This window comes from Rhodonellum sp. (assembly GCF_030656585.1).
GTDB classification, from domain to species: domain Bacteria; phylum Bacteroidota; class Bacteroidia; order Cytophagales; family Cyclobacteriaceae; genus Rhodonellum; species Rhodonellum psychrophilum.
The window spans coordinates 1-115343 of the sequence record NZ_JAUSPP010000028.1 but is presented as its reverse complement, the minus strand read 5'-3'; the positions used below and the strand labels follow the sequence as shown (position 1 = coordinate 115343).

Here is a 115343-nt window from a genome sequence, read left to right as displayed (position 1 = left end):
CACACATCCTGTACAATATGGGGGTCAAAAAAGTGCAGACCCTGCAGGTCATGCCATCCGAACTGCTCGAAGCCACTTTCGGCAAAAACGGCACCATGATCTGGGAAAAAGCAAATGGCATAGACCGATCGCTGGTGACGCCCCACTCCGAGGCCAAGTCCATCTCTACGGAAAACACCTTCGAGCAGGACACCATCGATGTCAAGATGCTCGAAGCCAACCTGATCGCCATGACCGAGCAGATTGCGACCAAGCTGCGGCAGAAACATCAGCTGACGGCCTGCATCAGCATCAAGATCCGATACTCTGATTTTGACACCCATACCGTGCAGCAGCGCATTCCTTACACCTCGGCCGATCATGTGCTGATCCCGATGGTCAAAGCACTATTCAAAAAACTCTACAACCGCCGGCTGCTCATCCGGCTGATCGGCGTGCGCTTCAGCAATCTGGTCCATGGCAATTACCAGATCAAGCTCTTCGAAGACACCCAAGAACAGATCAACCTCTACCAAGCGCTGGATCGGCTCAACACCAAATATGGCGACAAAACCGTCTGCCGCGCCATCGGCATGTCCGTAGGCAGAAGGCGGTTCAATCCGTTCAATGGGGTGGCGATGTGAAATGGGATATGCGTGCGTTTCGATTCATGTAAACCTGAGATTCGGGTTCAAATGAAAGCCTTGAAAAAATGTCAGCTAAAAATCAGGTTCCGGTATGTCCTAAAGACAAACCGGAACCAAAAAGTGGGTCACGACCACAAATTTTAATGCTCCACCACAAACGATATTTTCGCATTCACCCCAAAAGAAACAATTTCATTGTTGTCAACCTTTGCCGTCATTTCTTTGATGTAGATTGATTTGATGTTTTTGATACTTTTTGAAGCCTCCTTCAAGGCGTTTTTTGTGGCATCATCGAAACCTATCGTTGACGTTGCGATCACTTCAATTACTTTTACAATGCTCATGGCTTTTTGGTTTAGGTTAAATAATTTTTTACAACTCCTTTAAAGTTAGCCTTATTGTATCAAGAATCCATCCTTTAGAAGCTTGATTATTTGGGATTTACACCAACACATCGATTTTTTTTTACAATAAAGCCACCCTTCATAAAACCATGCATCGATAGTGCATGTAGGATTTGGATATATCTCCCCTCAGAGGGATCAAATCCGTGTTGTGCAATACCACAACTCTATTCCAATATGAAATCGCCCAATAATCAGTATTTGTTTGCAATTTTTGACTTCACCATATCGGAAATACCTCTTGCTGTTCAAATAGTCTGATTTTTTTCAGTGATACCCCTATTAGGAAACGGAATGCATATTTCGAATTAAAATGCTGCTTCTCACGGTATCATTTCAGGCAAAGCCCTATTTATAAAAAACCTTATAAAAGACCATCAAACCATCGGGCCAGTATGCGCCAAATAAGGACATGTTCGTTCCTATGGTATTTCTCCTGTTTTTAGCATCCTTCCAATCAAACGCCACCAGCGTAACGTGCCCCAGCCAGTTGAATACAGTAACAATTATTTTTTCAATCCTGCTTTCCTCAAAAAAATGGCTTTCCCTCCACAGCTGTTCAAATTATTCTCTGCAAGCCCTTGCTTTACATCTTCTTTTATGTTTAAATTATAAACAATAAAATGTCTATTTAATCAACAATTTGAACAGCATCTGCTCTCCAGAAATAGAAAAATAAGGTGAAAACATGCTTGCGCAAAACAAAGGAAATATGCTCTGAAAAACCACTTTGCACAAGAGCGGCGGTTGATTTCCACTCCTGATAACATCCATGCTTTATAACCAATAAAAGCGGTGGAGCCTTCCTCCTATATGACCTGATTACCCCATTATCAATACTTACATAAACAAACCATGCTCCTCAACTGTCACTCACACTTCAGCTTCAAATACGGGACGATGTCTGTGGAAACGCTGATCGCTGAAGCGAAGGGCAAGAAACTCGATGCCCTGGCACTGACAGACATCAACTCCACCGCGGGTGTTTTTCCTTTTATCCGGGAAGCGCAAAAAAACGGCATTCATCCCGTCATCGGCATCGACTTCCGGAATGGCATCCGCCAGCAATATATCGGCTTGGCCGGCAATCAGGAAGGATTTTTCGAACTGAACAAGCATCTATCCCAACACCGCATCAAAGGAATCGCCTTTGACCAAAGAGCGCCCGCCTTCGGCAACAGCTTTGTCATCTACCCCATGACGGAGAAGCACTTTGCCCTACGGGAAAATGAGTTTATCGGCATCCATCCCAGTCAGATCAAAAAACTGAAATATTCCGTTTGGGCAAATCACAAGGACAAGCTCGTCCTGCTCCAACCCGCAAGCTTCACCTCCAAGCTGACCTTCAATGCCCATCGGCTCCTCCGTGCGATCGATGGCAACACACTCCTGAGCAAACTCGACCCTGAAGAACAGGGCGACATCGGCGATATGCTCTACAGCTATGCCGACATGGTGGCCCGCTGCGAGGGTCACAGCTACCTGCTTTACAATGCGCAAAAGCTGCTGGAACGCTGCCAGTTTTCCTTTTACTTCCAAGCCGTCAAAAACCGTCGGGATGTCCGTGGATCGGATTGGGAAGACTACGACTACCTCCGGCAGGAGACTTTCAAGGGCGTGATCAAACGCTACGGAGAACTGGATGACAAAATAGAGGCCCGCATCGAAAAAGAGCTCGAACTCATCCAACAAAAAGGATTTGTCTCCTACTTCCTGATCAATTATGATCTCGTGAACTATGCGTACAGCAAAGGATACTACCATGTCGGTCGGGGCAGCGGCGCCAACAGCATCGTGGCCTATTGCCTGTGCATCACCGATGTGGACCCGATTGAACTGGACCTGTACTTTGAGCGGTTTATCAACCTGTATCGGGAAAACCCGCCGGACTTTGACATCGATTTTTCGTGGAAGGACCGGGATGACGTGATTGACTATATTTTCAAAAAATACAATACTCCCGAGGACGAACACGTCTGTCTGTTGGCCACCCATTCCACTTTCCAGTACAATTCCGTCCTGCGCGAACTCGGCAAAGTCTTCGGCCTGCCCAAGACGGAAATCGAATCCCTGATCTTCCATGCCAACAAACCCGGCTACGCACCCGACCAATACGGCAAACTCATCCTGCGCTACTCTGAGGTACTCAAAGACATGCCCGCCCACCTCAGCATCCACGCAGGCGGCATCTTGATCGCACACAAACCCATCCACTACTACACCGCCACCGAAATGCCGCCCAAAGGCTTTCCCATTTCCCATTTCGACATGCACGTGGCAGAGGACATTGGCCTGCACAAGTTTGACATCCTCAGCCAAAGGGGATTGGGACATATCAAAAGCGCCATCCAGATCATCCAGCAAAACCAAAACATCTCCGTCGACATCCGACAGGTAGCCCAATTCAAAAAAGATCCCAAAATCAAGCAGTACCTTCGGGATGGCCACACCATCGGTGCCTTTTATGTAGAATCGCCTGCCATGCGCATGTTGCTGGCCAAGATGAAGGCCGACGAGTATCTGGAGCTGGTCGCCGCCAGCTCCATCATCCGTCCCGGCGTGGCCCGGTCGGGGATGATGCGGGAGTATATTTTGAGACATGTGGACAAGGGAAGAAGAAAAATGGCCCATCCTGTTCTCCATGACATCATGCCGGAAACCTATGGCATCATGGTCTACCAGGAAGATGTGATCAAGGTGGCACATTATTTTGCAGATCTTTCGCTGAGTGAGGCGGATATCCTGCGTCGGGGGATGAGCGGAAAATCCCGCTCCAAAGACGAATTCCAGCGTGTGGAAAAACAGTTTTTTCTCAACTGCCAAAAAAAAGGCCATGACCCCAAGATCACCGATGAAGTCTGGCATCAGATCGAGAGCTTTGCAGGGTATTCATTTGCCAAGGGACACTCGGCCTCCTTTGCGGTGGAAAGCTATCAAAGCCTCTACCTCAAGGCCTACTTTCCGCTGGAATTCATGGTAGGCGTGATCAACAACTTCGGGGGATTTTACCATACCGAGTTCTACATCCACGAACTCCGCATGAACGGCGCCGACATCCAGGCCCCACATGTCAACGAAAGCGATTACCTGACCAACATCAAGGGAAAAACTGTCTATCTGGGATTTGTCCACCTAAAATTCGTGGAGAAAAACAGTGTGGAAAAACTGCTTCGGGAAAGGCTGGCCAATGGCTTTTTTCTCGGGCTGGCAGACTTCGTGGCCCGGGTGGAGATCAGTCTGGAGCAAGTCCTGATCCTGATCCGGATCGGTTGCTTCCGGTTTACCGGCAAGACCAAGCAGGCGCTGCTTTGGGAAGCCCATTTCATCCTGAACAAGCGCCGACCGGTAAGCGGCGGCCAAGGACTCTTCAAGGAACCGGGCTTCCGTGAACTTCAAATCCCAACACTGGAACCCGCCGACATCCGTCAGGAGATTGTGGATCAATTGGAAATTCTGGAGTTCCCGCTAGACTCCCCTTTCCTGCTGCTCAAAAACCAAAGTGTTCCCGGCATCAAAGCCAAGGACATGAAAATGTACCTCGGCAAGCGCGTGCAGGTCATCGGCTATCTCGTCACGATCAAGTACACCCGCACCGTGAAGGGCGATGTGATGAACTTCGGCACCTTTGTCGACCGGGACGGCCACTGGATCGACACGGTCCACTTCCCTCCCGTGGTCAAAAAACACCCTTTCAAAGGCCGCGGCATCTACCTGATCAAAGGCAAAGTAACCGAGGAATTTGATTTCTACAGCATCGAGGTCACAAGCTGCGAAAGGATGGAATACTGGAATGCCGGGGATTAGGCCGATGGTTCAAGTCTTCAGACTTGGACCACTACAATGCAGTCTTCAGACTGCTTTCATCAAAGACAAAGTCCTGAACCACTACTTTTAACAAAAAACCACTAAATTGAAATATCGACCAGCCTAACTTTTTCAAGATGAGCAGAAAATACAAGATCAGGGATCAGGACAAACTTTATTTTGTGACATTCACGGTAGTAGAATGGATTGATCTATTTACCCGAAGGGAGTACAGGGATATTTTTTTGGACTCACTCAGATATTGTCAAAAAATCAAAGGTCTGGACTTGTGTGCCTATTGTGTGATGTCAAGCCACATTCATCTGATCATCGGGAGAAATGGGGAATTACCTTTGGAAGGCTTGATCAGGGACATGAAAAAATTCACTTCCGTGAAGATTTTGGAAGCGATAAAAATAAATGCTGTAGAAAGCCGAAAAGAGTTTTTGCTTTGGCATTTTGGAAAAGCTGGCAGATCCAACCCCAACAACACCCACTTTCAGGTATGGCAACAACACAGTCATCCAATCGAGCTGAACACAAATAACAAAGTAAGCCGCTGTCTTCACTACATCCACCAAAATCCGGTAGAAACCGGAATTGTCCTGTCCCAAGAAGATTATTTGTATAGCAGTGCAGCCAATTATGCGGGATCGTCGGATACGTTGATAGAGGTGGTTTTGATTGAATGAAGGAAGTGCGTGGTCGTATGGTCGTGCTGTAAGTACAGTCTGAAGACTGTGTAATGGTGGTCCAAGTCTGAAGACTTGAACCAATTGTTTGGCAAGCAGGCCATATTATTTCTTGTTATATTTAGGTTATGAAAGATTTGGCTATCGATTCTCAGAAAATTGAGAAACTGTGTAAACAACATCATGTAGAAAGGCTTCACCTTTTTGGTTCCGCACTAGGGGATGATTTTAAACAGGATTCGGACATGGATTTTCTGGTTAAGTTCGAGGATATGGAGCTTTCCGGCTATTTTGAGAATTTTTTGAACCTCAAAGAAAAACTCAGTGAATTGGTCAACAGGGATATTGACTTAGTGGAAGAACAAACCCTCAAGAATCCCATTCTAATCGCTTCTATAAACAAGAATAAAAAATTGATTTATGGACAGCAGGATCAATAAATGGCTATTTGATATCCTCGTCTCCATTGAAGAAATTCAACAATTTTTAAAATCAGCCCAAGTTGAAGTTTTTATCGATTACCAAAATAACAAAATGCTCAAAAGGGCTACCGAAAGGAATCTTGAAATCATCGGCGAGGCGATGACCGAATAATCAAACGTGATCCAAATTTATCAATCATCTTCCTGAATCCAAATCTATCATTGGCCTGAGAAACCAAGTCATTCATGCCTACGACAATATTTCTGATGAGAATATTTGGTCGATTTTAATCCGCCATCTGCCAGAGTTGGAAAAAGAAATAAAGGCTTTGATCACAGATTCTTGACTAGGAAAATTTACAGTCTGAAGACTGCGATATGATGATCCAAGTCTGAAGACTTGAACCAGATCTTACTTAAACCATATCTGACTTGGACCCTCCCCTACTCGGTTTCCCCCATAAAATCAAGCATCCATCGGTAAGCCTTGTTCGGGGTGTAGAGAAACTGGGCAATCATCGGGACATGCCTTTTTCTTTTTTGAAGATGGAAATTCGGCTCAGATACGTATTTTTTGTATTCCTCCAAAAAGCTCTCGGTGGATTTTTCTATACTCGGAAGCGTCTTCTCTCCCATCAGGATCAACAGTGGTGGCATTTCCTCATCTAAGTGGTACATTGGTGAAACATCCTTCCAAACCTGGGGGTCATCCGTGAATGCCTTGAGATAAGAAGTCCCGGGAGCATAATCCTTCTGCATCAGAAATCCATACATATCCAATCCTGCGCCATCGATGAGAACAGCACCTTTGATTGGGTTTTTGATACCCAAAGTATCAAAATAATCATCTCTGATAGTAATCAAACTGGCCAAATGCCCGCCGGCAGAATGTCCGGAGACAAAAATCTTTTCTGGATCTCCCCCATACTCACCGATATTTTCCTGAATCCACTGAACCGCCTTCGCGGAAGCCTTGGCCATATCGTGTACTTGGTAATCCGGACTCAATGGATAATCCATCACCACAGCCACCACATCTTTCCTTGCCAATCTGTTGCCGAAAAAATCATAAATATCCTTGTTTCCGGAATTCCAACTCCCTCCATGAATAAACAAAAGGACATTCTTTTCCCCCTTGGCTTTCTTGGGTGCAAAAACGTTTAGCTTTTTTTCGGGAAGGTTGCCGGCAAAACCCTCCTCCATGTACGTGATGTTTTTGGAGCGGGTCACGCCATTGAAGGAGCAGGAGGAACCAATGGCAAGAATTGAAAACAAACTGATAATCGGTAAAAAGGAATTTTTGAACATGTACCCAAGGATTTTAAACACAACCGAAATTCTTAAGAACATGTTCATTTACCGCAACCCCTCATTTTATTCCTCTTGCCTCCATGATTCTAAAAAATAGAATATGCGCCATCTTGCGCGCATGTTCCTTGGCATAGTCTGCCACTTCTCCCTGGAAATGGGAATCCAATGTGGAAAACCACAGCTCCAGCCAATTGCCGAAATGGGCCTGCTGGATCTGGCTATGGGTAGCCTGATCCACTTCCTTGTGGACTTTTACGGGATTGAATTGGCCGGCTCCGGGACCGGATTGGAGCAAGACCATTTCCCAAAAATCCGTCAAATGCTCCAAATGAGCCGGCCAATCCTTTACCACCGAATTGAAAATCGGCCCCAGACTTTCATGCTTTCTGACTTTGTCGTAAAACGTATTCACCAGAAAAGATACTTCTTGTCTGTTCACTATTTCTTTCCTATCCATTATTTTTCTTTCAAAATCGGTTCAAGTATTTCAAGATTCCCATCTATGTCAGCCGGAATCGGCAATCCCAGGATAGTCGCCAACAAGGGATATATATGAATATTTTCAAATGGTGAAATCAACAACCCTTCCTTGACCATCGGCCCACTGGCGAAAAAGATGCCATGCATGTCCTTAAACTCAGGGCTGAATCCATGCTCCCCAAAGACATCTGTTTTGAACATGGCGGACCTGTTTTGATAAGAAACCATGCCTTGGGTCGTGGCCAAATAATACCCTAAATCCGGAAGGATGATCAGATCCCCAAATCGGTTTCTATACTTTTCAATATTCTTATAATATTCCCTGTCCGATACTTTGACCACTTTGAAATGATTTTCAGATTTTTTCAATTTCTGATAAACATCCACCAATTCCTCGGTATTTTCCAAATGAAGGTGGGCCAAAGCGCCGTTGTTGACGACTCTTGCTGCAAAACCGTCGGTGATAGAATCAAGGTTGAGCAAATTCTCTTTGGGAATATTGGTCATCCCATGGTCGGAAACGATGAAAATGTTGATGTCCAGGTCAAAACTCTTCAGCCCTTCAAACAAAGCGCCCAATTCATGGTCCAATTTCTCCAGTCTTCCACCGATTTGTTCGTCATTATCCGGGCCATATCGGTGTCCTACATTATCCATATCAGAAAAATACAGTGAAATCATTCTCGGCCTTTGATCCTCCGGAAACTGTAGCCATTCAAATACCTTGGACACTCGAGTAAGATTGGGGACGCTAGCATCAAAATTGAAATAATAGCTTGGATGGATTCCCTGAATGGGTGCCTCCGACCCTACAAAAAAATAACTTGCGGCTTTCAACCCATTTTGTTCTGCCAATACCCAGATAGGTGTGCCTCCATACCAATACCCATCTTCGACGATATCCCTGCTTCCCATAGAATAGACAAGGTCTTTTTCGGGTTCATAAAAGGAATTGTCTACCAATCCATGGTTTTCGGGTTTCATCCCCGTGGCAATGGTATAGTGGTTGGGGAAAGTCTTGCTGGGAAAAGAGGGAATCAGCGCCTCAGCGGAAGTTCCACTTTGGATAAATTTCGAAAGGTTTTCTGGTTCGAACCTTTCTACGTAATCATGTCTAAAACCATCAAGAGAAATCAGAATCACATATTGTTCTCTATCCTGTGAAAAAGCCTGGGTATGAATGAGAATCGAAAAAATAAATACAGCCAAAATGAATTTCACATAATTCATTGCTTTCGGTTTTAATTTGAACTCAAAAGTAACGAAAGAAAATTTGGTAGCCAATTTGGTTTTATTCCGGGGTGAAAATAATGGTTATCCGAAAGTATCCAAACTGAGAAAATCCTTCGTTCCTTAGTCCCTCACAAAAAACCATGAAGAACCCTTTCTAATATCCCAAAGTTTTTATTCTTCCCAAGCAATTTTTTTTTAAATTTAGTAATATGAAAGATTTTGAGACCAAAGCGCCAGATCATCATAAAACCGAGGAGCCATTTACCGAATATGGTATTTATTCCTATGCAGATTATTTGACTTGGGAGATGGATGAAATGGTGGAAATCATCAAAGGAAAAGTCTTCAAATCGGCTGCAGCTGCCCCAAGAAGAGTTCATCAAAAGATATTCGGGAATGTTTTTACAAAACTGCACAACTTCCTAAACAATAAACCTTGTGAAGCTTATGGTGCGCCATTTGACGTAAGGCTTCCTGGCAAGTCAAAAAAGAATACAGCTATTTTCACCGTAGTCCAACCTGATATCTGTGTGGTTTGCGACAAAACCAAGTTGGATGAATTCGGGTGTATCGGTGCTCCTGATCTGATTGTTGAGATACTTTCTCCGGGAAACAACAAAAAAGAACTCCAAAACAAATATGAAGTGTATGAAGAAAGTGGGGTAAAAGAATATTGGATCATTCATCCAAACGAATTGACACTTTTGATCTATACGCTGCTTGAAGGGAAATATGTACCCTCCAAACTTTTTACAATAGGTGATATTGTGAAATCAATTTGCATCCCGGGATTCGAACTTGACCTGGAGGATATTTTCTCAAATCTGGAATAATAAAATCCCAAGCATTTTACCTGGGATTTTATTATTCTAAAACTTTTTACTCACATTCACACCAAAGGTTCCTGCTGACTCAGGCAATGGAAAGATCCCAATCCCCATATCAAATCCAAAGAATCCACACCCACCACTTTCCTGTCCGAGAAGCATCCACTGAGGATATCCAATGCCTTGTCATCATTGTCATCCCTGAAGGTTGGAACGATCACATATTTATTGGAAACATAGAAATTTGCATAGGAAGCCGGCAATCTCATGTCTTCGAACACGATCGGCGCAGGCATCGGTAGCTCAATGATATTGAGCTGCTTGCCATCTTCCAACCGGAGTTTTTGAAGCAAATCCAGATTTTCTTTCAAGGGCGCATAATTCTCGTCGGAGGCATTCTGCTCCACCACGGTCACCACGGTATCCGCATTGACAAAACGGGTCAAGTCATCGATATGCCCATCGGTATCATCTCCCAAAATACCGTCATTCAGCCAGAGTACGTTGCTGACACCGTAATAATCGATGAGATATTGCTCGATCTGTCCTTTGGAAAGGTGAGGGTTTCGGTTGGGGTTGAGCAGACAGGCTTCCGAGGTCAGCACGGTCCCCTTGCCGTTGAATTCCACGGAGCCACCTTCCATGACGATGCCCGGCGTAAAACAGGGAATATTCAGGTATTCTGCAATCTTGATGGGAATCTGGTTGTCCAGGTCATAGGGAGGATATTTTTCACCCCAGGCATTGTAGTTCCATTTGACCAAGGCTTTTTTGCACTCGGCTTCCGGATTGATCAAAAAAGCCGGCCCATGATCCCTGCACCAGGCATCATTGGTAGGAAAAAAATGAAACTGGATATTGCTCAGGTCCGCATTTGCCAACACCAAATGTGCCGTAGCAAATTGTCTCATGGCCTCATTGGCGACGTTGATGTGGACCAATTCTCCCTCAGCGACCAGTTTGATAAATTCTGCATAGGCTGAAAATATCGTATCGATCTTTCCTGGCCAAGAAGCTTCCTTGTGCGGCCAGCTCAGCCATGTACTGGCGTGCGGGCCAAATTCAGCGGGAAATATATAGCCTAGGGAGGCGGGTGTGACCTTTCCCGATTGGGCAAGGCTAAAAATCTCAGAGACGATGGGATTAATCTTCATCGATAAAGCGCTTTAAAATGGGTGAGTAGCTATCAATCCTTCTGTCCCTGAGGAATGGCCAATGGGTTCTGTACCGCTCGGATTTGTCCAAATCGATTTCCTCTACATGGACTTCCTCGGCGATATGGTCCGCTTGGTAAATCACTTTTCCGAAGGCATTGGAAAAAAAAGAACCACCCCAGAACCTCATATTTCCTTCTTCGCCGACTCGATTCACCGAAATCACGGGAATACCGTTGGCTACGGAATGCGAACGCTGGATGGTTTGCCAAGCCTGGTATTGGTCTTCATTCGTTTCGGCATCCTGCTCCACGTGCCAGCCGATCGCCGTTGGATAAAACAACATTTCGGCACCCATCAGGGCGGTGATCCTGGCCGCCTCCGGATACCATTGATCCCAACAAATCAAGACACCGATAGTGGCAAACTTGGTTTTGAAAACCTTGTAACCCAAATCACCGGGAGTGAAATAAAACTTCTCATAATAGCCCGGATCATCCGGAATATGCATTTTTCGGTATTTTCCGAGGTAAGTTCCATCCGCATCCAATACGGCGGTGGTGTTGTGGTAAAGTCCACTGGCCCTTTTTTCAAACAGCGAGGCAATGATCACCACACCCAATTCTGCGGCAAGCCCTGATAAAATATCGGTGGATGGGCCAGGTACGCTCTCGGCCAATTTGAAATTTTCGTATTCCTCCACATCGCAAAAATACAGCGATCGAAACAATTCCTGAAGGCAAACAATCTTTGCACCTTTTGCGGCGGCATCTCTGACGCCTGCGATGGTTTTTTGCAAATTGGATGCTGGGTCATTGGAGCAGCTGAGCTGAACAATTCCTACATTTACAGTTCTATTTGACACCTTGAATTCCTTTTTTGATATACAATTTCTTGATTATGGGCAAATATAAGCCCCTTGATTTGGTAAACAAAGATATTTTTCAGCACCACAGCCGGTTTCCAATCTAGATCCCAAATGCGCCACAACTTCCTGTATTTTGACAAAAAACCCTTTTATCAAACTTGGAATATTGGAAAAAATCGATTGGCTCAGAGATTCTTAGCCATTCCCAAGAGCCAACATTCGCTGCAAATCATTTTTGGGCAAGAAAAACAGGTCTTTTGACCGCTTCTCACGGATCCACCTGCCTTGTTTTCTCCCCAATGAATTCTCTTTATATTTGCAGCAACTCAAATATAATGTATCATGAATAAAACCATCATTGCTCTGGTTGCAGCAGGAGCCACGATCTACGGCTGCAGCAAAGCGGAAGAAAAAACAGCGGATATGAATCCTTTCTTTGAAGCGTACAATACGCCTTTTGAAGTCCCTCCTTTTGATCTCATCAAAAACGAGCACTTCGTCCCGGCACTCCAAGACGGCATCAAAAAGCAGCAAGAGGAGATTGATGCAATCGTCAACAATCCCGATGCGCCCACCTTTGAAAACACCATCGAGGCGATGGAATATTCCGGGGAATTGCTCAATAAAGTCAATACTGTATTTGGCAACCTGAATGGAGCCAACACCAACGACACGCTTCAGGGAATCGCAAGGGACATGGCGCCCGAACTTTCCAAGCATAGCGACAACATCAACCTCAACGAGAAGCTTTTTGCGAGAGTAAAATCCATCTGGGACAACCAGGAAAACTTGGGGCTTAATCCAGAACAGGCCAAACTGTTGGAGAAAAAATACAAATCCTTTGTCAGGAACGGCGCAAACCTGAACGAAACCGACAAAGTAAAATTGAGAGAAATCAACAGCAAACTCTCCACCCTTGGCCTTCAGTTTGGTCAGAATATCCTGGCCGAAACCAATGCCTACAAATTATGGGTCGATCAGGAATCTGATTTGGCTGGACTACCTGCGGGCTTGATCGAAGGTGCTGCCGGCGATGCCAAAGCAGCAGGGGAAGAAGGCAAGTGGCTTTTCACGCTTCAGAACCCAAGTGTAATGCCCTTTTTGCAATATGCCGATAACCGCGAACTCCGGAAACAAATCTGGGAGGCTTACAAAAACCGTGGCGACCAAGGCAATGACAAAGACAACAAAAAGAACGCGATCGATATTGCCAATTTAAGAATGGAGAAAGCCCAACTCTTGGGTTACAAATCCCATGCAGACTATGTCCTGGAAGAAACCATGGCCAAGAATGCGGAAAATGTCTATAAACTGTTGAACCAACTCTGGACGCCGGCTTTGGCCAAAGCCAAGGATGAAGCGGCGGACATGCAGAAAATGATCACTGCCTCAGGTGGGGATTTTCAACTGGAGCCTTATGACTGGAGATATTATGAAGAGAAAATCCGTCAGGAGCGTTTTGAATTGGACGAGCAAGAGGTGAAGCCTTATTTCAGCTTGGACAAAGTTCAGGAAGGTGTCTTTATGGTCACCAACAAACTTTTCGGACTGCAATTTGAAGAGATCAAAAATATCCCCGTGTATCATCCCGATGCGAAGGCTTATGAAGTTAAAGAGGCCGACGGATCACATGTAGGCGTATTGTATATGGATTTCCACCCTAGGGCTTCCAAAAGAGGTGGCGCATGGATGACTTCCTACCGACCACAGCAAACCCTGAACGGCGAGCGAAAGGCCCCCGTGATTTCCATCGTTTGCAATTTCACCAAGGCTACGGGCAATGCTCCCGCCTTGTTGACCTTCGACGAGGTGACCACCTTCTTCCATGAATTTGGACATGCCTTGCACGGATTGCTTTCCAATGTGCAGTACAGAAGCCTTGCAGGCACTTCAGTCCCAAGGGATTTTGTGGAGCTTCCTTCACAAATCATGGAAAATTGGGCAACTGACCCAGCTGTATTGAAACAATATGCAGTGCATTACAGCACAGGAGAAGTGATTCCAGATGCGTTGATCGAGAAGCTGAGCAAAAGCGGGACTTTGGGTCAAGGTTTTGGAACCACGGAATATTTGGCTGCTTCCCTTTTGGATTTGGATTACCATACCCAGGAAACGGCCATCACGGCCAATGCTGGAGATTTTGAGACTGCATCCATGGAAAAGATCGGCTTGACTGACAATATCATTCCAAGATACAGAAGCACCTACTTCAACCATATTTTCTCTGGAGGCTATTCCGCAGGATATTACAGCTATATCTGGTCAGGTGTATTGGATACGGATGCTTTCCAAGCCTTTAAGGAAACGGAATTGTTCAACCAAGAAAAATCCCAGGCTTTCAGAAAAGAGATCCTGGAAAGAGGTGGAACGGATGATCCGATGAAAATGTATGTAAAGTTCAGAGGCGCTGAACCCAAGATCGATGCCCTTTTGAAAAAAAGAGGATTGGATCAGGTCAGTGTTGAAAGAACGAATTAAGTTATTTCAAAGCGCTTAAAAAAAACCCAGACTGAAATCCAGTCTGGGTTTTTTTTTGTGACTTTATGGTTTAACCCGTGTTTTCGGGTTTTAACCCATACTCTATCAGCTTTCAACTAATGGTCTGTGAGGACACAGACCATGGGAACAGAGTTTTAGCCCGCGTTTCCGGGTTTCAGCGAGTATTCTATCAGATATTAACACCTGTCCATTCGCGATGCTACTTCGGGCTGAAAATGGTCAAAACCTATCCTAATGGTCTGTGAGGACACAGACCATGGCAATAGAGTTTCAGCCCGTTTTTCCGGGTTTTAACCCGTATTTTCGGGTTTCAGCCCGATTCTATCAGGTATAACACCTATCCATTCGCGATTCTACTTCGGACTAAAATTGGCCAAAACCCATCCCTTCGTCCCTGTATTCGACTTCACCTTAGCGGTGCTTTGCCTTTGACTGAAAAGGCGCTGTTTTCCTTGCAAGGTCCACTTCCTTCACGAAACCCTTACATCCGTCGGATTTAAATCTAATCAATCTTCCGGAGCGGCTGGTATTTTTCGGAGGACAAAATTCAGATTTTCCTTGTAATCCCCATCTGCCAAAGCAAGGATTTCAAACTCAAGAACCCCAGGCTCGGAATCAGACTGCATAAACTCCAGCTGCTTGGGATCTATCCTAAGTGTATACTTCCCCGGCAAAAGCCCATACGCATAAAAGCCACCATCGGAAAAAGTCCTCAAGACTTCCTTGGATTCGACTTCTTCTCCATCCTTCTCAAGGATAAGGCGAAATCCTCCCAGCCCTTGCAAACTGCCATTCTGTTCTGAATAAACAAATCCCTCGATGATGCCGGTTTGGTAAAGGGGAATATCGATGCTCCTGAACCTGTTGGGCTCCGCAATAAAGGAGAATTTCTTAATCTTGGGCGCCAGGTTTGGATTGGGAAGGGCATTGATATCCACTTCCATTTCGTACTTCCAATAGCTCTGGAGTTGGGTGATGCGCAGAATGCCATCGGAACCCAGCAGCATGTTTGCGGAGCGATCCAGCCTCACCGCTTTGGCAGGAACAACCTCCTCTCCTTCGTCAAAAGCCCCGTTTTCATTCTTGTCTATAAACATCCTGACGGACACCCCTGACCGAGTGACCTGATCCCTGTTGGTTGGCAACATAAGCCCTGAAGGGTCAATTCCAATGGAACCACTGAAGGTTTGCTGTGCCACATAGCTGTCTTTTCTTGCACTGAACTGGGTGGAAGACCGTATCGCGGTGAAATCATAGAGAAAGCCAACTTGGAGTTGCCCGGCTTTCCTGACCATATCTTGTTCATATCCCAGTGTAAACCTTCCGGTTTTCAATAGCGTCTGCGAAAGCAGCACACTGTAAGACTGTGGCTGCCTGATATCGGTATCGTAGCGAAACTGCCCTCTCAAGAACATGCCACGGACAAAAACAGGCACACTTGGACTTCTACGGACCGTATAGGTCATGGAGCCGGTGAGCAGTGCCAAGGAAAGCGCTCCGGGTTGCCCCAATCCAGTTCCCCCTTCGGTGATGTCGTTGATTCCATTGATTCTTTCCCGATAATTGACACGCGTGACTACCCGTCCGATTTGTGTATTGATATCTGCCTGATAATTGGTCCTGACACCATTTTCAAACCAGAGTCTTTCGCCTGCGATCCTAAAACCTGAAAATTTACCAAATACCTTAAAGGGATAGAATAGGTTCAGGTTGGCATCTCGGACTTGGCCCAAAAAATTGAATTCAGAACCCGGAACATGTTCTGTGTATTGGGCATTGATGCTGGTATTGTTGGCATAGAAAACCGATCCGGAAGCTTGATAGTAGCGGTTGGGCAAAATGTCCACATTCACCAAATATTGTTGAAGCAATCTTGCAGAAAGCCCAAATACACCGTAGGTATTGTTTACCCCAAATAAAGATCCTTGGTCAACTCCAGCACGTACGGTCAGCGCATTGGTAATCCCGTAAGCAATGTCTGCGTGCCCAACGGCTTCTGTACCCAGGCTATCCAAGCCGAATTGGGGCAAGCCTGCCTGTATGTTGTAGGTCACAAAGCCTTTCGGCAAAAAGGTAAAGGGAATCTGCAGCTGTCTGTCTTCTGTGATCACCTCTCCCTGTGGGGTATAAATCCGAATACCCAGCCGGATGGTTCCAAAAGTGATGGGGGCATTGAACCGATAATATCCTACCTCATCCGCCCTTAGAAAATCGACCAATTGGCCACCGATCAGCAATTCCACTTCAGAATCGGGGGCTGTATAACCATCAATGACAAAAACGTCAAGTTTCAGTCTGGGGATCACGGGATTGTTGGTGACACCCACTCCCAAGAGTCGGGTAGAATTGTTGAACCCGGAAGTATTGATCTGGCCAACACTGATACTGGTGATCGCCACATTGTCATCCGGCCGCATGCCACCCGGCAATACATAGCGCCATCGGACTCCGGAAGTGTTTGCAAAAAGATTGCCGTTTTGCAGGTTTCCTGCGAAAACCCCTTGCAAATCCCCTCCCAAAAACTCCATTCCCCCATTCAGCAAAAGCCCTAGACTGCGTCCACTTTCCGTTTGGGTGGTATTCAGGTTGTAATCCAACATCCCGGGAGCGATCAGTTTTCTTTCCCGGTCATACAGTAAAGGTGCATCCGAGGCCTGCCCGGATTGGCGCTGTTGAAGTCTTTTGCGGAGTGCTTCTCTTTTTTGTTTGTCATCCACCGGCAAAGCGCCTTCAGCGACCAGGCTAACGGATAGCGCATAGATATTGGTCGAAAAATTCAATCCGAAAATCCTCGAGAAATAATCCGGATGCAGGTAAAGATCCATTTCTCCCAGGTAAAAGTTTTCGGCAGACAAAACCTCTGTTTTGCCCTTGATTACTGCAGTCCCCAAAAGAGGATCAATGCCCCATTGGTCATTCTTCCCGGGAAAAGTCCCTTTGAGGCCTTTTCCATTTTCGGTACGCTCTGAGGGAATGTAAAGCAAGCTCAATACTTCTCCCATCGGAAGAAAAGGGATATCGCCAAAAAAAACAGCATTCAGGTAAACCTGCCCAAGAGCCGGATAGGTAAAAGTCAGCAAAGCTTCTCCATCAGGTTCTTGCTGGGCAAGCAAGTCCTTTGGAAAAAAACTCAAGGCGAGAATGCAAAGTGCCACCGGCAGTTTTCGCAATTTTCTTAGGAATCGAAAAAACCCGATGAAATTCAAGTTGACTTTGTCTTAAAAGATGGCATAGATTTTCCAGGGATAAGGCAATTGGCCAGTATCCGATTTTTCAATTTGGGTGAAATGTTTTTTTTTACTGGATGCGCACAGCAAGTGTTTTGGTGATCGGTGTGGCCTGAACCAAATCCGAGGAAGGAATGTCCGCACGTTTGGTTTCGTATTGAAGTTCCACGGTATAATCTCCTGCGGGTAGATTTTCAGGAAGGGTGATTTCCACTTTTCGTTTTCCGCTGAAGTAAAGGGCAACGGTCTGCTGCTGTGTGGCGACGGTTTGTTGGGCTGCATTTTTAAGGCTGGCAGAGACGCTTCCCAAGAAAGGTGAATTTCCGGTGGTGGTGAATTCCGGGATCACATTCAGTTTGCCTTCAGACTGGATGGTTTCTACATTTCCGATTTCAAGACCTGTGCTGGTCTGTCCGTTTTTGTAGAATGCAGCAATCACTTGATCAAAGCGGAAGTTTACCTGGGTGGAAACCCCTTCTGTGGCGCTTTCCTCGATGTCCGGAGTCTGGGCACTGGAGGTCACTTTGATCCTGGTGAATTGCATTCCAGCGGGAAGAGATCGGTCGGGACGTACCTGAAGCCTTACGGTCTGCTGCTGAAATGGGGCCAGGATAAATGTTCTAGGAAAAGAGCGCAATCTGTCTCCCATACCTACTTGTCCTGCGCGAACAGAATCTCCATAGACCATGATCAAGCTTCCGTTTTCATCATTTCCGGGATAGCCAAAAAGAAAGCTGACGCTTATTTCCTGAGCAGTCTCAGAAGGATTGGTGATGTAAAGGGAGGCAATTCCATTGGCATCCATAAAGACTGAAGTCGGCGCGATTGAAACCTGGGCAAGACTTGGCAAGGCAAATGCCATTGACAAGAATAAATTAAGTGCAATACGGTATTTTTTCATTCGGGAAAGATAAAAAAGCCGGCGGTATATCCGCCGACTTTTAGGGTTTTAAGATTAATTATATTCAACTTCAATATTGAAGAGTCCAGTGTATAATCCTACAGTCTGCGCAGTAACAAACCGGGGAATGGTGCCACCAACCCAAAGGAAGAAAGCATTATCAACAAGTGTTACTGTGGTAGCACTTGCTACTAGACCGGCAGTTTCTTGTTCAGCATCTGTTTCAGCACCCACAACTTGTGGGGTCATTGTCATTGTTGCTACTCCGTCAGCAGTTTCTGTCAACGTTACAGTTGCATCGTAAGTAACTGTAACTTCAGTATTAGCTCCACCCAAATCGAATCTCGCAACATTTGTTTGTGTACCCGTGTTCGCGTTAGATTCCCCATTTGCATCTAGGACAATGTCTCCCGGCGTGGTTGCTGATAGCGTTCCAAAAGCAATAGCATTCTGAGTTACGTCCAATTCAATAGTCAAATCGGCAAGAATTGTAGCAGAAGCTGGTGCCGTTGCGGTCTTTTGCGCGTAAGCAGTACTTCCAAGGCCTGCGAAAAATGCGGCCATCATGAGTGATTTTAAAATTGTTTTCATTGTTTGATTTGTTTGATTGTGAATTTTGTTTTTAAATCTTCTTAAAAATCTAGGTGAATCTCCCTGATTCTCCCCAGTAATCTTGTCTTAAATGTTACATAAGCGATTCTTTTTTGGTTGACAATAAATTTCACAGCTATGGGTATTCTATTTTTGCAACAATCCCCTTTGTTGCCGGCAGTCCCAGCCAGGCATGCAGGCTATTCGCCAAGGGTTCTAAATTCCGGATCAGCATTCCCCTATTGTCGAGTTGTAAGGTTTGGTTTCCTTGGGACACTATTTCTGCCTGGGCGAAATTGACCGTGCCGTCATTGAGGAAATAAACCAAGCCATCATAGTATTTGCCCGAGTCCACTTCCCGAAGATCGAGCAGGACCGTCAGGTTTTCATTTGCGACCATCTCTATCCAAATCATTTGCTGATCGGGATTTTCCGGATTGGGACCGATCACCTTGGACTTAAAACTCACCCCTGCCGGGAGTTCCAACCGGAAACTCACAAACTGCCCCATGACTGTTCCACTGCTCGAAAGCAGCAGTATCAGCACGAAGAGGATGAAATGTCTTTTATCAATCATAACTGGAAAAAGAAACGTTGATATTGATATTTCCTTCATAAACCCCGGGAAGAACGGCTCCTATGGGGCCTAAGGTGGCATAGAAATAAAGATAGGCCTTGGCTTTTGGCCGGGTGTAACCCCCGTGCTCCGGAGTTGGCGGTGGTCCGGGGGCGCCTGACATCCTTCTGTTTACCGGAAAGACGATCGTGTTGAACCCCAGGGGAAGTTCGATGGCACTGCCTTTTCCGGAAAGATGATCCGCTGCACTTTGGTTGTTGTATGCGATCCGCAGCTGGAAAGGGACCGTTTCCTCCGCATTCCCTTCAAGGGCCAAAACATTTGGCGCATCCACCTCCACCACAAGATCAAAGCCTTCCGGGGCTTCGATCTCATAAATAACCGTTTGCCCATCGGTGATCCCAATGACAACAGCCTCGCTGGAAGCGGTGATTGCCGCCTGCTTTTGATTGAAATTCAAGCCTGGCATTGCTCCTTGGGGCGATGTCAATATGATATCATCACTCCCCGTCCAGGTACTGAAACTGATCCGCTGCGCCCACGAAACCTCCATTCCTGAAAAAATCAGGAATACAAAGACCAGCAGTCCTTTGTTCATTGCGGTATGGGAGCGTTTCAAATTCATTTGTTCATTTAGATATATTCCAACTCAATCGTAAATTCAGATAAATAAAGCCCCGGGGTGGCTTTGGACAAGTCAAGGTTTGCACCGAGCCAAACATACAATTCCCCAGTGGCACCGATTGGCACTACTGCTTCCCCCACGTCCAACAAGGCACTTTGGAACTGTATATCATCCCTTGCCGCACTCAGGGAATACTGTGCGAAAACCGTCCCTCTCCCCCCATTTTGTTCTTCCAGCAACTCCGTTTGGAGGAAGGTTATCCTCACCCTAGCCCCTCTGTTTCCGGTGATCTTAAACATCCCTGCATAGCTGCTTGTAATCGGAGAAACAAGGATCTGATTTTCCACCACGATCGGGTTGATCAGGTCCAAGTTCCGGATGGTCAGCATCTGCAGATTGTCGGTGACTGTAGCGGTCGCATTGACCGTAAGGGTTGCCTTTCTGGTATCCTGTCCGTAAGAATACTGCGACACCAAGAGCCCAATCATAAGGATATATAGAAGTTTCTTGATCATACCTTAATTCTTAATCAATTTTTGAGTCAGCAACTGCCCTTCGCTAATGAGCTGAACGATGTACATTCCAGCAGCAAGCGATCCCCCCACCATTTCGATTTCCTGTATTCCTGCATTGTATTTCTTGTAGGGGTAAAATGCTTTTTCCACCCCATTCATATCCAAAACCCGAATCTCTGCCTCCGTTTCGATCGGGAAGTAAAACTTGATCTTGACATTGGTTCTGAATGGATTGGGGACAGGGGCAAACAACTTTGGGAAGTCCGGCCTGTATGTGATTTCTCCACCAAGATATTCTCCCCCCACCAAAATGGAAAAAGGACGCTTTGGCGTGGATGGATTTACCCGCTGATTGGGCTCACCGGTCTCATAAGGGCTTCGGAAAACCACCGCACTTGGTGCCTTCATCCCACCGTTCATCAATTTTGAATTGGTGGTACCCAGGATTTCCGGTGCTTTGAAATTGAAGTCGTATCCATTTTGAACGGTCATGTCAATCGCCTTTTGCTGGAGATGGTCCATCAGGACCAATGAAACCTCCGAAGGCCAATCGGTTGGCAGTTCCCAGTAGAGACTGTAGTTTCCATTGAGTGCCTTGCCACCCTTTGCCGCTGCGATATGCAATGGGATGGATCTTTCCTGCTGGTCGAGCGCCGGAAGATGATTGATCACCAAAGGGCTGCTGGTTCTCAGCGATCCGTAGGTATAGAGCAGCAGCCAATTGTCGGAAAGGGACTCGAGCTGATAGGCATCATAGCGGTCCTGTCCTTCTTTTCCAAGCTCGGAGAAGCTGATATAAGAATCGGCCTTCATGCCCTCCCCTTGCAGTTGCAACTGGATGTTCAAAGGATCCTGTGTCAATTTTCTTCCCACATAGTCCCTTGACAGGAAGGACTTGGCCGTGTTGCCAAAAGTCAATACAGGTGAGCTTGCATTCGTCTTTACCCAGAATCCTTGAAAAGGGGCCAACCTTCCTGAATTGAGGTTGCCGGTGTTCCCGTTAGAGGTCAGAAAACTGCCCTGTCCGCTGTTGGCATTGGGATCCCAGACATAGATCGTCTCATCCACGTTGGTTTTAACCCAACCTGACCCAAAATAATCGATCACACTGGCAGAAGGATTGGCCAGAAGGTTGAAGCCCTCATCCGAGACGTTGACCTCGAGCAATCCATCCCCTGACACGATCAGACTGGTATCCCTTCTGGTGAATGAAACACCAAAATTAAAGGGTGTACTTCTTATATTCGGCTCGATGCCGGTTGATTTCAGGGTAATCGGAAGATTGTCTCCATAGGGCAATCCATCGGAGGGTTTGGTCGCACCATTAAAAACAAAGGCATAATGTCCTCTTCCCAGGCTGACCATTTCGCTGCTGTTGCTGGGTCTTCTCCAGCCCTGTAAACTCGTTCCCTTGTCGGTTTCGCTCCACCACAAGAGATTGGGCTGCAATGTGGAGAAATTGGATCCAGGAAATCCCTGGGTCACCATCCCTTCAAGAAAATCCGCATAAGTCGTCATGACAGGACTTCCCAACATCCGCCATCCTTTGACGCCATCCAGTAACTGATGAACTTCCAATACCGGTGTACCCAACCCAAGATTATTATATTTTGACCCCGACTCCAGGACCAACATCGCATTGGTCTCGGTCATGATCTCAGAATTTGTATTGAGGGTGAAAGTTGATCCCGGTTTCAGTATCAACTTGGCCCCCTCCCGGATGATGACTTCACCACTAAGACTGATAGAAACAGTTCCTAAAATGATCGGGTCGTTGGCTGTCTGGGGGATCAGGATAGTTTCTGTCTCTCCCAAAAGCGGGACCTGATTTCCACACCAGTTATTAGGATCGTTCCAATCTGAAGTCAAACCCAGCCATTCAAAACGGAAAGTACATCCTTCACCCAAGGCAAATTCCCCGAAACTGCTCAAACTGATTACTTCTGTACTGGAGGCTGTTCGGACCCCAACCTGCTCATCAGTCCAATTCCCAAGTAGCAATCTCCTGGCAAAAAGTGAATTTGGGTTTGCATTCCCCAGAACATCAGTGGCGACAAAATTTAGAACAGCACTATAGTCCGTAAACCCGCCAACACCTGAATTGCTTAGTTTCCACCTTCTTCCAATCACTTTTTCTGCACTCAAGCCTGCTCCATCAGGCAATTCGCCTGCCGCTGGCACGAGCGCGGCCGAAGAGGCCTCCAAAAAGCCCGAGCCGGAAGTGATCCCGCTGAAATTAAGGTTTATCGGCGTATAAGCTGTGTCATCTCCTACGGGGAAATCTAGGTTCAGATTTTCTACATTGGGGACATATCTTTTCAAAACACCATAGATAAACCGACTGCTGCCGGCACCTGTGACCTCTCCCGCAAAGCCGGGCGTGCCCAGTGTCAGTTTATTGTCATTGGTATCGATGATTCCCTGGCTCAATGTGAGCGTATTGGCAACACTTATGCCTGAGTCCAGAGAAATCCCCAATCCATTGTCAAGGGTCAGGTTATAGAACGGGGTTTCGGAAATACCCGAAAGGATTTGCCGTTCTGCCCCTTTGAAGGTAATAGTGGTGTTGTTTGGCAAAACCGTTCCTGTCCCGTTGTTTTTGAAATCATTATAGATGTCGAAATTTCCGCCAAAGGTTTTGTTCCCTTCCCCACTTATCCTCAGATTGGAATAGCCGGAAACAGGGCCATTCGGGTTGACCAGTGTTTGCGCAATATCTCCGTTATAATCAACGGTATTGGGGAAAGTGGTCGCGTCGAAGATTCCCTGGTTGGTAAATACCCCGCCAATGCCCAGTACTGCATTTGCCTGCGGCACCAGCACGGTTCCCGTGGAATTGATAAGAGTATAGAAATTCGTTGCTCCTGATCCGGATACCGTACTCGTTTCGATCTGGCTGGTTCGTGGATAATCAAAGACCACGGTGCTGGTTCCGGGCAGGAATTTCCCGTTGTTGGTCCAGGAGCCCACGCCACCGTTGTTTTTAATTCCCCCCTTGATCAACAAATAACCATCCGAACCGTCCAATTCACCCTCGGGATCAATGGTAACGGATTTTACGGTTGCCCCGGGACTGGACAGATTGCCTTGCGGCACTATCGCCACCCTTGGCGACTCCGTGATGGAAGGGATAATCACGTTGGTTGTATCCGTGGGCACGAAACCGGCAGACCAATTGGGCGTCGCATTCCAACCCGTGGTCGCTGCTCCGAGCCATCTGTTTCCTTCAATGAAAGTGTTTCGGATCATCCAGTATTTGGTCTGTCCACCTACTGCCTCACCTGTCTGGAGGTATTGGATCCCATGTCCGGTCAACTGCACCCAGTTGTCGGAAAAACTTTGCGTGGTTTTTCCATGCTCATGGGGGGTATTGGCAGATACATAGGGGATATGGTGGTCCCAAAGCACCAAGCCATTGTCGGTATTCCCATTTATCTCAGCGGCTGCATAATTCAACTTGATGGCATAGGTCGTCGGTGCGGTTCCTCCCGTCCGGATCACTTGATAAAGCCGCTGAACCGCCTGCGGCATGTTGGCATGAACACCTCTGTCGGGTCCTTTGGTGATGATGAACAGGATTGCCGAAGGAAGTACACCCGCTCCGTTGGATGAAAAGATAAGGGAGGTATTCGGATTGCCGAAAGTGTATTCTGTGTTGTTCACAAATGTCGTCCGTCTCACTTTCCCTGTGACCTCGCCCGAACCCAAGGTGGAGGCAGTCGCGCCCATGTTGAGTATTTTGGAATCCAAAATATCATGGGACTGCGTCATGGTGGTGGTCAGGTTTTCCGAGGCGGTGATGATATTGGAATAATTACCATAGTTGGCCACCATGTCCAGACTTCCATCCCTGGCATTTGGACTTAGGGAAACGAGATTCAAAATACCGTTGACCGTCAGGTCGGTATTTGCCTTGACACCCGCAGGGTTGTTCACGGTGAGATTGTGAAAATTAAGGTTTGCGGTTCCCGCCAATGTTTGTCTGGCCGCTCCGGAAAGCAAGAAGGTGCTGGTATTTGGGATCAATTGCCCGTTCGAGGTCAAATCCCCGGAAAGGGAAACCGATTCCGAAGCTGGAACGGTGAAATTCGCCCCGCTGCTGATATTGAAAGTATTGAAAGTACCCGAACCGATAAAGGTCCCTGACAATACCTCGGTCAGGCCGGGAACGGTCAAGGTGCTTCCCGTGGCATTGACTGTTCCGGAACCGCTGTGGGAAACCCGAAGGTTTCCAAAGGTATTGGTTCCGGTGATGGTTTGGGTGATGTTTGCGCCGTTGAAAACGAGTGTACTTAGATTGGTATTTGCCGTCCCGTTTTTTATCCAACTTCCTCCCACCTGATGCGTAAAGGCACCCGCAGAAAATGTCGTTCCTGCCCCTATCGTCACGTTGCCGCCAATACTGAGTCCTCTTACTGCTGAAGTGCTGACCGTGCCCGAAAGCGTGAAGCCCCCCCCTACCGAAGAAGTATTGGATTGAAGCGTTTTAATCCCGCTACCACTCAACCCCAAATTGAAGTAATTGGTATTGAATACCGTTTGGGCTGTTCCGTTGTAATTCACCGTGTTGCCAGTTGCACTAGCATTGAGTGTTGAAATGGTGGATGAACCGGTGATTCTTAGTGTGGCATTTGTACCTTGTGAGAGCGAACCAGAGCCAGAAAGGGCTGTCGAAACAACCAATGTTCCATTGTTGGTGTAAGTTCCCGAGATTGTCGTATTGGGAATGGTGATGAGGTTGCTCCCTGCGAAAGTGGATGCCGCACCAGAAAAAGTATGCACTGCAGTATTTGCTGTATAAGCCCCATTGTTGGTCAGGCTACCACCAAAAGAAATGGGTACAATCCCGGTTTCGTTCCAGACCGCACCATTGTTGACCAGAACGTTTCCGGAGAATGTTTTTGCGCCCGTTCCTCCCAAAACAAATGTCCCGCTGGTTCCGCCGCCAATCGTAGTGGATCCTGAGACCGCCAAGGGAAAATTGCTGCCCACTGTGAAAGTGGACCCGTTTCCGATAGCTGCATTTCCAACAACAGTCAATCCCACCACCGTGGTGGCCGTGGCAGTTCCACCCATCGTGAAATTGCCGGAAATATTTGTCGTTCCTGTCTGTAGCGTTTTGGTCCCGCTCCCGGACAGGATCAGGTTGTGGTAATTGTCATTATAAACGGCTTGGTTTGCACCAAGATATTCCACGGTCGAAGCGGGGCCAATGGTGAAGGTATTCCAGCCTGTGGCTGCAATGGGGTTTACTGCTCCCGAAACTCTGAGTGTCCCGTTGATGGTTGCACTTTTGGGACGGCTGCCACCTGCCGATACCGAAACACATTCTACTGTTGATAAACCATCGATTATCAAAGTAGTTAAGGTATTGGGATTACCTTCTCCATTTACAGCAATAGTGGAGAAAATAGCGATGCCTCCCCCTGTTATGATGGAAGGCTGGGTGTTATTATTAGTTGTATTTGAAACCGTCAGTGTTCCAAATTCTCTATCGACATCCATATTCAAAATGGAACCTGCCCCCATAAGAAGATTGGCTCCAACAGGAAGTGATGACGCATTTGTTTGACACCAAACGGCGAACGAAGAAAACAAAAAAAGTAGGGTGAAAAAAACAAACTTGCTTGTCACTGAAAGAAGCTGGAAACAAAATGGAAATGTGTTCGGTAAACGAAAGGGGGAATTGTAACCGCCTCGGAAAACCCAAAATCCACTCTGTTTTTTCATTAATGTTATTTTAGTTAAATAATTATTTAAAACTTAAACCGCCAAGAATTGTTTGACCAAAAACCAAAACATATAGTAGCCTAACAGATATTTATTGTTTTTTATAAAGGGTGATTCACAATCAAACAAAACAACATAATAGCTCCTGGAAAAAGGGGGAAATCCATTAATCCAATTCATTCAGGAAAATAATTTATTTTACTTTTGGGTGATTTCAACTGCATTTTTCAATCACAATAATACATTATAATTCGTAAAAAACACATGAAAACTATATTATCTGTGTTTATTTATGGTTTATTTAGTTAAAAAAAAATTTCCCGGCCATTCCATGATCTAAATCACCTCATTTTTTACACAAACGGTATCAATTTATTTTTTAATGGCTTATGCTGCAATTCAAAAACCCAATCCTTCAGCTAAATCCCTTCGTAAAAACCGGCTCTCTCAATCCGGATTGAAATTTGGAAACGTGCCTCCAAAGATTTTTCGGAAGCGATTCCCCAAGATTCTTCCTTTGGGAAATTCGTTGTGGTTTGCTTAAGTTTACAATGTCTCCTGAAAAATTTAAAAGATGGGCAGGATCTGTTGTGATAAGATGCATATCCTCAAAAAAACTAAATTAAACTCCTCTCATTTTTCCAGAATCCTAACAGTCTTATGAAAATCGCCTTCTATAGCACCAAGTCTTACGACCGGGAATATTTTGAAGAATACCTCCCGAAAACCGCGCACAAAATCACCTATTTCAAGAATGGACTGGAGCTCAACACGGTGTCATTGGCCGCTGGTTTTGATGCTGTATGCGTATTTGTCAATGACAAAATCACCAAAGCGCTGATCAAAAAGCTCCATGAAATCGGCATCAAAGCCATTGCATTGCGGTGTGCAGGTTTCAACAACGTGGATCTGGAAGCGGCAAAAGAATTTGGGATCCGGGTTTTTAGGGTTCCCGCTTATTCCCCCGAAGCGGTGGCCGAGCACACCATCGCGCTGATCCAAACACTGAACAGGAAGACGCACAAAGCTTACAACAGGGTTCGGGAAAACAATTTTTCCATAGAAGGCCTCACGGGTATGAATCTCCACCGCAAAAAGGTAGGCGTCATCGGTACCGGCGCCATAGGCAAGGCACTTTGCAGGATTCTTTTGGGGTTTGGCTGTGAAGTCATCGCCCATGATCCTTTCGAAAATCCCGAAATCAGGGCAATGGGCATTCGGTACGTGGATTTGCAGGAGCTATTAAAGGAGAGTGATATCATTTCGCTCCATTGTCCTTTGACCCCCGAGTCCAAACACCTGATCAACCAAAAAACAATTGGCCTGATGAAAAAGGGAGTGAAGCTGATCAATACCAGCAGGGGTGCATTGATCGACACCAAGGCGGTTATCAAGGGATTGAAAAACGGTCAGATTGGTTTCTTGGGGATCGACGTGTACGAACAGGAAGAAAAGCTGTTCTTCAAGGACCTTTCCGAAATGGTCATCCATGATGATGTCATCATGAGGCTGATGACATTTCCAAACGTATTGATCACTGGACATCAGGCTTTTTTGACAACCGAGGCCCTGCAGGAAATCAGCAAGATCACCTTGGACAACCTGAGCGATTTTGAACTGGGGAAAGAAGTCAAAAACGAAGTCGAATTCCAAAATGTTAAATAATTCCTGAAATTTAAGAGTTCATTCCAAAATTTGACAGCCTTTCTTTACTTCTGTTCATTCCACTGGATCCTGTAATTCAAGATCATATCGAGGTGCAGTAAATTGACTTTGTTGTAAATCCATCCCGGCTGGAGACCGCTTTGGTCCAATGCTTTTTTTGTCATGAGGATCAAATGGAAATCCAGGCCTTTTCCCCAGTTTTTGGGGGCATATTTAGCTGCCAGATTCATTTGGGCATAGGAAGGAAACGCGTATTTGTTGATTAAAAAATTGGTGGGAGAAGGAAGAAAATGAAGCCCCACATGACTGGAGAGTTGAAGGGACCGCTCAGGAAAGGACCGTTGAATGAAAAGCGTCAAGGCATCCACTTTGCTGAAGCCCTCGTTTCTTTCCCTTGGGATAAACGTGAAAAAGGGATCTTTCCCCCATTCCCTGGGGCTCAGAAAGCGGCCGCTGCCTTTGATGCTTGTATAATTCAAATGCAAAACCATCTTGTCGTTTTTCAGCCCAATCCTGGCTCCCCAGATATAATTGAGATCCTCGGGGTTTTTGTACCGCAATGTGGGATCTTGGTTCCCACCCTCTCCAACCCCATGCTGGACAACCCCTTGAAAACCCGAAATGATGCTGTTTTTCCATACTTTGGCCTTCCATTCTTTTTGAAACTCGGCCAAATAGGTGCTTGAAATGTTTTGAACCAAGGTATGGCTCAGCTGAAGGCTCGCTTCTTCTGGCAACCTGTACCGTAGGTCGGTGACACTGACAAAATCACTGAAGGTATTGCCAAAGTAGGCCGAAGGGGCGCCAAATTCATTCCTACCTATCGGATAAACCCCAATGGTCTCTCCGATCCTAAACCAACCGGAAGTGGATCTGGGTGACATCCGCCAGATCAGGTCCCCGCCGAATTGCAATCGGGAGTTTGGTTTATACTTCAGCCTCAGCCCCTCCACAAAGGTAGGTTCCAATCTTCCATCCTGAGGATTGATAAAAGGAGTATTGATCCCCATTCTACCGACACTGGCCGTGAGTTTTTTGTTTTGGAAGGTCAAATGAAGATCCTCCACTTTTTCGAAAAAGTTATTTCCCGCGTCGAGCACATCAAAAAGACCGATCTCATATCGGTTTGTGGCGCCCGTCCGGGGTTCTCTTGCAGAGAGATCAGAACTCAGTATTTTTCCAAAAACCGCATAACTTGCCGTAAGGGAAAACCCATGAAAAGACTGGGTTTTGACCCGCAAGAATGCACTTTGGCCCCAAGCATGATCCCCTTTAAAATCTTGCCAATAACCGGTGGACATAAAATAAGAGCGCAATCCCAATTCAATATCAGGTTTTTTCGATCGCTCATTATTCAAGGAATCTTCCTGTGCATTCGCTTTTGGCACCATGGAAACCAGCAGTAAGATAGCCAGAAAGTTCTTGACCATTATTGGCTTGCTCTGGCAGCTTTGATCGGCGTGAATGGACCAAACTTATGTTGCTCCTCAGGAAAGGTATCCGAAAAAGGCCCAAAAGGATGGTCGATGGGTTTTTTGGAAATGTCCGGCCAATCCTTGGAAAGATCTTTTTGAGGTCTTGGGAGACTGTTGACATAAGCGGCTACGTCCCAAGCCTCTTCATCCGTCAGCATGGGTCTTTCATAGGTAGCACCTAGTGGCATATTTGCCTTCACATAGCCTGCAAATCGGGACATCCTGAAAAGTCCAGCTCCATGGTTGTAACTATTCTCCCCCCAAAGCGGTGGATAGGTATAACCGAGTTTGTCGGCCCGCATCATACCTTGCCCATCTTCCATGTGACAACTTTGACAAAGCTGTGCATAGACGACTTTCCCTTTTATAGGATCAGAGGCCCTATCCAGGAATGGCACCTCATAAATCCCGGCACCTTTTGGCGTTTCTCCTTTTGGCACGTCTCGGCCAAGCCATTCGATGTAGGCAACCATGGATTTCATTTCCCTGCTGTTGGGCGCCAAAACATTCCCATTCAGACTTCTTTCAAAACAGTCATTTATCCTTTTTGGAATATCCTCCATCTGGCCTGACCTTCCCCTTATTTTGGGATAGGTGGCAAACACTGCACTGTAATTGTTCCCGAGGGGAGCTGTGCCGGCATCCAGATGGCAATTTTGGCAATTCATGCCATTTGAGATTTTCTTCACTTTTCCATTTGGCCCCAAATATTCAGAGGTATTGGCGATCAATTCCTTTCCATATTTGATATCCTCGGCATTGGGTTCGTTTTCTACGGAGGACCATTCCGGAGCTTTCCACATGACTTCTTTGGGCATCAGTCCAAGGTAAACCGCTTCAAGGGGTTTCAATAGGGCCATTTCGGTTTTGTCGGGGCTTAGATCCGGGAGGGAACCGCCACGCAGGACAAAAAACACAATTCCTATCAAAAAGGCGGATAGGGCTGTCACAACGACCAGCAGCCCTACCACCAAAGCAATCAGTTTTATAAACGGTTCAAATGCATCCTTCATGTTATAGTTCTTTTGGGCAACTTCAAAAATAGGGAATTTCAAGGATTCGTTGCAGTGACAAAAATCACACTGTCAATATATAGATGAAAACCCAAAAACCCGAGGAAAGCACAAGCAAACCCCTACATCACCAAATTATGGGATGCCAAACATGTTGGAGAAAAAATGATATTCTATAACAAACTCCCCTTACTTGATCACCACCTCCCCGGTATTGAAAACCTTGAGCCGCACACTCAAAAGAAGGGTAATGCCCAAGCCCGTGAATGCAATCAATGCAAATGAAACCTTCAGGCTGAAAAGATCCGCGATAAACCCAATCAAGGGTGGGCCAATGAGAAAGCCAAAGAAAGAAATGGTGGATACCAAAGCCAACGCAATACCAGGTGAATACAATTTGGATCTTCCTGCGATACTATAAGCCACCGGAATGATCGAGGCCACTCCAAAACCTACCAATAAAAACCCGAGTGTTGCTACTTGTATGACCGGGAAGGCGACGGAAAGGCTTAACCCAGTAAATATCAACAATCCGCTTATCCTCAAAATAATGATTTTCCCAAACCTATTGGTCAGTTTATCGGAAACAAACCTGCCCGTGGCCATCGCTCCCATAAAAGCCACGTAGCCCAATGCCACAAAGCGGGCCTCTATTTCGACTACCTTTTTGAAATACACCCCACTCCAATCAAACATGCAGCCTTCACACATCATCCCTAAAAAAGCGATCGCACCGATCCTGAGCAGCAGATCATCCGGCCTTCTCAAAACCATTCCACTGCCTTCAGAAGATTTGGCGTCTTTGAAGACATACCGCTGGCCTAGAAACAACAAAACCAAGGCAAGTCCCGCCACCACCAAATAATGCACGACAGGGATTACCTCAAAATAAATCATCACCGCCCCTATTCCTGCACCTGAAAATCCGGCAAGACTCCAAAGTCCATGAAAGGAACCCAGGATACTTCTCCCATAATTGTCCTCCAACTCAAGCGCTTTGGTATTGAGCGAAATGTTCATGAGATTCCCGATCATCCCGAAAACGATCACGGTGGGAACCAACATGAAAACCGAGGAGCTAAAACCGATCAAGGGCAGAAAAATCGCATACCCGATACCCCCCAGGATGATCACGATCCTGCTTCCAAACCTGTGCACTGCCCAACCTGCCAGCGGCAATGCCACCAAGGAACCCAATGGAAGCCCCAGCAATAAAGTCCCCAATTGGGCTTCAGAAAGCGAAAATTTAAATTGAATGTCCGGAATTCGGGCTGCCCAGGAAGAAAAACACAATCCTGCCATAAAAAACAAACTGCCCAAGGCAATCCTTCTTTTTTGGAGTAGGGTCATTGATTTGATTGGATTAATAGGTTTGAAGCCGCAATTTAACAGAGATTGGCCAATTAAACCCGTGTAATGCATCAGCATTTCTATTCCAGCCTGAAATTGTTTAATAATCAGTCTTTGATCACTCTTTTTGACCTCCCCCGATCGGCAATACGACTTATTCTCCCAATATTCCGATTTTCTTTTGGCTTCAAGCCCATTAGGAATCCTATTGCGTATTTCGGGTCAAAGATCGTTGTCCATTTCTTTTTGTGGATTATCAGAATCAATTTGACCCAAAAAAGGGAAATAAAAATCGGCTTCCGGAGAAACTTTTCATTTTGACAGGGGTTATACCAAAAAGTCAACGCTTATGGAATTCGTCATAGCAGGATCTGTCATCCTTTGTGCCATCTTTATGATCAGAGTCATTATCAAGAAGGTGTTTGATTGAATCAAACCTCCCCAACTTAAGCAAAACCATTGCTCCATTTTTAAGTGACCGTTCTCTGCGATCATGGACTATTTTGGTTGACGCAGAAGAAAACCCAATCCTAATTTTCATTTAAGCCATTTTATGCCCTAGATGAAGTGGTGAGGCCTGAAATTGATTCATCATCAGCCGATTGTTTATTATTGACTTTACCGTAACGGGACATAGCCGGATTCACCAAATTTTCTGGTAGTTACAGCCGTAATTGAAAACGGAATGCATATTTCAGGTTTAAGCTAACCCTGAAGAAGAATCAAAGCCAACAAAAAAGCCACTTTCTTAAGAAAAGAAAGTGGCTTTTACGCTGTGTTAAAGATTTGGAATTCGTCCTTAATTTGGAAGCTTGTCGGAAAATTTTCCGTAAACCCAAGTCCCGGCAATGGCACTTACCAAAGTGACCAGAATCACTGTGAATCCACTCCCTATCTGTGCAAACAAAGGTCCCGGACATGCGCCAGTCAAAGCCCAGCCCAATCCGAAGATAAACCCTCCGATAATCTGCCCTTTTCGGAATTCTTTTTTCCCGATTTTGATGGTTTCACCATTCATTGCCTTGACGTTGAATTTTTTGATCAGTTGGATCGAGATCAAGCCCACCAAGATGGCGGAACCAATCACACCGTACATAAAGAAGGATTGCAATCTGAACATCTCCTGAATCCTGAACCAGGATACTACTTCTGCTTTGACAAAGATCAACCCGAAAAACATCCCCACAATAAGGTATTTTACAAGTTTCAATCCTTTCTCCTCCTGAACCTGAAGATTCGGTGCCTCGCATTCAATTGGGCTTTGAGCCGCTATATTTTTTTCTATTGTCTTCATGTTTTCTTATTTTAGAATCCTACCAACGCCATCAATGGTCCCAAGAGAAAATGTGTCATCACAAAACCACCCAGCATAAAGAAGATGGTCGCCACTAGGGATGGCCATTGCAAGGAACTTATACCCATGATGGCATGTCCGGAAGTACATCCACCGGCATATCTAGTTCCAAATCCAACCAAGAAACCACCCACAACAAAGAACAAAAGGCCCTTTGCGGTGAACAAATTGTCCCAAGTGAAAATTTCAGCTGGAAGGAGGCTCGAGTAATCCGTAATCCCGAGGGCTGCCAAATCTGCCTGCGTGGACGCCGCCACTACAATTACATCTGGATTGGCAAAGAAAGTCGTCGCAATAAAGCCCCCAATCAAAATCCCTATGACAAAGACTATATTCCACATTTCCTTTCTCCAGTTGTAGGTGAAAAAGGGGATTCCAGCCGGAATACAGGCTGCACAGGCATGTCTCAATGAAGAAGAAATCCCAAAGGACTTATTCCCGATGAGCAAGAGGATCGGTACCGTCAGTCCAATCAATGGCCCAGCAATGTACCATGGCCATGGCTGACTTATCCATTCAATAAATTGTTCCATATTATTCGTTTTTAATTTGTTACGTTTTGATTTTAAAATCTATAATCGAGAGTTACATTCAAATTCCAAAGATCCACTCGGTTGATCCTGTAGGCATCTGAGACTCCTGCAAAATCTTGTGCCGTCTTGTTGACTATCAGAATTTGTCCATCCAACCCATCCAAATACCCCCTAAATTTATAATTCAATGCGCCCGTAAAATGGTAGTAGGAGGGGATGCCATATTTATTTGCTGCATACTTTTCGATGTCACTGTGATTCACCTTTGATGCGCCAAATTCAAGCTTGGTACCTTTCATAGGCAGTTCCGTTTTGTATTTCAATGTCCATGCCTTCACATCTCCACTTCCTTCAAAGCGCTCCCTGGGAAGACTTACATAAAACTGCTCTCTCCCCCATTCCCTTGGAAAAAGGAATCTCCCCTGTCCCATGAATCCCAAGAAATTAATGGAAACTTCTTGTTTTCCTGATTGCAACCCCAGTTTGGCGCCCAATCCCGAGGGTTTTTCATTGGGAAGGATGTACGCTTTTTTGGGATCCTGATTTCCACCTTGGTTGACGGCTGTCTGATAAAAACCCTGAAGGCCTACAAGCAGCTTTTTCTCACCCAAATCATGGGCATAATCCCCTTGGACAAAGTTTAAATTAAACACATTTTCCGCAAAATAATTCCATCCCTGAAGACTGAGCCCATTGTTGTTGTATTTTACACCGGCCATAGCCAAACCCTTCGTTGTTATGTTTCCTTTGTACCCAGAGGGTTCGCCAAAAGGATTTCTTCCAAATGAATACACGCCGAAGGAATCATCCATTTTATACCAGTCCACTGTACCTCTAATGGCCACCGAAGTGAGCCAAGCGCCCATACTTTCCCATTTTTTACTTTTATGGTAGATGCTCAAGCCGCTGAATATATTGGGACGCATCCTGTTGTCTTGTTCATTGAGCATTGGACTATTGACCTTTTGTCTCCCAAATATTGCTTTAAAATTTTTCTTTTGGTAGGAGATGAAAAACTCCTCCAACCTGTCCAAATCCCTGGCGTTTTCGGGATCATGCATGTCATACAGCACAACTTCGTACCTGTTGCCGGCCCCAGTGGTGGGGTCAGCGATGGTCAGGTTGTTTTCAAACAACTGAAATACAAAGAAGCCGCTGAATCCAACTTGAAAACCTTTCCATGCCGGACTCAAGTACCCTAACCCTGCTCCAACCGCCAATGTGGAATAATCCGTCAATGCGCCTTGGTTTATGGTTTGCATGTAAAACGACCTGAAATGGATATCAAACTTTCCTTTTTCAAGATCATGTGACAGACTTTTTCCGGACCTTTCATCCAATTCTGTTGTATCGGAATGTGCTTCTTGGGCTTTCAAAGTCCAAGGCAAAAGCATCAACAACATCAGGAAAATTACTTTCATATCAGGTTTCAAAATTGGGCGTTCTTTGTTTATGTAACAGTGACATTTATCACTTTGATATTTCTCAAATTAAAAATGGCAAGAATTGATTCTTGCCATTTTCTTTATTTATTCGGTGTTAAACCCGTGTGATGCATTCCCAAATTCATTCAAGCTTGAAATTGCTTGATAGTCCGTCTATGTTCATTATTTTTGACTTCCGCATATCGGTTTTAAGCCTTGTTCTTCAAATAGTCTGACTTTCTTGCAGCTTCAACCCAATTGGGAAACGGAATTCATATTGCGGATTCAACTCTTTTTAAAGCAGGGTAGATGGACAAACGTATTCACTTACCTTGAATTTTTCTGATTCCTTGATGGCTTTAAATCCACCTTTCACGTCGATGAGATTGTCAAAACCCCTTGCTCTCAAGATAGAGTTGAAAACCATGGATCGGTATCCCCCTTCACAGTGTACATAATAGGTTTTGTCTTTATCAATTTTGGCCATGCTATCATTGATATAATCCAATGGCGCATTTTCCGCATCGATGACATGCTCACTTAGGTACTCACTGTTTTTCCTGACATCGAGGATATTCAAGGGGCCTTCTTTTTTCTGGATCTCAGCAAGTTCCGCTGCGGTGATAGAAACAATGGTATCCAGCTCTCTTCCTTCCGCTCTCCAAGCTTCGATGCCCCCTTTGAGGTAACCCAAAGAATGATCATATCCTACCCTTGCCAATCTCGTGATGACTTCTTCTTCATTTCCCTCATCTGTGATCAAGAGTATTTCCTGTTTCAAATCCGGGATCATGGCTCCTACCCAGACGGCGAAGCTTCCTTCGATTCCGATATTCACGGAATTGGGCACAAATCCTTTGGCAAAGACACCAGCCTCACGGGTATCCAAAAGGATCGCACCGGTTTCGTTGGCTGCTGCTTCGAACTCTCTAGGTGTGAGCGGTCTTATTCCCCTTTCCAAAACTGTGTCAATGCTTTCATATCCTTGGATATTCATCATTACGTTTTGGGGAAAATAGGCAGGAGGAGGAGTCAGTCCAGTGATCACTTCTTTGATAAACTGTTCCTTGGTCATTTCCTGAAGCGCATAGTTGGTTTTCTTTTGATTGCCAAGCGTATCGGAATTTTCCTTACTCATGTTTTTGCCACAGGCTGAACCTGCACCGTGGGCAGGATATACAATGATATCGTCTGCAAGCGGCATGATTTTATCTCTCAAAGAATCATACAAGTGCGCTGCGAGTTTGTCCTGAGTCAATTCAGCAATAACTTTCTGTGCGAGATCCGGTCTTCCTACGTCACCGATGAAAAGGGTATCTCCTGAAAACAATGCTTCTTCTTTCCCCTCTTCATTGATCAACAGATAACAAGAACTTTCCATGGTGTGTCCAGGGGTATGGATGATCCTGATTTTTGCTTTTCCCAGAGGGAATTCTTGTCCGTCTTCAGCAACAAGGGCATCAAATCCCATTTTCATACCCGTTGGACCAAAAACTATCGGCGCTCCGGTTTTCGCAGAGAGATCCTGATGTCCAGACACGAAGTCGGCATGGAAGTGGGTTTCAAATACATATTTGATTTTAGCACCTCTTCTTTCGGCTTTTTCGATGTAGGGCTGTACCTCTCGCAGAGGATCAATGATCGCCGCTTCCCCATTTGACTCAATGTAATAGGCTCCTTGAGCCAAGCATCCCGTGTATATTTGTTCGATTATCATATGTTTTCTTTTGTTTTTTTGCTTGATTGATGTTACAAAGTTATATCCGTAACCATTTGAATTAAATGACAATTGTCACAAAGTCAAAATTTTTTAAATTAAGCTTTTGAGGCAATGTTGTCTTCTATTACTTTGACCAATTGATGGGTTGGAACCACGCCTGATTGCCTCCAAATGGTTTTTCCCTTTTGGAAAAGGATAAGCGTAGGAACCCCCCTTACCTGGAAATTACTTGCCGCCAAGGGGTTTTTGTCTATATCAACTTTTATGATTTTCACCTTGTCACCAACTTTTTTGGAGGTTTCTTCAAGGATGGGTTGCATCATTTTACAAGGACCGCACCAAGTAGCAAAGAAATCTACCAATACGGGTTGATCACCTGAAATCAATTCATTGAATGTTTTGGGCTGGTTGCTCATGATCTTGCGTTTTTATTTTATGTTACAAAATTAGGGAAGGATTAAATGCATGACAGTAATTTTTATCACAAACCTTTAAAAGCTGTTAAAATGGCAAAGATTTGGTGATTTATTGTTTATTTTCGCCGTTCACAATTCTTTAAGAACAATGCTTAATTACAAAAAGGTCAATAACTTGACCGGCTGGTTGGTTTTTCTTGTCGCCACTTTGGTGTATGTTTTGACGGTCGAGCAAACGGCAAGTTTTTGGGATCCCGGGGAATTCATCGCCGTGGCCTACAAGCTTCAAGTACCCCACCCTCCTGGCGCCCCGTTTTTTCTGCTGATTTACAGGATGTTCGGCTTTCTTGCTTTTGGGGATGGATTACAGGTCGCCTATTGGATGAACATTGGAAGTGCCTTGTTTTCAGGCTTCACGATTTTGTTTCTGTTCTGGTCGATCACCCTTTTGGGTAGAAAACTTTTTCAGATGAAAAATGGTCAGGAAACCAAAGGGCATACCATCACCGTCTTGGGGGCTGGGATCATTGGATCCCTGGTCTACACATTCTCTGACAGTTTTTGGTTTTCAGCAGTGGAAGCAGAGGTTTACGCCATGTCTTCCTTCTTTACGGCCATCGTGATCTGGGCACTCCTGAAATGGGATGTGATCGAGGATCCAAGGGAAGAAAACCGCTGGATGATTTTCATTGCCTATCTGGTAGGCCTTTCCATAGGCGTCCATTTGCTCAATCTGGTTGCTTTGCCAGCACTTGCACTTATTTATTATTTCAAAAAATATCCAAACCCAAACCTGAAAGGTGGCATCATCGCCATGGCTTTGGGTGGCGCAGCATTGATCATCATCAACAACATCATTATTCCTGGGCTTCCAAGTCTGGCTGGCTCCATGGAAATCTTCTTTGTGAACAGTATCGGCTTGCCATTCGGCTCAGGGATCATCGTTTTTTCAGCCTTGTTTTTGGGATCTCTGATTCTGGGGATTTTGTATTCCATCAAAAAACAAAAAGTAATCCTCAACACGATCTTGCTTTCGCTCACATTCATTTTGATCGGATATGGATCCTATGCATTGATTGTGATCAGGGCTAACCAAGATCCTGTCATCAATGAAAATGCACCAAAAGATATCATCAGCTATATTTCCTATCTGAAAAGGGAGCAATATGGCTACCGTCCTCTTTTACACGGTCAGTATTTCACGGCAGATCTTGTGGAGCAGACAGAAGGCGCTCCTGTTTACCTCAAGGGGAAAGACAAGTATGAAATCGTCGATTACAATTTGGTCAACAAATATGACCCGAACAAAACAACGATTCTGCCCCGGATATATTCCACCCAAGAAAGGCACAAGCAGATCTATCGATCCAAACTGGGCTTGAGCGAAGGGCAGGAACCAACCTTTGGTGACAATCTTTATTTCATGTTCAGCCACCAGTTGGGACACATGTACTGGCGCTATTTCATGTGGAATTTCTCGGGAAGGGAAAGTGATTTTTCCGATGCCCCTTGGCTGGGAATCGCCGATGCCTTCAGTGACAAATTCCCGGATTATATCAAAGAAAACAAAGCACACAACAATTACCTGATGCTGCCCCTTATCCTAGGCATTATAGGCTTGTTTTTCCAGGCGAAATATGACCCGAGATCATTCTATGTAACTTTGATGCTCTTCCTGATGATGGGAGTCATATTGGTACTTTACCTGAATTCCCCGCCAGTCGAACCAAGGGAAAGGGATTATATTTATGTGGGGTCCTTCTATGCATTTGCCATCTGGGTAGGACTTGGCGTGATGGCATTGGCCCATTTGATTGGGAAACTCAACAAAAATCTGGCAGTAGCTGGGGTGATCGCCACATTGGTATCCTTCCCGGTTCCGGTATTGATGGCCCAGCAAAACTGGAATGACCATAACCGTCAGGGCAGGTATTTTTCTGTGGATTCTGCGAGGAATTTCCTGGCCTCATGTGCCCCCAATGCCATACTCTTCACCGGAGGTGACAATGACACCTTCCCGCTTTGGTATGTCCAGGAGGTCGAAGGCTTCCGGACGGACGTCAGGGTGATCGTACTGAGCTATTTCGACACAGACTGGTATGTGGGACAAATGACCCGAAAAGTAAATGAGTCTGAAGCGATTCCTTTTTCCCTGGAATACAAAAATTATAAAAAAGGCACCAATGATGTCCTTTATGTAATGGAAAGGGAAGGATTGGAAGCCATATCCGCAAAGGAATACCTGAAATTGATCAAAAACGAAAGTGATCTTTTGAAACTGAGTTCTTCAAACAGGACCTCGATCAACATGGTCCCGGCAAGAAATCTGATCCTTGACGTGGATACCCAAAAGGTATTCAATGATGGCCTGATTCCCGAAGGCATGGAAGACCTCATGGTCAATCAAATCAACATGCGGGTAAAAGGCAGTTACATGACCAAGGGAAGCCTCATGCTGGTTGACTTGATCACCACCAACAATTGGGAAAGGCCGATTTACTTCAACAATACCTCTTTGGCCACGATCGGTCTGGATCTAGAGGATTATGTGGTAATGGAGGGTCTTACCTACCGGTTGTTGCCAGTAAGGAAACCTCAGGAAGCAAGAACAGAATTGGTAAACACCGATTTGGCCTACAAAAACATAATGGAAGACTTCGCCTTTAGGGGCATGGACAATCCAAACAATTACTTTGACGATGAATACAGAAGGTTCGTTTCCAACCATAGAAGCGCCATCAACAGCGTGGCCATCGCCTTGCTGGACGAAGGTGACATGGAAAAGGCGGCGGGTATTCTCAAGCATGGCTTGACCGTCATGCCTGACAAAGCGATCGCCTACGACTTGGCCAATGGACAATCCGTCCCCCTCCTTTTTGAAGTCGGAGAAGATGATTTGGCATTGGACATCGTAGAGAAAATATCCGTCAAATCCGTACAGATGCTTGATTTCTATATCAGGACAGGAAGGGACTTTGACAGGGAAGCCATGATTTCGATGGAAATGCTACGCTACTTTGTGCCTTTGTTGGAAGAAAGGGGATACACGGAACTATCCGCCCAATTGAAAAAAGACCTCGAAAGATTCTTGGGACCAGATGGCGGAATGAATATGAACAGAAGATAAATAAAAACACAATGCATAAAAAAGCCCGGGATTTATTTCGGGCTTTTTTTATGCATTATATAGAAAAGGTCGAGGCCTTTGTCTGGATGGTCGACCAGCAGGTAATCCTCATGGCTGATTTCCACTACAGATTTGCCATGTTGCTGGTGGAGCTTGTTGCGGTTCATTCGGTTCAAAATCTCAAATGGCATTTTCAAAACAGAAGCTGGCAGCCTGTACTGGAGATTGAAAATATCAAATCGCATGATCTTATTTACAGAAATGCGGTTGGCGGCATGGTAATCCCAAACTTTTTGGTTGCCACCAATGCCCATGGATTCCACTTTGTCAAAAATCCCTTCAGAAAGTGTTGTCAATTCCTGACCTGTGTATTCCCTGATATGCCAGGGATTACGGGAGAGGGTATGGCGAATATTTGGGGTGGAGATGATGGCCTTGCCGCCTGGCTTCAACACCCTGTGGATTTCTTCCAAAAAAAGTTTGTCATTCTGGATGTGTTCGATAACCTGAAAACTCACGACAGTATCAAAAGAATTGTCTCCAAAACCTGAAAAGGGAGGGATGAAAGCTTGTTGAAAAGCTTCTTTGGGAAATTTGATTTTTAAGGAATCGATGACTTCCTGGATTTTGTCAATACCCAAATAATTATCCACTGCATCCAGAAGCACTTCCACTCCTCGGCCTTCCCCACAGCCCACTTCCAGCAAATTGCCCGCTACCAGTGGTTTGGCGGCGATATAGGCTTTCAAAAGGCGCTGATGAATTGGATTGTCGCTGACCAACTTATCAGACGCAATCTCCGTTGTATAGGTACCCATTTAAAATTTTATTAATTTGAGCAAAAATAAGGTTAATTTTTAAATCAAATGACAACAACATCCATCTCCAGTAAATTTAAACTGTTCATTGGGCTTTTGATCCTTTTTATTGGTGTTCCCGAGTACAGTCACTCCCAACAAAATTTAGCCTCCGTCAACCAAGCCCTCAGGTATTCCCGTTATTCCAGGCTTTCTTTGAAAATCATTCCGATCCAAGAGAGCGACCGCTCCTTTTTGCTCCAAATGCCCATTGAAAAAATAGAAGAGAATCCGGATTTTGACGACTACATATTTTCCTACACGGTTGTCTCTTCCTATCAGGAAGCTATAACGGACGAAAAAATGATGGTGCTCACCGAAGAGGATTTGAAGTATGACACCCAAAACCATTTTTTCTTCGAGAAAAAAGTCGAAATCCCAATGGGACAGGAATTCGCCATTGCCTTGCTGAAGGTTTCAGACAGGCGGCAGGGAGATGAATATTTCTACCACATTGACCTTATCAGTCCATTTATTTTCGGACATCCGGATTTTGGCGCCTATTATGGAAACAACATTCCCTTTGACCAGAGTTTTCTTGTTCAAAATGAAGCTCTTTTGTTCAAAAGCAATTCAGTCATCAACTTGAACCGGTTTTATTATCCCGCCAAATTCGAGGCGCCATTTCCTGCTATGGAAATCAAATCTCCACCTGTGTCCCGACAAGTGGAAGTGGAATATGAAGGGGATTTTTTGATCAATACCCCAAGATCCTTTGAGAAAGAAGGTTATTATTTCATCCAATCTGACACCAACTCCACCAAGGGCTTGATGATCAAAACGGCACCAGAATCCTTTCCAAGAGTTGGCAATTGGGAGGAAATGACCCAGATGGTCGTTTATATTTCCACACGAAAGGAGCATGAGAGCCTCTTGGAAGCGGCGGACAAAAAAATTGCTTTGGACCAATACTGGATCGGTCTTACCAAAAACGAGGAGGCTTCCAAGGACCTGATCCGAGAGTATTTCAGACAGGTCGAATTTGCCAATATCTTGTTTACAGATTTCAAGGAAGGCTGGAAGACCGACCGCGGCATGGTCTATATTGTCATGGGTCCTCCCAATGAAGTCCGGTTTGGAATCGATGACGAAGTATGGAGTTATGGCTCCATGGACTCAAATTCAAAAATTAACTTTACCTTTACACGCGTCAAAAATATTTTGACACCAAATTATTACACACTCAACAGATCCAGAGCCCTTCAACCGGCTTGGTTCAAAAATATCACAGTATGGAGAAGCGGAAAGATGGATTTCTGATAGAAAAAGAAGAAAACGAAAAGGATTATATATTCGGTACCCGGGCAGTGATGGAAGCCATCCATGCCCAAAAAGACATCGATAAAATCCTTGTCAACAAAGACCTCACCAACGAACTCATCAAGGAATTGCTTTCCTTGGCCAAATCGGAGTCTATCCACGTGGTGAGGGTTCCGGAAGCCAAGCTTAACCGTGTGACGCGGAAGAATCACCAAGGCGTGGTGGCCCACATGTCAGCCATTCAATATGCTTCCTTAGACAATGTGATTGAGGAGTGTTTTTCCAAGGGTGTTGCACCTTTGATCTTAATCTTGGATCGAATCACAGATGTGAGGAATTTTGGCGCTATCGCCAGGACCGCTGACTGTGCCGGAGTACACGCCATCGTCATCCCTGAAAAAGGAAGTGCACAGATCAATTCCGATGCTGTGAAAACTTCAGCTGGGGCATTGAATTTCATTCCTGTGTGTAGGGTATCCAACCTGTATTACACCGTCAAAGAGTTGAAAAAAATGGGCTTGAACGTGGTCAGCGTCACCGAAAAGACCGAAAGAAAAATGTACGATGCAGACTTCACCATTCCTACAGCCTTGGTAATGGGTTCTGAGGAGGATGGTATCTCTCCGGAATTGATGGGCATCAGTGACGAGTTTGTCAAGATTCCTTTGTCAGGAAACATCGAAAGTCTCAACGTCTCCGTAGCCGCAGGAGTCATGATCTACGAAGCGATCAGACAAAGATCAATTTAGAAATAAAATTTAAAGCGCATTTTTAAAAGACCGAAGGATTTTTATTCTTCGGTCTTTTCATTTGTACCTCCACCCTGTCCTTCCGGTATTTCTTCCTCGATTTCTTTTATCGTCTTTACATTTTCCCTTATTGTTGCAGGCAGGTTTTTGAGGTGAAGGTCTCTTTGTGGAAAGGGAATTTCGATCCCCTGTTCCTTGAAGGCTTTAAAAATCCCAAACATCACTTGATTCCTGATCTCAATCCAAAGATCATAGTTGTCCACCCAAAAAAGCACTCTGAAATCCACCGAACTGTCACCGAAAGTCTGAAGGTAGACTCTTGGTTCAGGCTTTTTCATGATTTCCTCTTTGTCCAGCTGTTTTCTGAGCACCTCCCGCACCAGCTCCATGTCGGAATCATACCCCACTCCAATCAGCAATTCAACCCTCCGCTTTTTGTCCGACAAGGTCCAATTGATCAGGTGTTGGGACAAAAGATCACCATTGGGAATGATGATTTCCGAACCGTCGTAGGCTTGCAATTTACTGGAACGGATACCGACATCTTTTACCTTACCTGATTTCCCACCCACTTCGATATCATCCCCGATTTGGATAGGTCTTTCGAAGGCCAAGATGATTCCCGAAACCAAATTATTGACGATGGTCTGAAGACCAAAGCCAATTCCCAGGGACAATGCACCAAGAATGATGGTGATCTTATCGATGGGGATCCCAGATGCCCCAATGGCGATCAACATACCCAAAGACAGCACGCCCAACCGGATCAGAAGGATGGATGAGCCCAGCCTTTTGTCCCTTTGATTTGGTTTTTGCTGGTCTTTGATGGAGGCAAAGTAGGCAATATTGTTTGCCAAAATAGATGCCAGGTAAACCACCAAGAAAAAGATGGCTACACTCCCGAAAGTAAAGGTGCCGCTGAACAGGCTCCATGGAGTCGTCAGGAATAATTTTGCTTCGCCCAGAAGAAAGTTGAAAATGGAAAGATTATCCAAAAAATAATATCCCCAAATAATAAAGGCCAAGCCCGAAAAAACCTTTTTTAATCTTTCCTGGATTCCCTGAAAGTCCCAATAGGAAGTATATTCATTGCCCTGTTTTTTACTGACTTCAAATTGAAGATAAATCATCTCCATGATGACCGTGACAAAGATATAAAGGCTAACCGCTTGCACAAAACTCATAGTGGAAGCCACTCCAAGCATTTTGGCCAAGCTGAATCTTCCAAAAACATTGGCTAAGATGGATCCTACTTGCAGGGCGATGTAAAATTTAGCCAAATAACTCAGGTAAATGGGTAATTTCAATTCACTTTTCTTTTGCAAAACCACCAATCTGTTTGCCAAAAAAACACCAATAAAACTCAATGCCAACAGGTGCCATCTTTCTTGAAAAGCGATTTCCCAATACAAATTACTGGCGGTATAGAAAAGAAAAACAAAAATGAACAAGATCCAATTCCAGTAAACTTTCCAAGGCTTGTCTTTTTTCAATAAAATGCTTGTCACCAAAACCAAAGCAATCAAAATAACTGTTTCAAATGAAATCGGAGGCTTTGGATAGAAAAACGGCGCCAAAGGCAACACAAAAATCAAGGCGCTCAAAAACTGGAAGGAATTGACAAATTTGACTCTTTCCAGAATGATCGCCGAAAAATCCTTTTCCTGTGTGATTCTTTTGAGGTTGTACCGTATCCAAGCATATAGGGCAAGGGAAATCCCAAACAAAAACAGGCTTATCGGAATATGGTTTTTGAAATATCTGGAAAAAATCACCTCGTTTAAGCGCAATGAATCCCTGAAAATCTCCCCCAATTTCTCAACGTTGGTGAATTCCCTAGGCTCCCAGATATAATTGTTTTCTTTATTGAAGAGTTCTTTTTCCAGTTTCCGTGTTTCAAAGTCAATTACGCTGGACAATTCCTCTATTTTAATGGTCATCGAAGAAATCCGGCTTTGGAAAGATGCGGCCAGCAACCTCTGGGAGGTCAGCACACTGTCCGTTCGGACCATCCTGTTTTTGAGTAGGGTGATGGCCAATTGGTATTCAGGAAGCACGGTAGAGTCTCGAAGACTGTATTGAAAAAGATCATCCTTTTTGACTGCATCCAATTCATCCCGAATAGCGATGAGCTCATTCCCTCTTTTGGTGATTGGCTTTTCCAGATCCAAAACTTGGTTTTTGATACTTGCGAGGAAGTTTTCCAGGGCGGAGAGGTACCTGAGGTTCACTTTTGAACCCCGCACCTCCAGTCTTTCATTGACTGTATTGACCAACCTTTCGAAAAAGGGGATCGATTGCATGATCTCGACTGTATCCAGTTCTTTTTCCAGCTCATTGTTGATCCTGTTCAAAGTGATGGTAAACTCAAGGTTCTTGCGGATACTGCTTTCCACGGAGGCCTTCGGCTGTGCTATAGAATCCGTTGGTTTTTGACCAGAACTGACCAAGATGCTGTCCGAGGAAGTAGAAACATCAATATTGTCCTGAGCGGAGGCTACGTGGGAGCCAATCCATAAGGAGAACAAGAATAAATTCCGGAAAAGGAAGGATACCTTCATCATTTTTAATTGGAAATAAACAGGAATATCAATAGATCAAGTAGAGGAAGTTCAACCCAAAACTTTCGCAAATATGGGCAAAAATTGCTCCAATAGTCTGCCATTACGTCATTATTTTTAAAGAATTAACCAGCTATTTTCTGCCTCAATGTCTTGCTTACTAGGATGGTATAGAATTTTCAATTGTTGAAACATCAGGTTAATTTTATCATTTAAAAAAACAATACGATGAAACCGGTAAACTACAATCAAATGGTGACGGGCAATCCCCCTACATTCAGCAGCCTTTTGGATAGGCTGTTTCAAGAATCGATAGAAAAAAAACAGAAGACCTTTATCCCCAAGGCAGACATTGCCGAGCGGAAAGAAGCGTTTGAAATCAATGTGTGCGTACCAGGGGTGAAAAAATCAGATTTCAAAATCGAAATCATAGAAGGCAAACTCAGCATTTCAGGGGAAAGGAAAATTGAGGAAAACCTCGGTGAAAAAAATCTCCTCCGCATCGAAACACCCTATGGACAGTTCCAAAGATCCTTTTTACTTCCGGAAGACATCCTTCATGACAAAATAGAGGCTCTTTATGCCGATGGTCTATTGAAAATCAAAATACCGAAAGCTGAAAAAACAACCTATAAATCAACCATTCCGGTAAATTAATTGATGCGTGGGGAAACCCACACCACTTCTTTTTGTTATAAAAGCACGAACCAAGTTGCCAAAAAACCTGACCTTGTTAAACGTTGTTAATTTAGGTCAATTTCAATCAATTAATGCTTGATTATTGTCAACCAATACTCGTAAATTTCGTGAACCATCCAATAACATAAACTTATCTAGAGATGAATAATAAGCAGTTTTTCTTGGGAATCATTTTGGCTTCTCTCATAGGGGGTGTGATTGCCTTGGCGGGGGCAAGTTATCTGGCCAAGCAGAACTCCGCCACCAATTTCACCGACAAGCAAAATACCAGTTTGGTCAATTGGCTTGCGGATGACAAATTCAGCATTCCCGATGGAATCAACTTTGTGGCCTCTGCCGAAATGGTAACACCGGCGGTTGTCCATGTAAAAAGCAGCATTTCGGTCACCCAAGAAACACAAAGAGGAAGAGATCCATTTGAAGAATTCTTTGGGTTTCCCTCTCCCGAAAGATCGCCACAATCGCGAGAAGGAATGAGTTCAGGCTCGGGAGTCATCATTTCTGAGGATGGTTACATCGTGACGAATAACCACGTGATCCAAAATGCCACGAAGGTGGACATTTCTTTGGAAGACAACACCCGCTATACAGCCAGAGTCATTGGCACCGATCCTACAACGGATTTGGCTTTGTTGAAAATCGAGGCAAAAGGGCTCACTTTCATCAAATTCGGAGATTCTGATATTACAAGAATTGGTGAATGGGTTCTTGCCGTAGGAAATCCATTTGACCTGACCTCAACAGTCACTGCTGGAATCATCAGTGCAAAAGCCAGAAACATTGGCATTTTAAGAAACCCAGACAATAACTTACAGATTGAGTCCTTCCTTCAAACGGACGCCGTGGTCAATCCTGGCAATTCAGGAGGAGCCTTGGTCAATTTGGCGGGAGAGCTGATCGGTATCAATACTGCCATCGCCTCCAGAACCGGCACTTTCAACGGATATGCTTTTGCCATTCCAAGTTCCATTGTCAAAAAAGTGATGGATGATTTATTGGAATTCGGAACAGTCCAAAGAGGTTTGTTGGGTGTACAGATCCAAGACATCAGTCCAGAATTGGAAGAATACCTGAACGAAAAAATCAGTGTTTCCAGAGGCGTCTATGTGATGGATGTGAATGAAGGCAGTGGCGGAAAAGATGCAGGCCTTCAAAAAGGGGATGTGATCATCGGAATAGATGGCACTACCACTTTCAACGTCGCTAAACTTCAGGAAATGGTCGCCCGAAAAAGGCCTGGCGACAAAGTGGAAGTAAAATACCTTAGAAATGGAAAGGAATTTACCGCCAACGCTTTGCTGAAAAACCTTTCCGGAGATACCAAGATTGTAAAAAAGGAATTGCCCAAGGTAGCGACATTTGCAGGGATCACCTTTGAAGACGTAAACCAAAGCTTGAAAACACGTCTGAAATTGGAGGGCGGTGCTACCATCATCACCCTGAACAATGAAACCTGGAAAAAGTCAGGTGCAAAAACCGGATTCGTCATCACCTCGGTAATCGGAGCGGATGGCAGATATAAAATCACTGGTGCCGATGACCTGATCAGCGTACTCAACAACAATAAGGGACAAGAAGTAGTGGTCCTAGGGCGCTATCCAAACGGACAGGAATATTATTTCGAAGTAATATTAGAATAAAGATTTTCAAAATTTGAGATGTAGGCAGGAAACAGCCGGTCAGTTGACCGGCTGTTTTTTTTGTGATGACAATTCGGATTCATTTTTATTCCCCAAGTAAAACCACAAATTTTCCCTTTTTATTGAATAATGATTTATCTTCATTGATAAGAAAATAAATCCTGAGATTCCAGAAATTTCCTGAGTCAATTTAGTAAAACGGGTTGGAAATAAGACCCCCAATTGACAATTGCCATCAAAACATTATTTTTGACTCAAAAAAAATACGACAAAAGTACCCAGCCATCTCCACATGAAAAGATTCTCCATCGCATTGGCACTTTCCTGCTGCGGCTTCTTCGCATCTGCCCAAACCCCTTCAATCAAAAGCTCCCCACTCCTTACAGCGGCTTCTCCCAAAAGTGTTGGGATTTCACCGGATAGATTGAAGAAACTGGATGCCATGCTAGAGGATGCGATCAAGAACGAAGAAGTTCCAGGCTTGGTAGCATTGATCGCCAAAAACGGAAAAATCATTTACCATGCGGCGAAGGGCTTTTCATCCGTAGAGAATGACAAAGCAATGCCAAAAGACGCCATCTTCCGCATTGCCTCTCAGACCAAAGCCATTACCGCCACCGCAGTGATGATGCTGTGGGAAGAAGGCAGGTTTCGTTTGGACGACCCGATTTCCAAATTCATACCGGAATTCAAAAGCCCCATGGTACTTCAGAAATTCCGGTATGCAGACACTACCTTTATCGCTGCGCCTGCAAACAAAGAAATCACCATCAGACATCTTTTGACCCATACGCCTGGCTTGGGTTATGGTGTCATCGACGCAGACGAGAAAATGATCTATCAAAAGGCTGGTATTGTGGATCTGTACACCACAGAAAACATCAGTATTGGAGAAAACACGAAAAAATTGGCGGCACTTCCCCTCCACCATCAACCTGGGGAGAAATATGTTTACAGTGAAGGATTGGATGTATTGGGCTATTTGATAGAAATCATATCGGGAAAACCTTATGATGATTTTTTAAGGGAGAGGATTTTTGATCCATTGGAAATGAAGGATACCTGGTTTTACCTGCCTGAAGAAAAATCATCGAGACTGGTCAGCATTCACACCAAAAAAGATGGGAATTGGTCCTCGTTTCCCACCACTTTCTATGATCCAAATTATCCCATTGCTGGGGCAAAAAGGTTTTTCTCAGGAGGGGCCGGCTTGTCGAGCACCGTTCTGGATTATGCCAATTTCCTGCAAATGTTTTTGAATGGCGGTGAACTCAACGGCAAGAGGATCTTGAGCCGAAAAACCATTGACACCATGATGGCCAACCAAGTCGGTGACCTTTGGGGAGGTGGAAACAAACATTACGGATTGGCATTTGGCGTTCTTACCGAAAAAGGAATGGCTGAAGGTGGAAACGGTAGTGCTGGCACTTTCGATTGGGGAGGTTATTTCAACACCCAGTACTTCGCTGATCCAGAGGAACAATTGATCGGGATTTTGCTGAAGCAAACCCAAAACATCAGTGGTGATCAGACCGCATGGAAATTCCGGCAAATGGTATTTACGCTTGTGGATGAATAGAAAGGATCTTTGGGATTTACGAAAAAAAATTCAGCTCGCTTTCAGCAATTGACCTAAGAATGGATGCTGAGCTTGATTTGGTCAAACATTTGTGCATTGTTGGACATGATTTGTGCCTTTAGATTTTCGATTTGGAGGAGTTCACCCGGCTTGATTTTTCCAGAATTCATGGCTGCCTCCAAACGATTGAGGATTACCTCTCCATCATTCCACTTTCCCAACATGTCGGATAAATCATCCGTAATCGAAACGGTTTTTTTTCCTCCGCCCTTTGAAACCAGCACCCTGTTGTACAGAAGTTTCTTGATGCGCTTGCGTAAAAAATGAAGGTTTTCGGAAAGCAGGGTTTCTTGTTCAAGTATTTTCTCGATTTTCTTCCAGGCAAACTCCATGTATGCCGCCATTTTTTTCCTGTTTATTTTTTTCAGAAAAGGAATGGTTTTTAAGATTTTATCTTGAAGCAAGTCTTGCTTTTTTTGATCATTAATTGAAAAAAAAGATTCTTTTTCCTTCTCTAATGCACGACTCAATTCCAGTCTATAATCCTGCAACGAATTTTCCATAAAAAAAGCGCTCAGCATCTCCTCCTCCACCTGCAGTTCCCTCACTCTCCCTGCCTGTTTAAAAATCAGTCTGAATAGTTTGTATTTTTTTTTCCTTTTAAAACCTGAGACACAAAAATCCACCATTTCGAAAAACGCATTTAGTTTTTTGATTTCAACCCTAAGCTTATGAAAGTCATTTACCGTGAAGTCCTCCTTGGCCTTTCTCAAGAGAAAAAGGATCTCGGCCTCTCTTTTTTTCAAATATTTAACCAATGATTTCATCGATAGGAGAACACGTCAGAAGGTTCATTTACCAAACCTTTATCATTTAAACATAAAAATCCGGGAAAAAAACAGAATGCATTTCTTCCGTCCTTTTGCTCCGATTTTAAAGATAACGATAAGTGAAACGGACTCAAACCTTTACCTGAAAAACAATGGATACGGCCATCCAGTTAGAGGAAATCTCAAGGCAAGAAAATCATCGGCACCCCCAGGTTTTCAAAAATATAAATTGAAAATCAACAACTCTATGTACTTTTCCCACAGACAAAAAAAAAAGTCCGCTGAAATCAGCGGACTTTTTAAAGCCATCCTTTGCAGGACATTATTTCATTTTCAACTCGGTTTTCATTTCCTCAATATTCAAAATTTTAGAAATCTGGGATTTTTCGATCTCTTTGAATTTGGTCAATTGGATATTGATCTGCCGGGTGATTTCTACCCTCACTTCCTCTGCTGAATCGGTAGGCTTAAATTCCCCGGTTCCTGCGATCACATTCAAGTGAGCAAGCTTATTATTGAGTCGGATAGGATAGTTTAAGGGATCCTGGCCACTGCTGTTTTGTGTCTGGTAAAGTTCCTTTTCGATATCAGAAATCGTTTTGACAATCGGATCGATCCTTCTTTTTTGTTTCGGATCTTTTTCTAAAATGGTATGGAGCTCCTCTTTGTATTTTCTGATCAGAATGATGGCCTCATGGGTTTCGGTCAATTTATCCCTGACACTGAGCAAGAAATCAAATTTTGCTTGAAGATCTTCCTGAGTTGTCGGATACCTTTTGTCCGGCAAGACTTTGAAACCATGCTCCTGAGCCTGACCGTCCACAATCAGGCGAACTGAATAATCTCCTGGCACCACTTTAGGGCCTCTCAAAGGACCCGACCACATGATCATTCCTTCAAACTTCCTTGCATCAGGAATCCTTAGATTCCAGTTGAATTCATTGGATCCGGTTTTGTATTTCAAAGTATCTCCTTCAATGCCCTTCGAGGAAAACTGATGGACAAGTTTTTTTTGTTTGTCGTAAAATTCCACCCTGACTTCCTCCTTGGGTTCGTCCTTTAGATGATAATAGACCAATACTCCTCCCGGCCTGTTTGTCCCAGCCGTAGTGGATTCCTTTCTTACCCCATCTAAACTATAAGAATCCTGGGGTTGAAAAAGGTGAAAAGGTTTGCTTCCGACATTTTCTGCCAGCTGATGAAAGACGGTCAAGTCATCGATAATCCAGAAACTTCTCCCCTGCGTCGCCGCAATCAAATTGTTTTCTTTGATCGTCAAATCCGTGATGGGCACGATCGGAAGATTCATTTGGAAGGATTGCCAGTTGGCACCGTCATCAAAGGAAATATACATCCCTGTTTCGGTACCCGCATAAAGGATTCCTTTTTTGGTAGGATCTGCTCTCACTACCCTGGTGAAATGTTGGGCATCGATTCCCTTTACTATTTTTGTCCAGGTTTTGCCGTAGTCGGTGGTTTTGTAAAGGTAAGGTGCAAAATCGCCGTTTTTGTAGGCCGTCGCTGCAAAGTACAATCCACCTTCCTCAAAAGGATGACCCTCCATGCTGTTGACTTGGGTCCATTCCGGCAAATCTTTTGGCGTTACATTTTCCCAAGTTTTACCGTTGTCCTGCGTGACATGGACAAGTCCATCATCGGATCCTGCCCAGATCACTCCTTTTTTCAGAGGGGATTCTGCGGCCGTAAAGATTGTGCTGTAATACTCTACGGAAGTGTTGTCCTTGGTGATCGGCCCGCCTGAAGGACCGAGTTTGTCTTTTGCGTTCCTGGTCAAATCAGGAGAGAATGTTTCCCAACTCTGCCCCTTGTTGCTCGATCTGTGAAATTGATTGGATGTGGTATAAAGCACATTGGAATCATGGGGGGAAAAGAAAATCGGAAAATTCCACTGGAATCGAAACTTCATCCCCTCGGCACCGTGGCCCATCGGATTGTCGGGATAGACATTGACGTTCCTTTTTGCGCCTGACTTGTGGTCCAGGTATTGAAGCAGGCCACCATAATTCCCTCCAAAGACGATGTCATTGTCATTTGGATCTACGGCCAACCAGCCACTTTCACTGCCGGCACTTACTTCCCAATCTTTTTCCGTAATGGCTGCCCCTTCGTTTCTATGGTTGATGCGCATGGTAGAATTGTCCTGCTGTGCACCATAAATCCGGTAGGGGAAATGATTGTCCGTAGTGACTCTGTAAAACTGAGCGGTGGGTTGGTTCATGTACGTGGACCAAGAAGTGCCCCCGTCATAGGAAACCTGGGCACCGCCATCATCGGCGATGACCATTCGCTGATTGTCATTGGGGTCTATCCAGAGATCGTGATGATCACCGTGTGGAGCACTGGAGGATTTAAATGTCTTTCCTCCGTCGGTTGATTTATGGTAATCGACATTGACAACATAGACAATGTTTTCATCCTGCGTGTCGGCATAGATTCGGGTATAATACCAAGCTCTTTGTCTTAGGCTTCTGTCTTCATTGGTTTTCTCCCAAGTTTCCCCGCCATCATCTGAGCGAAAAACTCCCCCTTCGAGGTTTTCCACAATGGCCCAAATCCTGTTCGAATTCAAAGGAGACACTGTAATGCCCATGATACCCAATAAACCTGCGGGCAATCCTTTGTTTCTGGAGATTTCGGTCCAGTTTTCCCCGCCATCTGTACTTTTGAAGATTTTGGAATTCGGCCCACCACTTTCCAAACTGTAAGGTGTCCTTTTTACATCCCATGTAGTGGCGTATAGGGTTTCAGGATTGTTTGGATCCAATATCAGATCCACCGCTCCTGCCACATCGCCTACATACAGTTTCCTCTCCCAGGTTTTGCCACCATCCATGGTTTTGTAAACCCCACGCATTTCGGTAGGCTTAAAAATATCCCCCAATAGCGCTGCATAAACAACATCGGGATTGGTTGGGTGGATTCTCACTCTGGAGATAAAACGGGATTCCTCCAAACCTGTTTGGGCCCAGGTTTTGCCGGCATCTGTACTTTTCCACATGCCATAACCGTAAGAAACATTTCCGCGGACGGTTTTTTCTCCACCACCCACATAGATGATGTTTGGGTCTGATTCGGCAACGGTGACCGCGCCTATCGAGCCACCGAAGTATCCGTCAGAAATATTGCCCCAATTCCTGCCGCCATCTGTGGTTTTCCAGACACCGCCACCCGTGGCGCCAAAATAATAGGTGTTTTTTTCGGAAGCTACTCCCGCGACTGCCGCAGATCGGCCTCCTCTGTGTGGTCCCACCAACCGCCATTGGACGGCATCGTATACTTTTTCATCATAGGTTTGGGCCTTGGTCTCATTTGGCAAGCCAAAAGATAACATCAGGCCACAGACCAAGATCAGCTGTAAAATCTTTCTCATCATTTGAATGGTTTTGTTACCATCTAAATTAGGTTATTAAACCATAAAAAAATTTGAAAAATGACGGTCGGTAAAAAACCACCGAAATTTTCGCAAGTCTGTTTCACAAAAGGAGTTGGGTGATTTGGGTTGAAACTACATTGGCAGCATTTACCGCTGCGTCCATATAACCGCCGTAAGGTTTACCGCTCTCCGCTCCCGCAAAAAACAATTTGTTCCCCCAATGCCCTTGTTGCAAAATGGGATGTCCATTGTTTTGGTGGGGAAGGAGAAAACCGTCATCCTTTGATTTGATAAACTTTCCATCCCAGATATTGTCCTGGTAACTTAGAAATTGTGTTGCTTCCTGACCATAATAATGTTCCAGTTGTTGGATCACCCTGACTTTTCGCTGTTCTATAGTTAAAGAGGATGCACTTCCGTTCAGAAAGCCCTTCAGTGCAAATTTTGAGCCCTCAAAGTTGGTATGGTCGTAGATTTCCGTTGCCAAACCCGATTGGCTGTACACAGATCCCGAATAGCCCTTTTGGGTCCAAAACGGAGAGGAATACTCCACGGAGAATTTCACCGATCCACTCATCCAAGTCTGCACGTTTTGCATCACTTCCAGTACTTCTTTGGGAAATTTTGGCGTGATTTCCACATTGCCCAAAAGCACGCGTGGTGGCATTGCGATGACCAGAATTTTGCACAAGTATTCCTGTCCATTATTGTCCATCAATCTGATGAACTCCCCTTCCTCTCTGATGTGGGTGATTTCAGTTTCCAATTGGATATTTTCGACCCCAATCTTTTCAGCCAAAACCTCGATGATCCGATAGGTACCGTCTTTGATGCGCAAAGAGGATGATCCCGACTCAGGTACAAAATACTGATGGGGAGGCTCGAAGGACATCGTCTCGAAAATGGCGATGCCGGATTCTTTTTGTTTGAAATATCCAAGATCCAACTCTTCCAATAATTTCAGGAGATTTTGATGGACTCCTCCAAACCAGGTTGCGCCCATTTCCATAGGCGTGTTGGCCTTTCCATAGACAGTCTGAATCCTTCCCCCCATTCTATTTTGGGATTCGAGGACTTTGCAGTTTATCCCTTTCTTTTTGAGATTATGGGCAAGGGTCAATCCGCTGAGTCCTGCGCCAATGATAAGGATATCGTTCATTGAATTTTGCTTGTCTTTTTTGTGTGTCAGTGAAAAATTGGTTTCCACGAAATAAATATTGCGCTTTTATTCCAAAGGGAACTGAGTGGATGCGAATTGGTTCGGTTTTAATTGAAATCCTTTTTTGATCAAGCCCAATATTGTTTACCCCAAAAGATGCATTAGGCTTCCCAAATAGGACTGTAACAACAAAAAAACCGGACTAATTGAATACTCCTGTATAGTCCAATAGGGAGAAATCAAAAAGGGAAAACAACCGACTGATTATAAAACAATTTCAGGCCGGAATAAAATTGACAATGCATAAAACGGGTTTAAGGTTTTGCCTTATGAAGAGTCCACAAAAAACCTCTTCGTTGGTTTCGCTCCACTCATGATGACAGGTATTTGCGAGGCAGAAACGTATCCTTGTGAGGCCATTCAACCGATCATTACTTTATTTTCGTAGTATTACGATTTTTTCGTAGGTTTTTTGAAAAAGAAATTTTACATTTAAATTATGGAAGCAATAACCCCCAATGAAGAACAAGTCATGCAACTGCTTTGGCAGCTGGAAAAGGCCTTGATCAGAGACATCCTGAATCTTTTACCTGATCCAAAACCACCGTATACCACCTTGGCTTCCATCATCAAGCAATTGGAAAACAAAGGGTATGTGAATCACAAGTCTTATGGAAAAACCAATGAATACTTTCCTTTGATTTCCAAGAGCCAATATCAGAGCAAGAGCTTAAACAAATTGGTCAAAAACTACTTTGATGGCTCCGCCCAAAACATGTTGTCTTTTATGGTCAAGGAAAATAAAATCTCCGATCAGGATATTCAGGAATTACAAAAACTCATCGAAAACTTCAACAAACCCGAGGAATCATGAATCCAGTTTTGAACTACTTATGGGAAGGCAGCATCTGTTTGGTTGTGCTGTATGGCTTTTACCACATCTTTTTGACAAAGCATACTTTTTTCGGGTGGAACCGCGCGTACTTGCTCGCCTCTCTCGGACTGGCCCTGATCATTCCGCTGCTTTCCTTTGAAGGTGGGTTTTCGATGGAATCGAATCTTCTGTCCACCAATCCAATTTATTTCCTGCCCGAATTTGAGTTTTCGACAAATGCAGAAAGCCAAACCTCCCCACTTTTAAGTTTGCCCCAAATCTTGATGGGAATTTATGGGGTCGGATTCCTCACTGTATTTGTTCGCTTCTCCATCGGGCTGTTCCAGATATTCAGACGGATTCAAGCTTCCGAAAAACATTACCAAGACGGTTATACCATTGTAATCAACCCCAGTTTTCAACCTTCTTCTTTCTTTCATTATGTCTTTTTGCCTCAATACAATCCGGGCGACCATGACCATCAATTGATCCTTGCGCACGAATTCCTGCATGGAAGTCATTACCATACATTGGACCTTATGTTTTTTCAGTTGATGAAAATGGTTTTTTGGTTCCACCCTGTACTCAAGTTTGTGGAGTCCAGTCTCTGCGAAGTGCACGAATACCAAGTAGATGATGAAGTCACCAAATCACATGCAAAAGATGAATACGCTTACCTCCTTCTGAAGCTGGTCATTGCCGAAAGGGGAAAGCAACTCATGAACAATTTCAACCAATTTCAAACCAAAAAAAGAATCCTTATGATGAAAAAAAACAAATCCAATTTACTGCAAAAAACGAGGTTCATGTTCGCCATTCCCTTGATGGCCTTGTTGGTGATTGCCTTCTCCTGTGAAGAATCCAAAGAGGAAGCACTACCTCTAATGATTGATATCCCCATCGATGAAACTGTCCTCGAATCGGTTGGGGGAGAAATATTCGATGTCGTTGAAGTTCCACCAAATCCTCCCGGAGGAATGGAGGGCTGGAGCAAATACCTGGGCGAAAATTTAAAATACCCAACAGAGGCGCGGAATATGGGCATTGAAGGGACTGTTTATGTTGTTTTCGTGATCAATTCCGATGGATCCATCACGAATCCCGAAATCCTCAGAGGAATCGGAGGAGGATGCGATGAAGAAGCGCTGAGAGTCGTCAAAAACTCACCCAATTGGGATGCAGGGACGCAAAGAGCACGCAAGGTAAATGTGCGCATGCGATTGCCGATACGATTTAAGCTTAGCTAATACTCCGATTTTCCTATCCAAAATCGCAAATGGTGGGCGCTCCGATAAGGAGGGCCCACTTTTTTAATTGAGAAAAAACCATAAAACAAACAAAACCGTTTTCCGCCAAAATTTGATTTTTTGAACCGGGTCAAAAATGCCTACGCATTCTTGAATTAAGTAAAAAAACACCTGTTTCTTAGGTTTAAATAACGCCCAAATGGAAACCCAAAAGACAATATCGGTTCAATAAATCACAGGAAATAAAATGGTTTTAATTGATTTTCAAAAAGAAATAATTAATTCAAAATTAGAATAAACTACCTTTTTTTATTAGAATTGCAGGAGAAATTGAGACTAAATATGGGATTTGAGGTTCGGGCTATTAACCTTCTTATTGATTCAACTGTTTTTTTAATTTTTGTTTTCGCTTCGGCATTCATCCTTAGGGATTTTGTAGAAATAGAAGACTTCAGAGTGTTAATGATTTTAATTTATTACCTATATTATTTTATATCTGAAACAATCACAGGCCAAACTGTTGGAAAAATGTTTACCCAGACAAAAGTTGTTGGATTGACAACCAATGAAAAACCCAAAGTTTTAAATATTCTTTTACGAACTGCATTGCGATTGGTCCCTCTAGAATTTATATCCTTTCTTTTTTATCAGAATGGATTCCACGATAGATTTTCAAAAACCAAACTTGTTTACAAATAAATTAACCTAACCTTTTAAATTTAAACAAATGAAAAAACTCCTTCATTTCACATTGATTGTTTTGTTATCCGCAAGTGTAACTGGCTGTGCGACAGTTTTTGGTGGTCCAGTTAGTGAATACCAAAGAACAAAGCCACAACCAGGTGAACCACAAAGAGAAGTAAGAGTAGGTGCTTTAATTGCCGACATACTTTTATTTATGCCTGGCTTAATTGTTGATTTTGCTACAGGTGCCATTTACAAGCCACAGCCTACCGCAAATTAGTTTTAGAAGGAAGCCATCAAATGGGCCTCATAAAAAAATTTGAGGCCCATTTGATGGCTTCTTTTAATTGAACCCACTATTTTTTCCCTCTAGAGCAACCGGAATTCATACAAGTCCATTTTTCGAGTAGAAAGATATCATTATCAGAACATCGAGGCTCAAGCACTCGACCCAAAAGAACACAACTAAGCAAACGGTTGAAAAAAAAAATTGATAAACCCTATACATCAACAAATACAAAAAGCGGCTTTATTGAACGGTTTCTAAAAAAATGCTGGCAATGACAATTAAAGGCCGAAAAATATTGGCAGGTGGTCCACCAAACATTTCTTGACAAAAGCCATTAAAGCCGAAACACACCTCAGGTTTCCCTATGAGCTTGAAACTATAAAAACCCCAGACTATTAGGCGTATTGTCGACATGGAGAAGTCGAAAAAAGTAATCAATTGACTGATTATAATGAGATTTCAGGATGGAATGGAATTGGTAATGCTTGACATAGCCTTAACCACTGAATCCGTAATATCCAAGAAATTATTATCTTTCCATTTCAAGCGACCTAAACCTTTTATTGACCATGAAAAGCCTGCTGTTTTTATCACTTTTCTTTCTTTGCTCCTTGTCTTTTGCCCAATCAGACAAAGAAGTGCAAACCGCCATCGAAAACCTTCGCATTGCCATGATTGATCCTTCCACCGAAGTATTGACACAACTCACCGCATCGAATCTCAGCTATGGGCATTCCAGTGGCAAAATTGAAAACCGAGAGGAATTCATAGAAGCCTTGGTTTCGGGAACATCGGATTTTAAAACAATCACATTGACAGACCAAACGATTTCTTTTTCGGGCAAAAAAACTGCGATTGTCAGACACAAACTCTCTGGCGAAACGCTAGATGGCGGAAAGTCAAACACGGTAAACCTAGGCGTATTGTTGGTGTGGGTAAAGGAAAAAGGAGACTGGAAACTTGCGGCAAGACAGGCTTTCAGACTTTGATTTAAACTCAAATCCTTCAAAAAAATTTGATTGTCTCACATTTCAACAATTTAATTGTGGGGTTTTATTGAAAAGAACCAGTTCCCAAACTTGTTTTTGGCAATTTCCTACACTAGAAAGAAAAAAGAGCTTCTTTTCTGCAGCGATCCACCCCGCTACTCATTTACCATTGGTTTTTGATAGTCTTTATTCCCACACTTGCCTGCGCTTCCATATCCGACCAGTTCCCCTCTATCGACATTCCCCCTTTATACCCGACTTGCTTCAACGCTTTGTAATACGGGTGGATATCCTCCCCATGGGTTCCTGGCACAGCTCGACCTTCTTTCTCAGCCACGTGGGCATGCTTGACAAAGCGTCCATACAGTAGGATACTTTCCGGACCCTCTCCCTCCATTTTCATGTGGTAGATATCGACCAGCAACTGGAAATTGGGATGGTTGACTTCTTCCACGATTTCTCCCGCTTCCAGGACTGAATTGATAAAGTTGCACTCTTTTTTATTCAAAGGCTCAAGGACCAAGACCACATCATGTCTTGCTGCGATGGGCCCCAAGGCAATGCCAAGTTGGATAAATTGCTTTCTTGCCTCTTCTTTTGAAAAGCCTTCAGGAACAGACCTGGAGCCGCTGCTTCCAAAAACAACGATACCCGCACCTGCTTTACTCGCCCTTCTAAAGACAATTTCTGCATAGTCCAATATTTCTGCATGAACTGCGTCAGGCCCCACACTTTTTAAATATCCCGGCAAAAAAATGATAAATGACTTGATCGGAAGGGCCGCATTCTTTGCGTCCTCCAAGATTTTCTCGAACTCCTCTTCGCTTTTGGTCGGAACCAAAAAACTTTGGACATTTTCTTCGATAAAAGAGTATCCTGCCTTGGCCAGCACATCCGCATTGGTATAACTTGTACAGACGCCAATTTCGGGTTGGGGAAGCGGCTTGAATACTGAATCAAATGAAAATGACAGCATCGCCAATACCAAAATGGCTGACATACAGGTTGATTTTTTCAAAAGCAAGTTTCTTTTCGATGCCATATTGAACGTATCTTCTTTACTAAAGCGGGGTTTAGCCCTGAATTTTATTTTCAAAAGGATCCTTCTTGACACAAGAAAGTTACCCATCGGTAAAGACGGAAAGCACAAAAACCCCCCAAAGCCTTTGCATGGCCTTAGGGGTGAATTTAACTGAATTTAATCCTCAACTTCCAACCTGATCACAAGAATCGATTGGTTAGAAGTTGGGACCCTTGTACTGTAAAATAGAAACCCCATTCAGGATGGAATCCATTCACGGGTTATTTCATCAGACTTTGAATCCTTCTCTGTAGGTTCTTCCGACGAATTGGTTTGCATCCTCAAGGTTGGTGATTCTCATGTTTTCCCCATCCCAGAGTAATTTTCTGCGGCCATAGAATTCCATCTGTCCGTTGCTGTTTTCTCTCCTAAGCATGTAGCTTCGGATGGCAAGATTGCCCATCAATACGGTTTCGGTCATCGGACCGGCATAGTCAAAAGAAGAAGTCAATCCTTTGTGTTCGGTGCTGTTGAAACCGGCTTTGCAAGCATCTACCCACTTGCGTTGATGCCCATATTCCGGCTCTTGGTTATCAAGTTTATCCGGCCCAAAATCAGTTGTTCCATCATTGAGGTACAACTTGGGCATCATGGGAGAGCTATCATTGATGTTGGTCGTAATGATTCCCTTTTCACCGATAATCATGACGCCATTGGCGCTGTTTGTTCCTCCGATGTCGTGGTCGGCTGGGATGATATCCGGATGGGATGGTCTTATCCCACCATCGCTCCAGGTCATTTCTATCGGTGACTTGCTTTTTTCGGTAGCTGCAAAATGTAAGGTTGTAAACGAAGAGGCTGGACATCCTTCCGGGTGGTAATCCGCCGTCCACATTCCCGAATAGACGGAGCCCACACTGCACTCTGCATCGGTAGGATAGCGAAGCCCCAAGGTCCGGAAAGGGATATCGATCAAATGGCAGCCAACATCACCGAGCGCTCCTGTACCATAATCCCACCACCCTCTCCAATTGAAGGGATGAAGATTGGGTGTGTAGGGTCTGTAGCTGGCCGGACCTAACCATAGGTCCCAATTCAGATCCTTTGGTTTTAGGCTTTCGTCAGGATTAGGCATGGGACCTCCCTGTGGCCATACGGGACGATTGGTCCAAATCTGCACTTTGGATATTTTGCCTATTTGACCGGAATCCACCCATTTTTTCACCATATCCAGCAAGGGATTCGAGGCCCCTTGGTTTCCCATTTGGGTGACGATTTTATTGTTCCTTGCCATTTCAGTAAGCAGTCTTGCTTCCCGTATATTGTGGGTCATGGGTTTTTGGACATATACGTGTTTCCCCCTTTCCATGGCAAAGGCCGCTGCAGGACCGTGGACGTGGTCCGGCGTGGAAATAGTCACTGCATCAATGTCTTTTTCTTTTTCCAACATTTCCCTGTAATCCGCATATAGCTTTGCCTTGGGAAAATTCTCGATTGATTTTTTTGCCGTGCCGGAAAAATCCACATCGCAAAGAGCAACTACCCTTTCGCGCCCGTTGACGGAGGCGTTCAGGATATCGCTGGTGCCCTTGCCCCCTGCTCCGATAGCCGCAAGGTTCAGCTGATCACTGGGCGCTATAAATCCCACCCCACCCAGCACGTGCCTCGGCACGATAAAGATGGAAGAAGCAATGGCCGCATTTTTCAAGAATGTTCTACGGGAATTCTCCGAGATTTCTTTTTTGGGTCGTTTCATGGTTTTTGTCAATTGTGTTTAAAGGGTCTTCAAAAATTCGGATCAATCTATGTCCAAGTCAAAATAAAGGTGCTTTGGCAATCTGGAATAAGGGAAAATGAATTCCTTACCGTCTTTTTCCACCCTCCATTGACTTCCCAAGAGAGATAAATCCACAAATATGAAGATAACAATTCTTATCAAAACCGCTTCTTTTAATTATTTACAATTGGTCTATCCTTGTTTAAATGGTATTTAATTTGGTTTTAAGCTCATTTTTCAAATTCTAAAACTGCTTGAAGAAGTAATTAAGGATTTTTCAGCATGACATGTAAGAATCATGAAAATCCTTAAACAGGTTTAATCACAATATCTTTATTTTTTTTATTCTTTTTTATAGATTTATTTTTTTATATAATTATTAATATATAAATTTGATTCTATCAAGTAAGAGATAAAAGGTCGAAAGTAAAATTTCGGGCCAGGGTTTAGAACTTGCGATAAAGATATAAAGGGGCTTATACCTTTGGGTAAAAGTCTGAAACGGTTCACCGCAGACATTCCTGAATCAAGCTTCAATTTCGAAAGATTGCGAATGCTAGAGTTTGAAAACCTAAAGTCATGAACCTGGGAAACTGGGCGAAAAGCCATAATAACTGTAGCTTGGCATAATTTGAAGGCTCTGGCCTTCAGGTAATGGAGCGGAAAATCATTCGAAAGGGTTTTTTTCCGCTTTTGTTTTTTCCGCTGGGTTGCTTGGACAATAGAAAAACTTCAGGGCTTTACACCCAATCAACTCAACACCCATAGTTAATCCTTTTCCGTTCCCTCGAACAAAATCTCGGCAAACTTTGCCCCTACCTCCCTTTCCAAATGGTCTTGGTCCCTGAAAAATGCATCTTGCCCCAAATACAAGGAATCATAATCCTGTACCAACAACCCTTCTTTATAAAAAATCTCGTCCGCCCGATAACTTTTTGATCCGATGACTTTGTGAAAAGATTGACTCAATGGAAACCTCACCCCGATTAATTCAATTCCATTTTCTTTACAGAGGGAAATGATGTTTTTCAAGGATGTGGTAAGAGCCATTGACCTGCGATGGCCCGGAAAAAAATCATTTGCACGCGAAATACTTTTTTGGTCTTGGGCCTCCTTCGAAAGTTCAATCCACCTGGTCTTCTTTTGACTTTTCCATTTGGAAAAGTCAAACAACTCCTTTTCCAGAAAATTCCTGATCACCAAACTGTATTTATCATGGAGAAACACGACATAGTAATCCATGTACTTTTCCTCCAAAAAATCAAATAGACCTTGGTGATCCTCCAACTCCGTATAATAGGCTGAACGATCGACATTGTTGAAATCTTCTCGATAAGGGGACAAAGTGTGGTCATCCACGCTGATATACACCTTGGAAACATCCGTATTGGCAATAAGGTATTTGAGCTTCCTTTCCATATCCAAATAGGAATCCCCATGGTCGGAAAAATTGTGTACGTCAAAATCCTCGGTAAAGTCGCCTAAAGGCATTCCGTGAGAATCCGCAAGCAAATAGGTGGGATAGTTCAAATCGACTTCTTCATACCCCCTGATATAAAAAAGCTTGACCAAAATAAAAAGCAATGTATTCACCGCAAGCATAACACCCAAGAAAAACAATGTTTTTGCAATAAATCCTTTCATCTCGTCTTTGGTTAAAATTGAAAATAAATAAATTCGATATCAGCGGAATTATTCCCAAAAATATTGATGACCAAAATAAAGCCCACATACATTGACCATCTGAGTACACGTGTCGATCGAGCCCCCAATTCACTGATCGCGTACTCATTTTCTCTACCCCTCCATTCCAAAATCAAGAAAAGGAAGATGAATACCAAAAGCGTAACTGAGCCTTCCATCGCATAAAGATTGGGTACCGTAAAAAACGAGGTTGAAAATATCCCGCCAACAAACCGAATAGCATGATCGATGTTTTCGGCACGAAAAAATATCCATGCAAAAGTGGTGAAGGAGAAGGTTGCCAACATGGACAAGAACTCCCTGAAGCTGGGCAAAACCCTCCCTTGGGCCACAATTTCGAGATGCTTCCGATTGCTCCCAAGAAAAAGAGAGGGTAGAAAATAAACAGCATTAAGCGCCCCCCAAACGATAAAAGTCCAATTGGCCCCATGCCAAAAACCACTGACCAAAAAGATGATGAAAATGTTCCTCACTTTTGGCCAAATCTCCACCTGACTTCCACCCAGCGGAATATAGACATAGTCCCTAAACCAAGTGGAGAGCGATATATGCCAACGCCTCCAAAACTCAGCTATGTTTCTAGAGAAATAAGGGGTGGCGAAATTTTTCATCAAATCAAACCCAAAAAGTCTGGAGGTTCCGATGGCAATATCGGAATACCCTGAAAAATCCCCGTAAATCTGAAAAGCAAAAAAGAAAGCCCCCATTGCCAACATGGAACCAGAAGCAATTTCAGAATTATTGAAAATGGTATTGGCATATTGGGCGCAGTTATCGGCAATCACCATTTTTTTGAACAAACCCCATAGAATCTGTTTCAAACCATCCACAGCCTTTTTTTGGTCAAAGACCCTTTCCTTAAAAAACTGAGGAAGCAGGTTGGATGCCCTCTCAATAGGCCCAGCCACCAGTTGGGGAAAGAAACTCACAAAAGCACTAAAAGCAATAAAATCCCGGGTTGGCTGCAACTTTTTCCTGTAGACATCAATCGTATAACTCATCGTTTGAAAGGTGTAGAAACTGATCCCTACAGGCAATATAATATTCAGGGAGTTGGCCTGTATGGGACTGCCAAGCAAGGAAAAGGTATCCAGGAAATTATCGAGGAAAAAATTATAGTATTTGAAAAATCCAAGGAAGCCAAGATTGACACCTACACTCATCCAGAGCAATAATTTTCGCCGATGTATCTTTTCAGTTTGGGCAAGCCCCAATCCTACACCAAAATCAACAAGCGTACTGAAAAGTATGAGAGCCAAAAATCGCCAATCCCACATTCCATAAAAAAAACAACTGGCCATAACGATCAATAGGTTTTGCGCCCTCAAATTCCGCTTGGCCACAAACCAATACAGAATAAAAACGATGGGCAAAAACACAGCAAAATCAATCGAATTAAAGGCCATAAATGGTGATTTCCACAGGATGATTAGAGAGGTGAATGCAATTAATTATTTATTTGGGGCAGTGATTTAACCTCAAACTTAACGATAAAGGATTAATTTTTTCAAGGAAATTTTAAGACAGAAAGTCTCTCGCCAAAAAAGAAAATATTTAAAAGACAATATTCTTAATCTTGAGGAGAAAAGTTTAAGGTTTACCAATCCAAATATAAAAGACCTGGTCAATGGGACGAGATAAAAGCAAGCGAGTTTAAAAATTTTAATATAACCACCATAGCCAAATCATATTCCTACACCGACTACCCAGATGCGTTCCATATCTCTTTCTTTTTGACATGTTCCACTAATCTCCCCGATTGATTATTAAAAAATTAGCCAATTAGAATCTCTCCCTAAGATCAGTGAAAAGTGTCTAATTTAGATCAATTGAATAAATGTTTAAAAAAAACAAAAGAACCAGAAAATGGTTTTAAAGGATTAAAACTAAAATTTTAACAAAGGTAATTTTAAAGTATATATCCAGCGAATTGAGTGTAAATCAATAAAACCAATTGGATTAAACTTCTCAAATTAAGGACGCCCAGTTTTGAAAAATTAAAAAACAGAAGCTATAAATATTTGAGTCCAAGAAAAGAAAATATGGAATAAAACCTCAAAGTCTAAAACCACATAACACAAAATATTTTTTGGGGATAAATCAAAACTACCCTTTCGAAATTTCCATAAATCACATTACGAAAAATTGCTTCAAAAACCGGCAAGAAAAAAAAGCTTCTTCCCTAACTGTTCATTGATACATAAGATATAGAATGGGAAAGGGATCCAAATCCATTCCTAATTCTTTTACTAAATAAGAAATTCTGGATAGGCAATAATTCAAAACTAATCGGAAGAAACCAACTCGTTTTTTCCAATTGAATCTAAGACTGAAAACATATTTATTGTATGTCTGAAAAATGACGCACTTAAATTTTTCGATAACACAATGGGTTAATTAAGATCTTAAGAATAGCGTATCTAAAAATCAAACCCAGAAATCCCACTTCCAAAACAAAGAAGAAACATATTCTAAACAACCCAATAATCCTTAATAAATTTTAATCGTCTCCCATTATTAAATCTCCCTTAATCCGTTTTCAAGAAATCACAACCCACTTTACAAATAAAAGAGAGTAGTCAAAATCATTGTTTTTTAACGTTTAAAAAACACACAGTTCAAATCGTTATAATTACTATCAGAATAGTCACACCATACGTCAGCATTTAAGGCGAGCTCTTCAATCCAAAGGAAAAAACAATGATGCTGAAAATTTAAAACACATAAAACCAAAAGGGGAATCCGACCTTGGAAATTGGAAATTCAAAAAATAATCACGAGAATATTTTTGCACACCGAGAAAAATAAATTTCGTTTCAAATTAAATAAAACCATAAAAAGAATCAAAAGCCGATAACTCATAAGAACCTAAAAAAGGGAAAAACCCTCAAGTTCTTAAGTTAATTCTTTTAGAGGAATTGAATTAAATCTTTATTTTTAAACTATTTTAAATGAAAGTATAAATTGATCCAAAACACATTAAATATACTGATTTACACCAATTTAAACATATATTAAAATTCATATAAAAAGAATTTATTTTTTACCATAAATAGGCTTTTTTTAATACTAGTCGGTTTTTCGAATAGTTTTCATTCAATTTTCAATAAACAAAATCTAGAATTTTCATTCATAACTTAAAGCATAATCCGGAAAATGGTTTCATAAAAAATAGCGGGAATTATAAATCAATGAACAACTTACACTAAATACGATTTGAATATGAATTATTAATACTTACATTTATAAAAAATAATCAAAAAAATCAAAAAACATGAAAGACTTAATAAAGAGTGTTCTCTCAGAATTAAAGAAGAAAGATGCATTTGTTTTCGTTACTGAAGATGGGCAAGAAATAAGCCTTCAAGAAGCTTCCAAAAAAGGACTTAGTGTTACTCCAAAAAACCCAAAGATAGAAGCGCAAAACAAACTTGCTAAAGCAGGATTGGACTTGACGGACCTTTCATTGGTTAAAGACATCATGGAAGCAATTGAATTGATCAATGGTGGAAAATCAGGTGGCGCTAAAAAAGCTTCAAGAACAAGCTACAGCGAAAATGACAAGATCAATTATGTAAGGGAATTCAGAAATGAAGAATCCGAAAACAGCAGCATGAATACTTCAAAATTTGCAAGAGCCAAAGGTTTGAATTATCAAACCTTGAATAGCTGGGTAAAGAAATACGAAGATAAGGTCTAATAAGACTTTATTCAATAAAAAAAGGGCGCCAATTTAGGCGCCCTTTTTTTATTGAAAAATTTCCAGAAAAATACTATCCAAAAACTAATTATAAGGAATTGAAATTTTACTAAAAAACAGAATCAATCCCGATTTATGAAAAGCTGTTTTTTGAAGTATTGGAGTTTGTTTGCTTTAAAAACCCATAATTGAGTTCATCTGTATTGAGTCGAAATTCAATACCCTTGAGTATAGGAATTCAAAATAACTCCCTGAAATCGATATCTATTTACAAGAAATCAACAAAATTTAAATGTTGATTCATTCTGGCAAAAATAACGAATGGAAGCATCTATCATTCGTTTTTCGCAAATAAAAAATACTCTAGAATAAAAGCTACACCACCTCCATCTTCATAATCAACTATCTTTAATGGTATTTTTAACGATTTTTTTTTATTCAATTGAAATCGACCAACAAAATATAATCGATCTGTCTTGGAAATCTTCTTAAAAGAAAGGTGTTCCGCTTGGATCGGCTGAATAAAATTTAATCAATCGGCAAATACCAAAATTAAATTATTGAACCATCGGAAATTCCGGACACCTATCCATAGAAAAAAAATACCACTTGGATTATAGGGACGCTTAAAAATGAAAACTTGAAGAAGAAAATAATGAGGATGGAAATTAATATTATTGAAAATATCTCTTTAGGATAAGAAGGAATACATGTCAAAATAAATCTTTATGCATCAGGAAATAAACTTATCCTCCACACCAAATCCTATTTCACAATTGTCCTCCACTACCACCTACAACAGCATTATATAATGCCCGGCCAAATCCCAATGTCTTGGACCTCATCCTTTAGGAGATAGTTAAACTGGATAGATCCCCAAGTCAATGCTCTCCTGCTCCAGCACTGGGATTCTCCCTACTATAAAATCAACATTCATTTCCCTGTTCCATGGTCTAAAAACGCAAAAAAAATCCCTGCATCTCTGCAAGGCTTTTGCTCCTCCTGTTGAGCTTCCCGATTCGTTCGTCTCTTGGGATTGCCGAAACAAAGACCCATCCCGTTCAAACTGGGTCAGACGCAATTCCAGCCTCCCGCTATTCGCTTTTCTATAAATATTCTTGATTTCTGATTTTTGATGAATTTTTCCGCTTTTAAGGATTCAGTTTTTGATTCATATCCAAAAACGATTTTCAGTTCCCAAGGAATGCCCCGCCTTGTCCAGATTTTATTTCTTGCACCATCATTGTGGAATGCTATCCTATTCGCCATATTTTCGCTTTGACCAACGTAATATTTATCGATGGAAGACGAATACAAAATATAAACAAAAAATTGTCCCATGGTCCAAAAATGCAAAAAGCCCTGCATCTCTGCAAGGCTTTGGCTCCTCCTCTTGGGCTCGAACCAAGGACCCTCTGATTAACAGTCAGATGCTCTAACCAGCTGAGCTAAGGAGGAATTTGTTGTTATTTTGCCAACCCTTTCGGTTAACGTGATGCAAACTTAGCAGGATGTTTGATTTTTTCCAAACCTCACTCCCAAAATATTGTAGTTTTTTCTAGCCGAATCCATTTTTTCCTATTAATCAGCCACTTAATTTTCTCAACCTAAAACATATTTAATTACCCCAAATAAATATGTTGAGCAAATACCTCAAATCAGATGGAATCGAATAGGTTTTTTCCTTAAATTGAAATACCGCTTTTCTTTCTTGCATTATCCTCTAATCAAAAAAGGTATGGACCCCACTTTCAACAGAAGAGATTTTATCAGACTGAGTGCCATTTCTACACTCGGGTTTGCTTTTCTCCCCTTTTCAGGTTTGCAAGCCGCCCCCTCCGACCGTGTCCGGATCGCAATCATCGGGCTTGGAGGGATGGGCCTCTCCCATCTCAATTGGTTTGCCAATCTCCCCGATGTGGAGGTGGTCGCCTTGTGTGATGTAGACAGCAACAGGGCAAAAGATGCCCTGAAAAAACTCAACAAAATCCACCCGGACAACAAAGCAGTCACCTATACCGACTTTAGGCACATTCTTGACCGGCCAGACATTGATGCAATTACCATTGCCACTCCCGATCACTGGCATGCCCAGATTGCGATCCTCGCCTTCCAATCCGGAAAGGATGTTTACGGTGAAAAACCCCTCTCCTATTCCTTTAAAGAAGGGCAAATGATGCTTGATGCTTTGGAAGAACAGGGTAGGATTTTTCAACTGGGAACCCAGATCCACGCAGGAGACAATTACCATAGGGTTGCAGAAATCATTCAATCGGGGGAACTTGGAAAAATAAAATCGGTGAGGCTATGGAAAACCGGTGAACCACCTATCATCAAAAGGCTCAACTTCCAGACCCCTCCCAAGAGTCTCAACTGGGACATGTGGCTGGGTCCGGCTCCCTATTCGGAATATGCCCCGGAAAAATGCCATGTCAATTACCGGTATTTTATGGAATATTCAGGTGGAGTGTTTCAGGATTTCTGGTGCCACATTGCCGATGTGCTCTACATGTCCTTGGAACCAAACAAACTCAATCGGATATCGGCTACAGGACAGCGGTCACCCGGTATGGGAGACACGGCTGCTTGGATGAATGTGGATTATGAATTCAAAAATCTTGACGTGCACTGGACTTCAACCCCTCCGAACATCCCTGGTGCAGAAAGAAGGCATATTGGGGCATGTTTTGAAGGGACTAAAGGAAGCCTTATTTGCGACTATAACAGCATGGAAATATACTTCAATGGAAAAATACTGAATGACATTCCGGAAGTAGCGCTGTCTATCCCGCGCTCGCCTGGACATCAGCAGAATTTCATCGATTCCATCAAATCAAGAAAACAACCGGAATCCAACCTTGAATATGTTCGCGAAATGACAATGCCGATGCACCTTGGCCTCATTTCATTCCAACTGGGCAGACCTTTGGAATGGAACCATCGAAAAGAGCTGTTCCAAAAGGACGATGAGGCAAACGGCTTACTTTGGAGACCCTACCGGGACAAGTGGAATCTTATTGGCGCATAATTCCGGGAATATCCTTAAACCCGAATTCCAATACAGCGGAAAAGTAACGGAAATGAGCTAACTTGAGGTAAGTTAAATGGAAATATGCATTTGATTTTCTAACAGGATTGAAACTGCAAGAAAATCAGGCTTTTGAGAGGATATGGATAATCCCTAATATGGTGAAGTCAAAAAAACATACGAATTACTGATTATTAAGAAACTATACCCTGAAATTGGTAATGCATAACAAGGGTTAAATTGTTAAATTATTCAAAAAACACTCCCAACGATGGACAACAAATACACCCTCACTATAAATGGCAAAAAGCAGGAAGTCACTGCTCCGGAAGACATGCCCCTCCTCTGGGTCATCAGAGATTTGCTTTCGATGAAAGGAACCAAGTTTGGCTGTGGCCAAGCACTTTGCGGAGCCTGCACTGTCCACTTGGATGATAAGGCGGTAAGATCTTGCAGCATGCCGATTTCCGCAGTTGGCGATAAAAAAATAACCACCATTGAAGGCCTTTCAAAGGAAGGCGACCATCCCCTCCAAAAAGCCTGGGTGGAACATGTGGTCCCTCAATGCGGATATTGTCAATCGGGACAAATCATGCAAGCAGCAGCACTGCTCAAAGAAAACCGAACACCTTCAGGGAGCGAAATCGAAGCCGCCATGGCAGGAAACCTTTGCCGATGCGGCACCTATAACCGCATCAAGGAGGCCATTCTCACCGCCTCCAAGTCCTAAAAAAATTCTGCTCATTCAAAGCGATAAAGCCATGCTACCAAAACTCCCTTTTTTCAAAACAAAAGAGCCCAAAATCCAAAGCAAAGTATTCATTCCCTCCAGAAGGGAATTTTTAAAGATAAGCTCACTCGTCACCGGGGGATTTGTCATGGGTATAAACTTCCAATGTGCTGGTCCAAAAGGTGAAGTCATCACCTTTGCGCCAAATGTCTACATCAACATCTCTTCTGACAATGTCATCACACTTATTGCGCATCGCTCTGAAATGGGCACGGGAATCCGAACTACGCTACCAATGATCGTTGCTGATGAAATGGGAGCAGAGTGGAGCAAAGTAAAGATTGCCCAAGCAGAAGGTGATGAGGAAAAGTACGGAGACCAGAACACCGATGGATCTTATTCCATCCGGATGTTTTACGAGCCCATGCGACTTGCGGGAGGTACGGCACGCCAAATGCTACAGGCTGCAGCGGCTGCCAAATGGGGTGTAGATGTCTCAGAATGCAGCACTGAAAACAGCCAAGTTCTCCACTCCAGCGGTAAAAAAATCAAGTTCGGAGACCTGGTCGCTGATATGGGGAAAATGGAAATCCCAAAACCTGAAAGCATCACGCTAAAAGAATTCTCAAGCTACAAATTGATCGGGAAGGATGTCACGATATATGACGCAAAAGACATGTCAACAGGGAAAGCCATCTACGGAGCCGATGTAGACCTCCCGAACATGCAAATTGCGGTCATCCGGCGAAGCCCTGTTGTCGGGGCGAAAGTGATCTCATTCAATGATGAAAAAGCAATGGCCATTCCCGGTGTCAACCGGGTGGTAAAAATCGAGGGAGCAGGCAATCCTCCGGGATTGGACAAACCACTAGAAGGCGTAGCGGTCATCGCAGACAATACCTGGGCAGCCATGAAAGGCCGTGATGCCTTGGAGATTGAATGGGATTTGGGAGAAAACCAAACGTACAGCTCCTCAAAACAGCTGGAAGAGATGCTAAAAAGCACCACTGGTGATGGGAAGTTAAGAAGGGAAAGAGGGGATTTCAAAGCTGCGCAAAGAAATGCAGGCAAAAGGATTGAAAGAACTTACCTAGCCCCTTTTTATGCCCATGCCACCATAGAGCCGCCAGCAGCCATCGCCCATTACCAGGGAGACGGAATTTGTGAGATCTGGGCACCTACGCAGCATCCCCAATGGGCAAGACAGGCCGTTGCAGACGCACTTAATATCGATTTATACAATGTGACCGTAAATGTAACATTATTGGGTGGTGGCTTTGGCAGAAAATCCAAACCTGATTTTGTGGTAGAGGCAGCCTTGCTATCAAAAGCCGCCAAATCACCTGTTCGGGTACAATGGACCAGAGAGGACGATTTACACCATGATTTTTTGCATGCCCAAAGTGCACAGAGGATCAAGGCAACTTTAGATAAAAACGGCAACCTTAGCGGATGGAATCACCACACTGTTTTCCCTGCAATTGGTGCTACAGCCAGTGCCACAGAACTCCATCCTTCTGATGGAGAATTGGGACTTGGCTGCATCGACTTTCCTTTTGACGTCCCCAATATCCGGATAGAATCACATGAATCAAAGGCCCATACCAGGATCGGTTGGCTGAGGTCCGTCAGCAATATCCACCATTCTTTTGCCACCAACTGCATGCTGGATGAGCTTGCTGAAGCAAAAGGAGAAGATCCTGTTGATTTCCTATCGGGATTGCTGGGTGAAGACAAAAATCTGAATTTTGAAGGGGAAATTAAGGGTCAATTTGGCAATTATGGCGAAAGCATCGAAAAATTCCCATTGAATACCGGTCGGCTGAAAAGAGTAATTGAAATAGTGGCCAAGGAGGCGAACTGGAAAAACGCAGTTGCAGAAGGCAAGGCGATGGGATTCGCGGCGCATAAAAGCTTCCTTACTTATGTGGCCTGTATCGTGCGCGTGGAAAAAGGCGCAGATGGAAAGCTATTGATCCCAGAGGTGTTTTATGCAGTGGATTGCGGTATTGGCGTGAATACCGACAGGATAAGATCCCAATTTGAAGGCGGTGCACAATTTGCGACAAGTCTAGCCATGACCTCTGCCATTACCTTGGAAAACGGAAAAGTCCAGCAAAATAATTTTGATGGTTACGAAATCATCAGAATGCCCCAATCTCCAAAAAAGATCCATGTCCACATTGTCGAGAGCATGGAAAAACCAACGGGCGTGGGTGAACCACCCGTACCTCCCTATATCGCGGCACTTTGCAATGCCATGTATAAACTCACCGGTGAGCGAATTTATCAATTGCCTTTCAAGGCATAAGCAACCCCAATCAGGAACAAGCAAAGAAGGTATACACAATTATTCAATTTCAATTCTTGGTATATTCCGAATGGATCTTTTTATTTCTTAAAACAAAAACAGCCTTCGTCAGGGCTGTTTTTGTTTCGACAGATCGCACCGATCCTTTCAACCCGTTTTATGCATTACGAACTCAATTCAATAATGTAATTTACTGATAATCAATTAGGTGTTGACTATTTTTGACTTCACCCTATTGGTGTCGGGAATAATTCTCCCAATCGTCTGATTTCCTTGTAGTTTCAACCCCATTTGGAAACCTATTCCATAATTAGGGTTCAAACCCTGTTATGCAACACCATTTCGGCTTGTAATTGTAAATAATTATAATTCCTTATTCTTATTGAGTCCACCACATCGGAGCCACGCCTTATTCCCCAAATCGACTGATTTTCTTGCAGTTTCAAATCCATTTGGAAACCCAATGCATCTTTTGGGGTCCATCAAAAGGTCTTCTAACTTGTAAAAAAATCAATTTGACTATCCATGATTTTTCCAGTAGACAGCAAAATTCACATGATCCTCTCCAGAAATCTTAATCGGTGACTTCTTCCTTCTTTCAGCTTGGTCCCTTTTCTTGGAAATATATTTTACTGGCAAAATAGCGGATGCTCATATCAATTAATTTTTAAACATGAATACCGCGCCAAGAAAAGTCAATTTTTTACATTGAAATTTTCAATTTTACTGCTTTTTAATCGGTGTTTCATCGCATTCTACATCGCCCACTACATACTGCATCCCGTCCAGAAAAAATCGCAGTAATTCCGGGTTTTCAAAACTTTGGGCATTGTGTGATGGTGAGCAATACATCACTTTCCCTTTTCCTTGTGCCCTAATCCATGCCACATAGGTTTTTCCTTCGGTCAATGCATTCCTCTGCCCTGTGATTTCTGAATTGTTGAAATAAAGCAAAGGCTTAAAATCCAAGTCAGAATAGGCGTTTTTGTAAAAATAAGGTTCATCCACATGATTGAATCCACCTACCGGAAAAGCCTGGACCAGCGGATGGTTTGGGTCTTCAAGTCTTACTTGAATGGCCTGCTGTGGAGGATGATAATCGAAACTTGCTCCCACCAATCGACTGAATGCACCGGAATTGTTTTGCGCCGTCACCGCACCATGAAGCAAAAGCAAGCCTCCCCCATTTTGGACATATTCCAGCAGGTTTGCCTCCAATTTCAAGGCCCATTTCATCACTTGGGCACTGTCGGCATCAGATTCCTCCCTCAACTTGTCCCAAAACAAATTCCTGTGATCTGGCTTGGAACAGGTATTATTCAGTACTACGGCATCGAATTTTTTGAGGTTTTCCATTTCAAACATCCCAACATCCTTACTTCCTGTTACCTCAAAAGCACCACTTTTCTCACTGATCACTTTCAACATCTCTTCCGTATGTGGAATCACCCAATGGTCAAAACCTGTATGCAGTGAAAAGACAAGCACATTTTTCTTTTCTGAAATCGGGAAAGTTGCACTCTCCGGCGCCAGAGAATGTATTTTGTCAATCCAGGTTTTATCCAACTTTACTTCGGGAAGGCTTTGTGATTTTGCGAAGAAAACTTGGCAAAAAAGGAATGAGAAGAGTAAAATCTTTATTTCCATTGGTATAAAAGGAGGAGGTATCATCTGAGATTATGAGGATTTTTATAACTTGAAAATCCGAAAACCCAATAACCTAAAAATCAATGGAATTCAAAAGACTTTTCTTCCAAAGCCTCCTTATCCTCGGTTTACCTGCATCTGCTTTCTCTCAGCAGGTCCAACTCCAAGAAACTCCCAGCGGGATAGATTTTAAAAGCGGCAAACATTTGCTACTGACCTACCAGACGGCGGCAGCTGGGGTACCGGGTGGCGTGAAACCGGAATTTAAAAAATCCGGATTCATCCATCCCCTCAATTCTCCATCTGGACAGAAACTCACCAGGATCCAACCTCCTGACCATTACCACCACTACGGAATTTGGGGTCCTTGGACCAAAACAACCATTCAAGGTCGTGAGGTCGACTTTTGGAATTTGGGTGACGGAAAAGGCCGGGTGGACTTTGACCGCATCATTTCCAAACAGGAAAATCCAGAATTTGCTGAATTGGTCGTCAGACAAAAGCACATGGACTTACTTGCTCCTAATGGTCCACAGTTGGCGATTGAAGAGGATTTGGGCATCAGGGTTTGGAACAAGAAAAATAACCGATACATAGTGGATTATACCACGACCATTTCCACTCCCCTTGCATCAAGTGTCATGTTGGATGCCTACCGATACGGTGGAGGGATTGGTTTCAGGGCCACGGAAATGTGGGACCATACCAACAGCACAGTATTGACATCTGAAGGACACGACCGAAAAGCCGCTGACGGTTCCTTTGCAAAATGGGTAATCATCGAAGGCGTAAGCTCGGATGCCTCCGGCAAAAGCGGTATACTTTTCCTCAGCCACCCACAAAACAGATCTCATCCAGAACCGATGCGGGTTTGGCCAGAGGACGCCAACGAGGGAAAGGAAAATGTTTTTATTGAATTTTGTCCCATCCGCCATGAATCCTGGGAGATTTTGCCAGGCAAAAAATACACCCTGAACTACCGAATGGTTGTTTTTGACGGCTCCCTTACCGCTGGGGAAGCTGAAGCCTATTGGAAAGCATTCTCAAAAAATTAACTCCCATCTAACCTAAAACCTCCCCATGAAAAGAAGACACTTTATCCAAAAGAGCGCAATGGCAACAGCAATAATGGGTTTTCCCACTATTGTACCTTCCTCAGTTTTCGGCAAAAATGCCCCCAGCAATAAAATCAACATCGGCCAGATTGGCTGTGGCCGGATCGGTCGCGACCATGATCTTCCCGGCACCTGGCAGCACGACAAGGCCAGGATTGTGGCAGTTTCCGACGTGGACAGCAAGCGAATGCGGGAAGGAAAAGAACTTGTAGAACAATATTATACCCAAAAAATGGGGAGTCCCTATCTCAATGTAAAGCAATATGGGGATTATAGAGAAATGCTGATGGACAAAGACATCGATGCCGTCATCATCAGTACTCCTGACCATTGGCACTCCCAGCCGGCTATGGAAGCGGCATTGGCAGGCAAGCACATCTATCTCCAAAAACCCACTTCCTTGACCATCAAAGAAGGCCGCCAATTGGTCGAAGTGGTGAACAAAACTGGAATTGTCCTGCAACTTGGCACCCAGCAGCGCTCAAGCGACCAATTTAGAATCGCGGCAGAATTGGTGAGAAACGGAAGAATTGGAAAACTCCACACCGTCAGGATTGGCTTGCCCGGAGATCCCGCGGGGCCTGAAGCACCACAAATGCCCATACCCAAAAACCTGGATTTCGACAGATGGTTGGGCGCAACACCAGAGATTCCTTACACGGAGATTGGCGTCCATCCTCAGCATGATTATGGCCGTCCAGGTTGGCTGAGACACGAAAATTATGGTGCGGGGATGATTACCGGGTGGGGCCAACATCATTTTGACTGTGCGGCTTGGGGAATGGATACCGAACTTACCGGACCCAGATTTATCGAGGCAGTCGCCGAATTCCCAAGATCTGGCCTTTGGAATGTCCATGGAGACTTCATGGTCAAGGCGGAATATGAGAATGGCATAATGATGCTGACCAGCGGTGGCTATCCCAATGGCATCCGGTATGAAGGTTCGGACGGCTGGATATGGGTCTCACGTGGAAGTTATGTGGCCTCCACAAGTGATCCGGTTTCGCAAGGAGCAAATGCAAAAGCACTCGACGCATCAGACCCAAAAATACTCCAATCCATCATTGGTCCAGAGGAGATCCATCTGTATAAAAGCGCTGAGCAGCATGGCAATTGGCTGGATTGTATTGAATCGGGCGAGGAACCCATTTCACCTGTAGAAATCGGTCATCGATCGTGCTCGGTATGTTTGGTCAGCCATATCGCGATGAAGACGGGCCGAAAACTGGAATGGGACCCCAAAACGGAGCGCTTTGTCAACGATGCCGAAGCCAATTCACACCTCAGCAGACCCCAAAGAGCGCCTTATGGAACAGACAATGTCAAAATTTGAACCAATGAACATTAAATTAAGAAGGCTTTTTGTGTTGTTTCCCCTTTTGATTTTCCAGTTTTGCAATGCACCAAAAGAAGATACCATGGAAAAATCCGAAAAGGACAAAGTGATCATCATGAGTCTTGATCCCGGTCATTTCCATGCTGGATTGATCCACAAGACCATGTATCCCAAAGTGGATTCGACTGTGTATGTTTTCGCCCCCGAGGGAAATGAACTCGCCGATTACCTCCAACGGATAGCGGGCTATAATCTTCGGGAAGAAAACCCTACCTCCTGGAACATTCAAGTCGAAAAAGGCGAGGATTATTTGGAACAAATGATTTCCAAAAAACCTGGAAACGTGATGGTGGTTGCCGGCAAAAACGACCAGAAGATCGACTATATCCGTGCAGCCATTGCAAACGGCATCCATGTCTATGCAGACAAACCGCTGGTGATCAATCAAGCTGGGTTCAAGGAATTGATCAAGGCTTTTGAGGAGGCTGCTCAAAAGGATTTGATGCTTTATGACATCATGACCGAGCGCTTTGAGATATCATCGATGCTTCAACGGGAGCTTTCAATGCTTCCAGAAGTTTTTGGCGATCTTGAAACAGGGACTTTGAAAAATCCGGCCATTACCAAGGAAAGTGTCCATCACTTTTTCAAGTATGTTTCGGGTCAGCCATTGATCCGTCCGGATTGGTTTTTTGATGTAAACAAAGAAGGCGAGGGAATTGTCGATGTGACGACACATTTGGTGGACTTGATCCAGTGGGAAGCTTTTCCCGAAATGATTTTGGACACCACGGATGTTCAGATGTTGGCTGCCAAAAGATGGCCAACTACCATGAATTTGGATGAATTCAAAAAAGCTACCGGAAAACAAAGCTATCCTGAATTTCTACAAGACCGTATTCGTGGAGAAAAATTGGAGGTTTTCAGCAATGGTGAAATGAATTACACCCTGCGTGGAAAGCACGCCAAAGTCAGTGTTATCTGGAATTTTGAAGCACCCGAAGGTGCTGGAGACACCCATTTCAGCATGATGCGCGGCACAAAAGCCAACTTGATTATTCGTCAGGGAAAGGAAGAAGGATATAAACCAACCTTGTATATTGTACTTTTGGAAGGTCAGGAGAAAGCACTGGAGGAAGCAGTAAACAACAAACTCCAATCTACATTCCCGGGACTTGGATTGGAAAAGCTGAAAAACGGAGAATTCTTGGTCAAAATCCCCGAACGCTATCATGTCGGCCATGAGGCTCATTTTGCACAGGTGACGGAAAGGTTTTTGGAGTATTTTGAATCCAAAAAAATGCCTGACTGGGAGGTTCCAAACATGATCGTCAAGTATTTCACCACGACCAGAGCATTGGAAATGGCGAAAACACCCTAAAGGGATTTATCGCACAAAAAAGATTAGTGGTGGAGGAGGCAATAAGCCTTTCTCCACTTTTTTCTTTTTTACGCCAAAGTCATTCTGTTTTTTCTTGTCAGTTTTTTGATGAATTCCAATTTCCGGAAGCGTAAAGCGGACCAATCTTCATCAATCGCTACCTGTCTCACACCCTCAAACCCTGATTTACCCAAAAACGCCCAACCCTTGTCCCGGCTGATGACAGCTTTGTATTTCTTGGAAGTTCTCTTTGGGTAAGCCATCCAGAAAATCTCATCATTTTGGATATTGGCATGTACGGCTTCATAATTCACCCTGATCTCCTCTTCGGTTTGGGCAAAGAAAAGAAAAAATCCTGCTTCTTGCAGCAAGTTTGTCACCAAGCCCTGATCAATCCAATCCTTCATTTTTTCGTCAAGATCTTTGGGGGCATTCCCAATAAATATCTTGGTGTTCTCCTTGTAGTTGAGTTTTTTCAGAAGTGGATCCATGAGCTGATTTTGATATCTCTGGTTTGGAAAATCTAAAAAAGGAAATTTAACCCGATCTATGCATGACCATTTATAAGCCAGCCTGAAATTACTAAATAATCATTCCTTACCTACAATTTTTTACTTCACCACATCGACACTATCCCTTATGCTCCAAACAGCCTGATTTTCCCGTGGTTTTAACCCCATTGGGAAACCTATTGCTTATTTTGAGTTTAATCCATTATGCATTGAAAGTCCCAAAAAACACTCAATCCTCTTTCCTGTAAAGGCAAAGAATTATGAGGAGCTACCAATAGAACAAAAAAGATTTTCAATAAAACGCATATATAATCTCCAGCACCGGTTCCAATGACATTCCTCCGGGATTAAGTCCCATTTCACCTTCAGGCGCGGAAATCCCCATCTTTGCATAGTAGGTATTCCAAATCCCAAAAAGCTCACCCGTATCCGGGTCCACGAAGGTCATGGGTTTTGGGGTAAAAACATTCTTGCCGCCATTGGCTTTTTTGAAAGCAAAATGAATCAGTTCGGAGCAGTAATAGGTGTCGTTTTCCAAGTCAAAAACAACATCATAGGGTTTTCCCAAAAGCGCTTGGGCCTCGATAAGCGCTGCAGGAATCAGTGGCTGGAATTCGGGAACCAATCTTCCCACGACCACTTTGGGGTTTCCATTTCCATCCAGTTGCCTTCCCATAAATTCCTTTAACGCAGTTTTGCTGACACCCTTAGAAACCGCCTCCAGGACAAACCACTCTCCTTTTTCTTTCATTAAAAGGCCATTATGAGAAAAATCGAGGTCTTCATAACCCTGAGTCACTTTTCGAATGGCATCACAAAAATCACCACAATCCCCATCTTGGAACAAAATATCTCCCTCCTGCCAATCCATTTTATCCCCACTGCAGGAGAAAAAAAGCAGAGCACACAAAAAAGTCAGTGCATGGATAAAATTGAGTTTACGCATCTGTTTCAATTGTTGATTTTCATTTTTTTTACAAAAAGGAGTATTTGGGACCAATATTTTTTCCTTGGCCTATCGGCTCAATCTCCAATCCTTGGGTTTTTATGCATTTCGAAAAAACAAAAGGTCAAATCACCATAAAAAAGAAAATCAACGATACGGTCAACACCAGAATCATTTTTTTGGCCTTTTCCTTTACCGCCTCTTTGATTTTGCGTTTTCTCAAAATGAGCACACTGATGCTCAATGCAAAAAGCTGAAGGGCGATACCCACACCATTCAGGGGCTGCATTGGCGCATCGAGCCATTGAAAATATCCATTCGCTAGCGGTATCAAACAAAGTAAAATTCCTGTAACTCCAAATATAAAGGACCGTTGAATCAACAACTCCTCATCTTTATCCATCCAATTCATTGTTCCAATGTTGCTTTAATTTTATCTTTTCTGCCTCGAAAATAACTTTCCATTTCCACGAGCGATAGCGCGTTGAATGTCATGTCTTTGGTCAGCCCTCCTTTCCTTCCCACCATTACTCCATATTTCATATCGGCATATCCCTCCATGGCATGCGCATCCGGATTGATGGAAAGCTTCACTCCCTGCTCCAAGGCATAATGGACCCATCTCCAATCCAAGTCGAGACGCCAAGGGTTGGCATTGATTTCTATCACCACTTGCCGGGCAGCACAGGCATCAATGACCACTTTATGATCAATCGGATACCCTTCCCTTCTCAGCAACAAACGCCCGGTTGGATGGCCCAAAATGGTAGTGTAGGGATTATCGATTGCCTTTAGCAATCTTGCAGTTGCCCTTTTCCGATCCATACTTAAAGGGGAATGGATCGAGGAAACCACAAAATCGAAACCTGTCAAAATCTCGTCGGGATAGTCCAAACTGCCATCATTCAGGATGTCGCTTTCGATCCCCTTAAAGATTCTGAATGGTGCCAATTCAATATTCAAGGACTCAATTTCCAAAAATTGTTTCTCAACCTTCTCGATTTCAAGTCCACCTGCGTAAAATGCCGAACGGCTGTGGTCTGAAATCCCCAAATATTCGTAGCCCAACTCCTTGCAATGCACTGCCATTTGTCTCAGTGTATGCTTTCCATCGCTGTAGATAGAATGATTGTGCAGGATCCCCTTCAAATCCTTTACTTCCAAGAGTGCTGGGATTTCGCCGGATTTTGCCCACTCAAATTCAAAAAAACCTTCCCGTAGTTCTTCGGGAATCCAGGACAGTCCTGCTCTTTGGTAAGCTTCCTTTTCGTCCTGGAATGGACCCTCATTCAAAAAATCGATCAAGGGTTTTTGATCCTCCACGGGGTAAAGCAGGTGGGCCTTGCTCCCGGTTCTCAATATTTTTTCTTTCACAAAATTCTCTTCCCCGCAAAAGTGGATGTCCACCTTGACCTCAGGGGAAATAATCACCCCTCTCCATTTAAATGGGCTAGAGGATTTTTTGTCTTTTTCAAGATTCTTGATCCCTTCCAAAGCAGCCATCACTCCCCTTCTGTCCTTAGTGGAAACAAGGAATTCCACGGATTCGATGATTTCCATTTTTCGGGAATATTCGCCAACGGTCACGGATTGATCCACTACTTCCAATTCTTTTATCGCATCTGCAACTTGCTCTACCGCTGCTTCTACTTCGGCATAAAGCCATTTGCCAATGTTGGCAACCTTGAATTCAAGACCTTGAATGATGCTTTCCTGAGTTTTCTCGCCAAACCCTTTGATCTTGGCTACCTGGCCTGCTTGGCAAGCCTCAAGCAATTCATGGGTGGAAGTGATGTTCAACTCCTCCCAGAGGGTCTTTACTTTTTTGGGTCCCAATCCCTTTATTTCCAAAATCTCAAGGATGCCCGTTGGTGTTTTGGCTAATAAATCCTCCAGAACGGAGTGGGTTTGGCTTGTTCCCAAGGAAAAAACGACCTCTGCAATACTCTTCCCGATTCCGTTGATGCCTTGCAGCTCAGAAACCCCCAAGCCTTCGATGGAGATTTCACCCCTTTCCAAGGTATTCACAGCGGTTTGATAACTTTTGATTTTAAAAATATTTTCCTCGTGGAGCTCCATCAGTTTGATGATCAGCTTGAGTTGGCGAATGATGCTTTTTTGGTCCAAAATCTTAAAAAGGTTGATTATCGATAAGGACAAATGTCACCAATAAATGTTTCAAAATAAAATCTTAAAGCTTAACTTAAGCAAATCAATCCAATGAAAAAGACCGTATGAAGTATTGGCTAGTCAAATCCGAACCGGAAACTTACAGTTTTGAAGACCTAACCAAAAAAGGGGAAGATGTTTGGGATGGCATCCGGAATTTTCAGGCAAGGAATTATCTAAGGGAAATGGAAATCGGCGATCATATCCTATTTTACCACAGTGGAAAAAAGAAGGAAATCGTCGGCGTGGCCAAAGTGAGCGCTTCCGCCTTTCCCGATCCCGGGGACAGCCAGAACAAAGGTTGGCTTGCCGTAAAAATCAAACCGGTGAAGGCACTTTCAAAACCAATGGGATTGGAGGAAATCAAGGCAGATGACAACCTGAGAGATCTGCCCATGCTCAAACAATCCAGGCTTTCGGTCATGCCTGTAGAAAAACCACAATTTGACCATATCATAAAAATAAGCTCATGAAGCCTACATTCATTTTCTTCATTTTTTTACTTGTCCAAATACCTGGTTTTTCACAAATCCAGTTTCTGGAAAGGTTTGAAATTAATTCAAATTTCAACGACAATAATTTTACCATTCTGCCCTCTTCAGAAGGATTGATTGCATTTCGAAGCCTTTCGGAAAAAGGCCTCGGTTCGAAAAAAAAACTCCAGCTTTTGGAAATGGATTATGAATTGAAGTTCGAAGAACTTTCTGAAATCAACATCAGGGACAATTATGAACTTGTTGGCTTTGACCTGGATGGTGATTTTTTTTATGCCATGTTACAAAAAGGGACTTACCAGACAGACGACCGGTATGTGATGGAAATCAATCTTGCTACGATGGAATTAAAGGAGATCAACATCAAGAATGTCCTCAACATGGAATTGAGTGAATTTTTGGTTTTGAATCGCAAAGCCATATTCATGGGCACCACTGAAATGAGACCCGTGGTTCAGATTTTTGACCTGGAAACCAACAATATGGTCACCGTGCAGGGAATTTATTCCAAAGACACGCAAATTCTCCAGTTGAGAAAAGATCCTGCCCTCGGGATTTTTGACATCTTGATCAGCAAGCGGGACAAATTCAAAATGAAGCAGGTCTTGGTTCTGACCTTTGATGGAGAGGGAAACAAGATAAGGGAAGTGATGATAGACAAATTGGAAGATTCAGACATGGAAATCGTGGAAGGCATTTTGACACCTATCCAAAATTACCAGCAAAGCCTCATCGGTCCCTTTGGACAGCGAAAAAGAGAAGCGTTTTCCGGGATCTACATCACCAACATCAACGAATTCGGGGAATTCAATACGAACTATTACACGTTAGAGGATTTTCCCAATTTTTACAATTACCTAAATGAAAAGAACCGTGAAAAAAAGTTAAGGGCTGTGGAAAAAACCATTGAAAAGGGAAGAAAACCGACAATAAGCCCAGTTTTTTCCACTCGGGAAGTCATCAATTTGGAGGATGGATTTTTGGTTTACAATGATTATTTTTCTGCCAGCAATCCGAGATACATGCCCCGAGACGGTGTCTATGCCAACAATATATACAGGATGAATCCCTTCAACCCTTTTATGGGAGGCATGTATGGCGACCCCCTTTTGGGATATGGAGGATACCCGAGGTATCCAAGCATGGCGCGGGAAGGGGAATACAAATTCATCTCGGCACAATTTGCGCTGATCAACAAAGATGGTCGCGTGATCTGGGACAATGCCCTAAATCTGGAGAACAAAACCACTGCCGATCCCAGCAAATTCGGGGAAATCAGTTTTGACGGAGAAAAACTCCATTACCTGTATCTTGATGGACTGGAGATCAAGATGAGTTTCCTCAAAAACGGAGAAGTGATTTTTGAAAACCAGCCCTTCGAAATCCAACTTATCAAGGAAAACGAACGGATCCGAGATACGCAAGAAAGCAGTTTGCAACTGACTTGGTGGTTTCAGGAGTATTTCCTACTCTCTGGAAAACAAAAAATTCGCTTTCAAAACGAATCCGGAAAAGAAGAAATCCGTGAAGTTTTTTTTATCACCAAAATCAAGGTGAATGGGGACTTATTCGTCCCCGAAGAAGGCCTTAAAAAACAATGATATCTAGGCAACAGATTTTCAATTCGACACAAGTATTAAGGCTTTCTTGAACAGAGAGAAATCATTTCTTGAAATCCGGTTTCAAGGATGGCGCATTTATACGAAGCCATTCTTCATTCCCCACCTTTTCTTTTTATATTTGCACACAAATCGAAGCCATGCAAAAAAGAATTGTTCTGGATCAACAGCAAATTGACATCATCCTGAAGCGTTTTTGCCATCAGTTGATTGAAAATCACGATACTTTTGAAAATACTGTTCTCTTGGGTCTACAGCCAAGGGGGCCAATCGTATTGGATAAACTCGTGAAATTGCTGAAAGAAATTTCCGGTATCAGCGTTCCCTTTGGCTACTTGGACGCTACATTTCACAGGGATGATTTTCGAAGAAGGGATTTTCCTCTTCAAGCCAACGAGACCAAAATCGATTTTTTACTGGAGGGAAAAAAAGTAATCCTTGTGGATGACGTCCTTTACAAAGGGCGATCGGTAAGAGCGGCCATGGATGCCATGATTGCCTTTGGGAGAACTCAAAAGGTGGAACTCATGGTATTGGTGGACAGAAAATACACCCGCGACTACCCGATCATGCCCGATTACTTCGGCGTCAAAGTCAACACCTTGGAAAGTCAATATGTGGTCGTGGAATGGGCAGAAAAAGGTTTTGAAAAAGATGCCATTTGGATAACAGAAAAAGTTAAAAACTAAACATGTCACAACTCAGCACCCGACACCTCTTAGGCATCAAGGACATCACCACCGAAGACATACAGCTCATCTTTGAAACCGCACAGAATTTCAAGGAAGTTTTGAACAGGCCCATCAAGAAAGTGCCGTCCCTGAGAGACATTACCATCGCCAATATCTTTTTCGAAAATTCCACACGAACCCGGCTTTCCTTCGAATTGGCAGAAAAAAGACTTTCTGCAGATGTTATCAATTTTTCCTCGGCCAGTAGCTCGGTCAAAAAAGGCGAAACCCTGATCGACACCGTAAACAATATCCTTTCCATGAAAGTCGATATGGTTGTCATGCGACACAGCAGTCCCGGATCGCCCCATTTTCTTTCCAAAAACATCAAAGCCAACATCATCAATGCAGGGGATGGCACCCATGAACATCCGACCCAGGCTTTATTGGATGCCTTTTCCATCCGCGAAAAACTTGGGGACGTTGCCGGAAAAAAAGTAGCCATCATTGGGGACATCCTCCACTCCAGAGTGGCGCTGTCCAATATTTTTTGTCTTCAAAAACTCGGGGCGGAAGTCATGGTTTGTGGACCGATCACGCTTTTACCCAAGCACATCGCTAGCCTAGGCGTGAAAGTGGAATATGATGTCCAAAAAGCACTTGAGTGGTGCGACGTCGCCAACGTTCTCCGCATTCAGCTTGAAAGGCAGCAAATCAAATATTTTCCTTCCCTCCGGGAATATTCCCTATACTTTGGGGTCAACAAAAAGATGCTTGACAGGCTGGACAAAGAAATTGTCATTATGCACCCGGGCCCCATCAACCGTGGGGTTGAGTTGAATTCGGATGTAGCCGACAGTGAACATTCCATCATCTTGAACCAAGTGGAAAACGGAGTGGCGATCAGAATGGCCGTTTTGTATTTACTGGCGGGCGTGAAGTAAGAAAGATAAAACTATTTGAAAACTGGTACAGGAATTGAATTGATTGAGTAGAGGTCATAACTTTGTTTGTTTTTGAAGCAAACACGGCATTCATTTGAAAACATTCTCCCACTGGGCAAAAACCAAGAGGAGACTCTTTTTTGAATCCCATTTGTAAATATTAATTTTCGCTAAATCCCTACATAGGGGGAAATGGGTATGAGGAATGTGAATTTTGATTTCTATTGTCTAATCCTTACTTGTGCATACCTCATAAAATCCATTGGCCCCAATCTAGTTGAATATGAAAAATTTTACTTACAGTTTTAGTATAATTTCAATCGTTTCAACCCTCCTCCCTTTTATCAAATCTTCAAAATGGTGGATCCGAATTTTTGATTTTCCAAGAAGTTCGATTGCTGTATTTTGTTTGATTTCTATTGTTCTTTGCATCATCTTTTTGGCAGGACGAGGAAAAATGAAAATCCTGATTATTTCGTTGCTGACGATTTCATTGGTCCTACAAATCTCCAAAATCATTTTTTACACCCCCTTCTATCCTTCCCAAGCAAAAAAATCAGTCGTCACCACGGATGAAAACCGGTTTTCCCTTTTGGTCACCAATGTCCGGATGGACAATACAGAAATCGGTGCTTTCACAAATCTCATCACCAGATGGGATCCCGATATCATACTGATCACTGAACCGGATGATGTTTGGGCGAAAGGCCTGCTTGATTTGGACGAAAAGTACCCCTATTTTATAAAAGAGCCCTTGTCAAATACCTACGGAATGATTTTGTATTCCAAATTGCCCTTGTCCGAAAAAAAAACCAGGTATTTGGTTTCTGATGAAATCCCATCTATTGCCACAAAAATCACTTTGAGGACCGGGAATGAAATCATGTTGTACGGCCTTCACCCCGAACCGCCAAAACCAGGAACGGACACCTACGAAAGAGACACGGAAATTTTGATTGTTGGTCAGGAAATCAAAGGCAGTTCCATTCCGGTAATTGTCGCGGGTGACCTCAACGATGTCGCTTGGTCTTACACTTCCGAACTTTTTCAGAAATATGCCGAACTCGTGGATCCGCGGGAAGGGGTGGGAATGTTCAATACTTATAATGCTAGATTTCCACTTTTTCGATATCCATTGGACCATGTTTTTTATTCCAAAGAATTTGGGCTGACCAGAATGGAATTGCTCGAAGACATTGGATCTGATCATTTTCCAGTTTTCATCGAACTCACGTTTGAACCAGAATTGAATAAAAACATTCAAATGGAAAAAACGGGACCAGAAACAGAGCAGGAAGTTCAAGAGAAGATTGATAAAGGAAAATAAACATCCTTGGTGTATTATTTTTTCCCCATCCGGTTTTTTTGACTTTTCACAATCTCCCATGTCTTACCCCCTATTTACGCGCAGTTTCACACCTCTTTGCTTCCTAAATTAGTTTAACCCGCAATAGGTTTTCAAATGTGGGATTGAAATTGCAAGAAAATCAGACTATTTGGAGAATAGGTCAGAGTAGCGATAGGAGGAAGTAAAAATTATTGATAGCTGAATGATGATTAAGCAATTTAAGGCTAGAAAAGAATGGGCAATGCATCATAATACGGGTTTAATCAAAAAAAAGAAGCCTTGCGATCACAAGGCTTCTTTTTTTGATTAAAAATTGAAAATTAATTAACTCCCACACATTTCGCAATCATCTGGATTGTCCAAAGAACAGGCAATTGCATCCTGATTTTGAGATTTGGCTACGACAACTTCTTGTTCGGCAGCATTTGCTGGCTGGTTATCAAATGAAGATTTATCCACTGTGAACTGGATCGCACTGGCTGCAGCCTGGGATCTCAGATAGTACATACCCGTTTTCAAGCCCTTCTTCCAAGAGTAGAAATGCATGGATGTCAATTTCCCGAAGTTTGCATCCTGAAGGAAAACGTTCATGCTTTGGGATTGGCAAATATAGGCTCCCCTATCTGCTGCCATGTCGATGATGACCCTTTGGGAAATTTCCCAAACTGTTTTGTAAATATCCTTGATATTCTGGGGAACACCCGGAAGATTCTGAACGGATCCATTTGCGGCGATCAATCTGTTTTTCATCGAATCATTCCAAATTCCAAGCCTAATCAAATCCTTCATGAGGTGTTTGTTCACCACTATAAACTCTCCTGATAAGGTTCTTCGCGTATAAATATTGGAAGTATAAGGCTCAAAACATTCATTGTTGCCCAATATCTGAGAGGTAGAAGCAGTCGGCATGGGAGCAACCAAAAGGGAATTCCGAATGCCGTATTTATTTACTTTTTCTTTCAGTTCAGACCAATTCCATCTTCCTGACTTTGGGGTTACTCCCCACAGATCGAATTGGAATTGTCCTTTGGAAACCGGACATCCTGCATAGGTCTCGTAAGTTCCTTGGACCTTTGCAAGTTCCATGGAAGTTTCCATCGCCGCATAATAAATCGTTTCGAAAATATCCTCGTTCAGTCCCTGTGCCTCTGGAGAATCGAAAGGCATTCGCAGCATAATGAATGCATCCGCAAGACCTTGCACTCCCAAACCAATGGGTCTATGTCTAAAATTGGATCTTCTAGCCTCTTCTACCGGATAATAGTTCACATCAATGACCTTGTTCAGGTTCCTTGTTGCCACTTTGGTGATTTCATATAGTTTTTGGTGATCAAAATAGCGCTTGCCATCAGGACCGGTTGCCACATACTTTGGCAGAGCAATGGAAGCAAGATTACAAACGGCTACTTCATCAGGGGCAGTGTATTCGATGATCTCCGTGCAAAGGTTGGAAGATTTGATCGTACCCAAATTTTGCTGATTGGATTTGTTGTTTGCTGCGTCCTTGAATAGAATGTAGGGAGTACCAGTTTCGATTTGGGATTCTAGGATTTCGAACCAAAGTTCCTGCGCTTTGACAACTTCCCTTGCTCTTCCTTCTCTTTCGTACTTTTCATAAAGCTTTTCAAATTCTTCACTATGGCAATCCGCAAGACCCGGAGCTTCGTGTGGGCAGAAGAGAGACCAACTTTCATTTTGTTCCACTCTTCTCATAAATAGATCAGGAATCCACAAAGCATAGAACAAGTCCCTTGCCCTCATTTCCTCTTTTCCGTGATTTCTCTTCAATTCCAAGAAATCCTTCACATCGGCATGCCATGGTTCCAGATAAATGGCAAAACTTCCTTTTCTCTTTCCCCCACCCTGATCTACGTATCTGGCGGTCATGTCAAAGTTTCTCAACATGGGCACGATTCCGTTGGAAACACCATTGGTTCCCCTGATATAGGTTCCTTTGGCCCTTACGTTGTGAATAGAAAGCCCGATGCCTCCAGCCGATTGGGAGATCTTGGCACACTGCTTCAGCGTGTCATAAATCCCATCGATACTGTCATCCTTCATGGTGAGCAAAAAGCATGAAGACAACTGAGGCTTTGGTGTCCCAGCATTAAAAAGTGTCGGTGTGGCATGTGTAAACCACTTTTCAGAAAGCAAATTATAGGTTTCTATGGCAGCATCAATATCCTCTTTGTGGATTCCGATTGCCACCCGCATCAGCATGTGTTGTGGTCTTTCCACCACCTTTCCATCCAATCTGATCAGGTAACTTTTTTCAAGGGTTTTGAATCCAAAAAAATCATAGTCAAAATCCCTTTTATAATTGATGGCCTCATCCAATTTTGCGGCGTGTTTTTTAATGATCCCATAAACATCGGGAGCAATTAAAGCAGCATTTTCACCTGTTTTTGGATTGATATAGGTGTACAGCCTTTTCATGGTATTGGAAAAAGACTGACTGGTGGTTTTATGCAGGTTGGAGATGGCTATCCTAGCAGCCAAAACCGCATAATCTGGATGTTTTACGGTAAGAGACGCACAGATTTCTGCCGCCAAACTGTCCAATTCCGTTGTTGACACGCCGTCATACAATCCATCGATGACTTTTTTGGCAACTTCTATGGGCTGGATGTACCGACCATCCAAACTGTAGCAAAGATTTTCTATCCTGGAAGTGATTTTGTCAAATCGTACAGATTCTCTTCGTCCGTCTCTTTTTATTACTAACATGCTGTTCGCTCTTTATTTTTTTTAAAACAATTGTTGACTAGAAATCCTCTCCCACTGAAAATTTCGGGGAATCTGTGATTTCCTTCGATTTCATGACCCCTGCTTTTTGGTAGTCTCCCACTCTTTTTTCGAAGAAGTTGGTTTTGCCCTGCAAGGAAATCATGTCCATAAAATCAAACGGATTGGTGCTGTTCCAAACTTTGCTGCAACCCAATTCCATCAATAATCGGTCTGCTACAAATTCGATGTATTGACACATCAAATCCGAATTCATACCAATCAGCTTAACAGGCAAGGCATCGGTGACAAATTCCTTCTCGATCTCCACCGCGTCTTTGATGATCATCGTTACGGTTTCTTTCGGGAGTTGCTGGACCAAGTGATTGGAATACAAGTGACAGGCAAAATCACAATGCAATCCTTCGTCTCTGGAAATCAATTCATTTGAAAAGGTCAGACCAGGCATAAGGCCCCTTTTCTTCAACCAGAATATCGAGCAGAAGGAACCGGAAAAGAAAATTCCTTCTACGGCGGCAAAAGCAATAAGTCTTTCCTGAAAACTACCATTGTCAATCCATCTCAAAGCCCAATCGGCCTTTTTCTTGACACAGTCGATGTGCTCAAGGGCATTCAACAATTTGTCCCTTTCGACATTGTCCTTGATATAAGTGTCAATCAGCAAGCTGTAGGTTTCGGAGTGGATATTTTCCATCGCGATTTGAAAACCATAGAAAAATTTAGCCTCAGTATATTGGACTTCTGAAATGAAATGCTCCGCAAGGTTTTCGTTTACGATCCCGTCACTGGCTGCAAAAAAAGCCAGAACATGGGATACAAAATGTCTCTCTCCATCGGAGAGATTTTTCCAGTCCTTCAAATCCTGACTTAAATCAATCTCCTCGGCAGTCCAGAAACTGGCCTCAGCCTTTTTGTAAAAATGCCATATGTCGTCGTGTTGGATAGGAAATAGGACAAAACGACCTTTGTTTTCTTGGAGGATAGGTTCTACTTGTTGCATTAACTTCAATGTTTTATAAGGTATGAACTTCAATTGTTGTTGAAGACTATAAGATCACAGCTTGGGCGGTGAGTCTATCTACATTTTGTAAACAGCCTCTGAACAAATATGATTAAGAAATTTTGAAAATAAAACAGCTCCCAAGTCTATTCAATTAGTTTTTTGAACTTTGGTCAAATTATGCTTAACCTATTTAAAACCAATTGAATATTATAGCTTAATTCAACTGATAATTAAATGAAAAGGCCTTTTTCAAGGGGTATAATTTTTTTGCATAATTTTTAAAATAAAAAAAAGACTCCAATTCAAATAGATTTCTGACTATTGTTCAAATTATTTGGAATAACCTTGACACGTCAAATAAATATTTTAATAGATTGCCATTCAAGAACTTATGGACTAAAAGGTCTTAAAAAAGTGCTTCTGACATATCAAAGCTATGATCGAAAAAATATGATAAAAAGGTCTGAAATAATAATTTGAACACATGAAGCGCTCCCAGAAATTGTAAATTTACACAAGGGTATCAAATCCGAAGTTAAGCCTTCATATTCCTTCAATTAATTTTGGGTTTAATTTTTTAATCTTCCATATCATTCTTATATTTGCACCTCAATTTTGACAAAAAGTATCCTATTTTAATTATGTACGCAATAGTTAACATCGCAGGAAAGCAGTTCAAAGTAACAAAAGATCAGTTCGTTTATGCACCTTTGATGCAAGGCGAAGCTGGCGCTTCCGTGGAATTTGATCAGGTATTGTTGGCAGAAGACAACGGAACTGTATCAATTGGTGCCCCTATATTAGCAGGAGCATTAGTATCTGGTAAAATCCTTGACCATGTAAAAGGTGACAAAGTAATCGTTTTCAAAAAGAAACGAAGAAAAGGTTACAAAAAGAAAAACGGTCACAGACAGGATTTCACAAAAATAATGATAGAAAGTATTGTACTATAAGATTCTCTGATAAGAATCCTTAAAAATCAAATATTATGGCTCACAAAAAAGGTGTCGGTAGTTCCAGAAATGGTAGAGATTCACAAAGTAAGCGTCTTGGTGTAAAGAAATTTGGTGGAGAGGCAGTTATTGCCGGCAACATCATCATTAGACAAAGAGGTACAAAACATCATCCAGGAGAAAATGTTGGAATTGGAAGAGACCATACAATCTTCGCAACTGCGGCTGGTCATGTACAATTCAAAAAGAAATTTGACGGCAAATCTTATATCAGCGTAGTACCTGCTGAAGCATAAGATTTAAGCTTTCATTTCACAAATAAAATAGTCCTTCGAAAGTAGGACTATTTTTTTGTGAAATTTAATGGACTCCTATTCAACCCGTTTTATGGGTCACCTATTCCAGACTGAAATTGCTTCACAATCAGTTTACTGTTTTCGACTTCAACCTACCGCTACCCCTCCTTATTCTTTTTTCTCCAAGTAGCTTGATTTTCTTACCATCTCAACCCCATGGGAAACTTATTGCATATTTTGGGGTCTATTATTTCGTGTTGATTTTTACACATTACCACCGTCCATTCTCATTGGCAATACAACCTATCCTACCCGATTTTCCGTGAATTTTAGTTAAATAGTTGTTTGACTCGTGCTCTTTTCAATTCCTCATTTGTCAATTTTGAAAACTATTGATAAATTGTTTGAGTCAATTGCAAACTATATGATTCAAAGAACAAAAAAACTGTTATTAACAACGGTGCTGCTCATAGCCGCCGTCACTTGGCCAGGACAAGATGTTTTGGCCCAAAGGAAAAAAAAGGCGGATACCGCTACGACGGCTGCTCCCGTTGAGAAAAAGGATGATAAAAAGAAAATCGATGATCTTGTAAAGGGTCACAAAAAACATGAAGGCCTTTTTACTTTTTATCAGGACACCACCAGCGGTGAACTCAAAATGCTTGTATCCAAAGACCAGATTGGGAAAGAATTCATCTATTTTTCCCAGGTAGCCGATGGGGTGACCGAGGCCTCTTCATTCAGAGGCGCTTATGGTGACAACAAAATATTTAAGATAGAACGGTATTTTAACAGAATTGAATTTGTTGCCCAGAACAATGCACATTACTTTGATCCTGAAAATCCACTTAGCAAATCTGCAGATGCCAATATCAGCAAAGGAATCATGGCCAGCGCCAAGATCGAGGCAGAAGATGCTGAAAATGGTCTTTTGTTGATAAAAGCGGATAATCTTTTTCTTAAAGAAACATTTTCCCAGATCAAGCCACCAGCATTCCCCGGAGAAGGACCAACTTCTTTTAAATTGGGGAGCCTGGACAGCGAAAAAACAAAAGTTTTGGCTGTCAGGAATTATGAAAAAAACACCGATCTGGCCATAGAATATGTTTACAACAACCCTTCCGTATTGAATGGAGGCTCCTCGGCTGTGACGGACGGGAGGAATGTGAGCATAAAGGTATATCACAGCTTGATCGAGTTGCCTGACAATGGCTATTCGCCTCGATATGATGACCCTAGAGTTGGATATTTCACCACTCAGGTGACGGATATGACCTCAAGCGGTCCAACGCCCTATAAGGACTTGGTTCATCGCTGGGATTTGAGAAAAAAGGACCCGAACGCTGCTCTGTCTGAGCCAGTGGAGCCGATCGTTTGGTGGATAGAAAACTCAACTCCCCATGAATGGAGGGAAACCATCAAAAGTGCCGTTTTGGAATGGAACAAAGCTTTTGAGAAAGCAGGTTTTAAAAATGCAGTTGTTGTAAATATCCAACCGGATGATGCCGATTGGGACGCAGGTGACATCCGTTACAATGTATTGAGATGGACAAGCTCACCAAACCCTCCATTTGGAGGATATGGTCCAAGTTTCGTCAATCCAAGAACAGGGCAGATTCTGGGTGCTGACATCATGCTGGAATATGTATATCATACCAATAGGGTGGTTTATGATAAACTATTCGGTGATGAGTCGGCCATCGAAAATGGCCAATGGAATATGCAACATGGACATTTCTGCATGGCGGGAGCACATCTTCAAAACAACATGATGTTCGGCCAAGCTTTTTTAAGAGCCCATGGAGCTTCTGATTACGAGATGGAAGGCATGAAAAAAGAGGCGATGAGTGAGCTTTTGATGCATGAAGTTGGCCATACTCTGGGATTGAACCATAATATGAAAGCCTCGCAACTCTTCACTCCAGCGCAACTGGGGGACAAAGATTTCATTCAGGGGAAGGCCCTGTCTGGATCCGTGATGGATTATCTTTCCATCAACCTGGCGAAAGACAAAGCAAATCAAGGACATTATTTCTCTACCACAGTCGGTCCTTATGATGTCTGGGCGATCCAGTTTGGATATACTCCTGTCACTTCCAAAAAGGAATTGGATGCGATTTTGGCACTCTCCACCAAGCCTGAGCATACCTTTGGAAATGATGCTGATGACATGAGGTCTCCAGGCAAAGCCATTGACCCAAGGGTGATGATTGGGGATTTGTCCAGTGATCAAATCGGCTATTCCATACACATGATGGAAACAATCAAAGAGCTGATGGGCGGAATCAAAGAAAAATATTCTACTGAGGGAGAGTCCTACCAAGAACTCGCTCAAGCTTACAACATTCTGATGGGACAATACGCAACTGCAGGTGGTGTGATTTCGAGATTTGTCGCAGGTGTTTATGTGGATAGGGCAATGGCCGGCCAGGAAGGTGCTACTCAGCCCTATACCCCTGTGAGCCTTCAGGACCAAAAGCGGGCTGTTGCCACATTGTCGAAATACATGTTTGCACCGAATGCATATGATATCCCGAATGATTTGATCAACCATCTAGCCAGACAAAGAAGGGGTTTCAACTTCATGTCCGGAACTGAAGATCCCAAAATCCATCAGCAGGTACTTGGCTCCCAAAGGAGTGTTTTGGCTCATTTGACACATCCAAACACACTTCAGAGAATGGTGGATTCGGAACTATATGGCAATGAATACAACATGGCGACCTATATGAGCGATTTGACCAAAGCCATTTTCGATGCCGATATCAATGGAAATGTCAATAGCTTTAGGCAAAACCTCCAATTGGAGTATGTCAATACTTTGAAAAGTATGGTGATGGGAGCGACCAGTGCCCGTTTCAACCATATGGCCAAGTCCGCTGCGCTTTACAATCTGAACTATATCCGTTCCAAAGCAGCAAATGCAAATGGCAACATTGCTTCAAAGGCGCACAAGGATCATGTGAAACTATTGGTTGAGAATACCCTGAAAGAAGTGAAATAATTCAAATCAGTCATTTTTAAATTGTCTAAAAGCTCCAGATCTTTGTGATTTGGAGCTTTTTTCTTTACCCTTTACCTAAAATTTATGTTTCATGCCTTCAATTAAAAGCGCTTTTATTGTAAATTTGAAATGAAGATCAATAAATTATCAAAATAGAATTTTTCAAATCAAAACATCGAATTATGAACTATACAGAGAATTACAAAGGGATAAAATTAGATGTTCAATCCGTTAACTTGGACATTTCAGATAGCGAACAGGCAGAGATCAGATCAGCCATTGATAAGATTTCTCGCTTCGCCAATGTGATCAATGCAGTGGATGTATATTTCAAGCACGAAGGGACAGGAAAAGACATAACCAATGTGGTTGGGATGAGAGTAGGTGTTCCAGGACCAGATGTCTTCGCTGAGGACAAAGGAATGGACGAACATTGGAAGGTATTGCTGAAATCAGTCACCGACAAAGTGATCCGTCAACTCCAGAAGTTAAAATAAATTTAAAACAATAAAAAAACTTCAGGTCAAAAAAGCCTGAAGTTTTTTATTTCTTCAATAAAGTGAAGGCCACTCACTGGTGAAAGGATTAGGATAAAAGCTATTCCGAACAGTGCTCCATAAAGATGTGCATCGTGGTTGATACCATCCCCCCCTTTTTTGGCTTGTACAATACTGTAGATCAGAAAGAGGACTCCCAATGCGAATCCAGGCAAACACAAAATCCCGAAAAGACAAATATCAGACAATGGCATCAGGATGATGCTGGCAAATACAGCCGCAGCAGTTCCCCCAGAAGCCCCCAACGCCCTGTAATAGGAATTATTTTGGTTTTTCAGATAAGTTGGAATATCGGAAATCACTATCGCCGCAAGGTAAAAGACAACATAGACCACAGTTCCCGGGATAAAGCCAAGCCTGTAGGTAAGAAACTGCTCCACAGCTCCTCCAAAAAAGTAAAACGTAAACATGTTGAAAAGGAGATGCATGCTGTCCTTATGGATAAATCCGGAAAGGACAAACCTGTCCCATTGATTTCTGTTTTTGATCAAATACGGGGTAAACATCCATCTTTCAAGCAGTTCCGGTTTTTTGAAACCAAGATAAGAGGTAATGATGGTGATCAGAATGATGACCACCGTGGTAGAAAGCTCCATTTTTATTTCTGATTATTTTTCCCTTTCAACCAAGTCTTGGGTCAGGTTGAGTAAGTTTTGGTAAGCAAATTCATTTGGCGTTTTGATGGATGCGTATTGTTCAAAACCCTTCATGAAATAGTCGTGCATCTTGGATTCCGTGAGTTCCTTTATCCCAAGTACATTATAAATGGAAGTTACTGCACTTACTTTTTCCTCTTTGCTGAAATCCTTAACGTTTAGCCAGTAGTTCAATTTTTCCTTGTTCTCTCCTTCTGCCAATTCTTTGGCCTTGATCAAAAGAAAGGTTTTTTTGTTGGCGATGATATCTCCCCCGATCTGTTTTCCGAATTTGGCCTGATCTGCATACACATCCAAAAGATCGTCTTTCAATTGGAATCCGATTCCGATATTGACTCCGAAATCATACAATTTCTTTGCGTCATTATCGGAAGCATCCGCCAGTAAGGCGCCAAACTCCAAAGCGAAACCCAAGAGCACTGCTGTCTTTTGACGGATCATTTCAATGTATGCATGTTCACTTACATGCTCCTTCGTTTCAAAATTCATGTCATGCTGCTGACCCTCGCAGACTTCGGCTGCGGTTTGGTTGAACAGTCTCAAACAATTCGGGAGTTTTTCAGGGGAAATGTTCAGCAACATCGCATACGCCTTTACCAACATCACATCTCCTGAAAGAATGGCAGTGTTTGCATTCCATTTTTCATGTACAGTGGGCTTACCCCTTCTCAGAGGGGCATCATCCATGATATCATCGTGCATCAAGGTGAAATTGTGAAAAACCTCCACCGCCATCGCCGGTGTCAGTATTTTTTCATAATCACCCTTATACAGCGTATAAGCCATCAGGGTGAGCAAAGGTCTTATCCTTTTCCCGCCAAGATTCATGATATAAGAAATAGGCTCGTAAAGTTCTGAGGGTGATTGGCCGTATTCAAAGTTTAGAATGTGGTGCTCTAATTCTTGAAGTAGTTTATTTACGCTTGCGTTGTCTTCCTGGTTCATTATCTGCAAATTCCAAATCTATGGTTCTTCTGTCTATATCAGTATTGGTCACTCTGACCATCACCTTGTCACCTAAAGTGATCATTTTTTTGTTTTTCGATCCGATGAGGCGCATGTTTTTTTCATCAAATTCGTAGTAATCATCGTCCATGTCCTGGACACGAATCATGCCTTCGCATTTGGTTTCGGTGATTTCGACAAATACACCCCATTCCGTCACGCCAGCTACGATACCTTCATAATCCTTCGCTTCGGCAAGTGACATGTATTCCACCTGCTTGTACTTGATAGAGGCTCTTTCTGCGTTGGCAGCTCTTTTTTCCCGCTCAGAGGAGTGAATACATTTGTCTTCATAATCTTCGGATTGCGGTGATTTCCCTGCATCCAAATAGAGTTGAAGCAGTCGGTGCACCATCATGTCCGGATACCTTCTGATCGGAGAGGTAAAGTGGGTATAATGCTTGAATGCCAATCCAAAGTGCCCCTTTGGCTCGGTGGTGTAAATGGCTTTTGCCATACTTCTGATCGCCAATTGCTCCAAAACATTCTGTTCTGGTTTTCCTTGGATCTCATCCAATAATTTATTCAAGGCTTTGGACACCTTCTGTTCGTCATCTATCTTAACTTCATGTCCAAATTTTTTGGCAAAGTTGGCAAAGGTACCCAATCGATCAAGATCCGGGTGATCGTGTGTCCTATAGACAAATGTATCCGCCCCTTTGTTTTTATTGAAGATAAATTCTGCTACTGTCTTATTGGCCAAAAGCATGAACTCCTCGATCATTTTATGAATGTCTTTGCGTTCTTTGACCATCAATCCCAAAGGTTTTCCTTTTTCATCCAGCTGGAATTTGACCTCCACTGTTTCGAAATTTACGGCTCCTTTGTCAAATCTCGTTTTCCGGATCTTTTTTGCCAGTCCATTGAGATGAATCAATTCCTGATAATAATCTCCGGCCTCCTTGTCCATGTTTTCCTGGGCTTCTTCATAGGCAAACCTACGATCAGAATGGATAACGGTTCTCCCGATCCAATGACTGAGCACGTCGGCGTTTTCATCCAATTCAAAGACACAGGAAAAAGTCAATTTGTCTTCATTTGGCCTGAGGGAACAAAGTCCGTTGCTAAGCCTCTCAGGAAGCATTGGAATGGTTCTGTCCACCAAGTAAACGGAGGTCGCCCTTTCATAGGCTTCTTTTTCAAGTTTTGTCCTTAGTTTCACATAATGGGTGACATCTGCGATATGCACTCCAATTTCATAGTTTCCATTTTCCAACTTGCGATAGGAAATGGCATCGTCAAAATCCTTCGCATCCGCAGGGTCAATGGTAAAGGTGGGGATATCTCTGAAATCCCTTCTGTCCTTGATGTCGGAAGCCTTGATTTCATCAGAAATCGCTTCGGCTTCGGCTTCCACCTCAGCGGGGTATTCGAAAGGCAAACCAAATTCGGCCATGATGGAATGGATCTCCACTTCATGTTCGCCTGCTGTGCCCAAAACCCGTATTACTTTTCCAGTTGGGTTCTTGTCATCCTCCCGCCATTCGGTGAGTTTAATGACGACCTTCTGGTTGTGCTCCGCTCCATCAAGATCCCCTTTGTGGACAAAAATATCCTGATGCATTTTTTTGAAATCCGGCACAACAAAAGCGAAGCGCGGAGATATTTCTACTCTCCCCACGAATTCATCCCGAACCCTGCTCAAAATCTCAAGGACTCTTCCCTCTACTCTACCGGTTTTCCCCTTGCTTGGATACACCATCACCCTCACCCGATCTCCATCCAAGGCATGTTTCAAATCCGCTTCTTTGATCAGGATATCTTCCTCAATTTTGTACTTGGCATCAGGAGTGATGAATGCAAATCTAGGATTGACATAATCTACCTCTCCTTCGATAAATTCAGGTTCTTTGGTCGACGAATAATAATTTCGGGGATTTTTTGAAATGGTCCCGCCGGAGACCAGTTTTGTAAGGATCGGTTCTACTGCTGCCTTGTTGATGGCATCGCGAATATCCAGTTTTTCTGTGATTTGTTTTGAATTGTATTCCTGGCCGAAGTTGTTATCCAAAAAATTTAATATTTTTCTGGCCAATTGGGCGGCATCTGTAACCTTGCCTCCCTTGCTTTTTCTCCTTTCGGAGCCTTTATTTGATTTTCTTCCCATATAGGTTTTATTTCCAATTTTTTGAAAAACCCACTATTTGATTAAAATGGGCGATGTTTTTGATTGACCGGTAATTGGGATCTAAAATTATTCATACAATCCCCAGGTCTTGTTTACTTGTTGTAATCTTTGAGATTTTCCACCACAAAGAGATTTTGGTTGCCAATTTGATTCTTTTCCAGCACATTCAGCATGCTATTTTTAAAGGAGAAAGACACAATGAACGGCTTTTGTTTTTTACCTTCTAAGAATTCAAACATGCTACCCCCCATTCTAAGGCCTTCAAAGCCTATTCTACATCGGTCGATACACGTTGGACTAGAGATAAGCTTCTTCCTAAAAAGTGGAGAAGCATATTTGTGATTTGACGCAACCTTAATAAAGGTTTTCGATAACAAATTGATTCCTTCCAACTGTAAGATAGCCAATTTGATAGTTTTTTGGATGATCTTTTTCCTCCTTACGGCATTACTTTATAAAGTTAATAAAAATCTTATCCCCTAATTGGTTCCATTCAGATTATTTAACTTTTACAGGAGGTTGGAAAAATGGACAGGCATGTTTCAGAAAGATGGGTTCTCGGGAGTAAATTTTTATCCCTCTTAAAGAAAAGCTTACCCAACATCATCGGTATTGATGACTTCAATTTCCATCTCTGGCGGAATCCCCTGAAAGGCCAGGTATATCTGCGCCGTTACCCACACATCCCGAATACAGTAAAGCTGTATGTTTTTCAGGTCTCCTTTATTGTAATAGGTATCATTCACTTGGCTCCCATCAATTCCCTCTTTGGAAGTGGGAATCCCAAAAACCGAGGCCAATAATTCCAACCGCGTGTAATGTTTGTAATCTCCAAATTTCCAGAGTTCCAAAGTATCTTGGTGGCGGACCTCCCATGGCTTTTTCCCGGCAATTTGCAATGGTTCCGGAAGGGGGATCCGGTTGATCAGTATCCTCCTGCTCAGGTAGGGGAAATCAAATTCCTTTCCGTTGTGTGCGCAGAGGACCCATTTTTTCTTTTGGAGGAGCTCCGAGAAGGACAGCAGCGTGTCATATTCTTCCACCTCCGCAAAACTTTTGGTTCTGTAAACGAGCTTGTTTTCTTCCTTTTGAAATTTAAAATAGCCCACGCCTACACAGATCACTTTTCCAAATTCGGCATAAATCCCGGCTTTTTCGAAAAAAAGGCTACCCGGTTCGAAGGGTTCGTTCTTGGGCTGGATGTGTTTTTCCTTTTTCAGCCATTCTTCCTGCAACCGTGGTTCCAAGGCTTCAAAATTCTCTTCCAAAGAGGCTGTCTCAATGTCTAAAAAAAGAATATTGCTCAATTCGTTCAAAAAATCTGTCATAATACATTATCGGTGAATCACCCCTTCCAAACCCAATTCAGGAATGAAAGTGATGTTTGATGGATCCATACTACCTTCTGTAAATATAAACTTTTTGTCGAATATCTGATCCAATATGTAGTAACTCACCCAATATTCATTGTTCAATGTGAACAATGCAGGGTCTATCGGTTCTATTTTCGCCATGGATTCAGGTCCAATTTCTTGGATCATATGCCTAAGTACGGAGGTTTTCTTGGTCTCTCCTTGGATTACGCCATATCCTTTTGCCGTTATGATCACTGTATTGACTTCTATCAGGTTGAGATTGATAATATACACGCTCCATTCGTCATGGCCGTTGATCACCTCTTTGGCGATTGCCAATTTTATTCCCGTTACGGGAGGAAATTTTATATCTTTCTTCATTTTTTCTCTACTAATTCCATTTCAAATAGCTGCGCAATATGCTTTTTGACTTTTTCTTTCACCTCTTCTTCATCGACCCTAACTCCCAATTCCAAATGCAATGAAGTGACTGCTTTGTCTGAAATACCGCAAGGAATAATATTCCCGAAATACGCAATGTCTGCATTCACATTGAAGGCAAATCCATGCATGGTCACCCATCGACTTGATTTCACGCCCAAGGCACATATTTTTCGGGGATTTACTTGGGCCTCATGATCCAACCAAACGCCCGTCAGTCCAGAAATCCTTCCAGCATCTATGCCATATTCGGCCAAAGTCAGGATAATGGCCTCCTCCAAGAAGCGAAGATATTTATGGATATCAGTAAAGAAATTGTCTAAATCCAATATTGGATAACCTACCAATTGGCCAGGGCCATGATACGTAATGTCACCACCGCGGTTGATTTTATAAAAAGTGGCTTTCTTTTCATCCAAACCATTTTCATCTAACAATAAATGTGACAATTCACCGCTTTTTCCCAAGGTATAGACATGGGGATGTTCCACGAAAAGGAGGTAATTGTCCGTGGGTTTTTGATCGGAAACACTTAAATTCCTGTTTTCAATCTTTCTGGATACGGTTTTGGCAAAAAGTTCTTCCTGATATTCCCAGGTTTCTTTATAATCCTTTTGGCCAAGGTCTATAAAATTTACTTTTTTATTGATAACTTGATTCACAGCTTCTTTTTGGATACTTTGATGGAACGTCAATTTTTTTGATTCAGTTCTCTTGAAAACCGATGGAGAATTGACTGTATGTTTTTCAAAACATTTTTTCAAAATTAATCAAATATTGGCGATGGCAGAGCATAATGATAAAGGTAAAAAAGCAGAAGAATTGGTAAAGGACTGGCTTGCGGGCCGTGGATATGAATTTTCGGAAGCAAACTACCGACATAAACACGCAGAAATTGATCTTATTTTTAAGTTTAGAGGCATTTTGGTTTTTGTAGAAGTGAAATTCAGGAGCGGGACTGGCTTTGGATATGCGGAGGAATTTGTGGATTTCACCAAAAAGAAACTGCTTGTCAAAGCAGCCGATCAGTATATTTTTGAAAAAGACTGGCATAACGATATTCGCTTTGATATTGTTGGTGTCTATAAAGACCGAAATGGGAACATCAATTTCAAGCATTTTGAAGACGCCTTTTATTGAGGCCCTGTATTTCCGATTGCTGTTTTAACATGATATTGAGGGAAATGTCAGTTTTCCTTTTCCAATCGAATTGGTTACTTTTGGGATCAAAAAACAAATAAAAATGGAAGTAAGAGACAGCAATGGTACGATTTTGAGCGAAGGAGATACGGTTTCGGTCATTAAGGACCTTAAAGTAAAAGGCAGTTCTTCCGTGATCAAAAGAGGTGCCGTCGTCAAAAACATCAGGCTAACAGACAACGCAGATGAAGTGGAAGGAAGGGTAAGCAAGATTCAGATGGTGCTGAGAACTGAGTTTTTGAAAAAGGCCTAAAAATTCTTATCCAAATAAATGGTATTCAAGGGATCCAATGTTTCCTTGATTTTTTTAACCAAAAATGTTTTCAATAATTTGCCCAGATCTTCTTTTGTCGGATTATTGTTTTGTTGTGCTTGAGAATAGAAAAGGGAATTCCGGGACATTTCATTGATTCGGCAAATTGATGGATCTGATGAGCGTCTTTCACAACAAGGAATTCCCCTTAAAAAAAATTTAAACCCTTTTGGGTTTGTCCTTCAGTGTTCAAAACATCATTCAATCCAATTTTAATTGATGTTTTGAACACTGAAGTTATTTTTTTAGAGAGGCAGAATTAAATGTTGGTGAAGCAGGCTTGAATTTTTCCACAGGGTTTTTTACAGGATCCAAAGATCTAAGATAAGCATACATCGCCTCCAAATCGGATTCCTTTAATCCCGCATACATCATCCATGGCATTATGGTCTGAAAATCTCCAGGATTGATTTTTTCCGAAACATACCCATTTCCATACATTTTGAATTTTTGAACGAACATTTCAAGGGTCCAATTGGCCAAACCGGTTTCATCGGGGGTCAAGTTTGGCGAAGTAAGCAAACTCCCGTCAGGGAATTGAAAACTTCTTCCGCCAGCCAAATATTCCCCTGTAAATGCTCCCTTTTCGAATTTTGTATGACATTCTCCACAGCCACTGGCGTTGATCATATAAGCACCATAAGCAATCTGATCGACCGGGCTCGGTTTCTTGACTAAAGCAGCCTTTTTGGGAAGCGTCCTCATGATCAGCTTGAATGGAAAATCGGGCTTGGATTTTGCGTGGTTGGTTTCCACTGGTTCCAAAGTCCTGATATAGGCAATTACAGCCTCGATGTCTTCGGCATCCATTTTGCCGAAATTTGGATAGGGCATCACGGGAAAAATGGGGTTACCATCCCTTTTCACCCCTGTGGTGATGAGCCTAAATAATTCCCCATCAGTCCATTCTCCAATCCCGAAAGGAGTGATATTTGGTGAAATGAAAACCCCGGGAAAGCCCATGGATTGGTCAAAGATTTCACCTCCCGTGGCCTCAGTGCCTGGCTTTAGAGGACCGGTAAAAAGACTGTAATCCCTTACTGAATGACAATCCATGCAGAGCATCACATGATGGGCAAGGTAATTTCCATGCGCTATTTTTTCAGGCGAATTTTCAACTTTCAAATCTTCCGGGGGAGGTCCGACATTGGGTAAAGCAATGGAAAGGTAGGCCACTGATCCAATGATTAGGATCACAATTGCAGTAGCGGAATAGGCGATGATTTTCAATGGCTTTTTCATTTTTGCTGAACATAAATGGGTTTAATATCCAGTACCTAGCCTCTAGCTTTTTATTCTTATAAACCACATACCCTAGTCCGCAAGAGGCAAAGATATTGCTACTTCAAAAAAAATTTTCCTTATTTTATTAGACTATTCCTTTAAAGGAATGAATAAATTGTGTATATAAATAGATTTTTTCTGTGTATGAATTTCAACTCAATTTAATAAAAAATACACAATAATTTTAGAACATTTTATTTAAAATTATGATCTTCAGCAGGTTGCCTCAATTCAATCTTTTTGATGCATTCCCAATTCAATTCCATCCTATGATTGTTCAGTTGTTTGCTGTTTTTGACTTCACCATATCGGCACGACAACTTAGTCTGATTTCCTAGTTTCAATACCTATAGGAAACCTAATGCAAATTTAGGGTCTAAGAATTTACTTTGATCAATGCTTTTGAAAATGGCTGGTCAGGATAAGCCTTGCTCAGGCCCCTTGATAAAGTCAATATCCACGAGAAATTTGCGTGATATTTGACTTTAAAATTGTTGTTAAAAAAAAGCAAATCAAATCCGAAGGAATCCTCAATGGGAGCTACCGGATTTCATGGATTTCAGCTTTTCGACCAAAGTACCGATTCCATCAATGCACTCTTCCCCATTTTTTGAGATCAATTTTATTTTCTCAATTGCTGAAGGGAGTTCAATGGAAATGTAATTTCCTGAATCAATATCATTTTTTCTCAAAGCTGTTTTCACCCATTTCACCCAATCTTCAGGTCCTGTTATTGTCGAATATTTGAAGGAATTGGAGGCTTGAACTTTCCCACTTAAGGAATCAAAAATCAGTTTGTCAGTGGGCAAAAGAAGGTTTATCCGCCCATCCAAAATCAGGTCTTCAGGTACCCCGGCGGTAAGTGGAAATCCGCACTGCATAATCCAAAATTGGTCCGCAGTCTCAATGGCAATTTCCAAATCGTGCGTGACCACCAATATGGCCTTATTTTGATCGATGGCAATAGACCTGAGCAGCTGCATGATTTCAAATCGGTTGATCAAATCCAGATGGGCCGTGGGTTCATCCAGGATCAAAACTTCCCCATCTTGTGCCAGTGCCCTTGCAATCATCACTTTTTGCAGCTGCCCGTCACTGAGTTCGGAGAGTCTGCGGTCATGGAGGTAGCCAATATGGGTAGATTCGATGGCCTGCTCAACCTTGATTCTATCTGTTTCAGACAGGCTTCCCATCCAGCCAGTATGGGGGATCCTGCCGAGGGCAACGAGTTGCGCCACGGTCAAATTCCCCGTTGAGACTTTGTCGGTCAGGACAACTGCAATTTTTTTGGCAAGCATTTTTGGGGAATACTCTTCCAGTTTTTTCCCAGCAAAAACCAATGTTCCCCCAATGGGTTTGTTGTGCCCCATGATCGCCTTCAACAAAGTAGACTTCCCCACCCCGTTGGGCCCCAAAAGGCAAGTCAACTTTCCTTTCTCCAAGCAGAAAGAAATCTCCTGCGCTACCACATTAGACACTTTGCCTTTGCGATACCCAAGTATGAGATTTTTTCCTACCAGAATGGTTTTGTCTGTTACGGTCTGAGACATTGATTTTTTATGTTTTATTTAAATTTAGCTTCCAAGACTATTCATTTTTTTCATTAAGCCGGCAACAATCATCATTTTTCAAACTTCACTATCCACCTTCTCAAAACTCCTTGCTAAAGTTCCTTCTTAAAATCAGCCAGATAACCATCGGTGCTCCAACCAAAGAGGTAACCGCATTGATGGGGAGCGTTTGGGCGGTACCTGGGAGTTGGCTGATTGCATCACAGGCGAGAAGAACGATGGCGCCCATCAAAGCGGAGGCTGGGAACAATATCCGGTGGTCCCCGGTCTTGAAAACTAGTCTTGCCATGTGTGGAATGGCAATCCCGATAAAAGCGATGGGGCCACAAAATGCGGTGGCACTTCCAGCCAGAATCCCAGTGCTGATAATCATCGCCCAGCGCAAGCGATTGATATTTACACCCATGCTTTCTGCATAGGCTTCACCCAAAAGCATGGCATTGTAGGATTTCATAAAGGCAACCACCGGAATGAATCCGACAAAAGTAGCCATGCCAAATGCCGCTAATTGTGTCGAATTTGTGCTGCCCAAACTCCCCATGGACCAAACCGTAAATGCTTTAAGCTGTTCCGCATCTCCAAAATAAGATAAAACCGAGATGATTGCTCCCGTGAGACTTCCGAACATCAAGCCTACTATCAACAGCGTCATGCTGTCTTTTACCCGCCAAGCCGTCAAGCTCATCAGCAAGAGCACCAAAACAGCCCCAAAGGATGCTGCTGTTACCACGGCCCAAAGTCCTACTGCTCCTGTATACAAATTCCAACCAAATGCAGAACCCGCCAGGATAAGCAGAGCTACCCCCAATCCTGCTCCGGAACTAATCCCCAGTACGAAGGGACCTGCAAGGGGATTCCTGAAAAATGTCTGCATCTGCAGGCCACTCACCGAAAGCGTGATTCCTGCTAAAATTGCAGTAAGGGCTTTTGGAAAACGGTATTCAAAGAGGATAATCTCCCAAGATTTTCGACTAAATGCGGTCCCCAAAAATCTACCGACGATTTCCCCAAAAGGAATATGAACAGAACCAATCCCCAGATTGATGAAAAACAGCAGCGTACAAAAGGCTAGCCCAATGGCAAAAAGAAGGGGGTATTTGGTTTTATCTTTCATCCAGTCTGCTATAAAAATAAAGAGAATATTCTGGGAGCAACTCAGGATGGAGGATTTTGATGAGATCTTTCAAGATCAAGTCCGGACGCATGTACCCAAGCTCGAAATATTCGATTCCGCCAGTAGGACCTTTTTTTGAGGTGTAGGAATATATATTCCCTTTCTGGAAGGATTCAAAATGGATATAGCGATTGTCGGCGGATGCCATTGCCTCCAAGCTTTTGAAATCGGATGCACCAAGCCAGAATTCCGATTCCTGCGCAAGGTCCAATACATATTCATAACTGAGTTGGATGCTTCCCGATCCCTTTTGGGCTTCGAAAACATAATTACCTCCAGCAGCTTGAAGGAGTTGGGCGCCCCAGGAATCGTTACCGGGAACGTACCAAACATCCTTGTACATCACTCCCGCCATGACACTGGGTTTTTCATTTTTCTCAATGTCTTTAGTGGTTGCGATCGCCTCAAGATAATCTTTTTCGATCTGGGAAAAAATAGCAGATGCTTCATCGAACTTCCCTAGCAATACCCCGGTGAATTTGATCCATTCGGCTCTTCCCAATGGGTGTTGTTCTACATATTCACCATTGATGACTACCGGTATGCCCGCTGCTTTTAGAAGTTCCAAATTTTTCAAATCCTCTCCCAAAGTAGAGATCATCACCCAATCGGGTTCTAAGTCAATCATCATTTCAATGTTGGATTTTGCTCCTGAGCCAATGTCTTGGATTTTCCCGCCATCGATAAGTCTCCTTGTTTGTTCGGAAGAAATCAAATCCAAGTCCGGGAAACCAATCAGCCGATCTGATGCATTCAAAAAATCCAGGTGGGGAATATGTGTAGTGGAAGTAACGATTAATTTTTGGATGGGTAAGGTAATGATGGCGTCAAAGTCACCTTCTGGTTTTTCCGCATCTAAATTGTCAAGGACCAAATACCGAAAAGGAAGGTGATCTCCAGGGAAAGCTTGACTTACTTCAAGAATGGAGAAATCATCACCCTGAGTGATTTTAAAGCCCTTGGCATAAAAAATTTCGGTTTCGGACAAACCAAAACCCACCCCCTCTTTATTGGTTTGGCATGAAAAAAAAAGTCCGGCCATCAATATGAAATAAAGGAGAAAATGGACTGATGAAAGAATGTTTCTGATGGACATGTGTAAATTTCATTTGCAACAAAGTCCCAAATATAAGCAGGGAAAAACAACTCCATTTGCTTTTTGATTTTTTATGAAATAAAAAAAATGTTTGGAAATGGGGACATCTGAAATAGACTTTGCCTATGTTTGCGTTTGGAAAAAGGTTCTCGATCCTATATTTAGGCGCTCGGGATTAAAAGGGAATTCGGTTCAATACCGAAGCTGTCCCCGCAACTGTAACCCCATCCGCTTCGATAAACATCGGTAGTGGAAAGCAATTTACCCCCTCCAAATGCCATTGTCCCGAGAGATCGGGATGAGAAGGCCGGTAAATTCAGGGAAGCCAGGAGACCTGCCCGTTTCTGACAAATTCAAAGCTTTCGGGTGAAAGGCTGAGAAGGATTTCTTAAGGATTTAAACAATTCTTGATCTTGGTTTCCTGTCGAAACACTCATTTTAGGGCAGGTTGTTTCAAGATTAAAGATTTCGGAAAAAATCCCTCCTGATTTTCTCTCAATTTTACAACGCGGATGACTTTGGATTAAATAATCGATTTCTCATTATTTAATTCGAAAGGCATTGCTATTTCTAAGTTTACTTGCATTCAACTTGCTGACCTTTGTTGAAGAGATCTCCATTGGCAAGCAAGACACACTGGACCTCCGTCAGATCGAGGTTTTTAGCATGCCTTTGGACAAATATACTTTTGGCCAAACGGTAAAAACTATTTCAGAGAAAGACATTAAAAATTTTCAAGGCCAATCTTTGGCGGACTTGCTTCAACAGCGAACTGGACTTTTTTTGCGTCAGTATGGGCCTGGAATGCTCGCCTCTCTCACTATGAGGGGGACTTCTGCAGGTCACAATGCCGTTTTCTGGAACGGTTTACCGATCAATAGCCCTTCCTTGGGACAATCCGATTTTTCTATTTTGCCAGTTGGCGGGTTTGATCAGGCCACTTTGCATTACGGAAGTGGAGGGGCGCTTTATGGAACGGATGCCATTGGAGGAGCTGTTCATTTATCCAATAAACTTCAATTCGATAAAGGGCATCAGGTAAAAATCAATACTGTATTCGGGAGCTTCGGGCGATGGAACCAGTCTGCAGCTTATGCTTTTTCAGATCATAAATTTTCTTCCCGAAGCAGAATTTACAGAAATCACGCGCAGAATAATTTCAAGTTTACCAACCTTGCCAAAATCGGTACGCCGATCGAAAACCAAAATCACGCACGTGTGGAGCAATGGGGAGTGATGCAAGACCTTGCCTGGAAGATTTCAGATAAGAATCTCATCAGTTCGTCGATTTGGTGGAATCTAACCGAAAGGCAAATTCAACCGGTGATGGGTTCCAATGACAGAGATAAACAGGAAGATGATAACCTGAGGGTAGTGTTGGATTATTTTCATTTCGGATCCGGCAAAGTTTGGAACCTCAAAACGGGTATGGTTCGGGATCATTTGGAATTTAATCAAAGCACAAATCGGACAGCTCAATATTTCCTTTCCGGTGATCTGGACTGGGATTTGGGATCAAAATGGAATAGCAAATCAGGGGTAAGATTCACTTATATAGAAGGGAACCTTAGCACCTACGCCGCAACCGACACCCGTTTGGAATTGTATCAATCAACAAATTTTTTTCCTACGGAAAGCATTAGCCTCTCCTTGAATTTAAGACAACTAGTTTATGAGGGGAATTTCGCTCCATTCACACCAAGTTTGGGGGGTGAATGGACGGTTTTAAAAAACGAAAATCACCAACTTCAACTCAACACGTCTATATCCCGAAGCTTTAAGGTGCCAACATTGAACGATCGGTTTTGGGTTCCTGGAGGAAATCTTGATCTCAAACCCGAGAAAAGCCTCAGTGGGGAATTGGGATTGAAACATGATTTCAAGAAAGGGGATTTAACAGGAAGCAATCAGGTGACTTACTACCACATGTCAGTGGACAATTGGATCATTTGGCTGCCAAACGGGAGCTTTTGGAGTCCCTCAAATATCAGAAAAGTCAAAAACAGCGGCTTAGAGTACTTTTTGGAAGCAAATCAAAAATTGGGTTTATGGACTGTCGGAGTTCAAGGAAACTACGCTTGGAACCAAGCCATCAATCAAACCAACATCAATGATAATGATCGGGCAAAAGGGAAGCAACTTCCTTATACCCCCGAACATAAAATTCAATTCAAAGCAAGTGTAGAAAAAGGAAGGGTTGAAACTTATGTCAATCACCATTGGGTTGGGGAGCGATTTATAGGGACCGATAACACCACCAAACTACCCCCATTTGGCATTTGGGATTCAGGAGTGAATTATGACTTCGAATTGTTTGGAAAGCTTAAGGGGGGATTTGGAGTCCAAATCAACAATGTCTTGAATACCGATTATCAAGTACTGCGCCTCAGGGCAATGCCGGGAAGGAATTATCAAATCAATATAAATATTACACTATGAAACAGTTAAGATTACTGATTGGCTTTTGGGCTTTGACCCTATTTATTGCATCCTGTGATTCGGGACCAAATGAGATTCCGTTGGGTGAATTGGAGCAAGGAGTGCTGATCATCAATGAAGGTAATTTTTCAGATCGTGACGGGGATATTTCACATTACAATCCCACAACCGGTATCGTAAAAAACAATGTTTTTGAAATCAAAAACGGAAGACCATACGCAGGCCTTGTCCAGGATTTAGTGGAAACAGATGGAAGAATTTATGTAGTTGCCAATACGGGAAAGGTAGAAGTGGTGGAGACAAAAGACTTCAATAGTATTGGAGCGGTGTCACAAGGACTGGACATCACTCAATCTTTAGTCACGGCAAACGATAAACTATATATCAGCGACTGGGGACCTTATGATCCAAGTTACAACAGCCCTGATTCTTATATCGCTGTGGTAAATAATTTAAATGGGGGCGAAATTTCCAAAAAAATCTTGGTGTCAAGCCGACCTTCAGGGATGTTTGTCTTAGGCAACAATATCTTGGTGGCTTGTGCAGCGGACAAAAAAATGCAAGTGATTTCTCTTGCAAGTGATTCCATGACAGAAAGTAAGGATGTGGAAGGAACACCGGTTCGCTTTTTTGAGCAAGACGGAAAGCTTTATCTCTTTGCCAGAGATCCTGGGAACATTTATCTTCATGAAATCAATCGGAATAACCGCAACCTGACACTAACGGTGAAGATTGCTTTGGAAAGACCTACTTCCAATTTTGCAAGAGGGGAAAACGGCGAACTTTTTGTGATCACCTCAACAGGCTGGCCCGAATACAATGATGCCGTTGCCAAGGTTTCCATGACCTTGGGACAAGTTTTGGATCCAGCATTTTACACCGGATCCGGATTTTATGGTATTGGTTACCATCCTTCTACAAAGAACATTTATATCGGAGACAATAACGGATTCCAGGGAAATGGGACCGTTATTGTCGTCAATGCATCAGGTCAGGAAGTAAGCGCTTTAGAAGTCGGAAGAGCTCCTTCGGGCTTTTTGTTTAAATAAAGATTTAAGCCCAAAGATGAGTGCTCTTTTTGGCTATTCCGGGCTAAATGTCTTGAAATAAGGCAGTAGCAGGAATGTGAATAATGCAGTTCTTTCAAAAAAGATTTAACAACTCATCGACATAGGTAGCGACATTTTTGGTTCGCTACCTATGTCAATTAAGATCTGCAACTTATCTTTAACGTAGAAATTTTACGTGCTCAGATCAAGAATTAACTTTTTCCAGATAAAAGCATTTGACAACTATATCCCTCTCAGGTTAGGGAAAGTAAATTAATACGCCATTTGCTTGGGGAAAAAGGTGTTTTTTTTAAATGGGTACCCACGGATTGGCAGGAATAGTATTGAATACTCCAAATACCTCGCAGATACTATTTATATTCGATCAGGGAGTTTTTAGAAACCGAGTTTACATAAGAAAGAGTTAAATGGGAATTGATTCATTAAATAAATCAAAATTAAAAATTTCTTTGAGCTGGTCCGGTGGCAAAGATAGTGCTTATGCCCTCTGGAAACTCCAGCAAGACCCAGATTATGTAGTTTCCCGTTTGCATACCACTTTTGGTGAAACAAGCAAAAGAGTTGGCATGCATGGAATCCACGAAAGCCTAATAGAGAAACAAGCAGAAGCCATCGGCCTACCTCTTGACAAAATCTACTATCCAGCAAGCGGCGATAACCAGGCTTATGAAAAAGCGATGAATGCTTACTTGGATAAACTCGAATCGGAAGCCATCTATCATATTGCATATGGAGACATTTTCTTGGAAGATTTAAAAAAATACAGAGAAAATCAATTGGCTACTCGGGGATTTGAAGGTGTTTTTCCACTATGGGGCAAGGATACTGAGGTATTGGCGGAGGAATTTATCAATTCAGGTTTCAAAACCTTAATATGTGCAGCCGATGCGGACAAAATCGATAAGGCTTGGGTTGGGAAAATCTTTGATAGGGATTTCTTGACAGGTTTGACCCAAAACATTGATCCTTGTGGTGAAAATGGAGAATTTCATACCTTCTGCTATGAAGGTCCTATTTTTTCAGATTCAATTGCCGTGGTATTAAAAGAGAAAATTTCAAATACTTATAAATTTGAAAATGAAAACGGGATTAAAGTTGAAAAGAGGTATTGGTTCCAAGAAATTGCGCTTAAAACTACTTGATTATGATTGTAAAGCTTTTCGCCAAATATCCTTTGAATAAGTAAAGGGCATCAAATACAATTTATAAGCTAGATGCATTTGGATAATGGCTGTTGGATAACATTTAATATCAAGCGGCACCCGCTTCAATAAAGTAGCCTTACAATCAACCAATTTTAAAATCAACATCTTTTCCAATTTGAAATCGAATGGGGATGTAGAACCAACCAGACACAGTATTTCCTTCAGCATCAATGCCAGGAATATATCCCCCTTCATAAATTTGAATTACTCTCAATGCTTCTTGTTGAAGTAGAAGTGGGGAATCCTTTGGATTGACAATCTCCAATCGCCCAAGTGAACCATCCGCCAAAATTTCAAGCCCTAATTTCACCACTCCTTCCATTCTGCTTTTCAAGGCAGCAGCTGGATAATTCAAGTACTTGCTCAGGAAATTATTCCAAGCGGAAATGGAGTAAACCATAATTGGAGAAAAAACATCCCTGTTGATACCAATCACTTCTCCCTTTAGAGAGAAGGTCCCTTCACAAACCCCCTTTTCACAACCCAAACTCATGATGGTTTCGTTGCCTTTGAAATAAGTGGTTAACGCACTGTTCTCTTTAGCGTTGACTACATATTGGTAGTTCAAAAAGCCCTGAAGATCATATTTCTCCGTTTTTTGAAAGAGTGTTTCCCCCCTTTTGTTAAACTCCGTCTGAATAACCATAAAAGGTCTGTTTTCCAAATCGTAATATCTTTCTGTTTGGTTTCCCTCTTTGGAAACTGAAATAATTTTTGTGAATTGGTGCAGCCCAGATGCTGCAGATGTTGGATAAAAATGCTCGTTCAGATGGATGGTTTTCCTTGATTGGGCAAAAAGGGTAAAGCTTGATGCCATTAAAAATACGAGCAACAATGGTATAATGTAATTCATTTTAAGACTACTTATCGTACGCATAATTCGATCAATGAAATTCAGTTATTAAAATTACTTATGTGGACCTATTCGATTCAATCTTTTTCAAAAACCTTTGAGTATCTACTATGAAAGGATTTTGAAAATGAAATCGAACCAAAGATCCCCATTTACATTAAGAAGTAATGCTTAAGGTATTCATAAAACCAGTAACAATCCTTTCAATGCACAAAAAAACAAGCTCATTTTTTAAAATCCAGTTCCTCCCATTAAAGCGAGTAAAATCTTTGTCGAAGTTGTTAAAGCATTTGCGAAAGAAAGTCAATAAAATATTTGGGGACTGTAGTTGGCTGAGGATTCTTTATCGTTTTTTTTAAAGAAATAAGCCAACAATATTTCCAATCAATGATTTGATTCATTACCTCTTTTTTTGATACAATCTTAATGGGGGCATTTCACGAAGGGAAAACTTCAAAAATTCATTTTGTTTTTTTATTGAAAGACCTCGTTTGGTGAAGGATGGCCCATGTACCGCAATTCTGAAGCCTTTCCAGTTTTACTAAAAATGGGATTCCTGAAGGGGTTGATATCTCAAAAAAATCAGCCTATTTGGAGAATTAGGGCAATGATTGTATGGCAAAAACAGTAAACAAAGACTGATTATTCGTTGATTTCAGGTTGGAATAGAATTGGTTATGCATACCAAAGATTAAAAAACATCATATATTCAAAACCCCAAGTATTCCTAAAAACGCAAAAAGCTCCCACCGGATTAGGGTGGGAGCTGAATGACAATAAGGCGGCGGCCTACTCTCCCGGGAGTAACCCCAGTACCATCGGCGCTGCAGGGCTTAACTTCTCTGTTCGGGATGGGAAGAGGTGGGACCCCTGCGCCAGGCCGCCTATTTTTTATGTCCCGTATACACAGTACAAAGTACCATGTGGTTCCGGTGACAAACCCCGTGGGGCTAAATATCTTAAGTTGCTGTCTCTGTACCCTATACTTTGTACTTGGTACTTCATACTACCGACTTTTGTCGGTATTGACATGTTTTGCAGAAAATGTAACAGTTTTCCTTCCGGTTTAAGTTTCCGGGCTATTAGTATTGCTCGGCTATGTCATTTCTGACTTTACACCTGCAACCTATCGACGTCGTCGTCTCCGACGGCCCTATTCGGAAGT

Annotated in this window: 91 protein-coding genes, 1 tRNA gene, 2 rRNA genes and 1 riboswitch (1 of these 95 running past the window's edge); of the genes, 41 read left to right on the top strand and 53 right to left on the bottom strand. The window is 43.0% G+C overall.

Annotated features, from left to right (window positions below):
* A protein-coding gene (gene dinB, locus Q7J63_RS06730) for a DNA polymerase IV (RefSeq protein WP_304884891.1) crosses the window boundary here: on the top strand, positions 1-623 show its 3' portion. It extends 568 nt beyond the left edge of the window; 623 of the gene's 1191 nt are visible here — the last part of the coding sequence; its start codon lies off the left edge, out of view; the stop codon is at positions 621-623.
* 143 nt (positions 624-766) lie between these two features.
* Here the strand turns inward: dinB and Q7J63_RS06725 are convergent, their stop codons facing one another.
* Complete coding sequence (locus tag Q7J63_RS06725; RefSeq protein WP_304884889.1) at positions 767-970, bottom strand: dodecin family protein; 204 nt, start codon at positions 968-970, stop codon at positions 767-769.
* 915 nt (positions 971-1885) lie between these two features.
* Here Q7J63_RS06725 and Q7J63_RS06720 point away from each other — a divergent pair.
* From Q7J63_RS06720 to Q7J63_RS20845, 5 genes are all read left to right on the top strand, one after another.
* The gene (locus tag Q7J63_RS06720) at positions 1886-4834 is read left to right on the top strand and encodes a DNA polymerase III subunit alpha (protein ID WP_304884887.1); all 2949 of its coding nucleotides are present in this window, start codon (positions 1886-1888) and stop codon (positions 4832-4834) included.
* Between the two features lie 137 nt (positions 4835-4971).
* The gene (locus Q7J63_RS06715) at positions 4972-5526 is read left to right on the top strand and encodes a transposase (RefSeq protein ID WP_304884885.1); all 555 of its coding nucleotides are present in this window, start codon (positions 4972-4974) and stop codon (positions 5524-5526) included.
* 128 nt (positions 5527-5654) lie between these two features.
* Positions 5655-5966, top strand: a complete 312-nt coding sequence (locus tag Q7J63_RS06710) for a nucleotidyltransferase family protein (protein WP_304884884.1) — start codon at positions 5655-5657, stop codon at positions 5964-5966.
* Positions 5947-6120 (top strand): DUF86 domain-containing protein, encoded by a 174-nt coding sequence (locus Q7J63_RS06705; protein WP_304884882.1) that lies wholly within the window; start codon positions 5947-5949, stop codon positions 6118-6120. The genes Q7J63_RS06710 and Q7J63_RS06705 overlap by 20 nt, the downstream gene beginning before the upstream one ends.
* A gap of 19 nt (positions 6121-6139) precedes the next feature.
* Positions 6140-6295 carry a DUF86 domain-containing protein gene (locus Q7J63_RS20845; protein ID WP_370691873.1) on the top strand — a complete coding sequence of 52 codons (156 nt, stop codon included), beginning with the start codon at positions 6140-6142 and terminating at the stop codon, positions 6293-6295.
* A gap of 97 nt (positions 6296-6392) precedes the next feature.
* Here Q7J63_RS20845 and Q7J63_RS06695 read toward each other — a convergent pair whose 3' ends face one another.
* From Q7J63_RS06695 to Q7J63_RS06685, 3 genes are all read right to left on the bottom strand, one after another.
* A complete protein-coding gene (locus tag Q7J63_RS06695) occupies positions 6393-7256 on the bottom strand; it encodes an alpha/beta hydrolase (RefSeq protein ID WP_304884880.1) in 864 nt (287 codons plus the stop codon).
* A gap of 61 nt (positions 7257-7317) precedes the next feature.
* Positions 7318-7716: a group III truncated hemoglobin gene (locus Q7J63_RS06690; protein ID WP_019599974.1), complete on the bottom strand. Its 399-nt coding sequence runs from the start codon at positions 7714-7716 to the stop codon at positions 7318-7320.
* A complete protein-coding gene (locus Q7J63_RS06685; protein WP_304884878.1) occupies positions 7716-8969 on the bottom strand; it encodes an ectonucleotide pyrophosphatase/phosphodiesterase in 1254 nt (417 codons plus the stop codon). Before Q7J63_RS06685 ends, Q7J63_RS06690 begins: the two co-directional genes overlap by 1 nt.
* 212 nt (positions 8970-9181) lie before the next feature.
* Between Q7J63_RS06685 and Q7J63_RS06680 the strand changes: the two genes are divergently transcribed.
* Complete coding sequence (locus Q7J63_RS06680) at positions 9182-9805, top strand: Uma2 family endonuclease (RefSeq protein WP_019599972.1); 624 nt, start codon at positions 9182-9184, stop codon at positions 9803-9805.
* A 56-nt stretch (positions 9806-9861) separates the two neighbouring features.
* On the opposite strand, the gene Q7J63_RS06675 is transcribed toward Q7J63_RS06680, so the two are convergent.
* On the bottom strand, positions 9862-10953 hold the full coding sequence (locus tag Q7J63_RS06675) for an agmatine/peptidylarginine deiminase (RefSeq protein ID WP_304884875.1): 1092 nt from the start codon (positions 10951-10953) through the stop codon (positions 9862-9864).
* On the bottom strand, positions 10943-11818 hold the full coding sequence (locus Q7J63_RS06670) for a carbon-nitrogen hydrolase (RefSeq protein WP_304884873.1): 876 nt from the start codon (positions 11816-11818) through the stop codon (positions 10943-10945). The genes Q7J63_RS06675 and Q7J63_RS06670 overlap by 11 nt, the downstream gene beginning before the upstream one ends.
* A gap of 345 nt (positions 11819-12163) precedes the next feature.
* Between Q7J63_RS06670 and Q7J63_RS06665 the strand changes: the two genes are divergently transcribed.
* Positions 12164-14299, top strand: a complete 2136-nt coding sequence (locus Q7J63_RS06665; RefSeq protein ID WP_304884871.1) for a M3 family metallopeptidase — start codon at positions 12164-12166, stop codon at positions 14297-14299.
* A gap of 527 nt (positions 14300-14826) precedes the next feature.
* Here the strand turns inward: Q7J63_RS06665 and Q7J63_RS06660 are convergent.
* The 7 genes from Q7J63_RS06660 to Q7J63_RS06630 all read right to left on the bottom strand — a co-directional run bounded on the left by Q7J63_RS06660 (position 14827) and on the right by Q7J63_RS06630 (position 26261).
* Entirely contained in the window at positions 14827-17490 is a 2664-nt protein-coding gene (locus Q7J63_RS06660; RefSeq protein WP_304884869.1) for a hypothetical protein, read from the bottom strand.
* 127 nt (positions 17491-17617) lie between these two features.
* Positions 17618-18448, bottom strand: a complete 831-nt coding sequence (locus tag Q7J63_RS06655) for a hypothetical protein (RefSeq protein ID WP_304884868.1) — start codon at positions 18446-18448, stop codon at positions 17618-17620.
* A 54-nt stretch (positions 18449-18502) separates the two neighbouring features.
* Positions 18503-19039 carry a DUF4402 domain-containing protein gene (locus tag Q7J63_RS06650; protein WP_304884866.1) on the bottom strand — a complete coding sequence of 179 codons (537 nt, stop codon included), beginning with the start codon at positions 19037-19039 and terminating at the stop codon, positions 18503-18505.
* Positions 19040-19175: 136 nt separating this feature from the next.
* The gene (locus Q7J63_RS06645; protein ID WP_304884864.1) at positions 19176-19616 is read right to left on the bottom strand and encodes a hypothetical protein; all 441 of its coding nucleotides are present in this window, start codon (positions 19614-19616) and stop codon (positions 19176-19178) included.
* Positions 19609-20241 (bottom strand): hypothetical protein, encoded by a 633-nt coding sequence (locus tag Q7J63_RS06640; protein WP_304884863.1) that lies wholly within the window; start codon positions 20239-20241, stop codon positions 19609-19611. The genes Q7J63_RS06645 and Q7J63_RS06640 overlap by 8 nt, the downstream gene beginning before the upstream one ends.
* Before the next feature lie 8 nt (positions 20242-20249).
* Positions 20250-20756, bottom strand: coding sequence for a hypothetical protein (locus Q7J63_RS06635; protein ID WP_304884861.1), 507 nt, complete (start codon positions 20754-20756; stop codon positions 20250-20252).
* Positions 20757-20759: 3 nt separating this feature from the next.
* Complete coding sequence (locus Q7J63_RS06630) at positions 20760-26261, bottom strand: T9SS type A sorting domain-containing protein (protein WP_304884859.1); 5502 nt, start codon at positions 26259-26261, stop codon at positions 20760-20762.
* A gap of 885 nt (positions 26262-27146) precedes the next feature.
* Between Q7J63_RS06630 and Q7J63_RS06625 the strand changes: the two genes are divergently transcribed.
* Positions 27147-28151 carry a 2-hydroxyacid dehydrogenase gene (locus Q7J63_RS06625; protein ID WP_304884858.1) on the top strand — a complete coding sequence of 335 codons (1005 nt, stop codon included), beginning with the start codon at positions 27147-27149 and terminating at the stop codon, positions 28149-28151.
* Positions 28152-28195: 44 nt separating this feature from the next.
* Here Q7J63_RS06625 and Q7J63_RS06620 read toward each other — a convergent pair whose 3' ends face one another.
* From Q7J63_RS06620 to trxA, 8 genes are all read right to left on the bottom strand, one after another.
* The gene (locus Q7J63_RS06620) at positions 28196-29581 is read right to left on the bottom strand and encodes a hypothetical protein (protein ID WP_304884856.1); all 1386 of its coding nucleotides are present in this window, start codon (positions 29579-29581) and stop codon (positions 28196-28198) included.
* Positions 29581-30639, bottom strand: coding sequence for a c-type cytochrome (locus Q7J63_RS06615; protein WP_304884854.1), 1059 nt, complete (start codon positions 30637-30639; stop codon positions 29581-29583). The genes Q7J63_RS06620 and Q7J63_RS06615 overlap by 1 nt, the downstream gene beginning before the upstream one ends.
* A gap of 189 nt (positions 30640-30828) precedes the next feature.
* The gene (locus Q7J63_RS06610; RefSeq protein WP_304884852.1) at positions 30829-31989 is read right to left on the bottom strand and encodes an MFS transporter; all 1161 of its coding nucleotides are present in this window, start codon (positions 31987-31989) and stop codon (positions 30829-30831) included.
* A 799-nt stretch (positions 31990-32788) separates the two neighbouring features.
* Complete coding sequence (locus tag Q7J63_RS06605) at positions 32789-33283, bottom strand: DUF6691 family protein (protein WP_019599952.1); 495 nt, start codon at positions 33281-33283, stop codon at positions 32789-32791.
* 11 nt (positions 33284-33294) lie between these two features.
* A complete protein-coding gene (locus tag Q7J63_RS06600) occupies positions 33295-33876 on the bottom strand; it encodes a YeeE/YedE family protein (protein ID WP_019599951.1) in 582 nt (193 codons plus the stop codon).
* A gap of 32 nt (positions 33877-33908) precedes the next feature.
* Positions 33909-35297 carry an OprD family outer membrane porin gene (locus tag Q7J63_RS06595; RefSeq protein WP_304884850.1) on the bottom strand — a complete coding sequence of 463 codons (1389 nt, stop codon included), beginning with the start codon at positions 35295-35297 and terminating at the stop codon, positions 33909-33911.
* 298 nt (positions 35298-35595) lie between these two features.
* The gene (locus tag Q7J63_RS06590) at positions 35596-37017 is read right to left on the bottom strand and encodes a rhodanese-like domain-containing protein (RefSeq protein WP_304884848.1); all 1422 of its coding nucleotides are present in this window, start codon (positions 37015-37017) and stop codon (positions 35596-35598) included.
* Positions 37018-37115: 98 nt separating this feature from the next.
* Positions 37116-37436 (bottom strand): thioredoxin, encoded by a 321-nt coding sequence (trxA, locus tag Q7J63_RS06585; RefSeq protein ID WP_019599948.1) that lies wholly within the window; start codon positions 37434-37436, stop codon positions 37116-37118.
* A gap of 148 nt (positions 37437-37584) precedes the next feature.
* On the opposite strand from trxA, the gene Q7J63_RS06580 reads away from it, so the two are divergent.
* Positions 37585-40563, top strand: a complete 2979-nt coding sequence (locus Q7J63_RS06580; protein ID WP_304884846.1) for a DUF2723 domain-containing protein — start codon at positions 37585-37587, stop codon at positions 40561-40563.
* A 32-nt stretch (positions 40564-40595) separates the two neighbouring features.
* Here Q7J63_RS06580 and Q7J63_RS06575 read toward each other — a convergent pair whose 3' ends face one another.
* Positions 40596-41381: a bifunctional 2-polyprenyl-6-hydroxyphenol methylase/3-demethylubiquinol 3-O-methyltransferase UbiG gene (locus tag Q7J63_RS06575; protein WP_304884844.1), complete on the bottom strand. Its 786-nt coding sequence runs from the start codon at positions 41379-41381 to the stop codon at positions 40596-40598.
* 48 nt (positions 41382-41429) lie between these two features.
* Here Q7J63_RS06575 and Q7J63_RS06570 point away from each other — a divergent pair, with 48 nt between their 5' ends.
* Together Q7J63_RS06570 and rlmB are read left to right on the top strand one after the other, a co-directional pair.
* Positions 41430-42680, top strand: a complete 1251-nt coding sequence (locus tag Q7J63_RS06570) for a GWxTD domain-containing protein (protein ID WP_304884843.1) — start codon at positions 41430-41432, stop codon at positions 42678-42680.
* A complete protein-coding gene (gene rlmB, locus Q7J63_RS06565) occupies positions 42653-43429 on the top strand; it encodes a 23S rRNA (guanosine(2251)-2'-O)-methyltransferase RlmB (RefSeq protein WP_019599944.1) in 777 nt (258 codons plus the stop codon). Before Q7J63_RS06570 ends, rlmB begins: the two co-directional genes overlap by 28 nt.
* A 41-nt stretch (positions 43430-43470) precedes the next feature.
* Here rlmB and Q7J63_RS06560 read toward each other — a convergent pair whose 3' ends face one another.
* Positions 43471-45993, bottom strand: coding sequence for a mechanosensitive ion channel family protein (locus Q7J63_RS06560; protein WP_304884840.1), 2523 nt, complete (start codon positions 45991-45993; stop codon positions 43471-43473).
* A 225-nt stretch (positions 45994-46218) separates the two neighbouring features.
* Here Q7J63_RS06560 and Q7J63_RS06555 point away from each other — a divergent pair, with 225 nt between their 5' ends.
* The 3 genes from Q7J63_RS06555 to Q7J63_RS06545 all read left to right on the top strand — a co-directional run bounded on the left by Q7J63_RS06555 (position 46219) and on the right by Q7J63_RS06545 (position 49908).
* Positions 46219-46647, top strand: a complete 429-nt coding sequence (locus tag Q7J63_RS06555) for an Hsp20/alpha crystallin family protein (protein WP_304884838.1) — start codon at positions 46219-46221, stop codon at positions 46645-46647.
* Positions 46648-46829: 182 nt separating this feature from the next.
* On the top strand, positions 46830-48329 hold the full coding sequence (locus Q7J63_RS06550) for a trypsin-like peptidase domain-containing protein (protein ID WP_304884836.1): 1500 nt from the start codon (positions 46830-46832) through the stop codon (positions 48327-48329).
* A 292-nt stretch (positions 48330-48621) separates the two neighbouring features.
* Positions 48622-49908, top strand: a complete 1287-nt coding sequence (locus tag Q7J63_RS06545; protein WP_304884834.1) for a serine hydrolase — start codon at positions 48622-48624, stop codon at positions 49906-49908.
* 53 nt (positions 49909-49961) lie between these two features.
* Here the strand turns inward: Q7J63_RS06545 and Q7J63_RS06540 are convergent, their stop codons facing one another.
* From Q7J63_RS06540 to Q7J63_RS06530, 3 genes are all read right to left on the bottom strand, one after another.
* Complete coding sequence (locus Q7J63_RS06540) at positions 49962-50714, bottom strand: CHAD domain-containing protein (protein WP_304884832.1); 753 nt, start codon at positions 50712-50714, stop codon at positions 49962-49964.
* A gap of 346 nt (positions 50715-51060) precedes the next feature.
* Entirely contained in the window at positions 51061-54129 is a 3069-nt protein-coding gene (locus Q7J63_RS06535) for a glycosyl hydrolase (protein WP_304884922.1), read from the bottom strand.
* 103 nt (positions 54130-54232) lie between these two features.
* A complete protein-coding gene (locus Q7J63_RS06530) occupies positions 54233-55291 on the bottom strand; it encodes an FAD-dependent oxidoreductase (protein ID WP_304884830.1) in 1059 nt (352 codons plus the stop codon).
* A 499-nt stretch (positions 55292-55790) separates the two neighbouring features.
* Between Q7J63_RS06530 and Q7J63_RS06525 the strand changes: the two genes are divergently transcribed.
* The 5 genes from Q7J63_RS06525 to Q7J63_RS06510 all read left to right on the top strand — a co-directional run bounded on the left by Q7J63_RS06525 (position 55791) and on the right by Q7J63_RS06510 (position 59374).
* Positions 55791-56165 (top strand): BlaI/MecI/CopY family transcriptional regulator, encoded by a 375-nt coding sequence (locus Q7J63_RS06525; protein ID WP_019599934.1) that lies wholly within the window; start codon positions 55791-55793, stop codon positions 56163-56165.
* On the top strand, positions 56162-57412 hold the full coding sequence (locus Q7J63_RS06520) for a M56 family metallopeptidase (protein ID WP_019599933.1): 1251 nt from the start codon (positions 56162-56164) through the stop codon (positions 57410-57412). The genes Q7J63_RS06525 and Q7J63_RS06520 overlap by 4 nt, the downstream gene beginning before the upstream one ends.
* 342 nt (positions 57413-57754) lie before the next feature.
* A complete protein-coding gene (locus tag Q7J63_RS20840; RefSeq protein WP_370691872.1) occupies positions 57755-58111 on the top strand; it encodes an RDD family protein in 357 nt (118 codons plus the stop codon).
* 28 nt (positions 58112-58139) lie between these two features.
* Positions 58140-58376, top strand: coding sequence for a hypothetical protein (locus Q7J63_RS06515; protein ID WP_019599931.1), 237 nt, complete (start codon positions 58140-58142; stop codon positions 58374-58376).
* 578 nt (positions 58377-58954) lie between these two features.
* Positions 58955-59374, top strand: a complete 420-nt coding sequence (locus Q7J63_RS06510; protein WP_304884829.1) for a nuclear transport factor 2 family protein — start codon at positions 58955-58957, stop codon at positions 59372-59374.
* A 163-nt stretch (positions 59375-59537) separates the two neighbouring features.
* Here the strand turns inward: Q7J63_RS06510 and Q7J63_RS06505 are convergent, their stop codons facing one another.
* The 4 genes from Q7J63_RS06505 to Q7J63_RS06490 all read right to left on the bottom strand — a co-directional run bounded on the left by Q7J63_RS06505 (position 59538) and on the right by Q7J63_RS06490 (position 65282).
* Positions 59538-60374: a sugar phosphate isomerase/epimerase gene (locus Q7J63_RS06505; RefSeq protein ID WP_304884828.1), complete on the bottom strand. Its 837-nt coding sequence runs from the start codon at positions 60372-60374 to the stop codon at positions 59538-59540.
* A gap of 310 nt (positions 60375-60684) precedes the next feature.
* Positions 60685-62151 (bottom strand): Gfo/Idh/MocA family protein, encoded by a 1467-nt coding sequence (locus Q7J63_RS06500; RefSeq protein ID WP_304884827.1) that lies wholly within the window; start codon positions 62149-62151, stop codon positions 60685-60687.
* 789 nt (positions 62152-62940) lie between these two features.
* Positions 62941-63816, bottom strand: a complete 876-nt coding sequence (locus Q7J63_RS06495; protein ID WP_304884826.1) for a hypothetical protein — start codon at positions 63814-63816, stop codon at positions 62941-62943.
* Positions 63817-63827: 11 nt separating this feature from the next.
* Positions 63828-65282: an MBOAT family protein gene (locus Q7J63_RS06490; protein ID WP_304884825.1), complete on the bottom strand. Its 1455-nt coding sequence runs from the start codon at positions 65280-65282 to the stop codon at positions 63828-63830.
* Between the two features lie 1868 nt (positions 65283-67150).
* Between Q7J63_RS06490 and Q7J63_RS06485 the strand changes: the two genes are divergently transcribed.
* Positions 67151-67576: a hypothetical protein gene (locus Q7J63_RS06485; protein WP_304884824.1), complete on the top strand. Its 426-nt coding sequence runs from the start codon at positions 67151-67153 to the stop codon at positions 67574-67576.
* Between the two features lie 1071 nt (positions 67577-68647).
* On the opposite strand, the gene Q7J63_RS06480 is transcribed toward Q7J63_RS06485, so the two are convergent.
* On the bottom strand, positions 68648-68917 hold the full coding sequence (locus Q7J63_RS06480) for a GIY-YIG nuclease family protein (protein ID WP_304884823.1): 270 nt from the start codon (positions 68915-68917) through the stop codon (positions 68648-68650).
* Between the two features lie 40 nt (positions 68918-68957).
* Positions 68958-69034 (bottom strand) — tRNA-Asn (locus Q7J63_RS06475).
* A gap of 280 nt (positions 69035-69314) precedes the next feature.
* On the opposite strand from Q7J63_RS06475, the gene Q7J63_RS06470 reads away from it, so the two are divergent.
* The 3 genes from Q7J63_RS06470 (at position 69315) to Q7J63_RS06460 (ending at position 73645) form a co-directional block, all read left to right on the top strand.
* Positions 69315-70604 carry a Gfo/Idh/MocA family protein gene (locus Q7J63_RS06470; protein ID WP_304884822.1) on the top strand — a complete coding sequence of 430 codons (1290 nt, stop codon included), beginning with the start codon at positions 69315-69317 and terminating at the stop codon, positions 70602-70604.
* A gap of 271 nt (positions 70605-70875) precedes the next feature.
* Positions 70876-71334: a (2Fe-2S)-binding protein gene (locus Q7J63_RS06465; RefSeq protein WP_304884821.1), complete on the top strand. Its 459-nt coding sequence runs from the start codon at positions 70876-70878 to the stop codon at positions 71332-71334.
* 31 nt (positions 71335-71365) lie between these two features.
* Positions 71366-73645: a xanthine dehydrogenase family protein molybdopterin-binding subunit gene (locus tag Q7J63_RS06460; RefSeq protein ID WP_304884820.1), complete on the top strand. Its 2280-nt coding sequence runs from the start codon at positions 71366-71368 to the stop codon at positions 73643-73645.
* A 723-nt stretch (positions 73646-74368) separates the two neighbouring features.
* Here the strand turns inward: Q7J63_RS06460 and Q7J63_RS06455 are convergent.
* Positions 74369-75292, bottom strand: coding sequence for a ThuA domain-containing protein (locus Q7J63_RS06455; RefSeq protein WP_304884819.1), 924 nt, complete (start codon positions 75290-75292; stop codon positions 74369-74371).
* 83 nt (positions 75293-75375) lie between these two features.
* Here Q7J63_RS06455 and Q7J63_RS06450 point away from each other — a divergent pair, with 83 nt between their 5' ends.
* Genes Q7J63_RS06450 through Q7J63_RS06440 form a run of 3 tightly spaced genes read left to right on the top strand, consistent with a single transcriptional unit; the run spans position 75376 to position 79127 of the window.
* Complete coding sequence (locus tag Q7J63_RS06450) at positions 75376-76347, top strand: PmoA family protein (RefSeq protein WP_304884818.1); 972 nt, start codon at positions 75376-75378, stop codon at positions 76345-76347.
* A gap of 25 nt (positions 76348-76372) precedes the next feature.
* Positions 76373-77743: a Gfo/Idh/MocA family protein gene (locus Q7J63_RS06445; protein WP_304884817.1), complete on the top strand. Its 1371-nt coding sequence runs from the start codon at positions 76373-76375 to the stop codon at positions 77741-77743.
* Positions 77744-77747: 4 nt separating this feature from the next.
* On the top strand, positions 77748-79127 hold the full coding sequence (locus Q7J63_RS06440; RefSeq protein WP_304884815.1) for a putative oxidoreductase C-terminal domain-containing protein: 1380 nt from the start codon (positions 77748-77750) through the stop codon (positions 79125-79127).
* A gap of 68 nt (positions 79128-79195) precedes the next feature.
* On the opposite strand, the gene Q7J63_RS06435 is transcribed toward Q7J63_RS06440, so the two are convergent.
* The 4 genes from Q7J63_RS06435 to Q7J63_RS06420 all read right to left on the bottom strand — a co-directional run bounded on the left by Q7J63_RS06435 (position 79196) and on the right by Q7J63_RS06420 (position 82664).
* Positions 79196-79618: a hypothetical protein gene (locus Q7J63_RS06435; RefSeq protein WP_304884813.1), complete on the bottom strand. Its 423-nt coding sequence runs from the start codon at positions 79616-79618 to the stop codon at positions 79196-79198.
* A gap of 313 nt (positions 79619-79931) precedes the next feature.
* Positions 79932-80585, bottom strand: a complete 654-nt coding sequence (locus Q7J63_RS06430) for a YiiX/YebB-like N1pC/P60 family cysteine hydrolase (RefSeq protein WP_304884811.1) — start codon at positions 80583-80585, stop codon at positions 79932-79934.
* A gap of 124 nt (positions 80586-80709) precedes the next feature.
* Positions 80710-80988, bottom strand: a complete 279-nt coding sequence (locus Q7J63_RS06425; RefSeq protein ID WP_316928883.1) for a hypothetical protein — start codon at positions 80986-80988, stop codon at positions 80710-80712.
* A 5-nt stretch (positions 80989-80993) separates the two neighbouring features.
* On the bottom strand, positions 80994-82664 hold the full coding sequence (locus Q7J63_RS06420) for a DNA polymerase/3'-5' exonuclease PolX (protein WP_304884920.1): 1671 nt from the start codon (positions 82662-82664) through the stop codon (positions 80994-80996).
* A gap of 155 nt (positions 82665-82819) precedes the next feature.
* Between Q7J63_RS06420 and Q7J63_RS06415 the strand changes: the two genes are divergently transcribed.
* The 5 genes from Q7J63_RS06415 to Q7J63_RS06395 all read left to right on the top strand — a co-directional run bounded on the left by Q7J63_RS06415 (position 82820) and on the right by Q7J63_RS06395 (position 87809).
* The gene (locus tag Q7J63_RS06415) at positions 82820-83227 is read left to right on the top strand and encodes an EVE domain-containing protein (RefSeq protein WP_304884809.1); all 408 of its coding nucleotides are present in this window, start codon (positions 82820-82822) and stop codon (positions 83225-83227) included.
* Positions 83224-84849, top strand: a complete 1626-nt coding sequence (locus Q7J63_RS06410; protein ID WP_019600614.1) for a hypothetical protein — start codon at positions 83224-83226, stop codon at positions 84847-84849. The genes Q7J63_RS06415 and Q7J63_RS06410 overlap by 4 nt, the downstream gene beginning before the upstream one ends.
* 158 nt (positions 84850-85007) lie before the next feature.
* Positions 85008-85556, top strand: a complete 549-nt coding sequence (gene pyrR, locus Q7J63_RS06405) for a bifunctional pyr operon transcriptional regulator/uracil phosphoribosyltransferase PyrR (protein ID WP_026333918.1) — start codon at positions 85008-85010, stop codon at positions 85554-85556.
* Between the two features lie 2 nt (positions 85557-85558).
* The gene (locus tag Q7J63_RS06400; RefSeq protein ID WP_019600616.1) at positions 85559-86482 is read left to right on the top strand and encodes an aspartate carbamoyltransferase catalytic subunit; all 924 of its coding nucleotides are present in this window, start codon (positions 85559-85561) and stop codon (positions 86480-86482) included.
* 457 nt (positions 86483-86939) lie between these two features.
* Positions 86940-87809 carry an endonuclease/exonuclease/phosphatase family protein gene (locus Q7J63_RS06395; RefSeq protein WP_161629756.1) on the top strand — a complete coding sequence of 290 codons (870 nt, stop codon included), beginning with the start codon at positions 86940-86942 and terminating at the stop codon, positions 87807-87809.
* Positions 87810-88154: 345 nt separating this feature from the next.
* Here Q7J63_RS06395 and Q7J63_RS06390 read toward each other — a convergent pair whose 3' ends face one another.
* Positions 88155-90557, bottom strand: a complete 2403-nt coding sequence (locus Q7J63_RS06390) for a ribonucleoside-diphosphate reductase subunit alpha (RefSeq protein WP_304884807.1) — start codon at positions 90555-90557, stop codon at positions 88155-88157.
* Positions 90558-90594: 37 nt separating this feature from the next.
* Positions 90595-91575: a ribonucleoside-diphosphate reductase small subunit gene (locus Q7J63_RS06385; protein WP_019600594.1), complete on the bottom strand. Its 981-nt coding sequence runs from the start codon at positions 91573-91575 to the stop codon at positions 90595-90597.
* 644 nt (positions 91576-92219) lie between these two features.
* Here Q7J63_RS06385 and rplU point away from each other — a divergent pair.
* From rplU to Q7J63_RS06365, 4 genes are all read left to right on the top strand, one after another.
* Positions 92220-92531, top strand: coding sequence for a 50S ribosomal protein L21 (gene rplU / locus Q7J63_RS06380; protein WP_019600593.1), 312 nt, complete (start codon positions 92220-92222; stop codon positions 92529-92531).
* A gap of 35 nt (positions 92532-92566) precedes the next feature.
* The gene (gene rpmA, locus Q7J63_RS06375) at positions 92567-92827 is read left to right on the top strand and encodes a 50S ribosomal protein L27 (protein ID WP_019600592.1); all 261 of its coding nucleotides are present in this window, start codon (positions 92567-92569) and stop codon (positions 92825-92827) included.
* Between the two features lie 424 nt (positions 92828-93251).
* Positions 93252-95831 carry a zinc-dependent metalloprotease gene (locus Q7J63_RS06370; RefSeq protein WP_304884804.1) on the top strand — a complete coding sequence of 860 codons (2580 nt, stop codon included), beginning with the start codon at positions 93252-93254 and terminating at the stop codon, positions 95829-95831.
* 182 nt (positions 95832-96013) lie between these two features.
* On the top strand, positions 96014-96328 hold the full coding sequence (locus tag Q7J63_RS06365) for an HPF/RaiA family ribosome-associated protein (protein WP_019600590.1): 315 nt from the start codon (positions 96014-96016) through the stop codon (positions 96326-96328).
* A gap of 26 nt (positions 96329-96354) precedes the next feature.
* On the opposite strand, the gene Q7J63_RS06360 is transcribed toward Q7J63_RS06365, so the two are convergent.
* From Q7J63_RS06360 to lipB, 7 genes are all read right to left on the bottom strand, one after another.
* Positions 96355-96984 (bottom strand): rhomboid family intramembrane serine protease, encoded by a 630-nt coding sequence (locus Q7J63_RS06360; RefSeq protein WP_019600589.1) that lies wholly within the window; start codon positions 96982-96984, stop codon positions 96355-96357.
* 12 nt (positions 96985-96996) lie between these two features.
* Positions 96997-97989 (bottom strand): polyprenyl synthetase family protein, encoded by a 993-nt coding sequence (locus Q7J63_RS06355; RefSeq protein WP_019600588.1) that lies wholly within the window; start codon positions 97987-97989, stop codon positions 96997-96999.
* Positions 97958-100156, bottom strand: a complete 2199-nt coding sequence (gene rnr / locus Q7J63_RS06350) for a ribonuclease R (protein ID WP_019600587.1) — start codon at positions 100154-100156, stop codon at positions 97958-97960. The genes Q7J63_RS06355 and rnr overlap by 32 nt, the downstream gene beginning before the upstream one ends.
* Before the next feature lie 113 nt (positions 100157-100269).
* Positions 100270-100416, bottom strand: coding sequence for a hypothetical protein (locus Q7J63_RS06345; protein WP_304884801.1), 147 nt, complete (start codon positions 100414-100416; stop codon positions 100270-100272).
* A gap of 354 nt (positions 100417-100770) precedes the next feature.
* Positions 100771-101505 (bottom strand): 3'-5' exonuclease, encoded by a 735-nt coding sequence (locus Q7J63_RS06340; protein WP_304884799.1) that lies wholly within the window; start codon positions 101503-101505, stop codon positions 100771-100773.
* 6 nt (positions 101506-101511) lie between these two features.
* Complete coding sequence (locus Q7J63_RS06335; RefSeq protein WP_304884797.1) at positions 101512-101913, bottom strand: hypothetical protein; 402 nt, start codon at positions 101911-101913, stop codon at positions 101512-101514.
* Complete coding sequence (lipB, locus tag Q7J63_RS06330) at positions 101910-102635, bottom strand: lipoyl(octanoyl) transferase LipB (RefSeq protein ID WP_304884795.1); 726 nt, start codon at positions 102633-102635, stop codon at positions 101910-101912. Before lipB ends, Q7J63_RS06335 begins: the two co-directional genes overlap by 4 nt.
* 121 nt (positions 102636-102756) lie before the next feature.
* On the opposite strand from lipB, the gene Q7J63_RS06325 reads away from it, so the two are divergent.
* Together Q7J63_RS06325 and Q7J63_RS06320 are read left to right on the top strand one after the other, a co-directional pair.
* Positions 102757-103113, top strand: coding sequence for a YraN family protein (locus Q7J63_RS06325; protein WP_019600583.1), 357 nt, complete (start codon positions 102757-102759; stop codon positions 103111-103113).
* A 103-nt stretch (positions 103114-103216) separates the two neighbouring features.
* Positions 103217-103426 (top strand): alkylphosphonate utilization protein, encoded by a 210-nt coding sequence (locus tag Q7J63_RS06320; RefSeq protein ID WP_026333913.1) that lies wholly within the window; start codon positions 103217-103219, stop codon positions 103424-103426.
* Positions 103427-103723: 297 nt separating this feature from the next.
* Here the strand turns inward: Q7J63_RS06320 and Q7J63_RS06315 are convergent, their stop codons facing one another.
* The 4 genes from Q7J63_RS06315 to Q7J63_RS06300 form a co-directional block, all read right to left on the bottom strand.
* On the bottom strand, positions 103724-104728 hold the full coding sequence (locus tag Q7J63_RS06315) for a c-type cytochrome (RefSeq protein ID WP_019600580.1): 1005 nt from the start codon (positions 104726-104728) through the stop codon (positions 103724-103726).
* Positions 104729-105300: 572 nt separating this feature from the next.
* Positions 105301-106320: an ABC transporter ATP-binding protein gene (locus Q7J63_RS06310; RefSeq protein ID WP_304884792.1), complete on the bottom strand. Its 1020-nt coding sequence runs from the start codon at positions 106318-106320 to the stop codon at positions 105301-105303.
* A 100-nt stretch (positions 106321-106420) separates the two neighbouring features.
* Positions 106421-107455 (bottom strand): iron ABC transporter permease, encoded by a 1035-nt coding sequence (locus tag Q7J63_RS06305; RefSeq protein ID WP_304884790.1) that lies wholly within the window; start codon positions 107453-107455, stop codon positions 106421-106423.
* Complete coding sequence (locus Q7J63_RS06300; RefSeq protein WP_304884788.1) at positions 107445-108611, bottom strand: ABC transporter substrate-binding protein; 1167 nt, start codon at positions 108609-108611, stop codon at positions 107445-107447. The genes Q7J63_RS06305 and Q7J63_RS06300 overlap by 11 nt, the downstream gene beginning before the upstream one ends.
* Before the next feature lie 126 nt (positions 108612-108737).
* Positions 108738-108968: riboswitch (cobalamin riboswitch) on the top strand.
* A 204-nt stretch (positions 108969-109172) separates the two neighbouring features.
* Here Q7J63_RS06300 and Q7J63_RS06295 point away from each other — a divergent pair.
* The 3 genes from Q7J63_RS06295 to Q7J63_RS06285 all read left to right on the top strand — a co-directional run bounded on the left by Q7J63_RS06295 (position 109173) and on the right by Q7J63_RS06285 (position 113262).
* On the top strand, positions 109173-111050 hold the full coding sequence (locus Q7J63_RS06295) for a TonB-dependent receptor (RefSeq protein WP_304884786.1): 1878 nt from the start codon (positions 109173-109175) through the stop codon (positions 111048-111050).
* Positions 111047-112099 carry a DUF5074 domain-containing protein gene (locus Q7J63_RS06290; RefSeq protein ID WP_304884784.1) on the top strand — a complete coding sequence of 351 codons (1053 nt, stop codon included), beginning with the start codon at positions 111047-111049 and terminating at the stop codon, positions 112097-112099. The genes Q7J63_RS06295 and Q7J63_RS06290 overlap by 4 nt, the downstream gene beginning before the upstream one ends.
* Before the next feature lie 470 nt (positions 112100-112569).
* Positions 112570-113262, top strand: coding sequence for a diphthine--ammonia ligase (locus tag Q7J63_RS06285; RefSeq protein ID WP_304884782.1), 693 nt, complete (start codon positions 112570-112572; stop codon positions 113260-113262).
* Positions 113263-113407: 145 nt separating this feature from the next.
* On the opposite strand, the gene Q7J63_RS06280 is transcribed toward Q7J63_RS06285, so the two are convergent.
* From Q7J63_RS06280 to Q7J63_RS06270, 3 genes are all read right to left on the bottom strand, one after another.
* A complete protein-coding gene (locus Q7J63_RS06280; protein WP_304884780.1) occupies positions 113408-114178 on the bottom strand; it encodes an energy transducer TonB in 771 nt (256 codons plus the stop codon).
* Between the two features lie 776 nt (positions 114179-114954).
* Positions 114955-115066, bottom strand: a 5S ribosomal RNA gene (rrf, locus tag Q7J63_RS06275).
* A 173-nt stretch (positions 115067-115239) separates the two neighbouring features.
* A 23S ribosomal RNA gene (locus Q7J63_RS06270) occupies positions 115240-115343 on the bottom strand; the annotation flags it as partial.

Excerpts from the sequence above, each read along its gene's own strand:
- Q7J63_RS06305 (WP_304884790.1), bottom strand. The coding sequence starts at position 107,455 with ATGAAAGATAAAACCAAATACCCCCTTCTTTTTGCCATTGGGCTAGCC.
- Q7J63_RS06520 (WP_019599933.1), top strand. The coding sequence starts at position 56,162 with ATGAATCCAGTTTTGAACTACTTATGGGAAGGCAGCATCTGTTTGGTT.
- Q7J63_RS06550 (WP_304884836.1), top strand. The coding sequence starts at position 46,830 with ATGAATAATAAGCAGTTTTTCTTGGGAATCATTTTGGCTTCTCTCATA.
- Q7J63_RS06675 (WP_304884875.1), bottom strand. The coding sequence starts at position 10,953 with ATGAAGATTAATCCCATCGTCTCTGAGATTTTTAGCCTTGCCCAATCG.
- Q7J63_RS06710 (WP_304884884.1), top strand. The coding sequence starts at position 5,655 with ATGAAAGATTTGGCTATCGATTCTCAGAAAATTGAGAAACTGTGTAAA.
- Q7J63_RS06290 (WP_304884784.1), top strand. The coding sequence starts at position 111,047 with ATGAAACAGTTAAGATTACTGATTGGCTTTTGGGCTTTGACCCTATTT.
- Q7J63_RS06570 (WP_304884843.1), top strand. The coding sequence starts at position 41,430 with ATGACAACAACATCCATCTCCAGTAAATTTAAACTGTTCATTGGGCTT.
- Q7J63_RS06485 (WP_304884824.1), top strand. The coding sequence starts at position 67,151 with ATGAAAGACTTAATAAAGAGTGTTCTCTCAGAATTAAAGAAGAAAGAT.
- Q7J63_RS06315 (WP_019600580.1), bottom strand. The coding sequence starts at position 104,728 with ATGAAAAAGCCATTGAAAATCATCGCCTATTCCGCTACTGCAATTGTG.
- Q7J63_RS06545 (WP_304884834.1), top strand. The coding sequence starts at position 48,622 with ATGAAAAGATTCTCCATCGCATTGGCACTTTCCTGCTGCGGCTTCTTC.
- Q7J63_RS06525 (WP_019599934.1), top strand. The coding sequence starts at position 55,791 with ATGGAAGCAATAACCCCCAATGAAGAACAAGTCATGCAACTGCTTTGG.
- Q7J63_RS06580 (WP_304884846.1), top strand. The coding sequence starts at position 37,585 with ATGCTTAATTACAAAAAGGTCAATAACTTGACCGGCTGGTTGGTTTTT.
- Q7J63_RS06410 (WP_019600614.1), top strand. The coding sequence starts at position 83,224 with ATGAAGCCTACATTCATTTTCTTCATTTTTTTACTTGTCCAAATACCT.
- Q7J63_RS06725 (WP_304884889.1), bottom strand. The coding sequence starts at position 970 with ATGAGCATTGTAAAAGTAATTGAAGTGATCGCAACGTCAACGATAGGT.
- Q7J63_RS06645 (WP_304884864.1), bottom strand. The coding sequence starts at position 19,616 with ATGATTGATAAAAGACATTTCATCCTCTTCGTGCTGATACTGCTGCTT.
- Q7J63_RS06340 (WP_304884799.1), bottom strand. The coding sequence starts at position 101,505 with ATGACAGATTTTTTGAACGAATTGAGCAATATTCTTTTTTTAGACATT.
- rplU (WP_019600593.1), top strand. The coding sequence starts at position 92,220 with ATGTACGCAATAGTTAACATCGCAGGAAAGCAGTTCAAAGTAACAAAA.
- Q7J63_RS06355 (WP_019600588.1), bottom strand. The coding sequence starts at position 97,989 with ATGAACCAGGAAGACAACGCAAGCGTAAATAAACTACTTCAAGAATTA.
- Q7J63_RS06320 (WP_026333913.1), top strand. The coding sequence starts at position 103,217 with ATGGAAGTAAGAGACAGCAATGGTACGATTTTGAGCGAAGGAGATACG.
- Q7J63_RS06345 (WP_304884801.1), bottom strand. The coding sequence starts at position 100,416 with ATGTTTGAATTCTTAGAAGGTAAAAAACAAAAGCCGTTCATTGTGTCT.
- Q7J63_RS06465 (WP_304884821.1), top strand. The coding sequence starts at position 70,876 with ATGGACAACAAATACACCCTCACTATAAATGGCAAAAAGCAGGAAGTC.
- Q7J63_RS06610 (WP_304884852.1), bottom strand. The coding sequence starts at position 31,989 with ATGACCCTACTCCAAAAAAGAAGGATTGCCTTGGGCAGTTTGTTTTTT.
- Q7J63_RS06595 (WP_304884850.1), bottom strand. The coding sequence starts at position 35,297 with ATGAAAGTAATTTTCCTGATGTTGTTGATGCTTTTGCCTTGGACTTTG.
- Q7J63_RS06300 (WP_304884788.1), bottom strand. The coding sequence starts at position 108,611 with ATGTCCATCAGAAACATTCTTTCATCAGTCCATTTTCTCCTTTATTTC.
- Q7J63_RS06435 (WP_304884813.1), bottom strand. The coding sequence starts at position 79,618 with ATGGATCCACTTCTGAAAAAACTCAACTACAAGGAGAACACCAAGATA.
- Q7J63_RS06490 (WP_304884825.1), bottom strand. The coding sequence starts at position 65,282 with ATGGCCTTTAATTCGATTGATTTTGCTGTGTTTTTGCCCATCGTTTTT.
- Q7J63_RS06605 (WP_019599952.1), bottom strand. The coding sequence starts at position 33,283 with ATGAAGACAATAGAAAAAAATATAGCGGCTCAAAGCCCAATTGAATGC.
- Q7J63_RS06460 (WP_304884820.1), top strand. The coding sequence starts at position 71,366 with ATGCTACCAAAACTCCCTTTTTTCAAAACAAAAGAGCCCAAAATCCAA.
- trxA (WP_019599948.1), bottom strand. The coding sequence starts at position 37,436 with ATGAGCAACCAGCCCAAAACATTCAATGAATTGATTTCAGGTGATCAA.
- Q7J63_RS06455 (WP_304884819.1), bottom strand. The coding sequence starts at position 75,292 with ATGGAAATAAAGATTTTACTCTTCTCATTCCTTTTTTGCCAAGTTTTC.
- Q7J63_RS06470 (WP_304884822.1), top strand. The coding sequence starts at position 69,315 with ATGGACCCCACTTTCAACAGAAGAGATTTTATCAGACTGAGTGCCATT.
- Q7J63_RS06665 (WP_304884871.1), top strand. The coding sequence starts at position 12,164 with ATGAATAAAACCATCATTGCTCTGGTTGCAGCAGGAGCCACGATCTAC.
- Q7J63_RS06390 (WP_304884807.1), bottom strand. The coding sequence starts at position 90,557 with ATGTTAGTAATAAAAAGAGACGGACGAAGAGAATCTGTACGATTTGAC.
- rlmB (WP_019599944.1), top strand. The coding sequence starts at position 42,653 with ATGGAGAAGCGGAAAGATGGATTTCTGATAGAAAAAGAAGAAAACGAA.
- Q7J63_RS06420 (WP_304884920.1), bottom strand. The coding sequence starts at position 82,664 with ATGGAGCTCCACGAGGAAAATATTTTTAAAATCAAAAGTTATCAAACC.
- Q7J63_RS06655 (WP_304884868.1), bottom strand. The coding sequence starts at position 18,448 with ATGAAAAAATACCGTATTGCACTTAATTTATTCTTGTCAATGGCATTT.
- rpmA (WP_019600592.1), top strand. The coding sequence starts at position 92,567 with ATGGCTCACAAAAAAGGTGTCGGTAGTTCCAGAAATGGTAGAGATTCA.
- Q7J63_RS06535 (WP_304884922.1), bottom strand. The coding sequence starts at position 54,129 with ATGAGAAAGATTTTACAGCTGATCTTGGTCTGTGGCCTGATGTTATCT.
- Q7J63_RS06635 (WP_304884861.1), bottom strand. The coding sequence starts at position 20,756 with ATGATCAAGAAACTTCTATATATCCTTATGATTGGGCTCTTGGTGTCG.
- Q7J63_RS06480 (WP_304884823.1), bottom strand. The coding sequence starts at position 68,917 with ATGGGACAATTTTTTGTTTATATTTTGTATTCGTCTTCCATCGATAAA.
- rnr (WP_019600587.1), bottom strand. The coding sequence starts at position 100,156 with ATGGGAAGAAAATCAAATAAAGGCTCCGAAAGGAGAAAAAGCAAGGGA.
- Q7J63_RS06560 (WP_304884840.1), bottom strand. The coding sequence starts at position 45,993 with ATGATGAAGGTATCCTTCCTTTTCCGGAATTTATTCTTGTTCTCCTTA.
- Q7J63_RS06715 (WP_304884885.1), top strand. The coding sequence starts at position 4,972 with ATGAGCAGAAAATACAAGATCAGGGATCAGGACAAACTTTATTTTGTG.
- Q7J63_RS06440 (WP_304884815.1), top strand. The coding sequence starts at position 77,748 with ATGAACATTAAATTAAGAAGGCTTTTTGTGTTGTTTCCCCTTTTGATT.
- Q7J63_RS06695 (WP_304884880.1), bottom strand. The coding sequence starts at position 7,256 with ATGTTCAAAAATTCCTTTTTACCGATTATCAGTTTGTTTTCAATTCTT.
- Q7J63_RS06640 (WP_304884863.1), bottom strand. The coding sequence starts at position 20,241 with ATGAATTTGAAACGCTCCCATACCGCAATGAACAAAGGACTGCTGGTC.
- Q7J63_RS06385 (WP_019600594.1), bottom strand. The coding sequence starts at position 91,575 with ATGCAACAAGTAGAACCTATCCTCCAAGAAAACAAAGGTCGTTTTGTC.
- Q7J63_RS06415 (WP_304884809.1), top strand. The coding sequence starts at position 82,820 with ATGAAGTATTGGCTAGTCAAATCCGAACCGGAAACTTACAGTTTTGAA.
- Q7J63_RS06515 (WP_019599931.1), top strand. The coding sequence starts at position 58,140 with ATGAAAAAACTCCTTCATTTCACATTGATTGTTTTGTTATCCGCAAGT.
- Q7J63_RS06650 (WP_304884866.1), bottom strand. The coding sequence starts at position 19,039 with ATGAAAACAATTTTAAAATCACTCATGATGGCCGCATTTTTCGCAGGC.
- Q7J63_RS06395 (WP_161629756.1), top strand. The coding sequence starts at position 86,940 with ATGAAAATCCTGATTATTTCGTTGCTGACGATTTCATTGGTCCTACAA.
- Q7J63_RS06625 (WP_304884858.1), top strand. The coding sequence starts at position 27,147 with ATGAAAATCGCCTTCTATAGCACCAAGTCTTACGACCGGGAATATTTT.
- Q7J63_RS06445 (WP_304884817.1), top strand. The coding sequence starts at position 76,373 with ATGAAAAGAAGACACTTTATCCAAAAGAGCGCAATGGCAACAGCAATA.
- Q7J63_RS06510 (WP_304884829.1), top strand. The coding sequence starts at position 58,955 with ATGAAAAGCCTGCTGTTTTTATCACTTTTCTTTCTTTGCTCCTTGTCT.
- Q7J63_RS06630 (WP_304884859.1), bottom strand. The coding sequence starts at position 26,261 with ATGGATGTCGATAGAGAATTTGGAACACTGACGGTTTCAAATACAACT.
- Q7J63_RS06335 (WP_304884797.1), bottom strand. The coding sequence starts at position 101,913 with ATGAAGAAAGATATAAAATTTCCTCCCGTAACGGGAATAAAATTGGCA.
- Q7J63_RS06555 (WP_304884838.1), top strand. The coding sequence starts at position 46,219 with ATGAAACCGGTAAACTACAATCAAATGGTGACGGGCAATCCCCCTACA.
- Q7J63_RS06530 (WP_304884830.1), bottom strand. The coding sequence starts at position 55,291 with ATGAACGATATCCTTATCATTGGCGCAGGACTCAGCGGATTGACCCTT.
- Q7J63_RS06500 (WP_304884827.1), bottom strand. The coding sequence starts at position 62,151 with ATGAAACGACCCAAAAAAGAAATCTCGGAGAATTCCCGTAGAACATTC.
- Q7J63_RS20840 (WP_370691872.1), top strand. The coding sequence starts at position 57,755 with ATGGGATTTGAGGTTCGGGCTATTAACCTTCTTATTGATTCAACTGTT.
- Q7J63_RS06280 (WP_304884780.1), bottom strand. The coding sequence starts at position 114,178 with ATGAATTACATTATACCATTGTTGCTCGTATTTTTAATGGCATCAAGC.
- Q7J63_RS06685 (WP_304884878.1), bottom strand. The coding sequence starts at position 8,969 with ATGAATTATGTGAAATTCATTTTGGCTGTATTTATTTTTTCGATTCTC.
- Q7J63_RS06430 (WP_304884811.1), bottom strand. The coding sequence starts at position 80,585 with ATGCGTAAACTCAATTTTATCCATGCACTGACTTTTTTGTGTGCTCTG.
- Q7J63_RS06450 (WP_304884818.1), top strand. The coding sequence starts at position 75,376 with ATGGAATTCAAAAGACTTTTCTTCCAAAGCCTCCTTATCCTCGGTTTA.
- Q7J63_RS06370 (WP_304884804.1), top strand. The coding sequence starts at position 93,252 with ATGATTCAAAGAACAAAAAAACTGTTATTAACAACGGTGCTGCTCATA.
- Q7J63_RS06620 (WP_304884856.1), bottom strand. The coding sequence starts at position 29,581 with ATGGTCAAGAACTTTCTGGCTATCTTACTGCTGGTTTCCATGGTGCCA.
- Q7J63_RS06400 (WP_019600616.1), top strand. The coding sequence starts at position 85,559 with ATGTCACAACTCAGCACCCGACACCTCTTAGGCATCAAGGACATCACC.
- Q7J63_RS06310 (WP_304884792.1), bottom strand. The coding sequence starts at position 106,320 with ATGTCTCAGACCGTAACAGACAAAACCATTCTGGTAGGAAAAAATCTC.
- pyrR (WP_026333918.1), top strand. The coding sequence starts at position 85,008 with ATGCAAAAAAGAATTGTTCTGGATCAACAGCAAATTGACATCATCCTG.
- Q7J63_RS06705 (WP_304884882.1), top strand. The coding sequence starts at position 5,947 with ATGGACAGCAGGATCAATAAATGGCTATTTGATATCCTCGTCTCCATT.
- Q7J63_RS06680 (WP_019599972.1), top strand. The coding sequence starts at position 9,182 with ATGAAAGATTTTGAGACCAAAGCGCCAGATCATCATAAAACCGAGGAG.
- Q7J63_RS06575 (WP_304884844.1), bottom strand. The coding sequence starts at position 41,381 with ATGGGTACCTATACAACGGAGATTGCGTCTGATAAGTTGGTCAGCGAC.
- Q7J63_RS06600 (WP_019599951.1), bottom strand. The coding sequence starts at position 33,876 with ATGGAACAATTTATTGAATGGATAAGTCAGCCATGGCCATGGTACATT.
- Q7J63_RS06720 (WP_304884887.1), top strand. The coding sequence starts at position 1,886 with ATGCTCCTCAACTGTCACTCACACTTCAGCTTCAAATACGGGACGATG.
- Q7J63_RS06690 (WP_019599974.1), bottom strand. The coding sequence starts at position 7,716 with ATGGATAGGAAAGAAATAGTGAACAGACAAGAAGTATCTTTTCTGGTG.
- Q7J63_RS06360 (WP_019600589.1), bottom strand. The coding sequence starts at position 96,984 with ATGGAGCTTTCTACCACGGTGGTCATCATTCTGATCACCATCATTACC.
- Q7J63_RS06325 (WP_019600583.1), top strand. The coding sequence starts at position 102,757 with ATGGCAGAGCATAATGATAAAGGTAAAAAAGCAGAAGAATTGGTAAAG.
- Q7J63_RS06615 (WP_304884854.1), bottom strand. The coding sequence starts at position 30,639 with ATGAAGGATGCATTTGAACCGTTTATAAAACTGATTGCTTTGGTGGTA.
- Q7J63_RS06365 (WP_019600590.1), top strand. The coding sequence starts at position 96,014 with ATGAACTATACAGAGAATTACAAAGGGATAAAATTAGATGTTCAATCC.
- Q7J63_RS06495 (WP_304884826.1), bottom strand. The coding sequence starts at position 63,816 with ATGAAAGGATTTATTGCAAAAACATTGTTTTTCTTGGGTGTTATGCTT.
- Q7J63_RS06590 (WP_304884848.1), bottom strand. The coding sequence starts at position 37,017 with ATGATAATCGAACAAATATACACGGGATGCTTGGCTCAAGGAGCCTAT.
- Q7J63_RS06425 (WP_316928883.1), bottom strand. The coding sequence starts at position 80,988 with ATGGATAAAGATGAGGAGTTGTTGATTCAACGGTCCTTTATATTTGGA.
- Q7J63_RS06505 (WP_304884828.1), bottom strand. The coding sequence starts at position 60,374 with ATGTCAGCCATTTTGGTATTGGCGATGCTGTCATTTTCATTTGATTCA.